Source organism: Finegoldia magna ATCC 29328 (assembly GCF_000010185.1).
GTDB lineage: Bacteria > Bacillota > Clostridia > Tissierellales > Peptoniphilaceae > Finegoldia > Finegoldia magna_H.
This window is the reverse complement of record NC_010376.1, coordinates 288357-403699: the sequence shown is the minus strand read 5'-3', so window position 1 is coordinate 403699 and position 115343 is coordinate 288357. Positions and strand designations below refer to the sequence as shown.

Below are 115343 nucleotides of genomic sequence, written 5' to 3'. Positions count from 1 at the left end.
CTTGTGCCCAACTTGCCATCAAGAAAGCACGTCCTGCTAATGCAGGGTTCATGAAGTTTGAACCAATTCCTCCAAATAATTGTTTTACAATTATGATTGAAAATACCGATCCTATAACAATCATTGGAATTGGCAAAGTAACTGGAACGTTGTAAGCCAAAAGCATACCTGTTACAACAGCTGATAAATCGCTAATTGTAGAAGGTTGTTTCATTATTTTTTGATAACAATATTCTGATAATACACAAGCTATAACTGCTGATAATACCAAAACTAAACTTCTCATTCCGAATTCGTAAACACTCACTATCAAAGCAGGAATTAAAGCGATGATAACATCAAGCATAATTCTTTGAATAGATACTGCACTTCTTTGATGAGGAGCAGCTTCTACGATTAAATGAGATAAGTCGTATTCTTTTTGTATAATTTCTTTATTTTCCATAGACTATCCCCTTTTCCTTTGTTGTGCTTTTAATTGAGTCTTTGCGTGTACAATTGCTTCAACTAATGGTCTGTTTGATGGACAAATATAGCTGCAAGTACCACATTCGATACAATCATTCAAATGCATTTTTTCTGCTCCTTCAAAATCACCATTCAATGATTTTAATTGTAAGAACAATGGTAATAAGCCGATAGGACATACATCCACGCACTTAGCACATTTAATACAAGGTTCTGGAGAAGCAAGAGTTGCATCTTTTTCGTTCATGCAAATAATTCCACCTGTTGTTTTAACAGTTGGAGCTTCCAAATTGTATTGGCAAGCACCCATCATAGGTCCACCAACTACAATCTTATACGGTGTTTCTTTGAATCCGTCGCAATAATCTACTAAATCTTTGAATTTAGTACCTACTGGAACGTATATATTTTTAGGTTCTTTGATAGCTGAACCTGTCATTGTCACAATTCTATGAGTCAAAGGAATACTATGAACTACAGCATCGTAAATCGCCATAGCACTTGAAATATTCAAACCTTGAACTCCTCTTTCGTTTGATCTTTGAGCTTTCGAAATCTTCTTACCAGTAATTGCATTGATAAGTCTTCTTTCGTCCCCTTGTGGGTATTTTGTTTTAACAGAGCAAATCGAAATATTTTTCTCATCCTTAGCGGCATTTTTCAAAATTCCGATAGCTTTTTGTTTGTTATCCTCAACCCCTATGTATCCTTTGTCGCAATCCATCAATTTCATGATAATTTTCAATCCACCGATAGCTTTTTGAGGATATAATTCCATGTTAAGTTGGTCACTAGTTAAATAAGGTTCACATTCTGCCCCGTTTAAGATAACTTGCTCGATTTTTACATCGGGTTTTTTATTCATCTTAAGATGTGTAGGGAATCCTGCTCCACCCAAACCTACTATACCAGCTTCTTTTATTCTCTCTAGGATAACTTCTTTTGATAATTGTGTAAAATCATCATTTGTTTCAGTGTATCCTAACTCGTTTAAACCGTCTGATTCGATTACTACGACTTCACCTTTTTGACCATTTGACAATACCATTTGCTCAATTTTCATAACCTTTCCACTAACTGAACTGTGAACAGGCGCTGAAATAGTCGCTTTAGATTCACCAATTTTTTGGCCCACTTTAACCTCGTCGCCTACTTTTACTATAGGTGTACAAGGCGCACCAATGTGTTGATGCAATGGGATGTAAACCATTTTAGGTTCAAAATTTGTATCTAAAGGACAATTTTGAGTGTAGGATTTATGATCATCCATGTGAAATCCGCCCTTAAAAGTCAGATTTTCTAAACTCATTTTTTCACCCCTTTAATAAAATAAAAAATGGTGCAGAGAAAGAGACTTGAACTCTTACGGGATTACTCCCACTGCCCCCTCAAGACAGCGTGTCTACCATTCCACCACCCCTGCGTGATAAAGACCTTTATGAAAAGGCCTTTTAATATTTGTTAATAATATTTTTGATTAATTTAATGTAGTTTTTCGCCCAAACTTTGAAACTTTTGTGCATATTTTCTTCTAGCTTAGTATCTTCGTAGAAAATTTTGTAAATATTGTATTGGTTTTCAACCTTTACAACGTAGTATTTCGTCTCAGAAGATGGAATATCGTCTAAAGTTTGACCATCTTTCGAAAAAGATTCGTTCGATAACCATTCTTTTACATTTCCAATTCCACCGTTGTAAGCAGCAATCGCCAAATCGTGGTTTTTGAAATGATGTAACAAGTACGATAAATATGCAGTACCCATTTCGATGTTTTTGTCAGGTTTTTTCAAATCATCTACTGTAAAGTGAGTATTTCTCATATTGTTAATACTTTCAGCAGTGTCTGGCATCAATTGCATAAGCCCTAAAGCTCCAGCCTTTGATTTTACACTTGGATCAAAGTTAGATTCAACTTTAATGACACTCATAACCAAAAGTGGATCAACGTTGTATTCTTTTGAGTATGTATTAACTAAATCTACATATTTAACTGGTCTTGTCATAGTAGAATAAGCACTCACGCCAAATCCAACTAAAAACACAATCACAATAATTGAAATAATCGTGATTAAAAATCTTTTAATAAATTTCATAATTTTTCCCTATCTATTAGTTCGTCAACTTTGAGTATTAAATCTGATTCAGTCGTGTTGTTTACAATAACTTCGTCAAATTCGCTAATTTTTTTCTCATAATCTAGCTGAGAATTAATTCTTGTAACCGCAGTATCGTAATCAAAGTTGTTTCTATCGATTATTCTTTGAATTCTAATGTCCCTATCAGCTACAACTACCCAATCTTCATCGACGTTGATATATTTGTCAACCAAATTTTTGCTTTCCAAATACATAGAAATTTCTAGAAAAATCAAATCAGACTTTTCCTTCTTAATTCTTTTTACTACTCTTAATATTATATCAGTATGTGTCAATTCTTCAAGCTTTTTTAATAATGTTTTTGAATTAAATACAAGTTTGGAAAGTTTTTTTCTATCTATGTCAGAATTTTCGTCTAAAATTTCTTTTCCAAACTCATCAATAAGCTTGTAATAAAGATCTGTACCTTGCTCATAGATTTGGTGAGTAATCTCATCCAAATCTATTACAACAAAGCCTTTTTCTCTAATTCTTCTGCACACCGTACTTTTCCCGCTTGCGATATTTCCACAAACTACGATGATTTTTTTATTTTGCATCATACCAATTATCTGCACTGTTTACATCAATCTTCATATCGACTTTCAAATCAACAGCATGTGTCATGACATCTTTCATTATTTCAAGAACTTTTTCTCGTTCGTCTTTTGGACAATCAACAATAAGCTCATCGTGAACCTGCAAAATCAATTTTGCTTTAAGTTTTTCTTCGTTCAATCTATTGTAGAATTTGACCATAGCAACTTTGATGATATCCGCTGCTGATCCTTGGATTGGCGTATTAAGTGCCACACGTTCCCCAAAACTTCTAACATTGTAGTTTTTGGATTTCAATTCTGGAATGTATCTTCTTCTATTCATAATAGTTTCAACGTAGCCTTTTTCCTTGCCAATTGCAACTATATCTTCCATGTATTGTTTGATACCTTTGTAAGTGTCCAAATAATTTTCGATGTATTCTTTGGCTTCTTTTCTAGTTATATGCAAATCTTTACTTAAAGAATAATCTCCAATTCCGTAAACAATACCGAAGTTTACAGCCTTTGCGTTGGATCTTTGAAGTGATGTTACTTTATCAAAATCAACCTTGAACACTTCGCTGGCAGTTTTTCTGTGAATATCCGCACCGTGCTTGAATGCATCAAGCATAACCTCATCATTTGCCAAATCAGCCAACACTCTAAGCTCTATTTGGGAATAATCCGCATCCAGCAGCATATTTCCTTCGCTTGGAACAAATGCTTTTCTAATGAGTCTTCCTTCTTCAGTTCTGATAGGAATGTTTTGCAAGTTAGGATTAGTTGAGCTAATTCTTCCAGTTTGTGCGATAGTTTGTTGGAAAGTCGTGTGGATTTTGCCGTCTTTTTTGATTAAATCCACCATTCCATCGATATATGTTGTTTTAAGTTTCGTAATTGTTCGGTATCTTAAGATGTAGTCGATAATTTCGTGTCTTCCACTTAAAGCTTCCAAAACTTCTTGGTCTGTCGATGGGCCCGTTTTGTTCTTCTTTATCACAGGAAGCTCTAAATCTTCAAACAACACTTCTGCCAATTGCTTTGATGAGTTGATGTTGATTTTCTTTCCGATAAGTTCTTCAACACTTTTTTCGATTGATTTTATCTCATCTTCGAAAAGTTCTCCCATCTCGACCAAAGTTTCTTTCTTGACACAAACTCCCGTAAATTCCATGTCACACAAAACTTTTATCAAAGGAATTTCAACATCTCTGTACAGATGCATCATATCTTCTTCTTCTATTTCTGAAATCTTTTCGTACAATTTGTTCGTGAACATCATGTATTTCACAACGTAATTGTCGATTTCTTTCTCGTCAGATTCCAAAATAGTCTTCTTGGATTTGCCTTTTCCTGTAATATCTTCAAGCGGCTTGAAATCATATCCGATAACTTTCGGGTCAGATCTTTCCATGCTATAACTTGTCTTGGATGGATCGAGCAAATATTCAATGATTACAACATCATCGTAATTGTACGAAATGTCGATACCATATCGCATTAAGTGATAAATACATGGTTTGATATCAAATGAAAGCTTGTTGATATCTTTCGATTCGAATTCTTCCTTGAATGATTCTACAAGTTCTACGTTTCTTGTAATATACACCTTGTCAGTGTAAATAGCAAAAATCACAGGCTCATTGTCCACATAATAATCATCATTGAACAATGCAAAAGTAAACTTTTTGTTCTCTTTAATATAAGCTTTAATTTCATCTACTTTTTCATCTAAGTTTTCATATTCAAACTTTTCATTAGATTCTTCGTTTGGAAGTTTTTTGATAAAACTGTTGAATTCAAGTTTAGTAAGGACTTCAATCAAATGATCATTGTCAGCTTCTTTTATAGTACAATCCTCGATTCCAAATCCCATTAAATCTTCGGGAACATCTGTATTAATCGTTCCAAGTTCTCTACTCAAATATGCAATGTCTTCTCCATCAATGACTTTTTGCTTAGTTTTCTTGCCGGAAATTTCATCGACATGCTCGTACAATCCTTCAATACTTCCGTATTTTTGAATGTATTTAAGTGCAGTCTTTTCTCCAACTCCATCAATTCCTGGAATATTGTCCGATTTATCTCCCATCAAACCTTTCAAATCAATCATTTGTTTAGGAGTAATTCCGTATTCTTCTTTCAAAACATCTACATCGTAGATTTTTGTTTCAGTGATTCCTCTTTTTGTAAGGACAACTTTTGTGTTGTCGTCAATAAGTTGCAAATAATCCTTGTCACCAGTCAACAAATACACATCGTAATCTTTTGATGAAGCTTGTTTTGCCAATGTTCCTGCGATGTCGTCTGCTTCATATCCTTTCAAATCAATGTATGAAACTCCCATCGCTTTCAACAATTCTTTTAACATATCGAATTGGCCGATTAATTCTTCCGGAGTTTCTTGACGATTGCCCTTGTATTCAGAATATTTTTCGTGCCTGAAAGTTGGTTCTTTTCTATCAAAACACACAACTACAAGATCTGGATTGATTTTTCCCATAACAGAATAATACATATTCATAAATCCAAACACACCATTAGTGTGAATCCCATCTTTTGTTGTCAAATCTCTGATAGCATAAAAACCTCTGAATAAAAGAGATGAGCCGTCAATAATTAAAGCTTTTTTTGACATTTTATAATCCCTTGTTTTCTTTTTCGAAAGCCATTATCTTGTCAACTCTTCTTTGGTGACGACCAGCTTCGAATTCATTTTCCAAGAAAGTTTTGATGATAAGTTTAGCAACCTCATCTCCAATTACACGCGCTCCAATGCAAAGCACATTTGCATTATTGTGATTTCTGCTCATTTTCGCACTGTACACATCAGACACACAAGCCGCTCTTATTCCTTCGAATTTGTTCGCAGCCAAGCTCATGCCAATACCTGTTCCACAAATCAAAATTCCCAAATCAGAATTTCCTTTTTGGATTTCTTCGCAAACTTTCTTTGCATAATCTGGATAATCTACTGAATCAGCTGAATTTGTTCCCAAATCCACAACTTCATTTCCCAAACTTTTTATATATTCAACCATTGAATCTTTTAATTCAAATCCACCGTGATCGGCTGCTATTGCTATTTTCATAAAAACCTCCAAATATATTATTACCTACATTTTATAATATGTTCATATATTTATCAATTATTTGAAGAATTACACATTTTATGGTAAAATATAGTTGTAAAAATATGGGGATGTCTTGGTTTCGACAGGGATATTGAAGTTTGAATAGCGAGTCGTTTTCGTCTACAAACGTAAAAAAAGGACAACTAAATATAAACGCTGAAGATAATAACTTCGCATTAGCTGCCTAATAACGGCGGCCGATTCAAAAACTAGAAAATCGTCCTGCGTTTTCTTTTTGAATCTCAACTAATGAGCAGGAACATCTCGTATATTTTCCTCTGGTATATGAGATTATTTAAGAGGATATATCGATCATAGTTTTGTCAGTTAAATTTTGATCGACGAATAAAAATTAATTGACTGCACTCGGAGAAGTTCTTAGGGATATATTTTTGGACAGGAGTTCGATTCTCCTCATCTCCACCATCAAAAAAGGTAGCCATCACGGCTACCTTTTTTTGTGTTCATTATTTCAATTCATTAATAATTACCGTTGAATTATCTCCCGCAAACACGTTGTGTTTCAAATTAGTTTGCGTGTCGATGTATTCAATACATTTGTCATCGTAAGTAAAATCAAATTTGCCTTCTTTTTTGAAAATTTCTTTTCCTTCTGCATTGTAAATTATGATTTCTCTTTTGATTCCACCGCTGTACTCACTTTTTACATTTTTCTTAAATCTTTGAAATCCTGCTGACTTAAACACCAATGCACTGCACGATGCCAAGAAAATAAGCACAACTATCAAAATTATCCATATTTTCTTTTTTACATTTTTCGTTTTGTTTTCTTCTGACATTTTACTCTCCTTATATATTTGTCCAATTTTTTGTGAAACGCTTTCCAAAATATAAAACTACGTTTTAAAATATCGTTGTTATTCATCATGATAAAACACTTTAACACGATACTATTTATCTGTTAAAAATTTCGTTTTTTATTTGACTAAACGATTCAAATATTGTTATAATATTATTATAGCAGAAACATATTGTTTTTGTACAACTTACAAAAGGAGTGATTTATTATGGCAAACGGAGTACTTCATATTCCAGGTTTCATTTATTTCGGAGAAGGAACTTTTTCAAAATTAAGTGAATTGAAAGGTAAGAAAGCAATTATTGTTACAGGTGGAAATTCTATGAAGAAAAACGGTTTCGTAGATAGAGCTTGTGAAGAATTGAAGAACGCAAATATGGAAGTATGTGTTTTTGATGGCGTTGAAGAAAATCCATCAGTTAAAACTGTTGAAGAAGGCGCTAAGAAAATGCAAGAATTCCAACCAGATTGGATAATCGCATTAGGTGGCGGTTCTGCAATGGACGCTGCAAAATGTATGTGGGCTTTTTATGAACATCCTGAATTAAAATTCGAAGACATCATTGAACCAGGATCTCTTCCAGAACTTCGTAAAAAAGCAAAATTCGTTGGTATACCATCAACTTCAGGTACTGCAAGTGAAATCACTGCATTCTCAGTTATCACTGATACTGAAAAACACATCAAATATCCATTAGTATCCGATCACATTGTTCCAGACATCGCTATTGTAGATCCTGTTCTACCATCTAAGATGCCAAAATCAGTTACAGCAAATACTGGTATGGACGTTGTAGCCCACGCTACAGAAGCATTAGTATCTAATATCGCTAACGATTATACTGACGCACTTGCAATTCACGCATTGAAATTGGTATTTGAATATTTACCAAAAGCTTGCGAAAATCCAGACGACATGGAAGCTCGTGAAAAAATGCATAATGCATCAACAATGGCAGGTATCGCATTTACATCAGCTTCACTTGGTTTAGTTCACTCATTAGCACACAAAATTGGTGGCGAATTTGGAATTACTCACGGACTTGCTAACGCAATTCTACTTCCATACATCACACAATTTAACAGAAAAGCTACTAATAAAGTTGATTGGATTGAAAAAGAATTAAACGTAAAAGATTATCCAATAGCTGTTAGAGAATTAGCTAAGAAAGTTGGCATTCCACCAACATTGAAAGAAGTTGAAGAAAAATTCGGATTTAACAAAGAAAAATTTGACGCTGTATTGGATGAAATGAGCAAGAATGCTTACGAAGATCCATGTACTTTGACAAATCCTCGTGAATCAAATCCAGAAATAGTAAAAATGATATATACTCACGCTTACAACGGCGAAGATATAACAGAATAATAAACAGCAAAAAATCCTGCATTACGCAGGATTTTTTATTGCTTATATTTGATTTTCCAAATATTCTACAAATTTTTCAATTTCCTCTTTTACATTTTCGTCTAACTTTTCAATCCATCTTTTAGGAATTGTAGAATATCCATGAATCGAGCCGCTGATACTTCCTGCAATTGCAGCTATCGTGTCAGAATCTCCCCCGTGATTTACAGCATTTATAATACAATCTTCAACGAAATTTTCTTTTGCCCAATGAATCGCATTATTAAAAGTGTTCACGATATATCCAGATGGTTTTAACAATTGCGTATCTTTTAGCTCGTGGTTTTTCCCGTTGATATTATCTCTGATAATTTGTGTGTATTCTCGTATAATTTCAGCACACATATCGTTGTTATGTGTAAGTTTTCCTTGTTTTATGTTCAGTTCTTCTGAGTTTTCGTTATCCAGTAATGCACAAGGAAGTGCTCTCATCAAGCTTCCGTTTCCAAGTGCTGTATCATCTTCTTCGATAAATATTTCGTATTGAATGTAATGTTCAATAGCACGTCTACATTGATTGCCAATATCTCTTGGATGAGTGTTGTACCATTCTACAAAAAGTTTCATTGTATTTTTTTCAAAATTATCGTTGTCATTTTTCATCAAACAATTCATAACACAAATACTCATATCGGTGTCATCGGTACATTCTCCGGCCTTCAAATCAAGCCATCCTCCACCGACAATATCTGTAATCTTGTCGTATTTTTGAGAGATTTCCACATCTGTCATAAATTCCGTCGTAGCACCCATGCTATCGCCTATCGCAAATGCATACAGCGCTCCTTTGATTCTATCTTTGTAATCAGAGTTCATTTTTTCATCTCCTTTTTTATATTATATCTCAAACCGTTCGCCATTTGAATTTATCAACCATAAAAACATTTACATAGTATAAAAATATGATAAAATAATTTTAGAGGTGAAAAAATGAAATTTACAGAATACAAATACACTAGACCAAATTTTGAAGAAGACAAAAAAAAGGTCGAAGATTTAATTAAAAGATTTAACGATTCCACAACTTCTGATGAACAAATCAAAATCATGGAAGAAATGGACAAATACAAGAAAACATTAAGCACTAATTCTAACCTTGCATACATTCGTCACACTATCGATACAAACGACGAATTCTACAAAGAAGAACAAGATTTCTTGGATGAATACATGCCACATTATTCAGTGCTTGACACTAAAATGTACGAAGCTATTAATAATTCCAAATTCAAAGACGAATTGGTTAAACATTTTGGTCAACATTTGTTTGATTTAATAAGCTGCCAATTGATTTTCAACGAAAAAGCAGTTCCATTCAAACAAAAAGAAAACCAATTAACTACTAAATACAACAAATTAATAGCATCTGCTCAAATCGAATTTGACAATAAAACATTGACATTGTCACAAATGGCTCCTTACACACAATCAAAAGATCGTGATGAAAGAAAAGCAGCTACAAGAAAAATCTCAGAATTTTTCGCAGAACACGAAAAAGAAATCGACGATATTTACGATGAAATGGTCCATGTAAGAACAGATATGGCTAAAGCTTTGGGATTTGATTCATACATTGAATACCAATACAAATCATTGATGAGAACTGATTATGACAAGAATGACGTTGCAAAATACAGAGAATTTGTCAAAAAATACGTAACACCAGTTTATCTTGAATTGAGAAAGAAACAATCCAAGAGAATCGGCATCGAAGATATGAAAGCTTACGATAACAACGTAATGTTCACTGATGGTAACGCAAAACCTCACGGAGGAAAAGACTTCTTGGTAGATAACGCTAAGAAAATGTACTCAGAATTGTCATCAGAAACTAAAAAATTCTTCGATTTTATGTATGAAAGAGAATTGTTCGATTTGGAAAGCAAAAAAGGTAAAGAAGGCGGAGGATATTGTACTACAATTGAAGATTATGAATCTCCATTCATCTTCGCAAACTTCAACGGAACTACTCACGATGTCGAAGTAATGACTCACGAAGCTGGCCACGCATTCCAAGCATACACTTCAATGGACGGAAGAATTTTCGAATACATCTGGCCAACATTTGAAGCATGTGAAATCCACTCAATGAGTATGGAATTTTTGACATGGCCATGGATGGAATTGTTCTTCGAAGAAGAAACTAACAAATTCAAATTCTCTCATTTAGACGGAGCTATTAGTTTCATTCCTTACGGAGTAACTATCGACCATTTCCAACACTTCGTATACGAAAATCCAGATGCAACAGCGGAAGAAAGAAAAGCAAAATACCACGAAATAGAATTAATGTATCGTCCAAACTTGGATTATGATGATGAATTCTTGGAAAAAGGAACTTGGTGGTACAGACAAGGTCACATCTTCAACAACCCATTCTATTACATTGATTACACATTGGCGCAAGTTTGCGCATTCCAATTCTTATTGAAATCAAGAAAGAACCGCGAAGAAGCATTCAAAGATTACCTTGAAATCTGTAAAGTTGGTGGAAGCCAATCATTCTTTGGAATAATGAAATCTGGTAATATCAAAAACCCAATGAACGATGGAGTTCTTGAAGAAATCCTTCCACAATTATTGGAAATATTAGACGAAATAGAAAAAGAATTATAATTTTGAGAGTGGACATAGTCCACTCTTTTTTTGTATATAAGAGTTGTTTTTTTTAGAAAACGTTTTATAATATAATTAAATAAATAATTAGGAGGCTTTTATGAAACGTAACAAATTGCTTGTGATTTTATTATGTACAGTGATGATGTTTTCATTCACAATGTGCAAAAATCAATCAATGAATACTTACAATTCGTATTCTGAAAGATACGGCATTGGTTCTGATGATGATTTGAAAAAGGCTATGCAGTCCATGAAAGAAAACGAAGATTATCCAATTTACAAGGATGGTAAGGAAGAATCCAAAATCCACAGACAATATCTATTGGATTTATATGAGAAAAATGATTTGTCGGCAATAAAAGCCTACATTGATAACAACAAATTACTATTAGGAAAGAATTAGAAAAAGGCGCTCAATTTTTGAGTGCCTTTTAAAATATATCTGATATTACCGATCTTATGCTATCAAATTGTTTGATTTCGAGATCGTATTTTTGTGTTAGTTTCGTGTTTTGTGAGATATAAACTTTTTTGTATCCCAATCTTTCGATTTCTTTTAATCTGGTTTCTATTTGTGGGACTCTTTTGATTTCTCCTGTCAATCCAACTTCTCCGATGAACACTACATCTGATGGAATTGGTTTGTTCATAAGTGATGATGCAATCGCCATTATTATGGACAAATTCACAGACTGTTCTTGAATTTTGATTCCACCTGTGGTTTTGATGATGACATTTTTGTCGTACATATTCATTCCAGCGCGTTCTTCCAAGATAGAAATCAAAGTGTTTAATTGGTCTTTGCGAAGACTGTCACCTATTCTTTGCGGATACGGTGTGAATGATTTGGACACCAATGCTTCCACTTCCACAACCAAAATTCGTGAACCTTCTTTTATTACAGAAAGTGCTGCACCATTTACATCTTTTTTTCTTTTCGTGACGAAATAATCAGACGCATCGGTGATTTCTTTTATTCCATCTTCTTGCATATTAAACAGTCCAATCTCACCAGTTCGACCGAATCTATTTTTCGTAGTTGTCAACAATCTCAAAGGATCGTCACTTTCACCTTCCAAATAAAGCACAGTATCCACCAAATGTTCAAGCGTTCTAAGCCCTGCCATTTCGTCTGATTTTGTCATGTGACCAACCATAATCGCTAGAGTTGGCTTTTCGGGATTTTTGCAGATTTCTACGATTTTATTCGCACATTCATCAGTTTGCACAGGAGATCCTGGGCGTGATGTGTATTCACGAAGTTGGAATGTTTGAATACTATCCAAGAAAATCACATCTGGTTTTATTTTATCGATTGAATCCAACGCATTGTCCATACTAGTTGTTGAAATCAACCAAATATTTTCCGGGATTTTCTCCATAGTTCTCATCGCTCTTTGTTTGATTTGAGATGTGGATTCTTCTCCAGAAATGTAGAGAACTTTTATGTTTTTAGAAGCCAAATCATTTGCAAGTTCCAACAGCAAAGTCGATTTCCCTGCTCCTGGTCTTGCAGTTAGAATTGACACGGAATCACGCACAAGTCCTCCGCCAAAAACTCTGTTTAATTCAGTAATCGACGATTGAATTCTTTCCGACGAATCTATCTTTACATCGACTAATTTAACTGCTTTTGAAGACTTAGTCGAACTTGTTGTTGTAGTATTTGATTTTTCATCTACGATTTCTTGTTCTTGCATAGAACCCCAGCTGTTACAACTGGGGCATTTTCCTATCCACATGGCCTGTTCATAGCCACAATTTTTGCACACGTATTTTGTTTTCTTTTTCATATTATTGTTTCACAGTCTTTTTGCGTCTTACATATCTTCTGAAGCTAACCTTGTCGTTAACCACAGTTATAGTCGTTTTTCTGTTATTGTCGATATCTCCGTTCAAAATCTTGTCTGCAAGTTCGTTTTCAATATCTGTCCTGATGAGTCTTTCAAGAGGTCTTGCTCCAAATTTCTTGTCGTATCCCTTGTCCACAAGATAATCCAAGATTTTTTCGTCGTAAGAAATTATCAAATCATTCTTCGCCATTCTATCGACCAATTCATCCATCATAAGTCCTGCAATTTCTTTTACATTTTCCTTGTTCAAATTGCTAAACACGATCACATCGTCTAATCTATTCATAAATTCTGGCTTGAACATTGACTTCATTGCATTGTTTATAGTTTCTTTGTTTCTGTTGTATTCATCAACCTCAACATCTTCTGCAGTATTAAAACCAATTACATTTTTGCTTTCAAGTTCACTTGCGCCAATGTTTGAGGTCATTATGATTACAGTATCTTTGAAATTAACCACGCGTCCTTTGGAATCTGTAAGTCTACCGTCATCCAAAACTTGTAAAAGTGTGTTGAAAACATCTGGATGGGCTTTTTCGATTTCGTCAAACAATATTACAGAATATGGTTTCGTACGCACCATATCAGTTAATTGTCCGCCATCATCGTGGCCAACATATCCTGGAGGAGATCCTATCAATTTGGAAACGGAATGTTTTTCCATATATTCTGTCATGTCGATTCTAATCATCGCATTTTCATCATTGAACAATTCTTTGGCAAGTTTCTTCGCCAAGTATGTTTTACCGACACCAGTTGGTCCAACAAATACAAATGAACCGATTGGTTTGTTCGGATTTTTGAGTCCGACACGCGCTCTTTTAATTGCATTAGAAATAGAATCGATAGCCTTGTCTTGACCGATGACAACTTTTTTCAAATTGTCAGCCAAGAACAAATATTTTTGTGATTCTGATTCTGTTAGCTTGGACACCGGAACCTTCGCCCAGCGTGACACAATATTCGCTATTTCATCGAATCCAATTTCCAATTTGTTTTCGTCTTGGTCTTCTTCTTCCATTTCTGCTTCTACTTCCTTGATGGCATCTCTTTTTTCTGCTGCAAGCAAAAAGTCGGAATTTTGAATAGCTTCTTGCTTTTCTTCTTCTAATTCTTCTAGAATTTTCGCATAATTTTTGCCACCAGTGAAGTTTTTTACTCTAACCATCGATTGAGCTTCATCTATCAAATCTATCGCCTTATCTGGCAAATATCTATCATTCAAATATCTGTGCGATAATTCAACACTCGCTTTGATTGCTTCATCACTGATTAGAACGTGGTGATGTGATTCGTATTTGTCCTTCAATCCTTCAATAACTTGAATAGAATCCGAAACAGAAGGCTCATCTACCATAATAGTTTGAAGTCTTCTTTCAAAAGCTTGGTCCTTTTCGATAGTTTTTCTGTATTCATTGATAGTTGTAGCTCCGATTATTTGCAAATCGCCTCTCGCCAATGATGGTTTCAAAATATTTGATGCATCCAGCGCACCCTCTGCACCACCTGCGCCCATCAACGAATGAAGTTCATCTATAAATAAAATTTTGTTTTCGGAATTTGACAAAGTATCGATAACTTTTTTAATTCTTTCTTCAAAATCTCCTCTGTATTTTGTCCCTGCCAACAACGCCGCCAAATCCAATGACAAAATCTCCTTGTCCTTGAAAATATCATTCACATCTCCCTTGACAATCTTGACAGCTAAGCCTTCCACGATAGCAGTCTTTCCGACACCAGGATTTCCAATCAACACAGGATTATTTTTCTTACGTCTAAGAAGTACTTGAATAATTCTTTCGATTTCTTCCTCACGACCGATACATGGATCAATCTTTCCTTCTTTCGCCATTTCATTCAAATTCTTAGTGTACTTTTCAATCTCATTTGGCTTGGAAGAATTAGCTGAATTGTCGTTGACATCTCCTCGTTCTCTCTTCATCTTCATGAAGAAATATTTACGAAGTTCCGCTGTCAATTTCATAATATCCACGCCTGTTCTCTTCATCAAATGATTAGCGTAGTTCGAACTATCCAAGCATAAAGCTGCCATAATATGTTCCGGAGTAATCGTCCTTTCGCCATAAGTGTTGGACAATTGTACAGCTTGAGTGATTATCTCCTCAAGTTTCGGGCTAATTCTTTGGTTAGTCTCATCGCTATCTCCATAACCCAACTCATCTATAATTAAATTTCTAATTTTTTCGTAATTTCCACCGTGTTTTTTCAAATATTGAGACGCCTTGAAGTCAAACTTGAACATCGCAAGTAAAACATGCTCCACTCCAAGATCAGCATGCTTCAAACTAATCGCCTCATACACAGCTTCTGTTCTCAAATTATAAATATCTGATTTTCTCAATTTTTCACCTGTCTTTCCAAAGTATCCTTGATAATTTCGCTTCTCAAAACGCCAATGTTTTGATTCAAATTATTGTTTTCGCGAAATTTTTCAAGCTTCAACTTATTCGTCTTATCGTACAAGTCAAGAATTTCATCTACATCAAAACCATCAACCATACCAAAATCCATAGCTATCAGTAAATCTCCAATCTTGTTCATCCCTTCAATTTCATCTAAAACCCTTGAATATTTGAGCATCGATACGCTCCTCAAAAGGTCATCCTTAAACTCAGGATTATTTTCGAATAAAATGCGTCTGTTTTCCATTTCCTTTCTGGAAATCGAATCAATCAACAGCGTCATATCATTAATAATATATTCAGGATCTGTCAAATGACCATTAGTAGTCAACCTATAAATCGAACTTTTCGTATTGGAATTAAAAGCTCTCTCAAACATATATCCTCTGTATCTTGCAACATCTTGAATATCGTCAATCTTTTTGAAATACTCCAAAGCCTTCAAATTCATACACACGCTCACATTCATCATACAACCTGAATCGTAGAAATCATCTGACAAATATCCAAAATCAATATCGAAAGCAAAATTCAATTTATCATTCAATTTTTCTTCGATATTCAAACATTTTTCGTAAATATCTCTCAAATTTTTCCCAAAATCGTAAGCAGTAATACAAATGTGGTCATTGTCTGCCAACGTAAACACGCATTTTTCATCGCTATTTATAATAACTTCAGGAGACACATCCTCATAATAAGCACTGGAAATGTATCCTTGTTTTCTCAGATAATCTCTGTTCGTGCTTTTAGTATCCTTAAAAGAATAAACGCTAGACTCCTTCAAATATCCCAAATTATTCAATTCTTTTTTAATATCTGATTTCATATCATCACAAGAATCCGTATCTATAACCAACATAAAATTATAGTCCGACAAATTCCTTCTCAACGACACATCAGATTTCATTACAACACTTGAATTATTCATAACATTTTTCCCTATACTCTTGTAATTTCAATTCCAAATCGTCAATCTTCATTTGAATATCGTGACACTTTTCAAACTCCTCTTTATCCATTGCTATGAAAAGCTCATCTGATAAACTATCCAACTTCTCCAAAATTTCCTTTGCCTTTTCAAAATTCTTAGGGAATTTGCCCCTGTAATATTTCGAATAACTCTTTGAATTTCTCTTATCCATGATGAAATCTCTGAAATGATCGTAACAATATTTGCAACCAATCGACGAATAATTCTTCAATTCATCAAACGGCATATTGCACACTGGACACACACTTTTATCCTCGTCTTTTTTATTTGAAGATTGTTGTACCTTTTCAAATGGCAAATGTTCCACCACATCAGAAATTTGTTTTGCGATTTCTTCAAAAAGCTCATTATTATCATTCAATTGTTTATCAGAATCAAACTTGAAATCTGAATTCGAAATAATCTCATTCTTCAAATTATTCATATATTCTTCATAGCAATCATGACACAAATTCACATCACGAGCACCAAAAGGTCCCACGATCTTTACTTGAATAAAAGCCGGTTTGCCACAATTATCGCAATTCATATAATCACCTCTATCTCATAAAAGCCAACAACATATTCTTCAACAAATCAGCCCTCAGAATATTCCTATCATTAAAATCCACCTTCGACAAAGTATTATCCTCCAAAGCATGAACCATAACCAAAGCTTCCCTTTCAGTTATCAAATCCTCATCCAAAAGCATATTAATAATATTGTTCGACTTATCCTTCGTAATTCTATCTCCAATAACATTTTCGACAATCTCCTTAATCGGATTACTGTCTTTAATTGTTAATTTTATTATTTTAACATATCCACTTCCACCGCGTCTACTTTCAATATAATAACCCTTGTAAGGAGTAAATCTAGTAGTCAGAACGTAATTAATTTGCGATGGAGCGCAATTAAATTGATTGGCAAGATCATTTCTGCCTATTTCAATGAAATCATCGTCAGTATTACTCAACAATTCCTTCAAAAAAGCTTCAATGCTGTTACTAAGCCCTGCCATACTATCACCTCTTTTGACTTTCTCTGACTAATTGAATAAAAAAAATTTATCTTTCTTAAATTATACCATCTTTGACCTTTCACTTCAACAACAAAATCCTACAACATTTCTAATATTTTCAAAAGAAAAAGGAAAGCTTAAAAAAGCTTCCCCAATTAAATTATATTCCTACAAAAACTTCTACGATTTTTTCTATTTTTTCGAGAATATTTTGTTTTTTCTTTTCTCTTGCACCGTGCCTACGAGATGTTGGTGGCAAAATTTTATCCAATCCAGTACCAGCGTAATCCACGAAACCTTTCGCTATTGATTTGTTGATAAAATGATATGCTCCTTCTTTCAATTTTTCATCTTCGATAAGAGATTCAACCTTCTTTTCTTTTTCTTTTCTTGCGAATGAATAGAAAGTTTCCAATATATCATCATTATCTTTCAATTCTGATAATCTTGTCTTGTTAATAAAATCCATCACCAAATCTTCCTTAGCTCTCGTTCCCAAACTGGATCTTATAACTCTACGAACTTCTGCTTTTAAGTTTTCAACATCCTCATGTTCTTTGGATTTTTCCAAAATCAAAGCCAAAATATAATCCAAGTTTATCTCATCAGTCTTCAACAAATCAATTTGAAATTCTACATCCGAGAAATCAACCTGTTGTTCTTCAGAATCTCCTGAACATCTTGAATTCACGATATTTTCTCTAATATCAACATACACACTCTTCATGTCTTGCATTAATCTGTCGGAAATAATTTTGTCGAAACTTTCAAACTCATCGAAATTTTTCAGAATATTTTCCGATTTCAACAATTCACCAAAAAGTTGTACGAATTCCTTCTTATCAGCCTCCAAGAAAATCTCAGTTGTGTCTGGGAATTTTGCAACAATTTCATTACAAATATCCTTGTATCCTCTGGTTACTTTGCCAGTTTCCTCATCTGTAAAACCTTCCATATATTCTTCGTAGCTTTTTTCAAGAATAATATTCACGCTATTTTCATCGCCAAATGTTTTAATAGCATCTTCAGTAGCCTTTTCCAAATCTCTGAAACACACAATATTTCCAAAAGTTTTAATTCTATAGTTTTTTATTATTTTTAATTTTATTACTGTTGTGACGTACTTTATAAATTATGTGTCACAAACTATTCTTTGCTATTTAATGCTTTATTGATGGTTTCTTGAATAAGAGGACCACAGCATTTACCCAAAGGATTCTTAATTTCGCACTTTCCATTTTTCATTGCCCCTGTAAGTCTAATAATATCTTTAATATTCTTTGCACCATCATCTAAAACAGCATTTATAATTTGTTGCTCTGTAACTTGGTTGCAATAGCATATATATTTGGGATTTGCATTCTTTTTAAACCATATAGGAACTTTTACTTCTTCCTTATAAAAAACTCTTTCATTGTTTAAGTTATAATACACGACATCACAATCTTCATTCATACATAAATAGTAAGTTTCTTCATCTACAACCTTTCCCCTAAGGTTTTCTGATACCATATGCTTTACAGTTATATTCTTAACCTTTTCTCCTATTTCGTAACATTTGGGGCAATTTTCTTTTTCTTTCACTGTACCAGTGGTTTTTTGTATTGAATCTCAGCAAGATTGATTTATCTTATTTTCTTGACTCACTTTATTTCCTCCTTCCTAAATAAATATTATTTCTATAGTTAATCAAGATATCTAATACCTCTTTCAATGTATCTACAATATATTCTCCCTGTCGGTATCTCCTTTTCTCTACTATAACTCGAACTTGGTCCTTAGATTCAACCACATCTATTATTCTTTTAGGATATTGAACCCATTTCCCTATCTCCTGATATTCTTGATTCATAATAATAAATGTTGGTGTAATAACTTTTTCATTAGGCATAAACTTACTGTAACTATCTGTATCTATTACTTTAAGTTTTATATTTTCATTATTTTTTTCTAACCAATGAACTACAGGAATATTAATTATAGAATCAATACACCAGTTTTCTCCAATCGCAAGTATATTAAATTTGCTTGTTATACTACTAACCTTTTCTAAATATCTCTCTAAATTTAAATAATTTCTTATCGCATTATTAGCATAATTCTTATATCTATCCTGAGCAGTATCGTAAAATTGTTGAAAAGTAACTCCAGAGTTAAATATTTGCTTGTATTTCAAATTGTCACTTCCTCCTAAAAAAGTAAGTTACTCCATATAATTTACTTACTATTTATCTAATTAAATTTTACCCTTTGCTCTACTAAGATATTCAACTAGAACATAATTATACTGATGCGTAACTAACTATCACCTTAAATATGATTGTATTAGATAATTATCAACTATTCAAGAGATAATGTCCTTACCTCTCATGCACTGCTCACAGCAATTAGACCCTAATTACTCTAAGCAATGTACGAAATATATTTAGTTAAAGTTCCTGAAACCGTTGATTTATTAGCACAAACTGCACCCATCACTATTATGACACGTTCCTCACATGTCAGATCATATACCTTTTTAATGCTTGTTTTGCCGTCCATTACAAGCTTTGCCAATAATTTGGACACTGTTTGTGGAGTGAAGAATTCTCCCCCTGATTTTCCTGCATTACTTGCATAATTGGATATCAAGTATTCGTATGCATCTCCTATGACGTCTCCATTTGTTTTTGCAAAGTTAAGTGTGCCAGGGTCAGCATTATTTTGGAAATTATTTCATTTTGCCTTTGGGGGGCTGGCCTAATTTTTTTTGAATAAAGGTATATGTCTTCGAATAAGTTTTCGTAGGCTGGGTCTGATTGTTCCAGGTCACGAAAGCCTTGTTGCAAATTTTCTAGTGAAATCTTTTATTTTTATTTCCTTGACTAGGGCGCCAAAGTTTTTGGTAGAGCTCTTGTGTCTTGATCATTGTATACCTCCGTCTTTATTTTTTTCTTATGTATAAGACTTCCCTTAATTCAACCACATAACTTTACTAAATATGCTATTACAAACCATTTTAATACATTATGCAAAAAGGTTTATTAAAAGAATCCTTTGTCTTTTCCTAAATTAAAGACTATAATTATACTAACATGATTTATTTGATTATAACACAACTGAAATCCAGTTCTAAATATTTTTTAAGAGGTTTTTATGAAAAAATTTTTTTACGAGCTAAAATTAATCTACAACAAATACAAGCTTTTGGATGAGATGAAGTCGGATTTTAATATTTTTTTCCAACTTTTAAATCCCTATGATGAGGTTAACCTCCACTCCAAACTTATTTATTCGATTTTAAACGATTGCAAGTTTAAAAAAGAATTTATGCTGAGCTTTTTAAAGATCACAGGCATAATATCATCTGATAATATAAATCCCAGTGATCTTAAAATTATAGATGTTGAGAGAGAAAAATCTTTTTCAAATGGACGATTGGACTTATTTATTTCTTGCAAGATCAAGGATAAAAATTATGTAATCATTATTGAAAACAAAATTTTTGCTCGTGACCAATATGAGCAAATGGACAGGTATATAGAATTCGCTAACAATCGCCAGGCCGATATCAAAAAAGTTTTTTACTTGACTCTTCTTGGCAATGCTCCATCTGAAGATAGTGCAAGCAACTTAGACCAGATAAATTTGATTTCCTATGACGATGAAATTTTAACCTGGATTGAAAATTGTATTAAAATTTCTGCCCGAGAGCCAGCCCTTAAGGAAGTGCTTATTCAGTATGCAGACTTGTTAGAAAAAATAACTGGAAAGGATGTAGATTATACTATGGATGTTATGAACTTTTTATTGGAATCTCCTGAAAATTTTAATATGGCAAACAGCATACAGCCTGCTATCATCGATGCCAAGACAGACCTACAAATGAGGTTTTGGACCAAACTTGAAGAATCACTAGATGAAATGTTTAAAAATTTCCCCGACCTAAATTATAGAAAAACCGACCGAGACGAAGATTTGGGTTCTCTTAATCCTTGGTACTCAAAAACAATTATAAAAAATTACTACAACAACATGAGAAATTCCTCATGTTATGGAGTTATGTATTACTTATACAATAAGGATGACCTGGGCGATTTGTGCTTTAAGATTGAGTATAATAAATACGATTCCTTGTTTTATGGTCTCACTTTTCAAGCACCAGGAGTAAATAAGGATAAATTAAAATCAGCTATTGAACTTAAAAAGAAACTTGAGTCCTATGATTATAAATCATCAACTGGGTGGTTTACTTGGAAATATCTTAAGGTCAACGAAAAATATTTTAACTTTATGAACATGGACCCTGACATTGTCTATATCCTAATGAATAACGATGAACTTAACGATCTAATTAAAAAAATTACAAAAGAAGTTGAAACTTTTATTCATATAATTTTAGATTAATCTTGTCTTATTTTTAATTTGTATAAACAAGCTGATAATAAAATAAATTTTTATTCTGAAAGGAGCTATTATGAGCAAATTAAACAAATCCTATTTTCAAACTCTCAAGGGCAAGAATGTTGTCTTCAAAGAGGTAAAGTTTGGCGAGGATATTTCCGTCCAAATCGTTAAAAATTTCCCTGACTTCAAGGTGCAAGTTTTAAAGAGCAGGTCTTTTATAAAGGATACGATTAAGGTGAAATTCGTTGAACATTTCCCTGATGTAAAAATCCAAGTTGTCGATAATTTTGGCGACTTCTCAATCTACATTTAATAATTTTCCAAGCAAAAAGCGGTGGTTCAGCCACCGCTTTTTTATTTGCTTTTTATTTTTTTCCTTATCCACGGAAGGATTCTATTTACTTTTTCTACAGTATTCGATGTATTCTTTGCCGAATTTTTCGCGCAACCATTTTTCTTCTGTCGCTGTCATTAGTTTGTAGCATTCAAAGGAGACGCCCAAATTTTTCTGTGAAGTTCCGCTCTTTGTGCTGATTCGTTATTCTCATTTGATACTACTGACATTTTCATCTCTCCCATTAATCTATTTTATGAAATTCTTATTTTAAATTTTTACGTAATATTTCAACTTAATTATATCACATACTAATTTGACTATTTTATATTTTATCGCTAATTTTTCTCAAGAAAAAACCAATACATTTTCAAAATGTATTGGCTTAAATTTTATTTATTTTTTCTTTTTTTCACCAGTGTACAATTTATTGCATAAGAATGGCGAAACGAATGATGAAATTATTACGCCGAATGTTACAATGGCTGCTGCTCTTGGTGCATAAACTGTTAATGAAGGATCATTTGCTGCCATTATCATTGGAATACTTGCTGACAATCCTGCAATTGTTGACAATCCACCAGCGGATACTCCGTCTCTCTTCAAAACTTTTCTTTCTACAAATAGCATTGGTAAGAATATCAAGATGTAATAAATTACTGCCATTATTACTCCCGAGAATCCTGCTTTGACAGCTTCGAATAGATTGATGCTGTTACCAACTGACCAACCAAGTGCGAATATCATAAATGGCATTCCTGTTGATATGAATTTGCCCAAATCTTTGTCAAGATTTCCTATTGCAACTCCCAATACTAATGGAATTATCAACGAAACTATTGACATGTAATCTACATTTGTTGGTTGGGAAATTCCGAAAATAAGCATCGCTATGGCAGGAGTTGCAAATAGCGATATGAATCCGAATGCTGACATGTCAACTTCATCTCCACAATCTTCCATTATTGCCAAGAAAAGCGAAGGATTTAATGATGTGATTGTACAAATAAATCCTATCAAACTTATTCCCAAGATTCCTTTCATTCCGAAAAATTTGAAAAACAATATTGTAAATAATGCGGCTACTGCTGTTCTTACGATTATTAACAGCCCGTAAATTTTAACTACGCTTTTAATTGTGCTTAATTTTACTGTACAACCTGATATAAATATCGTAGCTCCCAATATAAATCCCAAACTCGATGGGCCGAAGAACGATTCTGTTACTCCACCGATTTTGAAAAGATTTGGAAAAAATGTATTAATCAATGCCGATATCATCATCGGCACTAATAATGTTCCACCAGGAATTTTTTTAATTATTTTCATTTTAAAATCCCCCGTTTATTTTTCGTTTAAATATTTCAATGCAACAGCTCCCATAGCTTTTGCTGCGATAATCATTGAATCTTCATTGATTGTGAATTTTGGATGGTGATGTGGATATGCTTTGCCATCTGGTTTCGCACCAATGTAGAAGAAACTTGCTGGAATTTTTTGTGAATAATATGAAAAGTCTTCTGATTGTGCTTGTGGGCCGCAATCTTCAACTCCAACAACTTCAGGAATTTTGGCTTCTTTTACAGCATCAACTACAAGTTGTGTCATTTCATCGTCATTCATCAAAACTGGATAATCATTCTTGTAATCCAATTCGATTTCACAACTATATGCCTTTGCCAATCCTTCACAAATATTTCTAACTTCTTTTTCTATAAGCACTCTTGCATCATCGGACATGCATCTAACATCTCCTTCAAGAGTTACAGAGTCTTTGATGATATTAAATTGACCTTTACCATCAAATGAACCAATAGTTACAACGCCTGGTGTCATTGGGTTTAATCTTCTAGAAACAATTGTTTGAAGACTCATAACCAAATTACTTGCAATAACAATAGCATCATTTGCTTCGTGAGGAGCAGCGCCGTGTCCACCAGTACCTTTTACAGTGGCAACGAATTTTGCACGAGCTTGTTGTGTAGGACCCTTGTGGTAATAAACTTTTCCAAAATCCAATTGACTCATAACGTGACAGCCAAATATATTATCAACTCCATCCAAAACGCCATCTTTAATCATAAAACTTGATCCTCCTGGTGGCATTTCTTCTGCTGGTTGGTGAATGATTACAATTTTACCAGAAAAATCGTCTTTCATTTCAACTAAACAATCTGCCAATGTCATCATGTATGCAGTGTGTGCATCGTGACCACAAGCATGCATTACGCCCTTGTTTTTAGAAGCGTAGTCAAGACCAGTATCTTCTGTAATTGGAAGCGCATCAAAGTCTGCTCTCAAAGCTACAGTCTTTCCTGGTTTACCAGAATCAATCGTAACCTTTACTCCATATCCTCCAATATTTTTTTCAACCTTAACATTTTTATTGTTTTCGTAGTGCTTGTAAATATACTCGCTAGTTTCCTTTTCTTCATAAGATAGCTCTGGATGTTCGTGAAGCCATCTTCTGTCATTAAACATATCGTCCTTCTTTGAATCAATCAAAGAAAATAATTTTTCATAATTCATTAATAATTCCCCTTTCATAGTAGTATATATACCCTTTTTGGAAGAAAAGTTATCCATTTTTAGAATATAAATTTTAAAAACAAAATAAGTAAAAAAACCAAGCATCTCTACTTGGTCTCTGTTTGTTCACAAAATATTTTATTATATCACACTACCATCGATTTTAATTTCTTATTAAAAACATAAGCACAAATTGTGCAAATCACAAGAAGTAGTGGTGCGATTCTGACAAATCCCCATTCGAAACTTTGCAATATAAATTTCATTACTGCTGTGTTGGAATCTGTCGTGTCCCATTGCAAATAGCTGCTTTTCATAAAAAGCAAGGCTAAGAATACTACCACAATTAATGCATCAATTACGATAAATATATTTCTGTAAACCTTGATTTTCTTTTGTTTGTTTTCGAAAAATTGCATATTAATTTCTTCGAGTTTCTCCGATATTTTATCTAATTCTGATTGTTCTGTTTCTTCTACATTTTCACCTAATAGTACGCTTACAGATGTTTGTAATATTTCCGATAACTTTATCAAAGAATCCGAATCAGGAACGGACAATCCTCTCTCCCATTTTGAAACTGTCTGTCTGACAACGTGCATTTCATTTGCTAATTGTTCTTGTGACAATCCATTTTGTTTTCTTAGTGATTTAATATTTTCATTCAACATTTTCATCCCTTCTTTCTATGCCACAATGATACAATAATTCCTTCCGTTGCCACAAGAAACTAAAATTAACATCGCAAAACCCTACAATTTTCACAATTATAATACCTATCATTTACATTGTACTACAATTTTGATTTAAATTTTTACAACAAAAGGATAAGCACCAAACTTATCCTTTGCCGTTAAATTTTTTTGTAACAATTTATTACCAAAAAACTCTTATCTCATTAACTTTTATTTTCTTGAGAAAGAATTGTGTTTGTAGAATTGTTTTTTTAATATTTCTGCTGTCAATGCGTAAATCAAAGATATTGCTAACATTGATAATAATGCTTGAACTGGCAATGCTATCAATCCAAGGTATGTGTTTATTGGACTGTAAATTATCGCAATCAAGAAAACCGCAACCAAAATTATTGCGACCATAAGTTTTTTGCTAGGCTTGCTTTTAATTACCGGCCTTTTTGTTCTGACTATTAGCATTACTACCATGGCTGAGATTACTGATTCCAACATCCATCCTGTTTGGAAGAATTGTTCATTGGCTTTGAACAATAATAACAATACAACAAATGTTATATAGTCAAACACTGACGATGTTATTCCAAATATTATCATGAATCTTTTTATAAATTTCATATCCCATGTTACAGGGCTTTGCAACCAATCTTCATCTACAGAGTCTGATGCGATTTGTAGCGATGGAAAATCTGTAAATAGATTTGTTAGTAGAATTTGTTTTGGTAATAATGGTAAGAATTTCAAGAACAAGCTCGCTCCAGCCATTGAAAACATATTTCCAAAATTTGCGCTTGTGGCTACAAATATGTATTTCAAGGTGTTGATGAATGTTCTTCTACCTTCTTTTATTCCCGATACCAAAACTTTCAAGCTGTTTTCCAATAAAACAATTGATGCCGCATCTTTTGCTGTGTCTGCTGCTGTATCGACAGATATTCCGACGTCTGCTTGTTTTATCGCGGGTGCATCATTTATCCCGTCTCCCATATATCCTACGATTTCTCCAGCTTGTTTATATGCTAAAATTATTTTTTCTTTTTGGTTCGGACTGATTTCTGCAAAAATATCTATGTCCATGATTTTTTTGTTCAATTGACTCAATGAATACGAGTTCAAATCTTCGCCGAGTAGAATTTTATCGGGATTTAATCCCACTTTGCTTCCAATATTTTTGGCTATCAAATGATTATCTCCCGTTATCATTTTTAATGAAACTCCCAATGAGTTCATTTGCTCAATCACATCTTTTATATCGTCTTTTAATGGATCGATGAATAATAGAAGTCCTCTAAATATCATATCTTCAGCTTTCTGCTTGCTTGCATCTGTTGTCTGATCGATGTGATTATACGCTAATCCCAAAATTCTGTATCCTTGGCTCGAATACTTCTCGAACAAATCCATTATTTCAGATTTGATTTCTTCGATATTTCCCGAATTTCCACTATCATCTTGATATGTTGAACAAACATTGATTACACTGGTCAATGCTCCTTTTGTAATCATGATGTTTTCATCTGACAAATCATTATTTGTGTTTACAATTACGCTCAATAATTTGTTTTCAAAAGAATATGGAATTTCGAAAAGTTTCTCGTATTTTGTAAAATCATTCTTATTTTCATCTAAAATCGCTTGATCAATCGGATTCGTGTATCCTTCTTGAAAATATGAATTGATGGCTGCTAGTTTGACTAATGTTTCAGATTTCTTTCCAGTATTATCCATCGCAGATTCAAGTTTGACTTGGCCTTTTGTTATGGTTCCTGTTTTATCTGAGCACATTACTGTCATCGAGCCGAAGTTTTCTATGGAGTTTAATTTTTTTACAATAACTCCTTGCGCTGACATTCTTTTTGCACCTTGTGATAAGTTTACGCTGATAATAGCTGGTAGCATTTGTGGTGTCAATCCTACAGACAATGCCAATGCAAACATAAATGATTCCAAGAAAGGCTTGTTGAGAATAATGTTGAACAAAAATATCAAGCCGATTAAAATTGTTGTAACTTGAAGAATCAAATTACCAAAATCTTTGATACCTCTTTCAAAATCTGTGTCGGTTTCTGTTTCATCCAAAGACTCCGTAATTTTTCCAAATTCTGAATCTTTTGCCAAATTCACAATTACAGCTTTTCCCGATCCACTAATTACATGTGTTCCCATCCACAACGAATTTTTCCTTTGTGAAAGTGCTGTTTTTTCTTCTAATTTCTCCTCATTTTTTTCAACAGGGAAAGTCTCTCCTGTTAAGCTGGATTCATCCATGGAGAGCGAATTTTCTTCAATAAGCAAACAATCTGCAGGAATCATGTCTCCTGTCTTGACAGATATGATATCTCCAATCGTTAGCTTAGAATTATCCAATTCTTGAAATTTTCCATCTCTTAGCACTGCTGATGTGACACTTACTGTTGACAAAAGTTTTTTTACTGCATCATTCGCTTTACTTTCGTGATTGTAGCTCAATATTGCAGATATCATGATAATTATTAGAATGATAATCCCATCAGAGTAATCTTTCAAAAATATCGACAAAATCGCCGCAAAAATCAATATCATTGTTATTGGATTTTTGAATTGATTGATAAAAACCATTAATTTCGAGGATGATTTTTTCTCTTCGAATAAATTTTGCCCCAATTTTTCTATTCTTTCATTTGCCTGTTCAGTTGACAGACCATTTTTCGAAGTTTCTATAGTTTTAAGTACTTCATCTACATCGTATGACCAAAATTTTTCCATATCTCCCTCCTCACATCACAAGTATATTCTCAATCGTGTTTAATTTCAATATATTATATTGATTATTTTCAAATAAAAATACCAGAGAAATAAATCTCTGGTATTAAAAATATTTCATTTTGTATTCTTAAAATTTTTAAATTATAAACGCGCCTTTTTTGTCGATATCAAGCTGCATAACTTCATAAGAATTGGATAATTTGTTCAGTTTATTTCTAATTTCTGATTCTGATGTAGTGTCATCTGATTTTAAAATTATCATAATCGTTGAGCCTGCTCCACTCAAATAATGTCCGATTGCATCAGAGTTTTCGATAATTTCGTCGATTTTCTCTATTTCAGGAATTAGTTGTAATCTGTAAGGCTCGTGAATTTTATCTTCAAGTGCGATTTTCAGATTATCCTCATTTCCAGAAATTAATGACAATACTAGCATCGAAACTCTCGAAATATTGAACACCGCATCGTTTTTTGTATAATTTTCCGGCAGTACTTCTCTTGCTTTTTGTGTTGAAAGCTCAAAATCTGAAATTATCGCTAGGAATTTAAATTTGTCTGATATTTCAAATTTTTCCACAAAAACTTCATCGTCTTTTAATATTGACGCAACTGCATCTGCGAAAATCGCTGGTGCGACGTTGTCGGGATGGCCTTCGATTTGAGTTGCTATTTTCAATATTTCTTTTTCGTCAGGATTTTTTCCCATGACTGAAAATGCCGCCATTATTCCCATTACGATACAAGCTGCAGACGATCCGAGTCCTCGTGACATTGGAATATTAGTATCGAGGTCAAATTCCACAGGAACTATTTTTTCTCCGTAAAAATCAAATGTATACTTGTATGATTTATATATCAAATTAGATTCTACATTTTTTTCAAATGTATTTTCATCATCTGTCAACTTAAATTCACATGTGTTTGCCAAATCCAGCGCAACCCCAAGTGCATCAAACCCAGGGCCAATGTTTGCAGACGTTGCGGGAACGGAAATTCTCTTGCCTCGCTTTGCAAATTTTAATACTTCATCTTCTATTTTATCTTTTGTAATTTTTGTTTTATGAATTATCTTCTTGGAATGTAATTTTTTGATTTCAGTAGGAATTTTCGCTCCAGTTTTCTCGTATAGAAGATCAATATTTTCAAATTCATCTGACGAGATATTTTCTCCCAATGCACTCAAAACCGTGGAAGAGAATTTGTACGGGCTTGCAGTCGACAATATAACTGTTTTATCGAGGCCAAGTTTGTCTGTAATATTTTTTGCAACCGCAGTGTGAGTGTCTATCAAATACCCTTCGTCTTCGAAAACTTCCTTGATAGTATTTCTCGTTTCATTTTCAGTTGCATATCCACATTTAAACTCATGGAAATCTCCTTCAAATGTGAAAATTTTCGACTCATTCAATTCTGTCATCTTTTGTTTTACGATTTCATCTGATGATTTGTGGTAAATCAATCTTTCAAGATTTGATGAAACCAAAATATCCATCGAAGGAGAGATTGTCTTGACCAAATCTCTGTTTGCATCGTAAGTTCCAGTCGTGAAAAAATCTGTCAACACGTTGTTGTCATTGGATGCGATGACGAGTTTTTCAATTGGAAGCCCCATTTCTTTTGCGTAGTATCCAGCCAAGATATCTCCAAAATTTCCTGTAGGTACACAGAATGATATTTTGTCTCCGGCAGAAATTTTTTTGTTATTTACCAAATCTTGGTATGCGTAGAAGTAGTAGACGATTTGCGGCAACAATCTTCCAATATTAATGGAGTTTGCTGATGACAAACAAATATTTTGATTTTTCAATTCTTCTTTTATATCTTTGTCGTTAAAAATCTTCTTGGCCGCCGTTTGTGCATCATCAAAATTCCCATCAATCGATATTACTTTTGAGTTGAGCGATGATGTCGTATCCATTTGTGCTTTTTGGATACAGCTTACTCCTTCTGTCGGATACAAAACCAAGATGTCGATATTTTCTGTGTTGTAAAATCCTTCGAGAGCAGCTTTTCCTGTATCTCCAGATGTCGCCGTCAATATCAACGTCTTTTCATTTATTCCCAAAGATTTTTTCGCATAAATCATAAGATTTGGAAGCAAACAAAGTGCGAAATCTTTGAATGCAGATGTTCTTCCATGGTAAAGCTCCAAATAATAATCTTTATGATAAGCTACTTTGCAGATGTCTTGCTCGAAGCTTGCGTATGATTTTTCGATTATTTCTAGTAATTCGTCGCTAACAAAATCTGTCAGATAAAGAGATAGGATTGCGTGACAAAGTTGTGTATACGAAAGATCCAAGTGATCTAGTATATCAAATTTTGGAAAAGATTCTGGCACGTAAAGCCCGCCATCTTCTGATATTCCTTTGAGAATTGCTTCACGTGATGAAACTTTTAAATTAGAATTTCTTGTCGATAAATATCTCATTTTTCTTCCTCAATTTCCGATATGAATACTTGGTCAAATTTTTCGATTGCTGATGTCAATTCATCCAAGCTAACTTTTTTCGTAACTATCATATGATTTTCACCTGATGTTTTTTCCCTATCTATTATATTTTTCAAACCATCTGTAACTTCAGTTGTTCTGATGTAGAATTTGTGTTTAATATTATTTTCAACTTCAAATGAATTTGTCGCATCGTAGAAAGTTTTTATTTCTCTTTTTGCAAGAATTCTCAATAGATCTCTCATAATCGCATCGGCTGTTTCAAGTTTGCCCGCTCCTGGTCCTTTAAATTCGTATGAATTGAAGTTTTCTCCCCACACTTTGATTGCATTTGTTCCTTCGAATGTTTTCGCAAAGAAATCATCAGCTACAAATGTAGGAATCACCGAAATATTTATATTATTAGCTTCTAATGCGCATTTTGCGAGAAGTCTGATGGAATATCCCAAGTTTTTTGCAAATTCAAAATCAGTTTTTGTCACATTTGAAATTCCAAATGTAAAAATATCTTCTTCATTTATCTTAGAATTATAAATAAGCGAGGAGACGATTCTGATTTTTCTCATAGCATCCAATCCACCGACATCCGCAGTTGGATCAGCCTCAGCGTATCCCAAATCTTGTGCTTTTTTCAAAACTTCATCGTAAGATAATCCTTCAGTTTCCATTTTGGACAAAATATAATTGGAAGTTCCATTCAAAATCCCATATATTTTATTCATGTCGCTGAAAAATATTTCTTCCATGATAGGATGAATTACAGGAATTGCACCAGCAACTGAAGCTTCGTATGAAAAATACACATCGTTTTTCACAGCAAGCTCATTTAACTCTTCAAAATATTTGGAAACAACAGCCTTGTTTGCCGTCACTATATTTTTACCAGCATTCATCAACGCCACAATTCTTTCGTGAGTTTCTTCAAGGCTCGATGTAACATCAATGACTGTGTCCACATCAGAATTTAAAACCTCATCAAAATCATCAGTAAATACGAGGTCTTTTTGGTGTGGAAATCTTTGTTTATCTGTATTTTTTATCAAAATTTTGTCTATTTGTATGTCGAAGTTATTTTTTATTAGGGATTTTCTTTTTTTGTATAGAATTTCTTCTACACCGCATCCTACAGTTCCAAACCCCATTATTGCGATTTTCACATTAACCCTCCAAAACTTTTAGTGCGATTTGTACGGCATTTGTTGCAGCACCTTTTCTGATATTATCAGCACAACACCATAAATTAAGCCCGTTATCCACAGTAAAATCGCGTCTGATTCTTCCAACAAAAACCTCGTTTTTACCAGCTGATGTGATAGCCATTGGATAGATTTCATTTTCGATATCATCTTGAAGATCCATTCCTGGATAATCTGCGATAATTTTCTTCACATCTTCAATTTCGAATGGTTTTTCAGTTTCAACGTTAATTGAAACGCTGTGCGAAGTTTTTACAGGAACTCGAACGGTCGTAGCAGTCACGCGGATATCATCGTGAAGAATTTTCTTAGTTTCATCAATCATTTTCATTTCTTCCTTCGTATATCCGTTGTCCATGAAAACATCGATTTGTGGAATACAATTGTTTCTGATTGGATATTTGTATGCAAGTTGTGTTCCTTCCTCCAAATCAGAAATCCCCTTCACACCAGATCCTGATACTGATTGATAAGTCGAATAAATCACTCTTTTGATCTTGTACTTATCGTGAATTGGTTTTAATGGAAGAACTGATTGAATTGTAGAACAGTTAGGATTTGCAATTATTCCCTTATTCGTTTTAATATCTTCCGGATTTATTTCTGGAACTACCAATGGAACATCTGGATTCATTCTGAAATGTGAGCTGTTGTCAATAACTGTGACACCTGCTTTTGCTGCGATTGGTGCGTATTTTTCACTTACAGATCCTCCTGCTGAAAATAGCGCAATTTTAATATCCTTACCTTCAAACGAATTTTCGTTTAATTCTTCGACAGTGTATTTTTTGCCACAGTATTCAACTTCAGATCCAGCTGATTTTTTCGAACTGAATAAGTATAATTTATCGATTGGAAAATTTTTCTCACTCAAAACTTTTAACATCATACTTCCAACAAGTCCAGTTGCACCTACAACCGCTACATTAACCTTCATTTAGTCCTCCTTGTAAAATTCTTTATATATAGAACGAATTGCCTTTTCAAAATCTTTTGTTTCAACGCCAATAATAATATTGATTTCGCTGGAACCTTGGCTGATCATCTTGATATTTACGCCTTCTTTTGCAAGAGCTGTAAAAGTACTCGACGATACTCCTTTTTCATTAATCATACCTCGACCAACCACTGCGATTAGCGAGATATCTCTTTCCCAAGAAATCTTATCTACATCCAAATAAATTTTCAATTCCTCAAGAACCTTATTTAATTTCGGTGTGATGGATGAATCAGAAACCAAAACAGAAACAGAATCAATACTCGATGGCATGTGTTCAATCAAAATATCGTTGGATTCAAAAACCGTCGTCAATTTTCTGAAAAAATCCTTCTCCGTATTCATATTCACTTTTTCAAGATTTATAACAGTGAAATCTTTCTTTCCAGAAATTCCAGTCACAATATTTTTGTTTTTCACATCGCACTTCGACAAAATCAACGTTCCTGCTTCATCTGGAGCATTTGTATTTTTGATATTTATAGGAATGTTCTTGTCTCTAAGTGGAAATATCGCCTCTTCGTGCAAAACTTTTGCACCCATATATGAAAGCTCACGAAGTTCATGATACGTAATTGTCCCCATCGGTTTAGGATTTTTAACAATTCTTGGATCTGCAACCAAAAATCCTGACACGTCAGTGAAATTTTCATACATCTCACAGTCCAAGCTCGCCGCAATGACTGATCCTGTAACATCAGAACCCCCGCGAGAAAAAGTGTGTACATTATTATATTCGTCAACGCCGTAAAATCCCGGCACCACAGCTCTGTCGTGTTTCGTCAAAATATTTTTGATATTTTCATGTGATTTTACAATATCCAACTCGCCATCATCGAATACAATCAAATCCTTCGCATCCACGAAATCATAATCCAAATACGCCGCAAGCACTTTTGCACTCATAAACTCACCACGACTCACAACAAAATCATAACTTGCGCCATTTGTAATTTCTTTTTTTACATCAGAAAGAATTTTATCAATGTCAATATTCAAAACAAGATCATCGACAATATTTTTGTAAATATTCTCAATGATCTCGAAAACCTCATTAAAATTCAAATCATGCGCACTCAATTCGTGACACATCGCCAATAAATCTGTCACCTTGTGCTTATTATTCACGCCTTTTCCAGGCGCAGAAACAACGATGAACTTGCGTGCATCATCATTCATGATAATATCCTTAACTTTTTTCAATTGATTAGCATCAGCCAGTGAACTGCCACCAAATTTTACAACTTTCATGATTTCCCCTTCTTGTTAGATCTATTAAATAATAATTGTATATCTACGTGAGAATTTTTTCTCGTAAATTTATCAGAACAAAGTAAATAACCCAAAAATTATATAAGTAATTTTTAAAATTATATAATTAAATCGTAATATTGTCAAATTTATAAACTAGAGTAAAAAAACAAGACCCTAGTTTTGCTAGAGTCTTGTGATGTTGTTCTTGATTACTCTCACTCTTCTTTTTCAAATTTCCAATGTATCCCAAACCAATCAAAATACTATATTCTATTTTTTTTAAAACATTGTCTCATTTTTCTTTAATATTGACACAAGTTCAGAATCATTGTCTTTCAATAGTAATTTTTCGCGTTTATATAAAGATATTTATTTTTTGCTTATATTAAATGCATTAGGCTGAACGTAAATATTTAATCATGTAAATGTCGACCGAAAATTGATCCAGAGTTATTATCGAAAAGTGGTCAACTAATAGTATACTAATTGACCACTTTTTTAATTTATTCTTGAACGCATTTAAAATTAAATGGATTCAGATGTATTTTCCTATAGGCTTACATGCTCTTCCATGTTGTTTTTTATTCTTTTAAAACTATCCAAATGAATTTCGTGAGTAAAATTTTCTATTAAAATTTCATAGCTATCATCAAAAAATTTTTTTATGCTTTTTTTAGCACTTATATCTGCCATTGTGTATATGATAAAAATTCCTTGTAAAATCTCTTTGGTAACCAATGGATCACCTGCTGAATAGGAAATTATCTGGCTGAAACCAAGATATAGTTCATCCTCCACAGAATAACTTTGATAAATTATTTTTACATCTTCGTCCTCTTTCATGATTATAAAATGATTGCCTGCAGATAATAGTTTACCTAGCAATGATGACATTTTATTTATACACATTATTGCAGTATTTGGATCATTTGTGCCAGGGCTTAGGGCCATATTCGCGATTTCGGTTAAGTTCACAATTCCACGGTGATAATCTTCTTCTCTATTATTGTAAGCATTTATTAGAAACAATGGACTTAATTTTTCTATTAATTCTTTTTTATCATTATCATCTAACTCGCATTGGAATATATTTAATTCCCCTACGCTTTCTCCTTTGGTTGTGTATTCACCAATTCTCTTGTTTATAACAAGTTCTGCTTTTATGCCATTAAGATCTTTAAAAATCTCATCTGCTTTTATTTCAAATAAATAACCTGAACTCTCAGCTACAATTGATAACTTTGTAGATTCGTCGCTTTCTTCATAATGCTTAGCTTTTTCTCTTAGTTCTACCTCTTTATCAATAAGTTTCTCGCAATCATTAAAAATATTTTCTATAATATTTGATACTTTTAGATTATCAAGAACCTGTCTTGAGAAAGCGATAAAACTTAGCATCGCAATTATGGAATAAGCAATTCCAAGACTTCCAGCTACAACATGTTGGTCTGGAGCAATATCTTGCAATAATAGGATACTGATTACTGAATAGAAAAAACCACTGACAAATATACCATATAAACCAAGAACTCCGGTCCTATCTATAAAACTCTGAAGCAACCTAGGTGATATGCTACTGCTATATTTATTAAGTACAGTGACAATAATTGTAAAACAAAAAGTACTTATAGTTAAAAATATTCCAGATATATTAGAAAGAAAATCTACCGAAACTTCAACCGATAACAATAGTTGTTTGGGAATATAAGATTTAAATGAAATATATTGATGATCAAAAATCCAGGTAACTAAAAGAAGCGACACTGTTAAAATTAAAAATCTTGACATCCTTAAAAAATTCTTATGATTAAAAAACCACAATTTAATTTTGGATAACATACTCAATCCTCCTGTTTAAATATTGTAATTATGAAACTATATTATCATATACTTGGTATTTATCCAATATAAAATAGTATATTAATCTTTTTGTAATTGAAAATCCTTGGTGATTTTCTTGCTTATTTCCCCAATCTATCTTCAATCAATCTATAAAAGAAGCTACTTAAGTACGCAGCAATGAGGTTTATTCGAAACAATCCTAGTTCGCCATTTAGAACGCTACAACAATTTGCGGAAATAAATGGATGGATTAGACGCCGATGAGGAGCCTCGCAGCCGAGTCGTACAATTAGTACGTCGAGGTTGTGAGGCGACAAATCAAGTTTAATACGCTATTTAGATCGCAAATTTATTCCCATTCTTCTTTTCCAAATGTACGATATATCCCAAACCGTTAAAGATATAGGATTTTATTTTTTCTAATGCCACTAAATCCACCTAATTATAGGACGTTTTCAAATTTTTAGTCCCGTCCCAGTCCCAGTACCGGAATTAAATGTAATTTCAGAAATATAAATCTTGAGCAGCATCATAATATGACGTATTTATTGAAAAACTATATTTACATAGTCCTTTTGATGAATTTAACCTATCCTTTGTAACTTAACGATAAAAGACATGGTGTTTAACAAATTTAATTTTTTCAAATGAATATAAGAATAGAGCTTGTATGATTCATTTTTTACAAGCTCTATTTACAAAAGTTTAAATTATATTAGAATGACTCTATAAGTTCTAATTTATTAAAAGGAGTCATGACTACATCTATGGTATCTCCATCTTTATCAAAAAATTCAACTTCACAATTCTTTTCATCATAAAGTAAAACAATTGTTCCTTCTGTTCCCTTACTTATTTCTTTGTAATCCTCTTTCAATCTTACAACATCTAATTCTTTCATTATAAATTTTTAACTCTCTTAGTGTCTCGGTCATAAACCCTTAAACAAATTATTTAAAATAGCCCTCTAAACCTCTAGATTTCACTCGTTCAATCGCCTTCATATCCTCTTCCGTTAGTTTTGTTTCATTTTCATTATTTATATCTAAAGTCCAGGAATCAAATATTTCCATAATTCTATCAGAAACTCTGATATCTCTTTCCCTTATTTGATCTAGCTTCCAGTCATTTGAATGAATTTGTGAAAATTCTTGAACCATAACTATTTTGGATTTTTTGTACAGAGCTTTTTTCTTTTCAAAATATCCATTACTAGCAACTATATTTAGCCTTTTTTCAAAAGGTATTTTATTTCCAAGATGTTCAATAATCTCATTTACCTCTTCTTCTGATGAATTTGGAAAATAAGAGTCCTGCCATTTTCTAGGCAAAATGTGCTCGATTTCCCATTTTTCTGGTAAAAGTTCATCTTGTGAGTCTTCATCATAAGCTAATAATTTTAATAACATCCTAACTACGTTTCTATGAGGATTCTTTAATTCTTCTGTAATAATATTTTGGTCAACTGCTTTAAATTCAAATTTAGGTTCATCACTATTAATAATTTCTGAATTTAAATTCAAAATATTTTGCTTAACTGCATTAACTGTTGGAGTGACAATATATCTACTACATAAATTGACAAATAATTTTCTTAGGAATAAAAGAAATTTATCTTCAAAGCTATCTGAATCTTTATAGCGTAGGTAATAAGTAATTACAGGATATTTCCAAAATTCATTAGGATAAGACGTAAGAATATCTAATACTTTTAAAATTTCAAAATTGCAAGACCAATTTTCACCCTCTATTTCTTCTTTATTATTAACTACTGACCAAAAATTTAATATCGCACTTAAATCATCCATTAATTCTGAATCATATAGCCTTAAGAAATTATTACTTGAATAATATTTTCTGAGGCCTGGGGTTGTTGTCTTCCTATCGTTACCTTTTGCACGCAGATAAAACATGTAATAATAAAATAATTTTTGAATACTTTCGTCAGCATATTCCGCACCAGCACTAACTTCTTGCCACTTTTGAATGAAAATATCTCTAGCTTCAGGCTCTTTAATGTTATTATAGATTTTTGCCTTAAAAATGTCTGCATCCGATAAAGGTAATCCTCTATCATTAAGTGTTGAAAAGATTGTAAGAGCAGTATCTTGACTATCGGCTTTGATAGGAAGAACAATTGCTTTATTTAGAATATTATTTATCATATGATAGAAAGTTAAAGGCTCATCTTTAGCATACTCATCTATAAGATTTTGACATAATAAATAATTTTTCGAGTAATTATCCCTAGCATTTTTATCTGCAACTCCAGTTCTTAGTAAATTATGTAATATCCCGTTATACTCTGATTCAAAAACTCTAGACTCTAATAAAGTCTTACTTTTGTCTGCTTCGCCACTTAATTCATCAGTTTCCCATAAAGCTGGCTCAATCTGGCTGATGAAATTTTTTCTCTCCTTAGTATCATCCATTTTTTCAATTTTTGTATATATAGCTCTTAGTAACAAACATAGAGTCGTAATTCTTTGTTGACCGTCAATTATTTCTTGTTCCTTTTCATCATTCGTATAAGACACAATTGTTCCAAGAAAATATGGAGAATCAATTCTCTCTTGAGTATATTCAACTAGATCATCAAATAAGGTTTGAACCTCTTCTTCTCCCCATGCATAAGGTCTCTGATACTCAGGTATTACAAACCTGTGTTTTTTTCCAGCATCTAAAAATTCTTTTACACTTTTCTTATTAATTTCTATTGATGTTGACATATAACCTCCATAAATTACATTTCGTGTTATAAAACAAAATGTTTTTTCACTTGCCAAAATTATACTTTCTTAACCTAAATATATTTAAAAAAACTTTTTCATTTGTTTATATTATATCATATCATCAACTGTTTTAAATTATTAAAAATTTAGCTAGGAAAAATAATTTAAATAACATAGATAAGAATGTGCTATAATAACTAAATAGATAAACTTACAGAAATTAGAAGTAGTTATGTTAAAAACTAGTGGATTACTATTTAGACTCAATTCTGATGGATCAGCCGAGATTGGGTACGAAGATTATGATGTAGAATTTTTTGATTGAGAGACTATGAGGTCATGTATTATTTAGGCGAAAATAATTTTGAATTATTGCTAGATTCTCTTGGTAAATCAAAAAAAAGATAAAATAAAAAATCATTTAATTAAAGAGTTTGATAAAAATTTTGACTCAAACAAATTCGAAGATTTTGTAATGAGAAAAATATAAAATTTAAAAGAAATATTCATATTGGATAAAAACAAAGACCGCAGCTTGAAACTACGGTCTAATTTTTTGTCCAAATGTAAACCACTTGGAACTATTATTCAATTTATTAATTTTTATAAATGTTCCCATTTTAATCCCGCAGCACTGTCTAATTTGTGGAAATAAATGGATGGATTAGACGCCGATGAGGAGCCTCGCAGCCGAGTCGTACAATTAGTACGTCGAGGTTGTGAGGCAACGAATCAAGTTTAATACGCCATTTTTACCAAAAATTTATTCCCATTCAATTGTTGCTGGTGGTTTGCTTGTGATATCATAGACTATTCTATTGATGTGGTCTACTTCGTTAATTATTCTTACTGAAGTTTTATCTAATACTTCGTATGGGATTCTTGCCCAATCTGCTGTCATGAAGTCTGTTGTTGTTACGGCTCTTAGTGCTAATGTGTAGTCGTAAGTTCTGAAATCTCCCATTACTCCGACTGTTCTGTTATTAGTGATTACTGCGAAGTATTGGTTGATGTCTTTGTCGATTCCTGCTTTTGCAACTTCGTCTCTGAATATGAAGTCTGCTTCACGCAACACTTCTAATTTTTCTTCTGTTATTTCCCCCATTACTCTTATTCCAAGTCCTGGTCCTGGGAATGGTTGACGATATACCAAATATTCTGGCATTTCTAATTCTAATCCCAATCTTCTGACTTCGTCTTTGAATAAATCGCGAAGTGGTTCGATTAAATCTTTGAAATCAACTACATCAGGAAGTCCACCAACGTTGTGGTGAGATTTGATAACTGATGCATCGCCTTGTCCAGATTCTATTACGTCTGGATAGATTGTTCCTTGTGCTAAGAAATCCACAGATCCGATTTTTTTCGCTTCATCTTCAAATACTCTGATGAATTCTTCTCCGATGATTTTTCTCTTTTGTTCTGGATCTGATACGCCTTTTAATTTATTTAAGAATCTGTCTTTTGCATTTACTCTTACGAAGTTTAATTCGTCATTTTTGAATGCAGCTTCAACTTCGTCGCCTTCATTTTTTCTCATCAAACCATGGTCAACGAATACGCATGTCAAGTTTTTGCCGATTGCTCTGGATAAAAGTGCTGCACACACAGAACTGTCTACCCCACCAGATAATGCCAACAAAACTTTTTTGTCGCCGACAGTTTTTCTGATTTTTTGGATTTGTTCTTCCAAGAAATTTTCCATTGTCCAATCTCCGTCTGCTTTACAGATTTCATAAAGGAAGTTTTTGATTAATGTTTTACCTTCAACTGTGTGGTTAACTTCTGGGTGATATTGTACAGCGAATATCTTCTTGTCTTCGTTTGCAATTGCTGCTACAGGACAAGAATCCGTTGTTTGGATAATATCAAATCCTTCTGGTTTTTCTGATACGAAATCAGTGTGGCTCATCCACACGATACTTTCGTCACTCATTCCTTTTAATATAGAGCTTTGATTTGAGATTTTGGCGTTTGTTTTACCAAATTCACGATTTTTTGCTTTTTCAACAACTCCACCAAAATCTTTGGAGATAAGTTGCATTCCGTAGCACATTCCCAAAATAGGAATATTTAATTCAAAAATTTCTTTTTCGATTTGTGGAGAATTTTCTTCATAAACGCTGTTTGGTCCGCCTGTGAAGATTATCCCGATTGGTTGTTTTTCTTTGATAACATCCAATGCTTTTTTGTAAGGAACAACTTCGCAGTACACGTTCAAATCTCTGACACGACGAGCGATTAGTTGATTATATTGTCCTCCAAAATCTACTACAATAACTAATTGATGTTTCATTTCTACTCCTAATTATTAGTTAAATATTTTTCTATATAGTCTTCGTAATTCATTGATACGTCACGATAAGTTCCGTCATCAAATATTTCAATAATTCTATTTGCCACAGAAGATACAAATTGGTGATCTAGTGATGTGAACAAAATGTTTGATTTGAATGCGATTAGCCCATTGTTTACGGCCTCGATACTTTCCAAATCCAAATGGTTTGTAGGTTGGTCGAACACCAAAACATTCGCAGGTGTTACCATCATTTTTGAAAACATCATTCTAACTTTTTCACCACCGCTTAGAACGTTGGATTTCTTCAATGCTTCGTCTCCTGAAAATAGCATCTTGCCCAAGAATCCTCTGATGTGAATTTCTGATTTTTCTTCGCTGAATTGTCTCAACCAATCAATCAAATTCAAATCGCAATCTTCGAAATATTTTGTATTATCCTTTGGAAAATACGTATTAGTAATAGTTTGTCCCCACTTGTATTCTCCAGAATAATTATCATCGTTTCCGTTGATTATTTCGAAAAATTTCGTGATGGCGATTTCGTTTCCGATAAATCCAATCTTATCTCCTTTGTTGACCCTGAAAGTCAAATTGTCGATTAGTTTGCTGCCATTTTGTTCTACAGTCAAGTTGTCTACATTTAGAATTTCGTTGCCAACTTCTCTCGAAAGTTCAAATCCAACAAATGGATAACGTCTACTAGATGGTTTAATGTCATCCAACGTGATTTTATCGAGAAGTTTTTTTCTACTTGTAGCTTGCTTGGATTTTGATTTGTTGGCGGAGAATCTTTGGATAAATTCTTGTAATTCTTTAATTTTGTCTTCTTTTTTCTTGTTTTGTTCTTTTTGCATTCTAAGTGCAAGTTGACTTGATTCGTACCAGAAATCGTAGTTACCAACAAACATATTAATCTTTCCGTAGTCCACATCCACCATGTGAGTGCACACTTCATTCAAGAAATATCTATCGTGAGATACTATGATTACAATTCCTGGAAAATCCATTAGAAAGCCTTCAAGCCACAATATTGCCTTCAAATCCAAACCATTTGTAGGTTCGTCTAGTAGCAATATTCCTGGATTACCGAACAAAGCTTGCGCTAACAAAACTTTTACCTTGTCAGATTCTTTCAAATCTTTCATAAGCATATAATGTTGTTCTGTTGTAATTCCCAAACCTTGTAACAAAGATGAACTTTCCGCTTCTGCTTCATATCCTCCAAGTTCTTGGAATTCCGCTTCCAATTCCGCTGCTCTCATTCCGTCTTCATCGCTGAAATCAGGCTTCATGTATATCTCATCTTTTTCTTTTTGGATATCGTAAAGTTTCTTATTTCCCATCAAAACTGTTTCCATTACGCTGTTTTCTTCAAAAGCGTAGTGATCTTGGTTTAGTTTTGATAATCTTGTGTTCTTATCTATCGTGACATTGCCTTTTGTAGGCTCTTTTTCTCCGGATAAAATTTTGAGGAACGTTGATTTACCAGCACCATTCGCACCAATAACTCCGTAACAGTTACCTGGATTAAAAATTAGGTTAACATCCTCAAATAATTTTTTATCGGGGAATATGACACTTAAATTGTTAACTGTTAACATCTAAATCCCTCCAATACTCACATATTATACCATAAAAGTATATTCAAGTCTTGATATTACGATATTTGGATACATTTTTTAATTCAAAAACAACCATTTAATTTCGAAAAATAAATGGTTGTTGATTTAATAAATTTATATGTCGGATAATCCTTTTGGTAATTTTCCAATCGAAGCATCTTTTCCAAAATCGCATACTGCTTTAATGTAGCTTTCGATGTTTTCTATTGGAGTGTGGTCACATACGGTACATCCTGAATTTAATATGAAACCTTTTGGACTGTCTGAAGCTTTTTGCAAAATATTTTTTACTTCGTTTCTAACAGTTTGTGGGTCTGAATTCAAAAGTATATCCATAGGCGCAATATTTCCTTCGATTATCATAGAATTTCCAAGAATGTTTTTGAATTCTCCCATATCTTCTATGTTATCAAGTGAAAATCTTGAGAAATTAGTATCTTTGAAATTTTCCCAAACTTTGTCAGTTTTACCGCAAATATGAACCATTGGTTTGATTCCAGTAATTTCATAAATTGCATCTGTCAATTTTGTCAAATGAGGCTGTGCAAATTCTTCAAATTGTTTCTTACTAATTACTGTCATCGATGCAACAGGATCAGCAATTTTGAAGAAACATCCACCTATTTCGTCGGTAAAAGTTCTCACAAAATCAATGGTATAATTTGTACACAAATCTAATAATTCGTGCAAATTTTCCTTATTTTTTCTCGTATCGCGAAGAAGTTTTTCAACAGGTCTGACTCCAGAAGCTGTAGTAAATGGACCTGTAACTGCGCCGAATATTGTGATTCCATCCATTGATGATTTCGTCTTTTTTGCTTTTTCAATAAAATTGCACACAGTTTCACTGTTACTTACATCTATATTTCCCAAATTAGCCATTGATTCATATTCATCAATAGCATAATGAGATGTCAAAAAATCACCATTTTCTGTCATTCTAGTTTCGCTACCTAGAATGCTTCCAATTCCTTTTTGATCCATACCAATATACATGTAATCTATTCCATATAAAGATTTTTTGAGATGAACCATATCAGTATACAACGAAAAATCATTTATCAAATCTATTTTTGTGTATCCCATATTTGTTGCCAAAGGTGTTTCTACATCGAAAAGATCAAATGGAACAACATCCACGACATTACCATCTAAATATGACTTCAATCTTTCTGTGTAAGTCATCTTGATTAATCCTTCATCTACAAACGAAAAATACTTTTTTTTCATAAAATCCTCACTAAATTATTTTAAATTAATCTTTACAGAAGTTTCTGTTTTTTTGCAAACTCCACATTGTTTTGCTTTTGGATCTATTTTTTGTAATATTTCAAGAGATTTATCCACATCTTTTGCATCAACTACAACTACCATGCCTATTCCCATGTTGAAAGTAGAGAACATTTCTTTTGTTTCTACATTTCCCCATTTTTGAATAGCTTTGAACACAGAATCAATTTCTGATTCTTTAATATCAAATTCTATTCCGATATTTTCAGGTAACATTCTTGGTACGTTTTCGTATAATCCACCACCAGTGATGTGAGCAATCCCTTTGATTTCAACTTCTTTTAATAATGCTGAGATTTCTTTTTCGTAAATTCTCGTAGGAACCAAAAGTCTTTCTCCAACTGTAGTATCTTCGAATTTGTCGGATAATTTTACATTTGCCATATCCAATGCCGCTCTTACAAGTGAAAATCCATTGCTGTGAACTCCACTTGAAGATAGTGATATTGCAACGTCTCCTTCTTTAATTCCACTTCCATCGATTATTTTATCGCGATCTACAATACCAACTGCAAATCCCGCCAAATCATAATCATTTTCCTTGTACAATCCTGGCATTTCAGCAGTTTCTCCGCCGATTAATGCACATTCAGATTGGCTACAACCTTCTGCTACACCACGAACCAAATCCGCCATTTTTGCTGGTTTCAAGCTTCCAGTCGCAATGTAATCTAAGAAAAACAATGGCTTTGCTCCTTGGCACAAAACATCATTAACACACATTGCAACCAAATCAATACCAACTGTATCGTGTTTATCTAGTTCCATTGCTAGTTTGATTTTTGTTCCAACGCCATCAGTTCCACTAACCAATACAGGCTCTTTCATATCGGTAAGTTCTGGTTTAAATAGACCAGCAAATCCACCAATTCCTGTTAGAACTTCTTTGCCATGAGTTTTCTTTACGATTTCTTTTATAATTTGAACTTCTTCGTAGCCTTTTTCTTTATCTACACCAGAATCTTTGTAAGTTAATCCCATTATATTTCTTCTAACTCCTTGTCAGAATCAATTACGGCTTGTTTCATTTCTTCTTTGTAATCTTTTAATTTTTGAGCTAATTTTTCGTCAGATAGAGCAATCATTTGAGCTGCTAGGATAGCTGCGTTTTCTCCACCGTCGATTGCAACAGTTGCAACTGGAACTCCTTTTGGCATTTGAACGATTGAATATAATGCGTCCATTCCAGCAAGTGCAGATCCTTTTACAGGAATTCCTATAACTGGTTTTGTTGTAATTCCAGCTGTTACTCCACCCAAATGTGCTGCTTTTCCAGCGATTGTGATGTAAACTTTACAGTCGTCTTTTTCAACAGTTTCTTTTAAAACATCCAATGCTCTGTGTGCTGAAATTACTGATACTTCATAAGAAAGGCCAAATTTTTTCAACATTTTAGTAACTTTTTTTGCAACTTCAATATCTGAGCTGCTTCCCATTATTAATCTAATATCCATTTTTTGCTCCTATTTTTTTGTATAGTTTGGAGATTCTCTAGTAATAGTAATATCATGTGGATGATTTTCTACAAGTGATGCTGGAGAAATCTTCACGAATTTTGATTTTTCTTTTAATTCAATTAAGTCTTTGCTTCCTACATAACCCATACCTGAACGAAGTCCACCAACTAATTGGTACACAACTTCTGCTACAGATCCTTTGTAAGCAACTCTACCTTCTACTCCTTCTGGAACGTATTTCTTAGTGTTGTTTTGGAAATATCTGTCGCCACTTCCTGCTCTCATAGCACCAAGTGAACCCATTCCTCTGTATTCTTTGTATTGTCTACCTTCTAATACAACTAATTCTCCAGGGCTTTCTTCAGTACCAGCAAACAAGCTACCTGCCATGATAACAGATGCACCAGCTGCTAATGCTTTTGTAATATCTCCAGAATATTTAATACCACCATCGGCAATGATTGGAATATCGTATTTGTCAGCTTCTTTTGCACATTCAATTATAGCTGTCATTTGAGGAACACCGATACCTGTTACAACTCTTGTTGTACAAATAGATCCAGGTCCAATACCGACTTTAACGCAATCTGCACCTGCTTTTATTAAATCTCTTGTAGCATCTGCTGTTGCAACATTACCTGCGATAATTTGAAGATCTGGGAAAGCTTTCTTTAATTTAGTTACAGCATTCAAAACTCCTCTTGAATGACCATGAGCAGTATCGATTGTTACGACGTCAACTTTTGCATCCACTAAAGCTTGGCATCTTTCAATCATATCAGTTGTGATACCTACTGCTGCACCAACTAATAATCTTCCTTGTGAATCTCTTGCTGAATTTGGATATTGTATTGACTTTTCAACATCTTTTGTAGTGATAAGTCCTTTTAATTTGAAGTTTTCATCTACAATTGGAAGTTTTTCAATCTTGGCGTTCATCATTTTTTCCAAGGCTTCATCCATTGATATGTTTTCGTGACCTGTTATTAAATTATCCTTAGTCATAACATCTCCGATTGGAAGTTGTTCATCTTTTACGAATCTAACGTCTCTGTTAGTTAAGATTCCGACCAAAGTCATATCTTCTTTAACTATAGGTACACCGCTAATTCTGTAGTGACTCATCAATTTTAATGCATCAACGATTTTGTCATCTGCAGATAAGTAAAAAGGATCAGTAATTATTCCATTTTCTGAACGTTTAACTCTATCTACTTCTCTTGCTTGTTCTTCAATAGTCATGTTCTTGTGAATAATTCCGATCCCGCCTTGTCTCGCCATTGCGATAGCCATTTTTGACTCAGTTACAGTGTCCATTCCTGCTGACATCATAGGAATGTTCAATTCAATTTTTTTTGTTAATCTTGTTTTCAAGATAGTTTCGTTAGGTAAAACTTCTGATGGACCTGGTACTAGAAGTACGTCATCAAATGTTAATCCTTCGCCGATAAATTGCATAATACCCTCCTCATAAAATAAATAAAAACTTTGTTAAAAATTTTTAATGTTAGGAATAAATTTACCATACAAACGATAACAAGTCAAGCAAATTTATCCCAATTATTTTCTTTAAATGTATTATATCAGATATGCAAATTTTTGAGCAAGAAAAAAACGCATCAAAAAATTTTGACGCGTAAATTCCTATAATAATTCTACATCTATTTGTTCGGCAACTTCATTTATTTTACTTACATCCAACTTTTCTACTTCATAAACTCTCGCATTTAATACTCCAAGACTTATCGCCTTCAAAACTGTTTCCATGACACTTTCTCCATCATCCAAGAATTTTGCAATCCCTGCGACAGTGGCATCTCCGCTTCCAACAGTTCTTTGAATTTTGTATTGTGGAACTGTAATTTTGTACAAATTATCTTTGTATTTTAAAATAGCTCCGTATTTTCCGTTGGTAACCAAAACAATTTCAATATCATCTAACAATTTATTACTGAAAATTCCCTTCAAATAATCTGAATCTTTGTTGATGAAATCTTCTGATGAAATATCTTCTGATAAGCCAATGATTTCTTTGAATTCGTGGAAGTTAGGTTTGATAGCGTATGGTTTGTAATTATTTTCCAAAACTTTTTTCGTGACTTGTCCACTTGTATCCAAAATAATCTTGCTGTTATCTTGTAGTATTTCCATCGTTTCTTCTACGAAATTATCAGATAAACCATTCATCAAACTTCCACTGATTACAGATATGTCGTAGTTTTTTCCGATTTCTTGTATTAGTGACATGAATGTTCTTTCAAATCTCGAATCAATTTTATTGGTCTTTTCGAATATTTCAAATTGCTTGTCGCCATGAATTACTCTGATGCAGTTTCTAGTGTCGACATTTGTGAAGATAAAATCGTGCTTAATGTTCACATCATCTAATTTGTCGATTACATAATCTCCGTTACTTCCACCGATAAATCCTGTAACCATGAAATCTGCTCTCAACAAATCCAAAACTTTGGACACATTTATACCTTTGCCGCCTGGCGTCTTGTACACATCATCAACTACATTTACTCCATTAGTATCCAGCTCATCCATCTCGTAAATCACATCTATAGCAGGATTAGAAGTTATACTAAGTATCATTTTATTCTCCTCTTTATTAATTAAAATTAAGCTTTTATTTAATATACCCAAAAATTTAGCTTTTTAAATTATTTAGATAATTTTGATGTAAGGATAACCTCAGCAGCCTTCAATCCGTCGATTGCACTTGAAACAATTCCTCCAGAATATCCGCTTCCCTCACCAATTACATACAAATTATCAATATTTTCACTTCTCAATAAATCGTCTCGGTCCATTCTCACAGCACAAGAAGTTCTCGTTTCAACTCCTGTGAGTACCGCTTCATCCATCGAAAAACCGTGAAGTTTCTTGTCCATCATTTTTATCGCAGTTTTGATGTAATCTGTAACGTGTTTTGGATAAATATCGTTCAAATTACTCAAAACATATCCAGGTTTGACAGTCGGCACGACTTCACCGATTTTTTCTGATTTTTTATCGTTCATAAAATCTTTTACCAATTGAACTGGCGCATTGTAATTTGATCCTCCCAATTCAAAAGCCTTGCGTTCGATTTCTTGTTGAAATTTTATTCCGTCCAACAAATTGTGCCCGTAAGTATTCTCATCTATACCACACACAATCGCACTATTTGCATTTCTGCCGTCTCTTTTATGAAAACTCATACCATTGACACACAACTCATTTTCTTCGCTAGAAGCATTGATTACATATCCACCTGGGCACATGCAAAAAGTGTACACTCCTCTTTTGTTTTCTTCAGAATAAGAAAGTTGATAAGTCGCGCTTGGAAGATTTCTATCACATTTATATTGTGCAAAATCAATCATTTTTTGTGGATGCTCAATCCTAAATCCAACTGCAAATGGCTTGTTCGTCATTTTAATTTTATCTGCTAACATCACAGCAGTATCTCTTGAACTATTTCCAAGAGCCAAAACGTAACAATCTGATTGGAATTTTTTATCATGTGATTTTATTCCAACGCATTTTTCGTTTTCGATTTCCACATCGTCAATCAATGTATCAAATTCGAATTCGCAACCCATTTTTATAAGGTCTTTTCTCATATTCACGATTACTTTTTGTAATTCATCAGTTCCGATGTGTGGCTTGGAGTCGTACATGATTTCACTTGGAGCGCCGTAGTCGACAAATGTCTTCAAAACTTCCCTGACTCTTTTGTCTTTGGAGCGTGCCGTTAATTTCCCGTCAGAAAAAGTTCCAGCTCCACCTTCACCAAATTGCACGTTACTGTTCGTGTTTAGCTCTCCAGTTTCCAAGAAATGTTCGATATCATCAACTCTTTTTGATACCTCACTTCCTCGTTCAATAACCTTGACCTCTGCTCTATTTTTCGCTAATAAATACGCACAAAACAACCCTGCAGGTCCACTTCCCACAACTGTGACGCTTTTCGAATTATCTACATCTTCTAATCTAAAATCTTCTTCAAAATATTTCTCACAATTCTTGATTGATTTGATCTTTTTATCAGACAAGTCGACATCAACGATAACTTGATAATTGAACAGAATCCCCTTTCTCGCATCGATGGATTTTCTGTAAATCTCGTAGTCGAAGTTTTTCATTCCAATCATATTGGAGATTTTTTTCTTCAATTCGTTCTCATCGTCATTTTCCAATTTTATATTTCTAATAATAATCATAATTTTCTCTCTTTCGTTTGCTACTTGTATTATATCATTATTTAAATAGAATTATTTATTAGCAAATCATAATGATTTTTAAAAATTAACTTAAAAAACTGCCTACCTTAGTAGACAGCTCTCATTTTATTTTTCTTCAAATATTTCCTCTAATATATCTATCGCATCGTTCACAGCTTGTGGACATTTTTTTTGCATTGTGTTTTCTTGTTCGATTTTTTCGAGATTTTCTGCTATATTATCTCCCAATATTTCTTCGCAAATTATCGTTGATTGTTTTTCCTTGAATTTGGTATCGAATTCGAACATTTTTTTGATAAGTTCGACTTTCTTCTCGCCTTCATTTGGCTTAGAATGGCCGTATTTGATCCCCAAAACCATGTAGGCACCAGTTACTGCTCCACAAGTCATTCCCTTGTACATACCACCTGTAAATGGCGATGCGACTTTTGTAAGAAGTTTTTTGTCAACTCCCAAATCATCTGCAAAATATCTCAATACAACTTGTGCGCAATCTATCCCTTCAGTAAATTGTTGCCAAATTTCTTCATTCGTTAATTTATTCATCCAATGCACCTCCACAACTTGAACCACTTCCTGCAGTACATCCGTAGCAATAATCTTTACACACGATTTCTCTGGACAAATCATCAACATCAATCAAATCTTTGATGTTTTTATAATCTTTCATTGGCACTTTTTCTGCTAAATGAAAGTCGCAATCGTGAAGATTTCCCAAACTATCCACAGAAATTTGGAATCTGCACATGATATTTTCAACAGTTTCTTCGTTGTAATTATCTTCCAACAATTTCATATAATCTTCGTATTCGCCTTTTTCGATTAAGAAATCTCTGAAATATCCAATAGGCATATTTGTAATTGTAAACAAATTACTGAACACAACATCTTTCTTTTTTAATTCGCGTTCGTAATCTGATTGAAGATTGGATTGTTCTGGTGGCAAGAATCCTCCAAGTGGATTGTAAACCAAATCCAACTCTTTTTCAGTGCCGTATCCCATTTCGTTAAGCTTCTTCAAGTTAGCTATGACTTTGTCGAACACTCCATCTCCTCTTTGGCTGTCGACATTATCTTGAGTGTAGCATGGAAGAGATACGACAATTTTGATTTTTTCTTTGTCAAATAAATCCATTAATTCTTTGTTTTTTTCGATATCTGTTGCATTCGTACGAATAATAAGTTCGTCTACTCTTTTCAAACATTCCTTCATAAACCTCACGATTTCTGGATGTGTTGTCGGTTCTCCGCCTGTAATATCCACAGTTTTCATCTTGTGATTATCCAAAAATTTAAGGCAGTCTTGCATAGTTTCCTTGGACATTTCTAAATTTTCACTGTTTTTCATAATGTGACAGTGTTTACAACGCAAATTACATTTTTCAGTAATATTTAATTGTAGAGTTGTAATGTCACCTGTTTTCTTAAATTTTTCTGATATTCTATCTTCGAATCTCATTTTCTCCCCCTAAATTTCCCCTTTAATGCATTTTTGAAAAAGCTTGGATCGCATTTTTCATCTATGCCAACCATTTTACTTACAAAATGGTGCACTTCATTATTTGCCACAAACTTGGATGAACAAGTTGCGCAATAAGTATACATTTTTTCGTTTTTGATGGAGTTTTGCATTTGTGTTGCGATGTCTTTTTCGCTTTTTCCTGCAATTCCACCAGCACCACAGCAGTTTGTACTTATGTATTTATTGTTAAATCCTTTGATATGTCGTTTGATTTCTTCAAACATTATATGATTATACCTGTCAGAACATGGGAAGAACACATTCACTTCCTCATCAATGTCTTGTATCATATCTCTTTCTTCAAGCCATTTGAAAATCGTGATAACTTCTACTGACAAATTTTTGTAGAATTTGTGGAAACAGTTTGGACACACGCACACAATTCTTTCCACTTCTTTGTCTTGGAGTTCTTTCTCAAGTCTTTCCATATAATTATTTTCAAATCCCGTAAAATCACTTGGAAGATTGCAACAATCAATTGAATAATCAAATCCTTCTTTGTTGAACAATTCCATTAAATATTTTGTTGTGTCTGGATAAAATGCTGGAAAATTACAGCCCAAATACAACAAGTCTTTTGTTTTTCTTTTAGATTTGTTTTTGAAGAAATAATTTTCTTTTTGTTTTTTCACAGATTCAAATTTTGGATTTTGTTTTCTTAAAATAAGAGAAATCTTTTTTCCATCCAAATCAACTGGACACACTGCTTTACATTTTTGACACAAGAAACAAGAAAACGCCAAGTCTTGTCTGTCTGCAAAATCTTTCAAATTAATCTTGTATTTTGTCAAAAAAGGGCAGTTCTTCGTACATTTACCGCAATCAATACACTTATCTTTTACTTCTTGTAAGTAATCATTTGTACTTTTGTTTGATATCATCTACGCTTTCCCCCTTGCGATACATATATTGGCATTTTTGCATCATCCACATAGTCCTAAAAGGACCATTTTTTTGAAATCTACGCGATGAAGAATATATCTTCATTTTTGATAGGAAGATTGTGTATCCTTTTTCCTTTACCCTAATCGAAAAATCGTAATCTTCCATTAAATCTATGTTTTTGAATCCACCCATCTCGTCGTAAAACTCTCTCGTAAAAAACATCCCCTGATCTCCGAATGCTATGTTTCTTTGTCTGACACGATTACTGGAATTAAATGCCACAATTTGCATTATGAACTGTTTTGGAACAAAGGAAATACTGAAACAACCCATTTTATAATTTTCTAAAATTGATTTGATTTCTTCTTTTGGATTTTCTCTAAAAAAAGTATCCGCATGAAGAATCAAAATTATTTCCCCATTTGAATTTAAAATTCCATTTATAATTTGATTGCCACGACCTTTGATGCTTTTGATTGGATTATATCCGCGTTTTTTTATTTTTTCAAACGTATCGTCATCGCCACTCACGCTGAAAATCACCTCGAACTCATCATCAAAAACATCCAGACGATCGATGAACTTGTCTATGTTATCAGATTCGTTATACACCGGCACTATTACTGAAATCATTCGCTTTTATAAACTCCCATATATTATCCAAAAATTCATCCGACAAATACGCTTTTATCTTCTCAAAAGTAAATCCATTATCCCTGTTTTCATCAACATATTGAGTGTATGCCATTGAGCACCAAGTTATTCCTCTGAGACACGTAAACAGCAAATATTTTACGAATTTTTCCCTGTCTACTTTTGTTTTTGATAATTTATCGTATTCATCTAAGAAATCATCCATTGTGTCGTTGTCAAAAATTACATCTGTCTTCCAAAAAGTCGTCGTCGGTGCCAAAAAGTGCGCCAAATCTTGTTCACGCTCTCCTATAATCGGCTTTTCCCAATCTATAACGTAAGATTTATCTCCTATGATAAAATTTTTATTGTTGAGTTCAGTGTTGATAAGACATGGATTTTGAAGTGAAGAAGTAAGTCCCAGATTTTTGATGTATTTGAGCATATCTGAAATTTTTTCTTCGGTATTATTGTTTTTCTTGTGCCATTTTTGATAATGAGAAAACATCTGCGTAAATTCGTCGAACATCATCTCAAAAGGACTGTCCGCTTTTATAAAATCTTGTCCAATAACATCCAGTGAGTGAATTTGTGAAAGTAAATATGCTGCGATTTTTAAATCAGTATGATAATCCAAATCCCTTCCTATCAAATATTCTTCAATAAGATAAGAAATCCCTGATAATTCATCTTTTTTCAAATCGTAAGCCTTGGCTGTTACATTTGATTTTTCTAAAAATTTGAGAGCCTTGTATTCGTATTCAATTTGATTATCCAAATGCATTTGTGAGCCACGCGCGATTCTTATCAAATAATCATCATCTATTAGATAATTTGAATTGTACTCGCCTTTACCAAGTAATTTCACGTTGTTTGATTTGGATATGTATTTTACAAAATCAATGTCAGTGTCAATATCGTGGGTTTCTTTCAGTTTATAATAAGACAAATCATGTTCAATCAAACTATTTTCCAAATCATTTTCTACATTTGGATTGGAGTATTTTTTGTTTTCAAACAAAACATCGTGTGATTTTTTCATCCCAATCAAACTGTAGCCGCCATCTTCTGTCGGGCTGAATACTACGTCATAATCCTCTAATTTATCAAAAGCTTCATCAAAAATTTCACCATCAAAATCAATGATATCTGAGCCAATTAAAACCACCTTGGAATATCCTCGTGACAAAACTTCTTTTATGGAATTTTTCATCCTTTGACCAATATCATCTCCAGTTTGTCTGATACAATCATAAGGAGAATTTTTCGTGTAATCTTCAAATAATTCGTCTGGCGTTAGAGATAAGAAAACTTTGTATTTTTTGATAATATTTACGTTTTTATTAATCAAATTGCCGCTGAATTTTATTCTTTCATTTTCTGATAAAATAGTCGACAATCTAGTTTTAGAATTTTTATTTGGAATTTTGGTCATCAAAATTACTGCGTTCATTTTATCTCCTGTAAAAAAAGCGGCCCAAAATATGAGCCGCTTAAATTTTAAAAATTATTTTACTAATTCGTAGTCGTGTTCTTTAGTTCCATCTAAAGAGTTGAATACGTCTTTGTTTCCTCTTTCAACTAATTTTTGAGCTAATTGACCAGATTTATTTCCAGAATAGCAATAAGTGTAAACTGGTTTATCTGTAGGAATTTCTGATAATCTTGCATCAGCTTCATCTAAAGGCATGCTGATAGCATTTTTGATGTGACCTTTGTCATAATCTTTCTTATCTCTTACATCAACTATAACGTTGTTTGTATCTTCAGAAGCTTTTACTAAATCAGCTGGTAAAATGTTAGCAAATTTAACTAATTTGTATTCAAATTTCTTAACGCCTTCTGCGTTTGTAACATCTTTGAATCCATTGTTAACTAAAACTTCAGCAGCTTTTTGGCTCTTCTTACCGCTGTTGCAAATTGTAATTACAGCTTTGTCTTTGTAAGCATCTAATTTTGAAACTTCTTGTTCGAAAGTGTCGATTGGCATGTTAATAGCCCATTTAACGTGACCTTGGTCATATTCATCTTTGCTTCTAACATCAACAACCAATACAGTTTCTTTTTTCTTCTTGTCTTGTTCGATGGCTTCAAGATCTGCGCCCTTCATTTCTTTGATTGCAGCTTTTTCTTCTGATTTGTTTTCAGTTTTTTGTTCTGTTTTAGCATTATTGTCAGCTGGTTTTTCTGTATTATTTGAACATCCAGTAACAGTTAAAGCTGATACTAATGCTAAAGTTAATAAAAGTTTTTTCACTATAAATTCCTCCTAAAAATCTTTTCGATAATATTGTATCATACACATACTTCGAAACCCAAGGGTTATTTATTGAAATTTTCTATAAATGGATTGTTAAAGATTTTTGAGAAATATTTTTCTATATATTTTATTATCTGTTTTTATCCTTTATTCCACAACTTATAGCATCAACTGGACAGGCGTTTTTGCATCTAGCACATCTGATGCATTCTTTGTGATTGCAATTTTTAGTAGGATCGATGTTCATTTGACACACTTTCTTACATCTTCCACAACTTATACATTTATCTTTGTCCAATCTATATTTGAAAATAGAAATCGGATTGAAAAACGAATAAATCGCACCCAAAGGACAAATATATTTACAGAAAGGTCTATAAATTATTATTGAAAGTAAAATTGTAATTATTAGAATACTTCCTTTCCAATAATACAAAAACCCAATCGCACCTCTCATGCTTTTATTGAGCAGTACCAGAGGAATTCCACCTTCAAGCATTCCTATTGGACAAATAAGTTTACAAAAATACGGCGATCCTTGTCCCAAAATATCAACCAAGAACATCGGCAAAATTATTACGAAAATTAGCAAAATAAAATATTTTAATTTTCTCAAATGTTTATCGTATTTGAAAGTTTTTATTTTTTTGAAAAAAGGAATTTTGTACAGTAAATCCTGAATCAATCCAAATGGACACAACCATCCACACACAAATCTTCCCATCAATGCGCCAATAAAAAACAAAAATCCGACTATGTAATAGCTAAACTTGAAATTTGAATTTCCAATTACAGCCTGTAACGAACCTATTGGACAACTTCCTTTTGCTCCAGGGCACGAATAACAATTCATGCCCGGAACACAGATTTTTTTCAAATTTCCGCCGTAAATTTTCCCGGTTTTAAATCCCTCAACATAAGAATTTGTAATCAAAAACCACAGTGATTGGAAAGCGTGTCTGAAATTATCCATTACTTTGTACTTATTTTTCTTATCTCCAAACTTTAGTAAATTTTTTATTTTATCCAATTCCAATACACTCCATGCAAATTCTTATAGCCTTATCCAACACGACTTTGACTTCACCGTTGTTGTATCCGTAATAAATCATACCAACTGATAAACACAAAATCATGACCGAAAATACTCGACTATGAATAAATTTTTTGTACATTTGAATCACCAATTTTATTTGCTTTTCAAATTAGCCAATTCTTTTTCGATAACTTGTTTCCATTCTTCTTTTGATTTTGCGCCAGAATAAGTTTCTCCGACGATGTTTCCTTTTTTATCTACGAAGAAAGTTTCGGGCATCGCTTGAATTCCGTTTAATCTGCCGTTAAAATTCGATTTGTCTGGCATCAAGAACGGATATGAAGCTTTTGTTTTTTCTTGGATTAATTTTGATTTTTGCAATGCATCATTATTAGTGCCATTATCATCTACAGTATCTGTAACAACACCTACAATGTTTACTCCTTTGGATTTCATTTCTTTGGAAACTTCCGATAAATCTGGAATTTCGTTCACACAAGCACTACACCAAGTTGCAAACACATTTACCATTGTAAGATCGTATTTTTCAAAATCTTTGCTTGTAAATTGTTTGCCATTGATATCTTTTGTAGATAAATTACCTAATCCCTTCACAGATTTTTTGTCAAATGCTTCTGTGTTTTCCAAATCAGTTTTTTCAGATAATACAAATCCATTTTCAGGACGTGGTTTTTTATCTATAATATCGATTTGAGTTTGGGCGAATTCTTTTGCAAAACCTTCGTCCATTTTACCTTTTGAACTTATGTAGTAAGTGAACTTACCATCTTTGGATTCGCCAATTTTCTTGTGATTGTCACATTTTGTAATCTTGGAAATGTCAGCTTCAGACATTTTTTTATCAAACATTCCAATAGTGCCGACTCTTTCCAATTCTTTTTGCCATTTTTCGTATCCATCACCCATTTTATCCACTACTGCATTTTTTTGTTCTTCAGTTAATTTGCTGAAAGTAAGCATAGCGTATTTCAATTCTTTGTCGATTGGACTTTGTTCATCCAACATCGCAATCTTCTTATTCGTCATATCTTTTTTAACTTGTTCTGGAAGTTTGAACTTCAATCCCAAAAACTCATACACGAATTCATCTTTTGGTTGTAATGAATAATCAGCAGGTTTGAATTTTTCGTTTTCTTGTTTTTTATCGTTTTTCATACCAGCCTCTTTTGGACTAACCACCTTTGAATCTTTGCCTGTATTTCCACTAGATTTTTGACATCCAACTGCTCCAACGCTAAAACACAAAGCTAGTAGCAAAGTTGTTCCTTTTAATACATTTTTTCTCATAATTTCCTCCATAAAATATCTAAGGTAATTTTTAGATAACACGGTCTCGTGTGATCTGATATTATATTACGATAGTTTTGTGAAATGCTTGTGAAACAAAAAATAATGCGTCTTTTAAAACGCATTATCATTTATTTAAAATTCCTATATAATTTTGTGTTAAACTTCAGTGCTGATTATTCCGATAGCAACGCTGCCATATCCTGAATGGCAAACTAATACCGGAGATAATACTTCGATATCAAAAGGTATATTATTTTCGGTTTTTAGTTCGTCGTAAATTTCACTGGATTCTTTTTCAGAATCTGCATGTACTACAAAAAACTCATGGGATTTGTCTGATTTGTTTTTTTCTGAATTTAAGAGCCTCATCATATTTTTAATTGCTCTTTTCTTGCCGATAACTTTATCTACTATGTCTAGTTTACCATTTTCCAATTTCAATATAGGTTTTAGACTTAAAGCACTTCCAATTAATCTCTTGGATTTACTAATTCTTCCACCTTTTTCAAGATATTTTAAAGTGTCCACTAACAAGAAAACTTTTGAAGTCAATTTTATTTTGTTTATATAATCTTCTATTTCATCCAGGGATTTATCTTGATGAACCATTTCAATTGCCTTGTTAATCAAAATTGCCTGACCGAGAGAAGCCGATAAGCTATCGATAACTCTTATGTCGACATCATATTCTTCTTGAATAATTTTCTTGGCAATCTCTGCTGATTGGTACGAGCCACTCAACTCGGATGTTATTGTGAAACATATTATGTCACATCCTTGTTTCGCAGCTTTTTCAAATTCAATTTTGTAGTCGTCAGGACTTGGTTGAGAAGTTTTTGCAAAAAAATGTGAATCGTTCTTCATCATTTCCAACAACTCTTCTGATTGTATATCAATTTTATCTTTAAGTGATGTATCTTCGTTTATTATTATGTTAAATGGAACAATTCCTATGTTATTTTGTTCCGTATAGGCTTTTTTCAAATCGCAAGCTGAATCTGATATAATTTTTATCATTTGCCCCTCCTAATTAATTTTTTTAATGATAACATTTATTGTTCAAGCGGTCAATTATATGTAATATAAATATATAAACTTGATTGAATTTAATAATTTATAAATTATCAAATAAAACCATTGCTCGAAAGCTAATTTTTTATCAATTAATTTTCAAACAAAAAAATCTATTATCAAGCGACTAACTTAATAATAGATTCGTGAATTTTTGATTAACTTTTCTTTACAAATTTATGTCCACAATGAGGACAAGTTACTTTGATTTTGCCTTTATTTCTTGGAATTTTCATTTCCTTTTTGCAGTTTGGACATTTAATGTATTTCTTATCCTTGGAATTTGCTGCTCTAATTTTATATTTTTCGAAAAAATCCGTCATAGGTTTTACAGCTTTTGCAAATTTTTGATTTTCAATCATTCGTTGATATTTATTAACAGAAAAAACTCTGAAAATTCCGAAATACACAATCAAAATCATCGTAATGATCTCTATAACTCTATTTTTAAATTTTAAATTAATAAAAGAAAGTATCAGAGCGAATACTATCATTGTTTTTGAGAAAAAATCCACTCCGTAAACTTTTTGCAAATAATTTTTAATTTTATCTTTCATCAATATCCCTCGTCACATATTCTAAAGTTTTTGCAATATCGTCATGAATCACGATATTTGCCATATTATCGTAGCTTGTACGATCTAGATTAATTAGTATCAAATTATCTCCTCGAAAATAATTGATAAGACCACTTGCAGGATACACAACAAGCGAACTTCCAGCTACAATCATCGTGTCTGCCTTGTTAATCCAATTTATTGCTTTTGCAAATTCACTTTGTGGTGGAACTTCTCCATACAATGTGACATCCGGACGCACAACGCCGCCACATTTTTCACATTTGCAAGGTCTGTTTTGTTTGTAATAGTCCAAATCGTATTTTGCACCGCAATTTACACAGTAATAATCTCTCAAATTCCCGTGAATTTCTGCGATATTTTTCGTACCAGCCATCGTATCCAGGCTGTCGATGTTTTGTGTGATAACGCCGAGTAATTTGTTTGCTTTTTCTAATTTCCTCAAAGAAAGATGTGCATTATTCGGCTTTACTCCATCGATAATCAAATTTTCCAAAACATAATCTTGAAACAAATCTGGATGTGTCACAAAAAATTCATGGCTCAACATATATTCCGGCGAAAAATCGCTGTCGTTTTTCTTGTTGTAAAGTCCAGTTGCAGATCTAAAATCTGGAATTCCAGATGCAGTGGACACTCCTGCCCCACCGAAAAACACGATTTTGTCACTTTGTTCTACAATTTGTTTTAATCTTTCAACATCATTCATTATTTATCGCTTCCCTTGCTTTTCTTTCTTGAAATCTCATTGAAACCGCCAATATCATCACCGATAAAAATATCATGAAACAGCCCAGCAATCTTCTTGGGTCTGTAGTTTCGTTAAATAAAATAATTCCTAATATTACTGATGTAATTGGTTCCAATGTCGAAAAAATCGTGTACGTACTGACACCTGCATTCACAATCGAAAGTTGGATGAAAAGCGTACCAAATACGGACACCAATATCGAAATCACAAATGCAATAATCCACGCATATCTTGATAAAGACAATGTAAAATCTCCAGTAATAAGTCCAAATATAAAAAGCATCGTCGAGTTAATCGTACAATTATAAAATGTGACCTTGACGCTGTCCATGTTTTTAAGTCCAGATACATCCATGTAAATCAAATAAAAAGAATAAGTACAACCAGATGCCACTGCCAAGAACATTCCCAATGGAAAATTATTGCTTCCGCCTACATTATTTGCGAGCAAAATTACTCCAATAATCGATGCAATAAGTGAGACGAATTTGTATTTCGTCATTTTTTCATTCAAAAACATAACTGAATACACTGTTACAATTGTCGGAAAAATAAAATGGATTGAAGTTGCAAGCCCAACGGAAATGTATTGGTACGATGCGTAGAGCATTGTCATAGTGATACAACCACCAATGCTACACATTAAAATTAGTTTTTTTAGTTCTTGTTTTGTAACTTTGAGGCTGATATTTCTGCTTTTCAATGAAATCGCCAAAAAAGGAATTACGAAAAATCCTCTCAAAAAAGAAGTCATAATTACGTTACTTCCATTGCTCAAAGTTTCTCTGACCATAATCGGAGTAAACCCGAAAATCAACGCCGAGATTATGGCAAACATCATTCCCCTAGCTTTTCTCACTATTTATAACACTCCTTTTTTACGCATTTATTATCTTCATAATAAAGCACAATTTCAGAATATTTTCCATCGTAAATAGCGAAAATTTCATCCATAGAATCGCTATGACCATCCATGTTTTTTAGTTCTTCGTAATCTATAAATTCCAACGTACCTTCGATATTTTCTTTTACCAATTCTCCAGAAAAATCATCGGTCTCGTACAAAAACCCTACAATTCTGTCGTTGTTGTCCATGTCATACCAACTAATCATTCCAATATATCTAATATTTTCAACATCCAGATTAGTTTCTTCCTTCGCTTCTCTGATAACAGAATCTGTTATTGATTCCATTTTTTCGACATGGCCTCCTGGAAAAGTCAATCCTTCCCAGCCGTATTTTTTAACTTTATCTAAAACCAAAACATCATTTCCACGATTTATTTTGATCATATTGCACAAAATATTTTCCATAAATACCTTCTAAATTTTAAATTTTCGAATAATGTAGTCTGCAAATTCTGATGGATTATTGATATCGAAATTATCGTATCCCGAAAATTTCCTGTCGCTGATAACTGCGTATTTGTTCACATCGCTACACACTAAATCATCCGTAAGAGTACATTCGTATTTTATGAAATCGGAATCTTTCATCCCTTCAATAATTATCAAATCAACATCGTCCAATAATTGTATCAATTCATAAATATTTTTACTCCTACCATCTAATTTAAAGTATTTATCGTTAAAAATCAAGGTCTGACAAGCTCCGTACTCCTTGTAGAAAAAAGTGTCCGTATCTTTGAAATCTAGCTCAAAATCGTGACCGTCGTGTTTAATTACAGAACAAGTTTTGTTTCTGTTTTTCAACTCTCCAACAAGCTTTTTAATAAAAGTAGTCTTGCCACTATTTTTCTTTCCACAAATACAAATCAAAGGTGTTGCATTTTGTTTCAAATCTTCTGGATAATTAATATTTACAAATTCGTCTTCAAAAATCGTGTATTTTAAATTTACAAATTTCGCATCGATTTTCTTAACCAAATTCATTACGCGATAATCTCCAATTTGTAGCATTCCTTCTATAACAGGAATAATTTTTTTCGAAAAAATCCCACAAGTTGGATAACATCTCTCGTCTGTTTCAAAAATTACTGCTTCATCTGAAAAACTTGCGATAGATGCTGCAAAATCCACCAAATCTGGTTTCACATTAATCATATCGCAAGAAGTTACAAATACATATTCATTTGTAGAATTTTTTAAAATCTCCAAAATTCCACTCAAAGGTCCCGCGTCAACATAAGTATCCTTCACAGTTTTTATTGGATAATAATCAGCCGTATTAGATGAAACAATTACCTCATAGTCTTTGAATCTATCAATCAATTCTTCGATAAAAGTGTGCCCATAAAAGTTCAAATCGAATTTGTCTTGACCCATTCTCTCACTTTTTCCACCGGCCAATATTCCTACAGAAACTCTCATATTTCACCCAAATAAATATAATCTACGCTTGAATTCACATCCAAGCTTTCGTTTTGTTTTTGAAGCAAAAGCGCATTGCAATTAGTCAAATCTTGTAGCATAGAATTCTTGTGTTTATCAAAAATCGTAATCTCGGAATCTTTTACAAAACATCTGACGTATCGTTGAAGCTTCGATGGTTTCATCGATCCTTCTACAACTTTTCCTTCTTCAAATTGTTTTACATTTAATCCATAATATTTATTGTACAAATCCCAAAATAAAACTTCGAAATTACAAAAAGCCGCAAACGGACTTCCCGAACAAGACAACACAATTGTGTCACCTACTTTTGATGCCATCACAGGTGTTCCTGGTTTCATGGCAATTCTGTGAAACAAAACTTCTCCAATTTGTTTCATACATGATTCCATTAAATCTTTGTCCCCAACACTTACTCCACCAGTTGTTATCACAACATCTGATTTTTGTGTCAGATTTTTTACTTCACGTATGATTGATTGTTCATCATCCATGCAGTTTTTTTGTTCGACAACTTCTACTCCTGAATTTTTTAAAATAGATTTTAATGTAAAAGTTGTTGAGCTGTAGATTTTTCCTGGTTTATAATCATCCCCAGGATACAACAATTCAGATCCTGTCGATAATAGCGCTACCTTTAATTTTCTGTAAACCTTAACTTTTGCATATCCATTTGATGCCAAAATCGACAAGTGAACCGAAGAAATCCTCGTGTTTTTAGGAATTAACAAATCCCCTTCAGACACATCTTCGCCTTCTTTGATGTAATAATCAAAAGGCTCGTAAGGTTTTTTGATTTCAATAAAACCATCCACTACTTCGCAGTCTTCTTGTTTTACAATTGCATCGTAGCCTTTTGGTACAAATGCACCTGTCATAATTCTCACGCAAGTATTTTCTTCGTAATCAAAATCATTGCAATCTCCAGCAAAATTCGTCCCGATAATTTTCTTTTTCGATAATTTGTCAGAATCTTTGCTACTTACAGCGTATCCATCCATTGCACTTTTGGGATAAGGAGGATTGTTGAACTTCGCCAGCACATCCTCCGCCAAAACTCTGTTATAAGCATCATCAATATCAATTTCTTCAATTTCAGATGCTTTTTTTATATTTTCTTTAAGTATTTCCTTCGCTTTTTCTACTTGTAATAACATTTATTTAACCTTATTCGCTTTTTAATTTTGTGTTGATATTTCTCATTGTTGGAATCAAAATTCCACCCAAAACATTACCCAAAGTAATAACTATAAGTGCAATAATTGTTTGTGAATTCCACATTCTTGCCATTTGAATATAAAACATATCTGCAATACAGTGTTCAAATCCGCATAGAATAAATACCATAATACTCATTATAATTCCCAAATATTTTCCAATTTCGTGAGGATTGTTTAAGTATTGATCCACTGCGTGAACAACCATAATGTTGCAGAAAATTCCCAAAACAAACAAGCTAATTAAGCTATCATCTGCTTTTACTTGAACTAATTTTGTGGATTTTTCGATAATTCCAGGAGCAACTCTTGTAAGACGAACCAATTCCGCTACAATAATACTACCAACTAAGTTTCCAACCCACACCATCAAACACCATGGCAAATAAGTTTTCACATCATTATTGAACAAATATCCAACTTTTCCTGTAAACAAGTTGTACTTCAAAGTACACACTGCAAAAAGACCCAAGCTGAACATAAATGCTCCGACAATTTTATTGTTTAGGCTCAAAAATACGACTCCACCCATAGCAATAAAAGCTCCTGCCATAATGGCATACAAAAAATCCGCTAATTTTTTCATTACAAATCCTTCTTTCTAAAATCTCTATAAATATTTAAACGACTTTGTTTGCAAAAGCCGATTACAGACAAATTGTATTTTTCAGCTAATTCCAATGAAACATCCGTTGGTGCGCTTCTGGAAACTATAACAGAAATTCCTGAATTGATACATTTTTGAACAATTGATGAAGGAATTCTTCCCGAGGTAAATGCGATTAAATCAGATAATTTTTCGCCATTTAACACAGCCGTACCCACAGCCTTGTCAAAAGCGTTGTATCTTCCAATATCGTCACATTGGCAAATTATCTCTTCGTCTTTTGCCAAAACAACAGAATGCACATTGCCAGTTTCTTTGAATAATTTCGACCCCGACAAATTAAAATTAGAAATCTTCAAAAGTGTTTCTTCCTCCCAATCAATCGGAATTACTTTTTCATCTCTATTTGTAAAATTATAAGGAACATTTTTGTAATCTCCACTTTCAGTAGTCACATGACTTGGAGTGTTATCGATATCTTTCAACTTGACATTACAAATATTTCCATCAATATGTATATCTATGTTTTGTATATCTTCTGGCCTTACAATATTTTCTGTTATAAGATATCCTGTAACAAGTTCTTGTAAATCCTTTTCAATACACAAAAGTTTTACGATAGGTTTGGAATTAATATTAATATCCAACAAAAATTCTCTTAAAATAACATCTTCTACTTCTTCTATAACTCCATCGTTATATTTCTTAACCATTACACGTTTTTCAAAATTCATAAAATCTCCTTTATTTAATTATATCAAACAACTTTAGCCGATTCAAATACTTAACACCATTATCTATTTTTTTGTGAGCAAAATTTCTCACTAAAAAATCGGCGATAAAAATCACCGATTCAATCAATCATTATTATGTCGTTGTTCCGCTTCTTTTTTGCTGTAAACACATCCGCAATAATCTTGCCTATACAAATCAAATTCCTTCGATAATTCGATTGATCTCTTGTACCCATTTTTCTTTTTGAAATCGGAATGTAAGAATTTGGTTTTGTGAGTTTGTTCCAATTTTTCTCCAATTTCATTAATCCATTGACTGTTTTTGTGAGGACTAACTGATAAAGTCGTCGTTATAAAATCAAAACCCATCTCATCTGCAATGTCGAATGTTCTGTCGATTCTCAAATCGTAACACTCGTAGCAGCGCCTTGATTTCTCGCCAAGATCCTTGTATGGCTCTACTCTTTTATAAAATTCATCTGGATCGTACTTGTCAACAATTATATCTATCGGATATTTTGCTTTTGTATTTTCGATTACTTTTTTTTGCTCCACAACTCTCTTGTCGAACTCAGATTGCGGAGAAATATTTGGATTGTAAAACAAAATTGTTATCTTAAAATACTGAGACAAATATTCCAAAACATAACTTGAGCAAGGTCCACAACAACTGTGAAGAAGAAGTGTTTCTCCACCATTAAGATTTTCAATTGTTTTATCCAATATTTTTTGGTAATTCTCCATAAAAATCAACTATCCTTCTTTGATCGGAAATCACAAAATCCGCTCCCGATTCTACGAGTTCTTCTCTTTCTCTAAAACCCCACTCAACACCAACGCTTGTTACTTTCGCATTTTTGCACGTCTCAATGTCTGTGTCAGTATCTCCAAAATATACTATCTCTTCTTTTTTAATATTCAAATCTTCTACTATTTTATCGAGCAAATACGGATTTGGCTTTCTTTTAGTTTCATCTTCCAATGCAGATACATAATCAAAATAGCCTTGTGGAAATAAATTATTCAAAATTTTTTCTGCTGCAGGAAGAGTTTTGTTCGTGCACACGCAAACAAGTGCACCCATTTCTTTTAACTTATCCAAGCTTTCTCTTATATGTGGATACAATTGTGTTTTCTTGTCGTCATATCCATTGTAATATTCAATGTAGCTATCGTAAATTTCATTAAATTGTGAATGAATTTTTGCTTCATCCAAACTATCTCGTTGTATCAAATAATTCAAAGATTTTTCCACCAAAATTTTCGGTCCATCTCCAAGAAAATAATTGAATTTGTCCTTTTCTACAGGTTTGAGTCCAAATTTTTGTGTAGTGTGATTGAAACAATTATTAATCATTTCTATCGAATCTATCAACGTTCCATCCAAATCAAATACAAAAACTCTCTTCATTAAATCACCTTCGATTCATACATTGCAATGGAGCAAGCTATTGGCAAATTTAAAGAATCTACATCTTTTGATTGATTGATGAAAATCTTGTTTTCATTGTAGTATTCTTTTGGAAGCCCTGCCCCTTCATTTCCAAACGCCAAACTGAACGGCTCATCAAATTTCACATCACCAAGTTCATTTGAGTTTTCATCTAATAAAAACGAATAAATTTTATTGTCTGGGAAATTTTTCTTGTAATCTTCTAAATTATCAAACTTTTGAATATTTAATTTGAAAAAAGCCCCCATGCTCGCACGCACTACTTTTGGATTGTAAACATCACAAGTATTTGAAATCAGCGCCAAATTCTTGTAACCAAAAGCAAGCATACTTCTCATAATAGTGCCGAGATTTCCCATATTGTCTATTCCATCCAAAATTATGTGGTTTTTTTCTTGGAAATTGGATTTTTCTTTTCTGAAAACTCCAATCACGTATTCCTTATCCTTTAATGAAATTTTGTTGATTTGTTTACTTGAAATAGTGTACGGAATTTTCTTTTCTTTTAATATATTTATCAATTTTTCGGTGTCATTGAAATCCTCAGAAATTAAGACCTCCTCAACAATATCAGCCTTATTTTCAATAAGTTCATAAGTTGGAAAAGGTCCCATTGTATAAGAATATTCAAGATCTTTTTTGTATTTCGTGTATTTTTTCATTTATACTCCATTACTAAAAACCCACATTGCTTTGATTTGTGGTCTTAATCTATCGTATTTCCAAGTTTTTTGTGAATTGATAAAACTGTTTGGATCATTTAATATAATATTTCCATTTGAATCCATTCCCGAAATCACCATGACATGACCCGTTCGTGTAAAATCTCCAGGTCTTACAGAAATAAGAATCGGATTTCCTTTTTTTACATTTTCTTTTATAACATTATAATTTTCATCCATTTGCACAGCTTTTAATCCGTATTTTCGTGCAATGTAAGGGTAAAATCCCCAGCTTGTTCCCTCTGATGACGAAAATCCGTTACGATCACTTTCTTCTGCTATTTTTGCAGGAGTAATTGAAGGGTCGTTTTTCAAATAAGACATCGCCATCGCACAGCTTGTAGGACCGCATCCTGTAAATCCAATAATTCCGTAGCCGTATTTTTCATATCCCCATCTCTTGTCCCATTGCAAATACAATGGCACATTCGAGTTGTTTGCTTTTTCAGTATAAGAATACTCGTTTTTGACTGTTGGATCTATAGTTTTTGCTACGAAATTTACCGCAGTATAGTTATTTCCTGCAAGTTTCAATAACGATGGATGAATGTCATCAGCGTTTTTCATAACTAGCTTTGCATTCGGATTGTACTTCGCGTAAATTTCCAAATTATGCAACAATTCATTCCTCTTAAAAGTATTCGAAAAAATATTTTCGTTTTTTCTAATTTCTTCAAAAACTTCTTCGTCGGTTTTTTCTTTTTCCACAGGTTTTTCTTCAGAGTCCGATTGTTGTTGAGATGCCTTTTTCTCGTGAGCAATCTCAGCTTGTTTTTGTTCTTCTGCATACTCTTGCCTGTCTTTTTTTACTTTTATGATTGAAAATAGAATTATCAGAAGAAAAACGCAAACAAGAAGTCTTCTTTTAACCGCTCGTTTTCTTTTTTCTTCAAGAAATCTATCGTGATTATTGTGTATCAAAATTCCACCTCATTTATCTAATTATATCATAGGATTTGAAATTATTACAAAATTATGACAACTTTATAAAATTGTAACAATTATTTGGGTATATATACATTGAGGTGATGATATGAGCAAATTTTACGATTCAATTTCAGATAATTACGAGGATATTTTCCAACCAAATGATAAGCAAATAAATTTTTTAAAAGAACTTGCACACGGAAAAATCTTGGATGTAGCGTGTGCGACTGGAAAAGTTGCAAAAAGACTTCAAGATGATGGATTTGATGTGATTGGAATTGATTTGGAAGAAAAATTCGTCGACAGAGCTATTAGAGAGAACAAAATAGATGCTAAATTGATGAATATGCTAGATATCGACCAATTGCAAGACAATTTTGGTTTGATTTATTGCATCGGAAATTCCTTGGTCCACTTGGATTCTACAGAAAAAATCGACGAGTTTTTGAAAAAATGCTACGACAAGTTAGACCCAAACGGAAATCTTGTACTCCAAATCATAAACTTTTATCCATTTTTACAAGTTGATGACGATTATTTGGGATCTCTTCCAACTATCAAAAATGAAAAAGTCGAATTTGTACGAAAATATTTCAGAAATGGTGATTTCATACGATTTAATACAGTAATGACAGCAAATGACAAATCAATTGAAAACGAAGTTAATTTATTTCCAATAATATCAGACGAATTAGTAAAACTTGTAGAACAAAATGGTTTTAAGAATGTAAAAATCTACGGCGGATTTAACAAATCAGAATTTGACAAAGAAAATTCCAGACCATTAGTATTAAGTGCCGAAAAATAATAATATTTTCTAGAAATGAAAAACCTCCCAAATGGGAGGTTCTTTAAAATTTTATGCTCTTTTTAATTGATCCGAATATTCCACGAGCGATATCTCGTCCGATTTGTCTTGTAAAACTACCAAGCATCGAGTTGATGCTTTTAGTTGCGAAGTCTTCTATCGCAGATTTCTCTTGTTTTTTAGCTTTTTGTGGTTTTTCCGGCTCTTCTTTGATTTGATTTTGTAATTTGTTTTGCAATATTTCATAGGCAGATTCCCTGTCAATTGATTGAGAATACTTTTGATTCAAATCAGAGTTTTTCACGATATAATCAACATCAGATTGAGAAAGTGGTGTAAATGACGAATGCGGCGGAAGAACGAGTCCTTTTTTCGTAATACTTGGTGCTCCTTTTTCGTCCAAGAATGAAATCAACGCTTCACCAGTTCTCAAATTTACAATTTCATCTTTTACATTCATATCGGCATTTGCCCTGAAAGTTTCAGAAACTTTTTGCACAGCCTTCAATTCTTTTGGAGAAAATGCCCTCAATTGATGCACAATTCTATTTCCTAATTGCGAAGAAATCGAATCTGGAATGTCGAGTGGATTTTGCGAGATGAAGAATATTCCCACACCTTTTGAACGAATAAGTCTTACAACTTGTTCGATTTTATCCATTATCATCTTGTTTGCATTGTCAAATAACAAATGTGCTTCATCAAAGAAAAATACTAATTTTGGAATTTCTGGATTGCCCACTTCTGGTAGCGATTCGAAAAGTTCTGACAACAGCCACAACAAAAACATAGAATATAAATTTTTGTCGTTGATAAGTTTCGCCGCAGAAATTATGTTCACAAATCCACGTCCATCAGAATCTGTTTTCATCAAATCTTTTATATCCAAACTTGGTTCCCCCAAGAATTTATCAGCTCCCATATCTTCAATGTACAATAATTTTCTCATAATTGCACTGATACTTTGGGTAGTTATATTTCCGTATTTTTTCGAATAAACATCCCTGTTGTCTGACAAATGATTAAGCATTGAACGCAAATCTTTAATGTCTAAAAGCAAAAGTCCTTCTTCATCAGAAACCCTGAATGCAATATTCAAAATCCCCGCTTGAGTATCGTTCAAATCCAAAATCTGCGACAACAAAATTGGACCCATTTCAGAAACTGAAACTCTCAATGGAAGACCAGCTTCTCCGTAAACATCCCACAAATTCACAGGATAGTTTTTGAAATTAAAATCTGTAATATTCATTTCATCTAGTCTGGATTTCAAGTTGTCGTTCATTTCACCTACAGATGCCAAGTTTGACAAGTCTCCCTTTACATCCGACAAAATAGTTGGCACTCCCAAATCGGAGAAATATTCGCACAACACTTTTAATGTAACAGTTTTTCCGCTTCCTGTAGCTCCGACGATGAGCCCATGTTGGTTCACTTTATTTGAAAGAAGTTCGATATCCTCGTTTCCTCTTGCAATCAATAATTTTTCCACTATTTCCTCCGTATTTCTATTTCTCTTGTATAATTTGTTTCAAATCAATAAAATTAAACGTTGCTTTTTTATAAAAAACTTTTGTTTTCTTATACTTGTTGTAGTTGTTGTACACTGTAACTGCACACACTGAAAGTGCGAACACCAACAATGTGTATTTCCCAAATATCAAATATAAAATCATTCCCATAATCACATAAGATATCGGGCTGTAATCAAACGGCAAATCATAAAAAACACTGTAGAGTATTCTGTCAATACATATTACTACCAATAACAACCACACGTAAATCGCCAAATTGAGTGTATTTGATTCTAATAAATTAAGAATGATTGCTGGAACAAAATACACTCCTGCTCCAATTATAGGTACAAATGAAAGTATCGTTATAAAAAACGATTTGACAAAAACATGGTCAACCTTCGCACATTTCAAAAATAGTACAGACGTCAATAAAACTAATATTATTTTCGAAACCTCGTAACTTTTCTCATACAAAACTATTTTTTTTAAATTCTCTTTCATATTAATAACCCGGCTTTTCTAATAATTTAAACATTTGCTTCTTGTATTCTTCAACTCCTGGTTGATTAAAAGGATTCACTCCCAAAACAAGCGCTGAAATCGCAACACTCATCTCAAAGAAATAAATCATATATCCTAGATTTTCTTCATTAATCGTATCGATTTTGACGACAATACTTTCAACATTTGACGACAAATGCGCATTAAGTGTCCCTTGCATAGCCATCTTGTTCACATAATCCACGGATTTTCCGCTCAAATAATTCAAATTATCCAAATTATCATCATCAGATTTTATAAACAAATCTTTTTGTGGATTTTCAACAGAAATTACTGTCTCGAACACATTTTTTTGTCCGTCTTGAATCATTTGACCAACAGAATGAAGATCTGTCGTGAAATTACAAATCATCGGGAATAAACCCTTGTTGTTTTTACCTTCAGATTCTGCAAATAATTGCTTGAACCATTCGGAAAAATATTTCAATCTCATCTCGTAATTGACAAGTATCTCGATGTCTTTTCCATTGCGATACATATTGTTTCTAAATGAAGCGTATTGCAAAGCAAAGTTTGATTCATAATCAAGTTTAGTAAACTCTTCCATCGCATTCTCTGCGCCCATCATTAATTTATCAATATCCAAGCCTTTTACACAAAGTGGCAACAATCCAACAGAAGTCAACACAGAAAATCTTCCACCGATATCATCTGGCACAACAAAAGTTTCGTAACCATTGATATCAGACAATTCCTTCAATGCACCCTTATGTTTATCCGTTGTAGCAAAAATTCTGTCCTTTAATTCTTCTTTCGTGTATTTTTCTTCCATCAATTCTTTGATAAATCTAAAAGCGATTGCAGGCTCTGTAGTAGTCCCCGATTTGCTTATAACATTTACACAAAAATCCTTGCCTTTCAAATAATCCAAAAGCTCAGACAAATAAGTAGAAGACAATTGGAAACCAGCGTAAATAATTTCGATATCAGATTTTTCGAAATAGCTGCTCATCGCATAATCAATCGCCTTAGCTCCTAGATAACTTCCGCCGATTCCTATAACTACTAGACAATCAGACGTTTCTCTTATTTTCTTCGCACATTTTTTAATTCTCTCAAATTCTTCGCGGTCGTAATTTTTTGGCAAATCAATCCATCCTGTGAATTCCTTGCCTTCACAGGTTTTATTTAAAAGCTTTTCCAAAGCATTTACGGATTCTGTTTTTAAAGTGTCTACAGAATTATGACTTGTCGTATTTGAAAAATCTAGCTTAAACATATTTCCTCCTATAGAACCTTCAAGCTCACTAAAACAATATCATCATCTTGCTCCAAAAATCTAAAAGAATTCACTTCGCTTAGCACGTATTCGATTCTTTTATCTGGAACCTTCATTAAATCTCTTTTCAGTCTTTCTTCGCCGTAAAATTCGTTCCCAAATCCTCTAGTTTCAGTTATTCCATCAGTGTACATGATTAATTCATCGCCACTGGATAGCAATATATCTCTTTGAGTAAAGCCAATTCCTTCAAACATTGGAGAAATAGGATGACCCGTAACCTTTAACTCTTCTAATTTCTCATTTGAAATCAAAAATGGAATCCCATTGTGACCAGCATTTGCATACGAGAATATTTTTAGTTTTCTATCGTATAATCCGTAAAAAATCGTAAAATACTTATCTACAGATAAATTAAGTTCGGTAAATGTTGTGTTTAAATCCTTCAACACTCTTTTTGGCCTAGAATCTGTAATTCTACTTACCAAATACCTCATTGTCTGTCTAATAAACATCGTAAGAATTGATGCCGCAATACCATGGCCCACAACATCAGCAATATAAATTCCTACAAATCTTTCATCAATGTCGATGCAATCAATGATATCTCCAGACAAATCCCTAGATGAAATATATCTGTAATCCAAATCCAACCCAACATGCTCGCCCTTACTAGGCAAAGTTTTGTTTTGAATGTGTTTTGCAAAGATTATTTCATCCTTAATGTCCTTGTTCGCATTAATCAAATCAATCTGAGTTTTAACCTCTTTTGAAATATCTCTGAAAACCTCGACGGTACTTACAACCTCTCCATCTTTATTTCTAACTGGAGAAGAAGTTATGGAATAGTCCACACCATTTATTTTTCTTTTTTCTTTGATAGTGCTGTTCAAACGGTATTTTCTATCTGCCAAACATTTTGGAAAATCTTCACTGTAATCCAAGTAGCAGTTCACGCCTATAGGATTGATAGGCATTGAATTTATCATGCTTTTATTAGCAAATATTATAACCCCATCTTTATCTATTACTCTGACTAAATCCTTCATCGAATTTAGAACTTGATAATCAGATCCTTTGAAATCACTAACACCTTCTCTTGATTTCTTCTCCAAGGAAATCTCCTCCTATTTAGGTCTTGGACCAAAATATTGATACAAATAACACTTCATATTTCCGTTGTACATCTTTCTATTTTTAGATGATTTTTTGCCGTAAAATTTCTCAAAATCTTCGCAATCTGTGATTATATATTGGGAAGCCGTCTTGAATTTTGCCATTTTTATTCCCAAATCCTTATAAATCTTCTCAGCTTCTTGTCTCTCGCCAAGCCTTTTTCCGTAAGGTGGGTTAGATATTAAAACGAAATAATTATCATTTAACACAACATTTCTGAAATCTCTCGTTACAAATCTAATATCTTCTCTTACTCCCGCATTTTCCGCATTTGCAATCGCCTTTTCGATTGCCGATCCATCCACATCACTTGCAAAAATATCAATCTTTTTGTCGTAATCAATGCTCTCCAAAGCTTTGGTACGCTCTTGTTTGTAGGCATCGTTGAATTTATCATTAAAATTAATAAAATCGAATTTTCTGTCAATCCCTGGTGCAATATTTCTGAATTTTCTCGCAGCTTCTATCGCAAAAGTTCCACTACCACAGAACAAATCCACAAGAGGTCTGTCACTGTTTGCAAATGACAAATCAATAATTCCTGCCGCTAAGTTTTCTCTTATAGGTGCAAGGACCGATTCTTCCCTGTAGCCTCTTTTGTGAAGTCCATCTCCCGAAGTATCCAAAGTTATCGAACAAATATCTTTTACTAGACTAACTTCAATTCTGAATCTTCCCTTTGATTTAGAGAACCAATCCACCTTGTATTTCTTCTGAAGAGATTTGATAATCGCCTTTTCTGTAATCGATTGACAATCTTTAATAGAAAATAATTTTGATTTGTAACTTCTACCCTCTACAATAAAATTGGAATCCGCTTCTAAAATTTCTAACCAATTAATTTTTTCCACACCTTTAAAAAGTTGCTCAAATGATACAGCCTTAAAATTACCCAATTCAATTAGAACCCTATCTGCACATCTCAAATTTATATTTAGTTTGGCGATATCTTTTTCATCGCCTTCAAGTATTATTCTTCCGTCGTTTACATTCAAATTTTCATAGCCCATATCCAAAAGTTGTCTTTTAACTAAACTCTCCAAACCGAATGCACAAGTCACTATTATTTTCAAAATTATTCTCCTCCATATTACTTACTATTTTATCATATTTTCAATGTTTTTTTCTGTTTATTATGATATTTAACTGCAAATTTACAATAAAAAAACTGCAACGAAAATCGTTGCAGTAAATTTGTAATTTAATCTACAGTAATATTTCCACTAACTGTTGCAGCACTAATTTCTACATCATCATTCGTGAATGATTGGTCGTGAGATTTACTGATTTTTTTGGAGCTATCCTTGTAGTAACTGTCGATTTTGATTTCTCCACTGACAGTTCTAAGTTCAATTGAACCTTTCTTTTCTTTTATGTTGATATTAATATCGCTCGATACGCCCCTTACATTCAAGTCTTTATTTTCATCCACATCGATTTTTATATCTCCACTTACTGTGTTCACTGTAATTTTAGGATTTTCAGAAACTATCTTCACATCACCACTTACAGTATTAACGTAGATTTCTTTTTTGCATTTGAAAACTTGAACATCTCCACTTGCTGTGTTGACATTTACATTGTTTGATTGTGTAGTAATATCAACATCGCCGCTTGAAGTGTTGCAAGTAACATCGTTACTAATAACATCTACATGTACATCTCCACTTGCTGTTGCGATATTCAAACCCAAATCACTGTCTTGTGGAATTTTAATAGAAATTGATTTGATGAAACTTTTTTGGAAGAATTTTTCCATTTTAACTTTGCCAAGTTTCAACACGTGATTCATGTAATCAACATCTAACTTTTGTGATTCATCAGTTGTAGTGTAAGTTACTATGATTTTATCCAATTCATGAGTTGACACATCGATGTCTGCATTTGATTTAACTTCTATTCTGTGGAAATCATTGTCGAATTCCAATGTTTGTTGAGACAAATCGTAGTCTTTGTCTTTTGATTGATCGAAAATTTTAGAATTGAAGAAATCACCAATGCTATCCAAGTTAAACATACCAAAGAAGTTATTTTCTCTGATAATTCCAGCTTCTTTACATTCGTTGAAAATTTCTCTTGGATTACCTAATTCAGTTGAAATCTCTTCTTCAGTCTTTCCGTTTTCAACTCCGATTCTAAAATGTTCTTCGTAGTCATTTTTGATTTCCTTGTAAGTAGTTTCGTCTACATTTCTGAAATAGTAATCTAAAAGTTCCATAAATTGTTCTTTATTCATTTAAAAACCCTCCTCTAACAAGACCTTGACACTTTCAACCAATTTCTTGTAGTCTTCAAGTTGTGAGTGCAAATATTTTTTTCCTTCATCTGTTATTTTATAGTATTTCCTAGATGGACCTGATTCTGATTGCTCAGTGTAATCTTCCAAGTATTTATCATTCTTCAATCTTCTAAGCATCGGATAAATTGTTCCCTCGCTCATTGGTATCTTATCTTTTATCTGATCTATAATTTCGTATCCGTAGCTGTCATGTTTAGATATAACTGATAAGACACATAATTCTAAAATCCCTTTTTTTAATTGTGTGTTCATATCTTACCTCCTGATTATATTATAATACACGGTAGTATATATTGCAAGGTATTGTGTAAAGTTTTTTACTACAAAAATTTTAATTGCTCAAAAGTCGTGTCGCTCAGGTTTGCCGCCGTAATTCCGAAAAGCCTCACAGACTTTTCTATCTTCGTATTAACCACAAGATACTTTACAATCCTAAAAATATCGCTAGAATCACTAATGTATTCTTCTAAAGTCATCGATTTTGTAATCACGGAAAAATCATTGAGTTTTATTTTAATTCTAATAGTTTTTGCTTTAATATTTTTCTTATGAAGATCATCACTTAATTCTTCGCTGAACTCACTAGCTTTATTTAATAATTCATTGTAATTTTTCAAATCACGTTCAAAAGTATACTCCACTCCGATAGATTTTCTAATTCTCGACAAATCCAACTGTCTTTCATCAATGCCTCGAATTCTATCGTAGATTACTTCACCAAACTTACCGAACAATTCTCTCAAATTATTTCTGGATAAATCGTACAAATCACTTACTTTTTTAATGCCAATTTTATTTAATTTTTCTTCAGATTTTCTCCCGATTCCTTGAATCTTACCAACCTTTAAATCCAACAAAATATTTGGAATATCATCTTGTGTGATGATTTTGATTCCATGAGGCTTGTTCCAATCTGACGCAAGCTTTGCAAGGCTCATGTTGTAGCTAATTCCAATTGAAATAGATAGTCCTGTTTTTATCCTAACATTTTCTTGGATTAAGTTTGCCAATTCTAATCTATCCATTCTAATATGAGAAATATCCATGCAACCTTCATCTATACTCATTTTTTGAATCTTATTAGAAAAGCTCGACAATACCTTGAAAACTTTCTCGCTATTTCTTCTGTATTTCTCGAAATCAGGAGCAACTATAACAAGGTTTGGAACAATTTTTTTCGCTTGAAATATTGGCATCGCAGAATGTAGACCGTATTTTCTTGCTTCGTAATTTGCAGTAGTAATAATCCCTCTCTGACTTCTTCCACCAACAACCATAGGGACGTGTTTCAATTTTGGATTATCGAGAATTTCACAAGACGCAAAGAAAGCATCCAAATCAAAATGCAAAAAATTTAAATCCATAACACACCCCTTTCTACTAAAAAAGCTCTCATTATTGAGAGCTTAATCGTTAATTTCTAAGTTGTTTGATGATATCCATGCATCGTACGATTTTAGTGAATCTGCACTTTTAATTATCGCATGACACCATACTCTTTGACCTGAATCAGGCTTTGCTTCATAAATGTAAACTTCACTTCCAATAGGAATTGAAGAAATCATTTGTGATTTATTGCTTGGTTCTTCGTAAATTTTGGCATTATCTGTAGTTACCAAATAAGTTTTACCTACAAGACGTATACACAAGTCAATAAGTCTTCTGTTATCATCTGTTTCATAACTGTAATCTTTGTTAGATTGATTCTTTGAGTTTTCTTTTTCTTTCTTTAATTCTTCCGCTGATTCACTGGCTAGTTTTTCAGCTTTTTCTCTAGCTTCTTTTTCTTTTTTCTCAGACAATGCACGTTGTTTTTCTTCTTCTTGTTTCTTTTCATTGTATTGATTCTTTGCTTTTTTTACTTCTTTTATTTTATCAATTACAAGCGTTTCATGTGGCATAACTCGTGCATATGAGTTTAACATGTTCAAGCTTGCATCAAAATTGTCATCTTCAGCAAATGAATCACTAGCAATTATCACCGCTTGAGTGCTTTCTTGCAATCTTTGTTGTGCTTTTTGATAGTTGACATTGTCTTTGTTACTTACTTTCAAAAAACTTTTTGCTGCGTCGATATACTTCATTTCCTTCAAATAATTTACACCATAATCGTAATTATTCTTGGAGGATAGTAGCTCCACAGCTTCACGTTTCTTATCAATATAAGATCCATCGTTTGTTCTATCGTATAATTCGCTGTAATAGTCAACTGCTTTTTGGTAATTACCATCTACTATACATTGGTGAGCCAATTTATCTAATTTTTCTGCCTTTGATGAATTTAAAATATTTAATCCCACAAAAGCACCAACAAATATTAACACAGTTAACAAAACTACAGCAATAATATTTTTTCGCTTCATTCATTACACCTCTCTAATATTCTAATGAATAACAAAGAATAAGTCAATAAACGAAAACGTTATATTTTACCTATTTTTACAGATTTTGCACAAAAAAGTGGAGTGTAAATTTACACCCCACTAATTCTAAAATCTATTATTCTTTTAGAGGTTCTTCTGCTGTAAGTTCGATTTGATTCCATCTGAAGTCATCTTTGTTAAGATCTTGAACGTATCTGAAATCAAACTTCTTAACTCTCTTGTTGATTGGAGATAAAGCTTCTCTGTAAAGTGTTGGAATCAATGGTACATTGTCTTCCATTACTTTAGCGAAGTCTTTGTAAGCTTGTGCTCTATCTTCATCAGATGTTTTACCATCAGAAATCTTATCCAATGCTTTTTGCATTTCTGGATTAGTGTATCTGTAGTAGTTGAATGATGCATTCTTACTGAATAATCCTGATGGATCAGGGTTAGTACCGGTTGACCATGCACCTTGGAATACGTCGATTTCTGGATCGTCGTTTTTAAGTTTGTCATAGAATGCGTTGAATTCGATTAGTCTTCCGCCTGTTAATTCAACTTTCAATCCTACTTGTTCCCAACATTGCATGTAGTATTTTGCTAATGGTTCAGCGATATCTCCACCTGCCATTGAAGCAAATTTGATTACCAATGGTTTACCATTTTTGTCTTCTCTGAATCCATCGTTGTTAACGTCTTTATATCCAGCTTCGTCTAATAATTTTTTAGCTTTTTCTGGATCGTAGTTGTATCCTTTAAGGTCTGTATTGAAGTAGTCCTTGAAGATTGGAATTATAACTGATGTTGCTTGTGATCTGTATCCTAAATAGAATTTTTCACCAACAGCATTGTTGTCAACTGCGTAACCCATAGCTTTACGTAAGTTAACATCTGCCATCTTAGCGTTAGGATCTACAACAACTTCGCCTTTAGCTTTGTCCCATTTACCTAATTTAAATCCTAAGTAAGTGTAAGCCATATCTTGGAATCTTGCTACTTTGTATCCTTTTAATTCTGATATTTCTTTGAATGTATCTGAAGGTGCTCCACCTGCGATATAGTCGTATTTGCCAGCTTTTAATGAAGCTAAGATTTGTGAACTTGGAACTCTTTCCATTACAACTTTATCGATTTTTGGTTTTCCACCCCAGAAGTGTTCGTTAGCTGAAAATTCAACTGATTGTCCAGGAACTACATTTGAAATGTAGAAAGGTCCTGCTGATTTAGGGTTCTTTCTAACTGGGTCAGAAGAGATTATATCTTTTACTGGTATATCTTTTAATTGATCATAGCTATTTGGTTCAGCCCAGATTCCAGCGCCCCATTTGATTGATGGTACCCATTCTTTAAATTGGATTTGAACTGTTTTGTTGTCGATTTCTTTAACACCAGAAATGTCTTTTGTTTTTCCAGCGTGATAATCTTCCATACCAACGATATTAATCATATCATCATCATAACGTACACCAGGATAGTCCTTGTGACCGATGATTAGGTAGTTGATTATAATGTCTTTTGCAGTAACTGGTTTTCCATCATTCCATTTGAATGAGTCTGAAAGTTTAATAGTAGCAGTTTTTGCTTTTTCATCCCATTCAAATTTTTCAGCTCCAGAATCTCTCAATTCCAAGCTTTCTCCAGCGTTTGCTGCTGTATACATTGTAGGTCCAATGATGTTCCAGTCGTAGTTGTCATCGTATAATGTGTTGTTGAATATACCTTTAAATGGTGAGTCTGTAGGAATACCTACTCTAAATGTACCACCTTTAATTGGTTCGCCTTCGTTTTCAACAACAACACCGCCGCCCATTTTTTCTCCGACTATGTTGCCCTTGTTTTCTTCATTAACTTTCTTTCCAGTACTAGATTCTTGTTTAGAACCTGAGTCTGAAGATTTTCCGCTATCTTTCTTTGAATTTCCACATCCAGTAAGTACGAATGCTAATACTAAAAAGATAGCTAATAATGATTTGAATTTCTTTTTCATTATTTTCACCCTTATCCTTTCCTTTGTTTTGCATCGGAAGCTCTTCTTAATGCTTGACCGATGTAATTTATACACAACATCATTACCAATATCAATAATGATGCGGGTAACCATACATATAATTTGTCTTGAATAACTTCTGGTTTTCTGGCTAATGATACCAACGTTCCAAGTGATGGATCTGATGGTGGAAGCCCAAAACCTAGAAAGCTTAGTCCAGTTTCAATACCGATGTTACCGGCGAAACTTAATGTCATATCTACTATTAATATTGAAGAAATATTTGGTAATATTCCTGTAAACATCGTCTTCAAATCGCTAGTTCCCATTGTCTTCGATGCATTTACATAGTCTTTCTTGCTTTCAGCTAGAGCTTTTGATCTTACAAGTCTCGCCATTCCTGTCCAGTAGAACACTGTAAATATCATTACAAATGTAAACATCGAATATTTTGGAACAATAGTTACGAATACTATGATAATCATCATCGTTGGAAGAATTTGGATGAAATCTATAATTCTCATTATAATATTGTCCAACCATCCGCCGTAATAGCCTATCAACAATCCTACAACTATGCCTATAGCAGATGTAAGTACTGTTACAGCAATTCCTATTACAATAGAGTTTCTAGCTCCGATTATCAATTGTCCGAACAAATCTCTACCACCTTGATCTGTACCTAAAATATGTCCAGCCTCTCCAGGTGGTACATATGAATTCATAATATCTACCATCATTACTTGTTTTTTATCAAGCAACATTGCTCCAACAAATATTCCTATCCACAAAACCGCTAATACTACTAAAGATATTATGGCTAATTTGTCTTTTTTGAATTCATTGACTATTACTTTAAATCCAGTTGGATTATCATGTGCAAGGTCTTTATATTCTTCAAGCTTTTCTTCTGTTACTTTTACTTCTTTCATAAAAACCTCCTATTCTATCCTTATTCTTGGATCCACTATACTCATGATAATATCACTTAATAATGAACCACAAAGTGTCAAGAATCCATATATCATAACAAGCGCTGTCATAACTGAGTAGTCTCTTTGGTTGATACAGTCAACGAATAGTGAACCCATTCCTTGGTAACCGAAAATTGTTTCAATCATGATAGAACCTGCTAATAATCCTGTGATTTGGAATCCGAAGAATGCAGCTATTGGTAAAAGTGAGTTTCTAAAAATGTGTTTGCTGTAAACTTTTTTGATAGGAACCCCTTTTGCTCTCGCAGTTCTTACGTAGTCTTGGCTTTTTGCATCTACAACTTCATTTCTTAAATATTGGATAGTTCCAATAGTTGTAAGTAATGCATAAGATATTGCTGGAAGTAGCATATGATATATTCTACTTAATACTGCTGCCATGCCGCCTTTTGCTGAGGCTTCAAGGCTTATGATTCCACTTGTTGGGAACCATCCAAGCTTATATCCGAAAATCAATAACATTATCAAATAGAATACGAAGCCCGGGGTTGCTAGTGCCAAGAAGTTATACAAGTTAACTCCCTGATCGAACAGCGATCCGTCATACCTACCTGCATTTATTCCCAATGGAATTGCAATTGCATACATTATTAATAATGAGAACAATGATAAGAAGAATGTGTTCTTAGCTCTTTGACCTATAACGTCTTTTACAGGTAGTTTTTGAGTATATGAATCACCAAAATCTCCTTTTACTGCATTTCCAACCCATCTTTTATATTTTACATACCATGGATCGTAAAATCCTGATTTTATCTTAAGTTCTTCTTCAACCTTTGAGTTACCAGTGCTTGGTGTGATTTTTCCTGTGAAAGGGTCACCTGGCATCTTTTGAGCTACAAAGAATATAAATAAACTTAATACTATCAATTGAGGAATCATTATTAAAAATCGTCTTATTATTGTTTTAGTCATATTATATTTCCCCCTTTCTAGCCGCTACATAATGAGAATCTTTGTACTTCTTTAAATCGTACACTGATCCGTTTTCATCGTAGTAGACATTCTTTTGTTCATCAAATTTCTTTTCAATAGCTTGTCTAGTATCTCTAAGTTCTTTTCTTATACTTGGATCAATTTGTGGAATAGCTGCGATAAGTCGTTTCGTGTAAATGTGTTGTGGATCAGAGTACAACTCATCACGATTTCCAGTTTCTACAAATTTCCCATTGTGCATGATGTAGATATAATCACACATGTGTCTTACAACTCCCAAATCGTGTGAAATGAAAATGTAACTTAGATTAAACTCTTGTTGAATTAATTTCATGTAGTTTAATACTTGTGCTTGAACTGATAAGTCAAGTGCACTTACAGGCTCATCTGCAACGATTAATCTTGGGTTACATGCAACAGCTCTTGCAACACCAATTCTTTGTCTTTGACCACCTGAGAATTCAAATGGATATTTGTAAATTGCACTTTCATTAAGTCCAACTATATCTAACAATTTAAACACCTTTTCTTTTTCTTCTTTTGGTGTTAATCTTTCAAAATTTCTGATAGGTTCAGCTATTATATCCAAAATTCTTTTTTTAGGATCAAGTGAACTCATTGAGTCTTGGAAAATCATTTGAACGTCTTGGTTGTAGTTGATCTTTTTTCTGTAAGATCTACTTGTAACATCTTTTCCTTCGTACAAAATCTGTCCATCTGTAATCTTTTCAAGTCCAACAATAGCCTTTCCTATAGTTGACTTTCCTGAACCAGATTCTCCAATCAATCCATAAGTTTTTCCTTCTTCAATATCCATATCCACGCCGTCAACAGCTTTGATATAGTCTTGAACCGTATTAAAAAATCCACCACGAATTGGATAATGAACTTTCAAATTTTTAACTTCTAAAAATCCCATATTTTCCTCCTATTCGTCTTTAAAATGGAAATTCTTCCAGCAAGTACAACGAACCAAATGTCCATTGCCAACATCGTGTAGTACTGGATTTTCTTCGTGTTCATGATCATCTATCCAAGGAATACGAGGTGCAAATCTGCATCCTTTTCTTGGTAAATCTTTTAATGAAGGAACCATACCTTCTATAACATGTAACTGATCAGATTCAGTATCTGCTTGTGGAATGGAATTTAATAAACTTCTAGTATATGGATGAAGTGGGTTATTGAACAACTCATCCACTGGTGCAATCTCAACGATTTGACCAGCATACATTACGCAAACTCTGTCAGCGGTCTGTGCTACAACTCCTAAATCGTGGGTTATCAAGATAATTCCTGAATTCATTTGATTTTGTAATTCTTTTAGTAAATCTAGAATTTGTGCTTGAATCGTAACATCAAGTGCAGTAGTTGGCTCATCGGCTATCAAAACACGAGGTTTACAGCTTAAAGCAATTGCTATTATTACTCTTTGTCTCATACCTCCTGATAATTGATGAGGAAATTGTCTTGCTATAATTTCAGCATTTTCAATCCCTACTTTTTTTAGAAGGTCAATAGCCTTTTCTTGACGTTGTTTCTTATCCAAATCTGTATGATAAAACAAAGCTTCTTCAATTTGTTCGCCAATTCTCATTAATGGGTTAAGCGATGCCAGTGGATCTTGGAATATCATACCAATTTCTCCACCTCTCAAATCATTGAATTGAGCTTCTGTATAATTTAAAATATTTTCGCCGTTATATATAACTTCACCGCTAATTTGAGTGTAATTCATATTATGTAGACCCATAATAGTAGTAGCAAGTGTAGATTTACCGCATCCGGATTCACCAACCATCGCCAATACTTCGTTTTCGTATAATTCAAACGAAACATCGTCGACAGCATCGTAAAAATCGTCTTTTATTCTAAAAGCTGTATGCATATTATTAACTTCCAATATTTTTTTATTAGCAGACATCTTATTCTCCTTTCAGTTTATTTTGCGTATGATTTATGTATGATTAATAAATAATACTTTACCTAATTATAGTGAGATAAAATGGATTTGTCAATTATTATTTATTTTATGATTTAAAATTTCAGTATAAAATTTGCGTTTATTATGTTTTTATGGATTATATTACAGTTTTTCCTCAGAAATACAAATTTTATGATTTTGTTTTCCTGTCTATTTTCTGCGATTAATTGTTTTTCTTGAAATTTTTTCAAAATTATTTTTATTCATCTTCGATTTTTTTAATTTTTAAGAGCTTTTTTCAAATTTTGTATAAAAATCACTTGACTTATATTCTTTATTGTGGTAAAGTAATAATAATCATGAGCCTATTTACAAATTTATTAAATTTGAAAATTTGTAACAAAAAGCTTGCTTTCGATATATCGAAATGGTAAAATATATTTACAGATTGAAAACTTTTTCATTTTCAATTAAATCTCCATTTCTTAATTTATTACAACATAAAAAAACAAGGTATGAATTTAATTCAACACCTTGTTTTTTTATTTTAGTCTATTTTTACTATATTAATGTTTTTAAGACAGTCGTCTATTTGAAATTTTTTCGGCAAATCTTTTGTCTTCAACGAAGCTTGTGCACATGCGTTTGCCATTTTAAAAGACTTTTCATAATCTGAAGTTCTGATAAATGTAGCGATGAATCCTGCGATTATTGAGTCGATAACAAAATCTCTTTTTTGGTTTGCTATTTCGTCTATTTCAAATGCGTATGTGGAATCTTTTTGAAACAAATACACTTTATTCTCTACGAATGGAACTACGACAAATTTTGAATTCAAATTAGATATTTCATTTTTCCATTTAAGCAAATCAGATTCTGAATTTATTTTGGTTTTAAATAAATGTTCCAAGCATTTTACGCTGATATTTTCAAGAAGTGATCCTTCATCTGCAAATTTCTCCAGATAATACTCGTCTATATCAAGTACGAATTGTGCTTTGTTGGCCTTGCAGATAGCAATCATTCTTTCGATTACAGTTTCTGTAATATTTCTTGGAAAAGCCGTCGACAAGAATACAGTATCTCCTTCTTTGACTCTGGATAAATAATATAATAGTTCCTGTAGTTCTTGATGAGAAATGCTTGGTCCTTTGGATTCAATTACGGTTTTCGTTGTTCCTGTGATTTTTATATTGATTCTGGTATTGTCATCTATTCTTACGAATTCAGATTTGATATCTTCTCTTCTTAGCCAGTCTTCGACAAATTCTCCTGTAAATCCTCCTGCAAATCCAGTTGCAACTGTTGGAAGACCAAGTTGTTTCAGAATCCTTGAAACATTGATTCCTTTTCCTGCTGGTAGCATCAAATCAAAATCAGATATATTGTTCTTGTCAAATTTAAAATCCGTAACCTCACTTACAAATTCAAGTGCGGGATTCATTGTAACTGTATATATCATTTAATCACCTACATTAATCCTGGAGCAAGTCCAAAAAATATTTTTTGAAGAAGAGTCATAACGACCATGAAAACCACAAGTCTCGTTATTATAATTCCAGCTGCATTGAGGCCGTAAATTTTCCAGATATTTTTGTAATCAAATCTATCTATAAGAATAATCGTCGCAAATAGTATCAATACTACTAATGAAATCAAATATATAAAAGCGTGTGCTCCCAAGAATGTGAACGTGAATACTGACGAACTAAATCCGACAAGCCCTCCTGCTGTTAGTACCCCGAATAAGCTGAATATTAAAGATTCTACGACAGTAAGCAGCAAAGAAATATTCTTTTTCAAATTTTTGTCGATAGGTTGGTAAAGTTTAGTGTCAGCTAGTTTAAGCCCCAAACTATATGATAAAACTTTTTGTAACAAATCTAAAATCAATACTGAAACCATAACCACAATAGCTTTTAATTTTTGAGTAAGTGTCCAGTGATTTGTAGAATTCATGTAAAAGAATAAAAGCGGCAACGCTGACAATACAACAACAGCTAATCTCATCGAAAACTTGTAAGGTTGTACTCCACCCATCATTTTCTTCAAAATTTTCGTGAAAAACAGATTGATTTTGTCAAACACTTGTTTTGTTTTCACATCAAAATTATCCATAAATTTGTCCATATCATCTTCGTCTTCTTCGTCTTCAAACTTATGAATAGTAAACTCATTATCCGATGTGAATCTTATCGACTCGTCCCTTTTGTTTTTTTCTTCGACATCATCGTAACCTTTCGTGATAAAAATCGTGTTTTCATAATTTTCTTCGGGTCCTTTTTCTTCTTCGTGATTGATTTTCTTCTCAACCTCCTCATCAGGATTGAACTTTCCATACTGAGATTTGTTTTTGTTAATCACTTGGAAGATATCTTCAATTCTTTTCGGTTTGCGTTCGGTTTTATTTTTATTGATGATTTCTTCGCACTTTTGTTGCTCATTAGATTTCTCGCTGGTTTTTATATTGAAAATATTCATTACATCATCTGAATATGAATAATCCTTCTCTGTAGACGTATTTTCTTTTTGTTGTGAAACTTCTGATTCACTTTTTTGTTGATTCAAATTTTCACGATATTCCTTCAAATTAAATCCACAATTGTGACAGAAATTCACCGTATCTAACACTTTTTCATTGCAATTAGGACAACGCATTTACTCACCTCCGTAACCGTATTATATCACAATACATTATACTGAATTATAACTTTGCCAAATCTTAATATTTGGGCAATAAAAAACTGGGTTAATTATTCCCAGAATTTTAAAAGAGTAAGTACACATCATGCACGAATATCTAGACTACGAAAATTGTTGATTTCTGAATCTCAAAATCCTAAAATCGTAAGCACGCTTCGCTTACGCGGTACGATTTTTTGACGGATTTTTTCGATTTGAAATCAAAGCAATTTTTTCCGTATGATATTCTTAGCATGAATGTGTAATACTCTTTTTCCTATTTTCTTTTAAAAACCATATATCTATAATCCAAGTCTTCGTATGATTTAATGTCTGATTCTTCTGATACATAGAAATCTTGGTCTTCGAATAAGTTTCTTATTTTCGCATCGTATTCAAATTCACAATCAACATAAGTAATTACGAATTCATCAACTAAATGAATCAATGATTCAATGGTGTTTGCGCCACCTATCAAATACTCTGTCATTTTGTGATCTGGATTTATTTCTTTTAATGTGCGTAGCAATTCTTCTTCATTTTTCACGCATAACATTCCATCCAAATCTTTGCTTGTAATTATAATGTTGGTTCTGTTTGGTAGAGGTTTTGAATCAGGTAGAGATTCCAATGTTTTTCTTCCCATGATTACGATGTTTCCCGTAGTCAATTCTTTAAATCTTTGCATGTCTTCAGGAATCGAAAAAAGCATATCTCCATCTTTTCCTATCGCAAAATTTTTGTCTACTGCTAATATAACTTTCATTAACAAAAATCTCCCTTCCTTATATTACTTACAATTTCGTTCAATTTTTCCATTGCATGATCATCTGTCCAATCAAAATCATCCTCGCAGATTCTTACTACAAGTATACCCATTTCCTCGCAGCAAATATCAAGCATGCTGCTGTAAATGGCATTTTGCAAATCAGATGATGAATTGTGAAGGGTAATGTCGCATTTATTTATCCATTTATCAAGGCAAAAACCATAGTTTTTTTCTGGCGGATAATTTTCAAGCGCAGTTTTTCTTTCTATCGTGAATTTTCTGTTCGCATCGTACATAAAACAAAGCTTATTTTCATCATTATAAGCCATTATATTGATATCATTGACATATCTTATCAAATCATCTCTGGTTATTTTGTCGTCTAATACATTCAGAACCTTCTTCAGATTTTCGTTATCTATGTTTGGTTTCAAACTAGAAAAATTCTTGCTAAATTCTATATCTCCACTAAAATACACTCGCAGTATTTTTTTAATAGCATCGATTTGTTCTTTTTCATAATCAGATGCCAAAAAAGTACTGTTTTCCATAAAATCTCCTTTATATTACATCCATTTTTTCTTTTTAAAGAAATAAATCATGACGCTGGTAATCACAATCGCAGTAACCCAGAACAAAATATATCCGTATTTTCCTTGAAGCTCCGGCATATATTTAAAGTTCATCCCATAAACGCCAGTTAAGAAAGTCAACGGCAAAAATATCGTCGACCACACAGTCAACACCATCATTACTTCGTTTGTCCTGTTGGAAATATTCGTGTCAAATGCGTCTATCATGGAATTTATCATATCGCGATACACTTCGATGAATTCAAGCATTTGAATAATATGATCATACAAATCTCTCATGTAAATCGATGTGTTGTGACTCACTAGATTGACTCTGAATTTTGACATTTCATTGATAACTGTACGCAACGGCCACAAAGTTTTTCTCAAAAATATCAGGTTTTTCTTCATGGTGTAAAGTTCTCTTAGAACATCATCGTCGTGATTTGTCATCATAGTGTCTTCCAAATCGTCGATATATTCTCCTAAAATATCAAAAATTTGGTAATAATTGTCGATTACCGCATCCATTAATAAAAGAAGAAGACCGTCTGTAGTTTTAGGTCTAAAGACAGGTATTTTTTCTAATTTATCCACAATTCTGTCAAATGATGTGGATTTGTTTTGTTCAACAGTCACCAACAAATTTTCTTTTAATACGAATGACACTTGATTAAATGACAATTCTTTTACGCTATTGAACATATCATAATCCACAGTATCCGTTACAACGAACAAATAATCGTCATAAGCTTCTAGTTTTGTTCTCTGCTCTACATCCAACATATCTTCTATTATAAGAGGATGGATTTTGAATTTTTCTTTCATTTTAATAAAATTATCCGAATCAGATAATCCTGTGATATATATCCAATTTATCCTATCATCTCTCAATTCGATATCATCGATGTCTGTGGTTTGATGTTTGTCAAAATGATGTTCATTAAAACTGCAAAAAGTAATTTTGGTGTTTTCGAGATCATTCTCAAGCCTAAGAGTTTCTAATATTTCATTGATTCTATCCTCAAATAATAAATTAGCCAATACTATCTCCTATTTTTCGTCCAATAACTTATTTGCGTAATTTCTATATGTTGATTTTGAATTATCTCCAACAAGTCTATCTATGATTTTGCCATCTTTTATAAACAAAGTCGTAGGTAGCGGCAAAGCTTCGAAATGAGTGATTATCTCATCTTTGTTTATTTCCTTGACTTTTTTTGCTGTATATTCGTAAAATTCAATCTCTCCTTGGAAGGATTTTTCAATGTCTTCCAAATCATTTTTCGCCGGAATACAAGGGCAAATCCCGTCCGCTTCGAAAAATAAAATCTTGTTTCCTTTGTTAAATATCTTAGAGTTAATATCACTCTTTTTAAATTTTTTCATTTGGTACTATCCTCCAAATCTCTTCTGCATATTCTTTTATCGTTCTATCAGATGAAAATTCTCCGAAATTAGCGATGTTCATCAAACTCATCTTCGCCCATTTTTTCTTGTCGGCGTAAGTTTGTAAAATCTTTTCGTGAATTTGTTCATAATCGTTGAAATCTTTTAACACGAAATATTCGTCCAATTTAAATGAAGAATCTCTATTGACAAGTGAATTGTAAATATCTAAGAACATAAACGATCCACTATCATTAATCAAATCGCTTAATAAAGTATCCACAACTCGTTTGATGTTTTCATCCTTATAATAATATTCAACTGGATTGTAATTGTCCCTGATTGAATTTAACACATCAACAGTCGCTCCAAATGGGAAGTTGTTGTCTTCACCTGCGTGATTGAAAATCTCGATGTTTGCACCATCATAAGTTCCCACAGTCAATGCTCCGTTGAGCATAAACTTCATGTTACCAGTTCCCGATGCTTCTTTTCCCGCAGTTGAAATCTGCTCACTCACATCTGCTGCAGGATACACCAATTCTCCGATGGATACGTTGAAGTTTTCCAAGAAAACAACCTTGATGTATTTGTTGACAACATCATCGTTGTTCACGAGATTTTTAACTTCATTTATAAATTTTATAATAGCTTTTGCTCTGAAATATCCTGGAGCAGCTTTTGCTCCGAAAATATATGTTTGTTTTGGAATATCTGTTATTTCATTGTTTTTAATCTTGTAGTATAAGTTCAAAATGTGAAATGCATTCAACAATTGTCTCTTGTATTCGTGAAGTCTTTTCACTTGTATATCGAAAATCGAGTTCTCGTCCACATCGATTTGTTCATGCTCTTTGATATATTTTTTGAGTCTGATTTTATTGTGAAGTTTGATTTCCATTAATCTATCCAAAACATTGTCTTCGTCTCGGAATTTTTCAAGCTCTTTTAATTTCGTTAAATCAGTCTTCCAATCTTCTCCCAAAAGTTCTGTAATGTATTGTGTTAATTCTGGGTTTGCATAAAACAACCAACGTCTTGGAGTAATTCCATTTGTTTTGTTGACAAATTTATCCGGATACAAATCGTGCCATGGTTTTAATGTATCATTTTTCAAAATTTCTGTGTGAATTTTCGCAACACCGTTAATTTTTACGGCAGTTAATATCGCTAAATGTGCCATGTTAACAGTATTGTCCTTCACTATTCTGAGATTGTCGATTCTATCCACAGAATAATACAATCCCACCAAATCACTGACAAATCTCCTGTCGATTTCAGTGATAATATCCATAATTCTAGGACTCACTTCTTCTACAACATCGACATTCCATTTTTCCATTGCTTCTTGTAAAATCGTGTGATTAGTGTAATTGAACACATTACTAGTAACATTCCAAGCTTGTTTCCAAGAAAGTTTTTTGTCATCCATCAACACTCTCATCATTTCAGGTATAGCCATAACAGGATGTGTGTCATTTAATTGAATTGTATTGTATTTTGCAAAATCTTCAAAATTTACATCATTCGGAAAATTTTTCTCGTATTTTTCGATTATATCTTGAATAGATGCGCTACTGAAAAAATACTGTTGTTTTAATCTTAAAACTTTACCAGGTCTTTGGATATCATTCGGATACAAAACTCTCGTAATATCTTCTGCTCTATTTTTTTCTTTTACTGAATCGTCGTATTGAAAATTATTGAATTTTTGAAAATCAAATCCGTCATCACATTCCGCCTGCCACAACCTCAAAGTGTTTACAACATGGTTTTTGTAACCTACAACTGGCATATCATAAGGAACTGCTTTTACGACTTGGTTTTTGTATCTAATGATTTTGGATTCAGATTCAACACGTCTTGACCAAGGATCCTTGTCCAATGTCCAATTGTCTCCGACTTCCATTTGAAATCCGTTGTGAAAATATTGTTTGAAAAGTCCTTGGCGATATCTAACGCCGTAACCTGTCAACGGATAATCCAAGCTCGCTGCACTTTCCATGAAACACGCTGCAAGTCTTCCTAATCCACCGTTACCCAAAGCTGCATCTTCTTCTTGAATTTCCAAATCATTGATGTCGATGTCCAATTCTTTTAAAATTTGTGAATATTTTTCATCCAATCCCATATTCAACAAATTGTTTCCCAAAGATCTTCCTATCAAAAATTCTGCGCTAAAATAGTAGGCATTTCTAATATGTTTGTGTTTGTCAGAAGTTTTCTTCCAATCATCCGCCAATTCGTTCATTATTATTTTCGAAAAAGCTATGTATTTTTCTTTTTTAGTTGAAGTGTGTAAATCTTTCCCAAACATATTAAATAAAATTTTTTCAAATCGCAACAAAAATTCTTCCTTTTCCATAAAATCCTCCTATTCTCAGCTCAACTATATTTTACCACATTTGTAAAATAGTCCTATTAAATTTGTATTGTTTTTTATAAAAATCAACAAAAATGATACATTTTTCTATTTTATTGATATAATGTTTTAGTTATAGTAATATATTAATGAGTCACAAGAAAGGACAAAAATTATGCAAAAAAATATATATGTATTATATGGCGGTCCTAGTACTGAACACGAAGTAAGTATTACAAGTGCTAGAACATTAATAAATAATTTATCAAAAGAAAAATACAACGTAAATGCGATTTTCGTTCGCCGCAATAAAAAATTCATTATGAAAGAAAACATAACTGAAGAAATAAAATCCGACGAAGAATTGATTCTTGACACTGATCTTTCAGTAATAGAATCTGTCAGCGAGTGCATCAGAAAAATCAATCCAGAAAACACTGTAATATTTCCTGCAATTCACGGAAGTTACGGCGAAGATGGAACAATCCAAGGCTTCATAAAAGTTTTGGATTTGCCATTTGTAGGTTGTAATGTGTTGGGTTCTGCGTTATGCATGGACAAGGGATACACTAACGATATTTTCGAATTGAACAAAATTCCTCAAGCAAAATACGTAGTACTTTGCAAAAACGACGATTACAATTTGAAAGAAATTTTCGAAAAAACATCCAAGGCTGTTTATGTGAAACCATGTAATGCTGGTTCATCAGTTGGCGTTATGAGAGCAGAAACAGAAGAAGAATTGGAAAAAGCAATTCAAAACGCATTCCAATACGACAGAAGAATTTTGGTTGAAGAAGAAATCATAGGCCCTGAACTTCAAATCGCGGTTATGGGCAATGACAATCCTGTTGCATCACGTCCGGGTGTATACCAAATACACGATGTAGAGTTTTTCGATTACGATGCAAAATATAACGATTCAAAAACAGAAATGCTTACACCATTTCCAATGGATGAAAAGTTAGAATTAAAAGCAAGACATTTGGCAGAAAAAGTGTACAAATTAATGAGTTTGTCAGGATTTTCAAGAGTTGATATGTTCGTAAAAGACAACGAGCTTTGGGTGAACGAAATCAACACAGTTCCAGGACTAACTCCACATTCAATGTTTCCAGTTTTGTGGAAATGCACTAACGATATGAGTGTTTCAGAAGTATTCGACAACTTGATTGGTTTGGCTGTTGAAGAATATAAAAAAAATAAAGCATATAAGTTAGAGAGGTAAATATGTTAACAAGAAATTTAAAAACAATAACAGAACTTACTAACACAATTATAAATGAAAAATACCATGATGTAATGGTAAAAGGTATCTCAACAGATACAAGAACAATTCAAAAAGATAATATGTTCATCGCTCTTAGAGGAGATAATTTCGATGGACAAAATTACATAGAGATGGCTTTCGAAAAGGGCGCATCTTGCTGTGTAGTTAACAGAGATTACAGAAATATCAACGATTATCCTGTAATCGAAGTAGACAATACAAAAGAATTTATGATGGATTTGGCTAGAGGCTACATCAGCAGTTTGGATTGCAAAGTAATCGCCATCACTGGTTCCAACGGAAAAACAACTACAAAAGATATAATGAGTTCTTTATTAAAAGAAAAATACAAAGTCGTTAAAACACAAAAAAATTACAACAATGAAATCGGATTATCCAAGACGATATTTGACATAGATGATGATACTGAAGTTGCTGTCCTTGAAATGGGAACTGAAAACTTCGGAGAAATCAGACAATTGACAAATATCGCTCATCCTGACATCGCAATGATTACAAACATTGGCGACAGTCACCTATTGAATTTGAAAACAAAAGAAAACATTGCAAGAGCGAAATTCGAAATCCTTGAAGGATTAAAAGAAGATGGAATATTTATTTTAAATAATGACGATCCAATTCTTAGAGAAGTAAAACAAGAATACAAATTACCAGAAAAAACCATAACTCTTGGAATAAAACCAGACAGCGATTATAGAATGGAAATGATCAAAGCTGATGAAACAGGATCGACATTTTCAATCAACGATCATGTTTTCAACATAGAATTGTTGGGACATCATCAAATGTACAACGCTACAATGTCAATAATCGTAGCAGAACTTATGGGATTGGATTATTCTGATATTGCAAAAGGCCTTAAAAATATCGAATTAACTGGAATGAGAAACGAACTTATCCTACTAGATAAATTCCACATTTTAAACGACAGTTACAAATCAAATCCACAATCATTGACAAGCTGCCTAGAAACAGCTTACGGATTGCACGGCTATTCTAGAAAAATCGCCGTATTAGGTGATATGCTAGAACTTGGAGATAACGAAATAACTCTTCACAAAAATATCGGAAAATCAATCAATCCAGAAAAAATCGACTACGTATTGGCAACTGGACCATTAGCAGAAAACATAATCAAAGGAGCACGCACAAACTTTGCAGAAGACAAAGTATTCTACTTTGAAACAAAAGAAGAATTGCTAGAAAAATTACAAGAATTAATCGTGGACAATACATTAGTTTTAGTAAAAGCATCTCATGCAATGCAATTCGATAAATTAGTCGAACAAATAAAAGAAATTTAACATCAAAATATTAAATAATATAAAAAAACAAGCCCTTATGTAAAAATTTGCATAAGGGCTTGTTTTTTTCTAGGAAAGTTTGAGGCTTTCTTTTTTATATATTTTTCTTTGCTTGTTTATCGTTATAAATTCTCTTCATCAACATTCCAAGCGCAAACACTCCAAATAAAATTATAAGTCCTTTTACCCATGTAGATGGATTTGTGGATTTGCTTGCTGCATAAGAATAAATCAAAGTAGCTGGAAGTTGTCCTATTCCTGTCGCGATGAAAAATTCCCAAAATCCCATCGGTGTTAATCCCGCTGCATAACTTATCGGATCAAATGGAACGAATGGCAATAATCTTGCAACCAAAATAGCGTTCTTGCCGTATTTGTCGAAGAATCCCTCCACTTCTTTCAATGCTCCTTTTGTAGCAAATTTTTCTGCAATATCTCTTCCCAAAAATCTTGCAATTCCAAAACAAAGAGCTGCTCCTGCCATTGCAGATGTCCAAGACAATATACTTCCTCTGACCCATCCCCAAATTGCTGCATTAGAAAATGTAATGAAGAAAGCTGGAATTGGCGCTGCAATTGATTGAAGAATCATCATCAAGAATGAAATTACAACCGCAGTCTTTCCGAACGATCTAATGTAAGCTTTTACACTTTCAAGGTCTTTAAAAGCTTTGGACATGTTAGTCACGCCTTCTCTGAGTGGTTTGATAAATACAAATGCAAGAACCACAATGAGAATAACGACAATTTTTTTGATATGTTTATTTTCTAATTTCAAAATTACCCCTCCTTATATTCATTATATCAAATAAAAAAATAAACACTTATTGAAATATTCTATAAGTGTTTATCATTTATTATAATTTACGAATTAAATTTTTCTTTGTCGAAATATTCTTCACCAGAGCTATTAGCGACGATGACTGTACACACAGCATCTCCTGTGATATTTATCGCTGTTCTAATCATATCCAAAATTCTGTCTATTCCCATTATCATTGCAATCGCAGAAATCGGAAGTCCAATTGAATTAAATACCATGGATAAAGTTATCAACCCAACTGAAGGAATTCCCGCAGTACCTACCGATGCAAGTGTCGCTGCAGCAATTACTGTCAAGAAATTTTGTGGAGTCAATTGCATTCCGTAAGCGTTCGCTGCAAATACAACTGCAACTCCCTGCATGATTGCAGTTCCGTCCATGTTGATTGTCGCTCCAAGTGGAATTGTGAATGAAGAAATTTTCCTACTAACTCCAAGCTCTTCCAATTTGTTTATGTTCATTGGCACTGTTGCATTTGAAGATGATGTGGAGAATGCGAATCCCAAAACCGGGAAGAATTTCTTCAAGAATTTGAATGGATTTACTTTCGCAAAAATCGTCAATAAAACCATGTACACTAATAAAAGTTGAAGTCCCAATCCTAAAACTACTGTGAGCATGTACTTTAACATAGAGAATATAGCTGATAATCCTAAAGTTGCGAATGTCTTTGTGATAAGTGCAAATACACCAATTGGTGCAAACTTCATTACAATCATAGTCATATCCATCATGATGTCGTTGAACTCTTCGCAAATATTTGCAACGTTGTGTGCTTTTTCTCCCAAATTTGCCAAAATAATTCCAACTAAGAGTGCAAAGAAAATTATTTGCAACATATTTCCTTCAGACATCGCTCGAATTGGATTTGTAGGAATTAAATTCAATACAGTATCTTTTAGTGAAACAGCTTGTGCAGGATTGGCCTCTGCTGCTTGACTTACTTTGGTAAGATCAATTCCAACTCCAGGCTTGATAAATGATGCCAATAATAGCGCCAACGTTATCGCCAAGGCAGTTGTGAACAAATAAAACACAAGTGTTTTAACTCCTATTTTCCCTAGTTTTTTAGTATCCCCCATGCTCATAGCGCCAGTTACAAGTGAGAAGAACACCAATGGAACCACGAGCATTTGCATTAATCTAATAAATCCTTGTCCCAATACATCAAATACGCCATTTACCAAAATTGTATCTTTTATATATGATGAAGGAACAAATAGATTAAAAACTATTCCGACAAACAACCCTAAAAATAATCCTATGAAAATTTGAGTTGTAAGTCCCATTTTTTTCTTTTGTTTCATAAATATCTTTCCTTTTTCTTAAAATTCATTTTGCATTACAAATTGTTTTTTTCGATATATTTTTGCAAAGAAGTTTGCCAATCAGTGAATTTGTAAATTTGTGAAGTGTTCAACAAGAAGTTTTCCAAAGCTGTAAAATCTGGTCTGTGACCTTCTATTCTCAAATTTTCATCTTCGATTACTTCTGCATCAATTCCTTTTATTTTCAAGATTTCTTCTGCAAATTCTTTCCTACTAGCAACTCCTTCACATGATGCATGATAAATACCGTAATCGTAAGTAGCCATCAATTTTACGATAAACTCAGCTAATTGATATGCACTTGTTGGAGAAGAATATTGTGCTTTAGGAACGTAAACTTTTCCTGTTTGAATTGCTTCTTTTATAATGTCTTCTACTCTGTGATTTACTGGTGAAAATAACCAGCTAGTTCTCAAAATAAAATGTTTCACGCTGAATTCTCTTACAAAATTTTCTCCCATCAATTTGCTTTTACCATACATTGTCGTAGGATGTGGAGTGTCGTATTCTCTGTATGCACTTCTGGATTGTCCACTGAAAACATCGTCTGCAGACATGTGAATTATTTTTGCATCCACAGTGTTCGCTGCAACTGCCATGTTTCTCGCACCCAAAGCATTTACTCTGAAAGCCTCGTCTGGATTTTCTTGACACAATACAGGATCTGTTAATGCAGAACAATTGATGATTATATTCGGTCTGTTTCTTCTTGCAAATATAGAAGTTTCATCGGAATTTACAATATCTACGATGTATTTGTCTGTTGCCAATACCTCATCTTCAAATGGATCCAAATATTTCTGCAATACTTTTCCGATTTTTCCATCTGCTCCACTTATCCAAATTCTATTTCTACTCATAATCTCTCCTTAAAAATTTATTTCCAATTCAACTGGACAATGGTCTGATCCCATTATGCTTTGGTGAATTTTCGCATCAACAAGATTGTCCTTCAAATCATCGCTAACCAAGAAATAATCTATTCTCCAACCAGCGTTTCTTTCTCTCGCCTTTGCAAAATACGACCAATACGAATATTCGTCAGTTTTATCTGGATAAAAATATCTGAATGTATCGATGTATCCATCATTTAATAAAAGTGACATTTTGTTTCTTTCTTCATCGGTGAATCCTGCTGAGCGTCTGTTTGATTGTGGATTTTTCAAATCAATTTCATTGTGAGCGACATTCAAATCTCCACACACAATTACAGGTTTTCTATCTCTTAAAATATTCAAATAATTGTGGAATTCATCTTCCCACACCATTCTATAATCCAAGCGTTCTAGTTTTTGTTTAGAGTTTGGAGTGTAGACATTCACCAAGAAAAAATCTTCGTATTCACAAGTAATCACACGTCCTTCAGTGTCGTGTTCATCAATTCCAATCCCATAACTTACTCCAATAGGCTCAACTTTTGTGTAAACCAAAGTTCCAGAATAACCGGCTTTGTTAGCTGAATAAGAATATCTGTGATAACCTTCAATGTTCATTTCGTCAGTCATTTGATTTTCTTTCATTTTGATTTCTTGTAAACAAAAAATATCCGCATTCAAACTATTGAAAGCATCCATAAATCCTTTTTTCATAACGGCTCTGTATCCGTTAACATTCCATGATATTAATTTCATATACTCACCTCTTATTTGTTATTTATTATATCATATACAGTTTTGTGACTTATATTTGTAAATTTTTCTAACAATTATTTATACCCAAATAAACGAAAATTTAATAAATTGTGATTTTGTTAAGTTTTCTCAATTTGATATAATATATTAAAAAGAAAAAAGGAGATTTTTATGCAAGATTATAAAAATTTTAAATTAATAGATACAAGAGAATTGTCAGATATCAATTCTACTGCATTTCTTTTCGAACACGAAAAGACAAAAGCAAAAGTTTTGAAGCTTTCTAACGATGACGAAAACAAAGTATTTTCAATTGCTTTTAAGACTATTCCTCAAGATAGTACAGGTGTCGCTCACATAATGGAGCACTCTGTATTAAATGGATCAAAAAAATACACAACACGTGAACCATTTATGGATTTGGTAAAATCTTCACTACAAACATTTTTGAATGCGATAACTTATCCAGATAAAACTTGCTATCCTGTTGCAAGTCGTAACGCCAAGGATTTCAAAAATCTCGTGGACGTTTATTTGGATGCAGTATTTAATCCAATTGTTTACGAAAAGAAAAATATTTTCTACCAAGAAGGATGGCACTACGAAATCAAAAATGTCGATGATGATATCAAATACAATGGTGTAGTGTACAACGAAATGAAGGGCTCTTACAGTTCAATTTATACGATTATTTTCGATGAATTGTTCAAATATTTGTACCCAGACACAACTTATGCACATTCATCGGGCGGAAATCCTTATAATATTCCAGATTTAACATACGAAAAATTCTTGGAATTCCACGACAAATACTACCACCCATCAAATTCGTTCATTTATTTTTATGGAAATGGAAATATCGAAGAAGAATTGGATCATTTGTCAGAATATTTGGATGAATATGATTACAAAAAAATCGACTCAGAAATTCCTTACCAAAAACCATTTGAAAAGGCTAAAAAAGTACAAGTCGAATACAATATATCAAAAGACGAAAATCCTGACGGAAAAGATGTATTGGTATATGCTGCAAATGTCGGACACATCACAAATGTAAAAGATGCATTTGTTTCAACTATTTTAAGTGATGTATTGTTCTCCAACGAATCTGCGATAATCAAAGAAAAATTATTGCAAGAAAACATCTGTGAATCTGTAGAAAACGTATCATCTTACGGCCAAGAAATCACAATGGGTGTTATCGCTGAGAACTCAGATGTAAAAAACACTGAAAAATTTGAAGCATTAGTTAAACGAGAATTAGAAAACATCGTGAAAAACGGAATCGACAAGGACGAACTCACTTCTACTCTTAACAAATTAGAATACGATTTGAAAGAAGCAGGAAGTTTCCACACAAAAGGAGTTATCTATTTCTTAAAATCAGCTCTAAGTTTCATGTACTCAGATAGCTACTACGACCAATTGCAATTCTCAGAAACTCTTGCAGAATGCAGAAAATTAATCGATACAGATTACTACGAAAAATTCATCGAAGAAAAATTATTAAACAACAATTTCAAATTGATACTTTCTTTGAAGGCAACACCAGGTCTTAATTTGAAAAAAGACAACGAAGTTAAGGAAAAATTAAAACAATACAAGGAAAGTTTGTCCGATGAAGAATTGAATGAATTAGTAGATTTGAACAAAAACTTGGAACAATTTCAATCAGAAGAAGACACAAAAGAACAAAAAGACACTATTCCAACATTGGAACTTTCCGATATTGACGCAAAACTTGAAGATGTGGAAAGAATCGAAAAGAAAATCGACAACTACACATTCTTAAATCCAAATCTATTCACATCAAACATTCACTACGCATCATTTATGTTTGATTTGTCGAAGTTCTCGCAAAAAGATTACTTCTATTTGTCACTTCTATCCGATTATATCGGACTAAGCGATACTACAAATTACGATTACAAGAAATTATACACTCAAACATATCTTGCATCAGGTGGAATATTCACTGCTATTCATTTGAGTAATACGAAAAATAGCCAAGATTTGAAAACTAATTTTGTGTTTAGTTTCAAAACAATAGAAAAAACAGAAGACGAATGTATTAAAATCTTGGAAGAATACTTGTTTAATGTAAAATTTGAAGATAAAAACAGATTCAAAAACATACTTCAAAACTTGAAACAAGAATATAAAACAAGAATTCTTGAAGCAGGAAACCAATTCGCATTGACAAGATCGATGGCATCATTCTCAGAAAAAAGCGTATTGGAAGATGAATGTTCTGGAATTAGTTACTACGAAAAATTGTGCGACGTGTTGAATGATTTCGATGAAAAAGCAGACATCACTTTGAAGAAATTAAAAGATTACTACGAAAAAATCGTAAATTCAAACGATATGATCGTTAGCATTATCAACGAAAAAGATTCTGCAAGCAAATTCTTCGCCAAATTACAAAAATCATTGATTGCAAAAATGAACACAGAAGAAATCGACATCAAATCTTCTCCAACAAAATTCTTCAAATTAAAAGAAGCTTACAAGACTTCTTCAAATGTGAATTACGTTGTAAAATCAGCTGATTTGAAAAAATATGGATTTGAATACAATTCCAAAATAACTGTGTTGACAAATATATTGAACACTTCATTCTTGTACAACGAAGTCAGAGCAAAAGGCGGCGCTTACGGAGTTGGAATGAGCGTTAGCTTGAATGGAATATTGTATGTATATTCCTACAGAGACCCTAACATCAAAAACACAATCGACATCTACGATCAAATTGATAAATTTGTCGAAAACATGAGCTTCGATGAAAAAGAAATGAAACAATTCATCATTGGAACTGTGAACCAATTCAACCCACCAATGACGACATTCACAAAAGGAAGTCGTTCGATAAACATGTATTTGTCAGGAAGAACTATTGAAGATTACGAAAATTATCTTGAAAACATGCTACACACATCAGTAGATGATTTGAAACAATTTGCTCAGATAATCAAAAAAGCAATGAAAGAAAATCACTTAGTTGTTGTTGGTAACGACACAAAAATCGATGAAGATGCAAGTCTTTTCGACAAAATAATAAACGTGGAATAAATTTGAGTACTAAAAAAATAGCAAACACTCATGCACTTTTAGCATGAGTGTTTGTTTTTTTATATCTCATTTTGCACAAAACAAAAAGGGCCGTTCGCACAGCCCTATTTATTTTCTAATTTTAATGCTAATTTTTTCTTGATGGATTCCATCAAAACGTAATCGTCCTTGTATCCTCCAGAGATTTCTCGAGTTGGTTCATTGTATGCCAAATCACTAATTTCTCCAGTAAAATCTTTTACTAAATCTAAGACATAATCTCGTCCCAATTTGGATTCACAATATCTCAAAAACGAATAATCGTAATTTCCGTACATCAATTGCTTCAAGCGCAAACTAATTTCTGGCACTCCAGCTTTTCCTGGATAAACGAAGAACATATCCCCACACGCCCACACATCTGGTCTGTAACGAAAATCGTCGCTATCAGGAAAAAGACAATAATTCCATCTCAAAAATCCCTTCATATCGAATAAGTAAGTCATATATCCTACCAATCTCGATTCCATCAAAGGACTTCTTACAAACTGATTCAAATTGTATGGTGTCCAGCAAACATACCATGTCATGTTTTGGAAATTAGCTTCTGTAGCCATTTTCAAATCGCCATTTTGAACCATAATATATTGATCCAAAATAATAGAAAAGTTTTCTGTATCGCCAGTAAAATCTTCGTAAAATTCTCCATCCATTATAGCGTACTTGATTTTGACATCTTCGCGGATTTCTCTTAACAAATCTTCACATTCACACACATCTGTAGTGTTTTTTGGTTGATCTGCCATTACTCGTGTAATACTCCACAAATTTTTTTCAATCAAATGATTAAAAATCTGTTCAATGTAATCCGCATACATTTCTTTATTTCTAATAAATGTAAACTTGCCCGAATCCTTATCGTACACACGAACTTTTATCGGTTCGCAGAAATCTTTTAAAATTACAGAAAAATCCTTTCTGTCCCAATTCCCAATCAAGCCGAAAATATCTATCTCGTCGCACATTCCAACTTTTTGACAAATCTCAATGTATCTATCAAAGTTTGTAAAATCCAATTTTAATTTGCCATTTTCTATGAAGCAACCTAAAATATTGTATTCGTACAAGCTAGATTGATTATCATAAATCATTCTGCATGTTTGACCTGCCCATGAATAATCACTGACAATCACATCGCAAACTTTTTGGCCGGCTTTTGCAAGTGGCTTCATGAAGTTTTCTATAATTTTGAAATGCTCATCAGAATAATATTCAACATCGTAAACTCTCGCAAGAGATGACAAATGTTGCCACAAATCAAGGTAAAAAATATTTTCTTGTGGCATTTCTACATTTGAAACTTCAAGTTTAAAACTTTTTTCATAAACAAGCTCTTCATCATTAAATGAGCTAGCTTTTAAAATTCTAATATTAACTTCATGACTTCCTGAGCTTTCTGATTTTAAATCAAGCCACAAATTGTTGAAGCCTTTTGGAAGATATCCAGATCTTTTATTTAAAATTGCATCTTTTTTGTAACACAAATCATCATCTAGCACATCTTTTTCAAAACTAAGTTTACAATCGCAATCCGAATTAACCTCGATTCGATACATCTCAACTACGCCTTCCCAAGGAAGAGTCATTACTTTATCCAAATTTATCCATGTTTTTTGTTGAAGCTCTAGTTCAACTTGAACAGCAGTCTCTTCGTTTTTCAAGGCAAATTTTTCATTTATCTCATCGCAATTATTCTTAGAGATTCCTATTTGTCTGACTGTTGAAGGTATAAATCTAATCATTAACCTTTCACCCCTTGTGAAACCATTGATTTAATCAAATATTTTTGAATCATAAAGAACAATATAAATGGTGGAAGTGTAGCTACAACGCTTGCTGCCATTTGAGTTTCCCAAGTAGTTTTGTACAAATCTTGGAAATCTGTAAGTGCCAATGATATTGTTCTAAGTTCTGGAGAAGTTATAAATGATTTCGCATAAATCAAATCTCCCCATGCAGCTATAAATGCAAACAATCCTGCAGTTATGATTCCTGGAAAACATAAAGGAAGTAATACATCTTTTATTCCTCGCATTCTGTTTGCGCCATCCATCCAAGATGCTTCTTCATAATCTATAGGAATTTGTGAAAAATACGAGTGCAACAACCATACAGTCATTGGCAAACAAGAAGTTGTCGTTGCTATAATCAAAGACAATTTTGTGTCTAATAAATTGAAATTCCTAAAAATAATATACATAGCATTTACTACGATTACGGAACTAAACATTTGTGTCACAAGAATTATATTCATGAATGCATTTTTGCCTTTAAAATCAAATCTCGTAACGGAATAAGCTGCCAATGATCCTATTAGAATGCAAATCAACATCGTAATTACAGAAATTTGTAAACTGTTGAAAAATTCTTTGAGAATTGATTTGTCACCGGACAAAACATTTGTGTAATTTTCGAAATGAAAACTATCGAAAAATTTTGGCGGCCAAGTTATTAGTTCGTTGTATGTTTTCAATGATGAGTTTACCAAAATCACTATCGGAAATAGCAGCAAAATTACAATAATAGTTAGTATAATTGTGCTTTTTACATTCTTTTTATTTCTCATTTAACATACTCCTTGAATAAATAAAAGTCATTAGCGACAAGATAACTACTACAATCATTGTCAACGCAGAACTTGCACCTATGTTGAATCTACTGAAAGCTTCTTGGTAAATTTTGATTATCAAAGTTTCTGTAGATCTCATTGGTCCACCTTGTGTCAATACATAAATTACATTGAATGAATTAAACGTCCAAATAGTTACTAAAATTAAAATTGTAACAAATGTTTGTCTAATTCCCGGTAATGTAATATCGAAGAATTGTCTTGTTTTGTTCGCTCCGTCTATTTCACTTGCTTCATACAAAGATGTCGGAATTTGTTCCAACGCTGCCAAAAACATCATTGATACAAACGATATTCCTAGCCATGCATCTACAAATGCCGCACAGTATAACGCAATATTAGGATCTGATAAAAACAAAATTGGACTTTTAATAATTCCTAATTTCATAAAGAAGTAGTTAATATAACCGTATCTTCCGTCTAATATCCATTTCCACAATGTTGACACTGCAACTTGAGGAATAGCCCAAGGAATTAGAACTAAAAATCTAAATTGTTTTTTAGCAAAAATATTACTAGATAATAAATACGCAAGTAAAAAACCTAGAAATATTTTCAAAAATACTGTTATAACTGTGTACTTCACAGTTACTGATAAACTTTTATAGAATTGCGGATCATTAAAAATAGATTTGTAATTCGCCAATCCTATAAAATCCGAACTACCTGTAAGTAAATTAACTTTATTGAAAGAGTTAATAAACGTTAACACCATAGGATAGCCATATAGAATTATTACTACCAAAAAGCATGGTAGTAATAATAAATATGGTAACATTTTTGATTTTTTCATTTTACTTTGCTAATTCTTTTTGACAATTATCCAAAGCTTCTTGTGGAGATAATTGACCAGTCATAGCTTTTTGTACTGCAATTGTGAAGCTCTTGTTGAAATCATCCCAGTTTGGTACTTGTGGTTCTGGTGTACCAAATTCCATGATGTCTCTCATAGGTTTGTTGAAATCATCAGCGTATTTTGGATCTTCAGCTTCTTTGTGAAGAATTGGGAACCAACCATAAGCTGCAGTTATGATTTTTTGATTTTCTAATTTGCCCATGAATTTAATAAATTCAAAAGCTTCTTTTTTGTGTTCAGAAATTGAACTCATTGTGTAAGAGTCAGTTACAATTGTAACTCCCTTTTGTTTTCCTTCTGGTAACATTGCAACTTTGTAAGGAGTTTTATCCTTGCCTTTGTCCATTGTTTCTTTTTCCCAACCACCAGAAATGTACATTGCTAAGTCGTTGTTAACAAACATTTTTGATTGGTCATTTCTTGTTGTAGATACTGGATCTGGAACGTATGCTGCTAATTTTTTGAAGAATTCTAATGTTTCTACGTTTTCTTTTGAATTGATAACAAAGTTACCATTTTCGTCAACGATTTTACCACCGTTTTGGTAAATGAAGTTAAGAATTTCATCAGTACCACTAGTTAAATCTGTAGGAATTGCAAATCCTTTCATATTTCCCTTAGTGTTTTCTTTTGCTACGTTTAATAATTCTTCCCAGTTCTTTGGAGCTTCTTTGATCAAATCTGATCTGTAGAATAATCCTCTTGAAGATAATGCCATTGGAATACCAAATTGTTTTCCACTAACTTTACCTGTGTTCAATACATTTTCAATGTAGTCTGCTTTTTGTTCGTCAGTCATCATTGAAGACATATCTTCCAAGATACCATTTTCAGAGAATTGTCTCAAAGATCTTGAACCTAAAAGCATAATATCAGGAGCTTTTTTTGCTTGGTATAATTGAACTACTTTTGAGTTTAATTCTTCCCAACCAGCACTGATAACTTCAACTTTGATGTTTGGATTTTCTTTTTCAAATCTTCCAATAGCATCTGTGAATTGTTCTTTTAGATATCCTTGATCATATCCTGGAACTAACATGTGAATAGTTACTACATCTTCCTTTTTGTTTTCGTCTTTTTTTGCATCTTTTGAATTATCAGCTGCTTTATTTCCACAAGCTGACAAGAAAAGTACGAATACTAAAAGAATTGCCAAAAATTTTTTCTTCATAATATAAAACCTCCAATTTATATTTTATATTCCAATTTGATTTTACCACAACCATGTATAAAACTCTATGATAAAATTTAATTATATGATATTTCTATAAATGAATTAGTATTTTAAAATTTTTTAATGCTATAATATACTTAAAGGAGTTGGACATGGAAAATAATAAAATTGAATTAAAAAATGTTTACAAATCTTACGACGGCGAAAATTACAGCGTAAAAGATTTTAATCTTACAATGAATGACGGAGAATTCATAGTTTTCGTTGGGCCTTCTGGTTGTGGCAAGACAACAACTTTGAGAATGATTGCAGGACTTGAAGATATTACCAAAGGAGACCTTATAATTGACGGAAAGCGTATGAACGATGTTTCTCCACAAGACAGAGATTTGGCGATGGTTTTTCAAAATTATGCATTGTATCCTCACATGACAATTTATGAAAATATTGCATATCCTTTGAAACTTAGAAAAATCGATAAACAAGAAATCGATAAATCTGTAAAAGACGCAGCAGAAATTCTTGGCATCACTCATTTATTAGAGAAAAAACCAAGCATGCTTTCTGGTGGTGAAAAGCAAAGAGTTGCATTAGGTAGATGTATCGTTCGTCAACCACATGCGTTCTTGATGGACGAACCTTTAAGTAACTTGGATTTCAAATTGAGATTGAAGATGAGAACTGAAATCTCGAATTTACAATCAAAATTACATAAAACATTTATTTATGTAACACACGACCAAGCAGAAGCATTGACAATGGGAGACAAAATTGTCGTAATGAAAAAAGGAGAAATCCTTCAAGTAGGAAATGGCGACGAAATCTACAACAATCCAAACTGTAAATTCGTTGCTGATTTCATTGGATCTGCACCAACTAATTTCGTAAAAGTTAATGGTGATTTGACTGTTGGCGATAACACTTACAAATTCGCTCACCCAAAACCATTTTACATGTCATTTAGACCAGAAAAGGCATCACCATATGAAAAAGATGGATTTAAATTTGATTTGACATTAACTGCAATAGAAAACTTGGGTTCTGAACAATATTTGTATGGTTCTCTTCTTGAAAATAGCATCGTAATAAAAGATTTCGAAAACAAAGATTATAAAGTTGGAGAATCTTACACATTCTACGTAGACAAAAATGATTTGTTGTTCTTTGATTTTGAAACAGAAAAAAGAGTCGAAAACGAAATGACAATGTAGCATAAAAATTTGAGGGCTGTGTAGCCCTCTTTTTTTGATGATCATATTCAATGTTTTTTTAACAAAATATTCAACGCTCATGCTAAGAATATCATACGAAAAAAATTGACTTGATTTCAAATCGAAAAAATCCGGCTAAAATCGTACCGCGTAAGCGAAGCGTGCTTACGATTTTAGGATTTTAAGATTTAGAAATCAACAATTTTTGTAGTCTAGATGTTCGTGCATGAGCGTTAATACTTTATACCACAGTTTTTTAATTAAACGAATTTATCACATCAAACATAGGAATAGTGATGGATATTACGATAAATCCAACGATTATTGCCATGAAGATTATAAGCATTGGCTCTAATATGCTTATGAACGATTTAATTGCATATTCCACTTCCCCGTCGTAAAATTCAGATAATTTCTCGAAAATATCTCCCAATTCCCCAGTATTTTCTGCAACTTTTAACATTGAATTGAACACTTGTGGCGTTATTTTTCTTTTATTGAAGGCTTCTTCAAGTGTAAATTCTCCAGATTCTATTTCTTTGAAAATATCGGAAAGTTCTTGTTTGTAGTATTTGTTTTTCATGGATTTTTGAATTATGATCAGTCCATCAAGAATTGTCATGGAGTTTTTGTGAGTTATGCTTAAACTTCTCGCAATTTCAGATGAGATTACTATTTGTCTTTGTTTTCCAAAAATCGGATTTGTAGTTTTGAATTTGTCCAGGTAATATCCAAATTTTGTTTTTCGATAAGCTATGATAAGTCCCGCAATTATTAGAACTAAAATAATTAAAATCAATAATCCTTTTTCATTTATAGTATTTGATACTGAAATTAGAATTCTTGTAGACAATGGAAGCACCATGTCAGAGCTTTCAAACAAATCCACGAATGTTGGAATGACGTTTTTGAGCATAAATATCAACATTACAATTCCCGTAACAGTCAAAATAATAGGATAAATCATTGCATTTTGAATTTTTTTGTTAATATCGTAGGTTCTCTCGTAGTATTTGCTCAAATCGTAGACCACTTTGTCGAGTCTACCACTTTCTTCTCCGAGTTTCATCATCGATGTAAAAAACATGTCGAAGTTTTTGTCGCCACAGAAACTTTCCGACACGCTCAACCCGTTATTCAAATTCTCAGAAACTTTGTCCAAGCTGGGTTTTAATTGTTTGAATTCTTTTTGTTCCTTGAGTAGATTGATTATTTCTATGATTGGAATCTTCGCATTCAAAAGAATTGAAAATTGTCTCAGAAACAAAAACAGCTTTTTCTTGGAAGCCTTGAAGTTTATTTCTTTTTTTAATACACTGTCTTCTTTTAGCAAACTGTCAATCTTCATTGTACAACCTCATCGCTTCGTCAAATGAAGTGTTTCCAAGTGCTACTTGTATCAAAGCTTTTTTGAATAAACTGTCGATGTTATTTTCTTCTCCGTAGTTTTTCAATGATTTCAAATTCATATCTTTTTTTATTAAACTTCTCAAATCATCATCGATTTTTAATATTTGCATGACAGCCATTCTCCCATCGTAACCCAAACTGCATTCATCGCAATTTCCTGGCTCGTAAATTTCAGTTGGATTTAACCCGTTTGATCTAAAAATTTCCATTTGTTCAGAGGTTGGTGTGACTTTTTTCTTGCAATGAGGGCACAATTTTCTGACCAATCTTTGTGCGATGACAACTTTGAGTGATGCTCTTATCATGTAATCTTCAATTCCCATATCCATCAGTCTAATTATCGATTGATAGCAGTCGTCGGTGTGAATTGTGGAGTAAACTTTGTGGCCTGTGATTGACGCTCTGATTGCAAGCTTGGAAGTTTCCAAATCTCTGATTTCTCCGACCATTATTACGGAAGGGTCTTGTCTAAGTACAAACTTCAACGTATTGTCAAATCTCAATCCAATTTTTTCGTTGATTTGAATTTGATTGATCCCAAAAATATTGTACTCAACTGGATTTTCAACTGTGATAATATTTTTATCGATTGTGTTTTCTTGTTCTAACATTGTGTAAAGTGTTGTGGTCTTACCGCTACCTGTCGGCCCACAAATAAGCACCATACCATTTTCAAATTTCGTAAATCCTTCTATTATTTTTTGTTCATTTTCAGAAATTCCAAGATTTTGCATACCGATTTTAAAAGATTCTGGATTCAAAATTCTAATAACGCATTTTTGGCCGTGAATTGTGTTGATAATGCTAATTCTAAGATCTATCTTCGAATTTTCGTAAGTATATGTAATTCTTCCGTCTTGTGGAAGCCTCTTTTCTGCAATATCAAGCTCACTCATTATTTTAATTCTAGTAATTATCTTTGAATGCATGCTCTTGTCAACAGTTTTGTATTCCACCAAACTTCCGTTGATTCGAAATCTAATCCTGACATTTTCTTCAAATGGTTCAATGTGAATATCGCTAGATTTTTTTCTGATTGCATCATCAATTATAGAATTTACAAATAAAATATTATCGTTAATTTCCATTGTTGTCTCCTTGTATATACAATAAAAAACAAATAAAATTTGGAAACAAATTTAAACTTTCCTTTATTTGTTTCCAAAAATCATTTTATATAAAGATCAATAAAAATGCTAAAAAGCAAAAAAACATTTTTTCATATAAATATTTTCCTTTAAATTATAGTATAATTATATCAAAATGGTAAGGAGAATCATATGAAAAACAAGAAAAATTTGACATTTGAAAATATATTTAACATAATACTGATTTGCTGTATGATTTTTATAATAGTATTATGGGGGAAGCATTTTCCTTTAATGAAATATAGAGGATATAAAAAATTATATAAATACATGGATATTCAAAAAATACCTAAAAAAGATATTAAAGATATTAAATCTTACAAGGATATAAAATTTGACGGATATTTTTATTATGTTTACTTAAAAGATTATCCTAATTATACTCTATGTTATGAGTATACCAGAGATGGGAAGTTTTTTCTTGCAGTAGAAAAAGAGATAAATGGAATTAATAATATGTTAGACGAAAATGAATTGAAAAATTTCAAATACAAGCCTCTTCCTGACAATTGGGAGGATAATAAAAAATAGAAAAAGTGGCAGATTATGCCACTTTTTTTGATATGGTTTACACTAATAATCTGCCACCTTGTGTGTACAAATTATAATAATATCCTTTTTGTTCCATTAATTGTCGGTGCGTTCCTCGTTCGATTATTCCATCTTCTGTCAACACCAAAATCAAATCTGCGTTTTGAACAGTTGTAAGTCTGTGGGCAATTGTAAGTGAACTTCTTCCTTTCGCCAAGTTTTCCAACGATTCTTGAACGATAAACTCGCTCTTGTTATCAAGTGCTGATGTAGCTTCGTCTAATATCAAAATAGGTGGATTTTTCAAGAAAACTCTCGCAATTGAAATTCTTTGTTTTTGACCACCAGATAGCATTACTCCACGTTCACCGACATAAGTGTCAAATCCGTTTTCCAAGTTCATTATAAAATCGTACGCTCCGGCTGCTTTTGATGCATCGATTATTTCTTGTTCTGTCGCATCTGGTTTTCCGTACAAAATATTTTCTCTGACAGTTCCGCTGAACAAATACACATCTTGTTGAACCATTCCGATGTTTGAACGAAGTGATTGAAGTTTGATTTTGCGAACGTCAATTCCTTCCACCAAAATCTCTCCGTCTTCCACATCGTAAAATCTAGGAATCAAATTGCACAACGTCGTTTTTCCTCCACCTGAAGGTCCAACCAATGCAACTTTCTGTCCTGGATTTATTGTGAATGAAATATTGTTCAACACATTTTCATTGTTGTTATTGTACTTGAAGCTTACATTTTTTATTTCGATTTTACCTTTAACATTTTCCAAATCAACAGCGTCTTCATCGTCGAAAATCTCGATATCTTGATCCATTATTTCTGTAAATCTTTCGATACCAGTCATTCCACGTTGAAATTGTTCTGTAAATTCTACAATTCTTCTGACTGTTGTAAGCAGCGTTTGAACGTATAGGATAAATGCCACGATGTCACCGCTACTCATTTTCCCTTCTACAAGGAAAAGTCCTCCGAATAAAACCACTATAATGTACATTATTCCATCGAATGCTTTTGTTATCGTGTTAAATCCAGCCATTGATGAGTAAGTTTCTGATTTTATATCCAAGAATTTCTTATTTCCTTTTTGGAATTTTTCGATTTCTACATCTTCATTTGCGAATGATTTTACAACTTTAACTCCTAGCAAACTGTCCTCGATATCTGCATTCAACACTCCGATATGACGTTTTTGCTCTTTGAACCCTTTTCTCATTCTTCTGTTGTATTTTGATGCAAATACAATCATAAGTGGAATCGATAAAAATAAAATCACTGTCAACAATGTGTTCAATCTAACTAAAATAGCAAATGAAACTATTATTTTGATAAGTCCAATGAAATATTCTTCTGGACAGTGATGTGAAAATTCCGTAATATCGAACAAATCCGATGTGATACGCGCCATAATTTGTCCGACTTTTGTTTCGTTAAAATACGAATCGGAAAGTTTTTGCAAATGTTGGAACACATCGTATCTCATGTCTGTTTCAATCTTCGCACCCATTATGTGACCGGTTTTTGTCATGTAGAATCCTGCGAACAAATCAATTATCTTCATAATCAAAAGAAGACCAGCCATTCTGAAAATCATTTCTCGTGTCAAAGTGTATGTTCCAAGTCCTGCATTTGTCAGTCTTCTCAAAATCATTGGCAACACCATATCTGTAAGTGTTGTAAGCGCCGCGCAGAACAAATCAAACATCAGAATAAATTTGTATTTTTTAAAATAAGGCATTACCCTTTTTATCAGATTAAGATTTCTTTTCATACTTCTTTCCTTTCTTTAAAATTAATCAATACAACAATTATAGCACATTATTTTTTTTAAAAACAAACCGCCACGATGAAATTAGATTTCAAAATGGCGGTCAATTTATTTTGCGGATAATTTCTTCATTAATATTGTAATCGCGAAAAATCCTACCAATATTAAAATGTAAATAAGAATATTGAGAGCGAACAAATTTTGCTTTACAGGCCCCGAAAAAATCGAAAAATACGAAAACAAAACAATTCCAATCGCTGATATCGCAATCAAAATATATCGGAATGTATTGTCGTGAAATCTCTTTTCTTTTCTGGAAATTATAATAGGAGTTGCAATTACAGCAGCAAACATCGTCAAATAAAGTATAACTGCTGACACTGAAATTTGTTTAAATTCCAATCCCAAGAAATTTCTGATTAGATTTGTAACAAGCCCTACCGAAGTTATCAACAAAAAGTAATACACAAGCTCCACTAATTTATTCACTATATTTACATTCGAAAAATCTTCGATATAGTTGTTGACCTTTCGAAGTTCTGATTTGTACAATTCTTCTGTAGGAATTGCGTTATTTTTTTGCAACTGCATCAAATCAATATCTAACAGTTTTTCACACTCACTAAACGTCTTAAAATACAGGTTTCTCGTCTTTAAATTTATCAAAATTCTTTGTTTTATATCTGAAAAATCTTCATCTAATTTCATCCGTTTTCACCTCTCATATATAATACCATAAAAAAATTATAAATTATTCAATTGATATTCAAAAATTATTCACGAAAAATTATCCCAAATTGTTGGTAAGTTTTTGTGGATAATTGTGGATAATGTGGATAACTTTGTGGATATCTTGAAATAAGCCAATTATTTTCCACAAAATATCGTAAATTTTTGTGGAAAATAATTGTATAACTTATGTGAAATGTATGTTCGATAAATTTATTTAACACTAAGTTAATAAATATAATCGAACTTTCAAAATACTTACATTAAAATTCAATCTATTTACAATCTATTACTTTTCCTAAAGTATATCGTAGTAGCTAGTTATGCTATAATTATCTTAATATATAAATGAAGGAGAGTTATATGAAATATTTTGATTACGATTCATTCAAAGACTTTACATTTATTTCAAAGTTAAAAGCTTTAAAAAATTCAGACAATATTTTCTGTGTTACAACCACTGCTAATATAGAAGACAACAAATACGATTCAAATTTACGCAAAATAGGAAACAATAAAAACTTCACGAGTTCCAACAAAGACTCTTCATTTTTTGAATTGAAAGATGGAGATTTATTGATAAATAGAAATTTAGATAATGAAAAAGACTCTGATATATCATCATTCTACAGACTTCCTGTCAACGGTGGAGAAGCTGTAAAGGAATTCGATATCGATTTAAAAAACGCTGAAATTCTTTTTGAATTAGAAGATTCGTTCATTGTAAAATACGAATTCGATAGACACAATGAAATGAATAAAATCACTGAAGAAGAAAAAAACGAAGATGTCGAAGTGTTGACAGAACTTCCCTACTTTGAAAACGCTGTTGGTTTTACTGACAAGAAAAGAACTAGACTTGCAAGATATTTCCCAAGCATCGACAAGATGGATATATTAACAGATGAATTTTCAAACATCTCATCTGTAGACATTTCCGATAACAAATCAAAACTTGTTTTCTCGAGAAATTCATACGAAAATGTAATGAAAATCGAAGATGAATTAGTGGAATACGATTTGAAATCTGGCGATGAATCTGTAATTTTGCAAGGTTTTATGATAATGTCTGTAAAATATTTCAGCGGCGATATCGTAATTCTCGCAACAGATGGAAAAGAGCACGGGCTCAACCAAGACTGTGAAATCTACAAAGTTGTGGATAATAAAGCGATTAAACTCAACGAAGATCATTATTGTTTGTATAATTCCATTGGTTGTGATTTGAAATATTCTTCTGGTAGTCAAATCGAAAAAACAGACGACTACATTTATTTTGTGATCTTGGAAGGATATGGAAGCGCGATTTTGAGAATGGATAAGAATTACAACTTCGATAAAATTTTCTCCACGAACAATTCTATCAATATGATTTCTGTGAAAAACGATGAGGTTTACTACGTTTTGATAACTGAAAATCACGGACAAGAAGTCTACAAATTAAACGGAGAACAATTAACTCATTTGAATAGTGACGACTATCATATCAGCAAAAAGGACAAGTTTACTTTTGAAAATGACGGACATTCATTCACAGGCTGGGTAATTTATCCAAAAGATTACGATGAAAATAAAAAATATCCGGGCGTTTTGTCCGTTCATGGTGGTCCAAAAACTGTTTTCGGTGAAGTTTTGTTTCACGAAATGGAATTGTTGTCTGCCAAGGGATATTTCGTTTTCTACACAAATCCTCGCGGAAGTGACGGATACGGAAATGAATTTATGGATATAAGAGGAAAATATGGAGAAGTGGATTATTCAGATTTGATGAAATTCACTGATATCGTCATGGGCAAATATCCTATCGATAAATTGGGCTACACTGGTGGATCTTACGGTGGTTTCATGGCAAATTGGATGATGACCCACACTGATAGGTTCGATTGTTTTGTAAGTCAACGTTCAATTTCAAATTGGATTTCTTTCAGTTTGATTTCAGATATTGGATATTATTTTGGAACAGATCAAAACCACACATTAACAGTCTTGGATGATTACGATAAATTGTGGGACAAATCTCCACTAAAATACGCAAAGAATGCACACACTCCAACTCTTTTCATTCACTCCACAAAAGATTACAGATGTCCTTTATCTGAAGGAATGCAAATGTTCCAAGCTTTAAAACTTAACAATACACAAAGTCGATTTGTGATGTTTTATGGAGAAAATCACGAACTTTCACGTTCAGGAAAACCAAAAAACAGAATTAGAAGATTAAAAGAAATCTGCGATTGGTTTGATATATATTTGAGGTAGATGATGAAAAAAAATAAAAAAGAAAAAAAGAATTTGTTCTTCAAAAAATTATTACAATCTATAAAAGATGACCAAATCCCATTATTAAGTGCACAAACAACTTACCATTTTATAATGAGCTTGGTGCCATTTCTAATTGTTTTATTGAATATCGTGCTGATGGTTGCTGCTAGCAAAATAGATTTGATTTTCAAATCTATGGAAGTTCTTCCCGATGAAACGAGAAATATCTTGATGACATTGGTCAACACAATTATAAACAATAGATCATCATCTGTGCTTTCAATCTCGTTGTTGGTGGCGTTGTGGTCAAGCTCCAAAGCTTTGAAATCACTCATCACAGCCATGAACAAAGCATTTGATGTAAGAAGCGAAAACGGATTTTTGAAAACACAATTAAAAAGCATTTTGTTCACAGTGGTACTGCTCTTATTGTTGATGGTAACATTGGTATTTATCGCATTTGGTGGATTGATTTTGAATTTGATTGAGCAATACATGAAAATACGAATACCATATTTCGCACAAATTTTCAGATATCTGATTCCAATTGTATCCATGATTTTTGGATTCACGTTGCTATACAAATTCGCACCGGATTTCGATTCAACAAGAAGCATCAAATGGAAATCCGCGATGCTGGGAGGTACAATTGCAACCATCGGATGGCTGTTGATTACACTGTTGTACTCGTTCTACGTCTCCAACATCTCCAACATGTCATTGACATACGGACCATTGGTCGGCGTATTCGCACTTTTTGTGTGGATTAACCTATCTTCGCAAATAATTTTGATTTCAGCAGAAATCACCGCCAACTACGACCAAGTGAAAAAAGGCGTTATCTATTCAACTTAGGATGAATGAAACAAAGTAGATTACCAGTTTTGCTAAGAATATCATACGGAGAAAATTTATCTGATTTCAAATCGAAAAAATCCGTCCAAAATCGCATTTGCGTAAGCGCTAGCGTGCTTGCGATTTTAGGATTTTGAGATTTAGAAATCACAAATTTACGTAGTCTAGATATTCGTGCAAGCTGGTTTTCTAC

The 115343-nt window shown here is 32.9% G+C and carries 104 protein-coding genes, 1 tRNA gene and 1 other RNA gene (1 of these 106 only partly in view); 14 read left to right on the top strand and 92 right to left on the bottom strand.

Annotation, left to right across the window (positions count from 1 at the left end):
* The 7 genes from FMG_RS01855 to rpiB form a co-directional block, all read right to left on the bottom strand.
* Positions 1–445, bottom strand: the beginning of a protein-coding gene (locus FMG_RS01855) for an RnfABCDGE type electron transport complex subunit D (protein ID WP_012290348.1). It extends 527 nt beyond the left edge of the window; only the first 445 of its 972 coding nucleotides appear in the window; the start codon lies at positions 443–445; its stop codon lies off the left edge, out of view.
* 3 nt (positions 446–448) lie between these two features.
* Positions 449–1777 carry an electron transport complex subunit RsxC gene (gene rsxC / locus FMG_RS01850; RefSeq protein WP_002841223.1) on the bottom strand — a complete coding sequence of 443 codons (1329 nt, stop codon included), beginning with the start codon at positions 1775–1777 and terminating at the stop codon, positions 449–451.
* Between the two features lie 28 nt (positions 1778–1805).
* A tRNA-Leu gene (locus FMG_RS01845) sits at positions 1806–1891 on the bottom strand.
* Positions 1892–1919: 28 nt separating this feature from the next.
* Positions 1920–2561, bottom strand: a complete 642-nt coding sequence (locus tag FMG_RS01840) for a lytic transglycosylase domain-containing protein (RefSeq protein ID WP_012290347.1) — start codon at positions 2559–2561, stop codon at positions 1920–1922.
* On the bottom strand, positions 2558–3166 hold the full coding sequence (gene coaE / locus FMG_RS01835; protein ID WP_227930526.1) for a dephospho-CoA kinase: 609 nt from the start codon (positions 3164–3166) through the stop codon (positions 2558–2560). The genes FMG_RS01840 and coaE overlap by 4 nt, the downstream gene beginning before the upstream one ends.
* Complete coding sequence (gene polA / locus FMG_RS01830) at positions 3153–5780, bottom strand: DNA polymerase I (RefSeq protein WP_012290345.1); 2628 nt, start codon at positions 5778–5780, stop codon at positions 3153–3155. Before polA ends, coaE begins: the two co-directional genes overlap by 14 nt.
* 1 nt (position 5781) lies before the next feature.
* Positions 5782–6234, bottom strand: coding sequence for a ribose 5-phosphate isomerase B (gene rpiB / locus FMG_RS01825; RefSeq protein ID WP_002841275.1), 453 nt, complete (start codon positions 6232–6234; stop codon positions 5782–5784).
* 106 nt (positions 6235–6340) lie between these two features.
* Here rpiB and ssrA point away from each other — a divergent pair.
* Positions 6341–6702: a transfer-messenger RNA gene (ssrA, locus tag FMG_RS09530) on the top strand.
* 41 nt (positions 6703–6743) lie between these two features.
* On the opposite strand, the gene FMG_RS01820 is transcribed toward ssrA, so the two are convergent.
* Entirely contained in the window at positions 6744–7076 is a 333-nt protein-coding gene (locus FMG_RS01820; RefSeq protein WP_002838816.1) for a hypothetical protein, read from the bottom strand.
* Positions 7077–7304: 228 nt separating this feature from the next.
* Here FMG_RS01820 and FMG_RS01815 point away from each other — a divergent pair, with 228 nt between their 5' ends.
* Positions 7305–8465, top strand: coding sequence for an iron-containing alcohol dehydrogenase (locus FMG_RS01815; RefSeq protein WP_002840542.1), 1161 nt, complete (start codon positions 7305–7307; stop codon positions 8463–8465).
* Between the two features lie 42 nt (positions 8466–8507).
* On the opposite strand, the gene FMG_RS01810 is transcribed toward FMG_RS01815, so the two are convergent.
* Entirely contained in the window at positions 8508–9320 is an 813-nt protein-coding gene (locus tag FMG_RS01810) for an ADP-ribosylglycohydrolase family protein (protein ID WP_012290344.1), read from the bottom strand.
* A 114-nt stretch (positions 9321–9434) separates the two neighbouring features.
* Here FMG_RS01810 and FMG_RS01805 point away from each other — a divergent pair, with 114 nt between their 5' ends.
* Positions 9435–11120 carry a M3 family oligoendopeptidase gene (locus FMG_RS01805; RefSeq protein ID WP_012290343.1) on the top strand — a complete coding sequence of 562 codons (1686 nt, stop codon included), beginning with the start codon at positions 9435–9437 and terminating at the stop codon, positions 11118–11120.
* A 100-nt stretch (positions 11121–11220) separates the two neighbouring features.
* Positions 11221–11526 (top strand): hypothetical protein, encoded by a 306-nt coding sequence (locus FMG_RS01800; RefSeq protein ID WP_012290342.1) that lies wholly within the window; start codon positions 11221–11223, stop codon positions 11524–11526.
* 28 nt (positions 11527–11554) lie between these two features.
* On the opposite strand, the gene radA is transcribed toward FMG_RS01800, so the two are convergent.
* From radA to FMG_RS01755, 9 genes are all read right to left on the bottom strand, one after another.
* A complete protein-coding gene (gene radA / locus FMG_RS01795) occupies positions 11555–12916 on the bottom strand; it encodes a DNA repair protein RadA (RefSeq protein WP_012290341.1) in 1362 nt (453 codons plus the stop codon).
* Position 12917: 1 nt separating this feature from the next.
* Complete coding sequence (locus FMG_RS01790; RefSeq protein WP_012290340.1) at positions 12918–15338, bottom strand: ATP-dependent Clp protease ATP-binding subunit; 2421 nt, start codon at positions 15336–15338, stop codon at positions 12918–12920.
* Positions 15335–16330: a guanido phosphotransferase gene (locus tag FMG_RS01785; RefSeq protein ID WP_012290339.1), complete on the bottom strand. Its 996-nt coding sequence runs from the start codon at positions 16328–16330 to the stop codon at positions 15335–15337. Before FMG_RS01785 ends, FMG_RS01790 begins: the two co-directional genes overlap by 4 nt.
* Positions 16323–16922, bottom strand: coding sequence for a hypothetical protein (locus tag FMG_RS01780; protein ID WP_012290338.1), 600 nt, complete (start codon positions 16920–16922; stop codon positions 16323–16325). Before FMG_RS01780 ends, FMG_RS01785 begins: the two co-directional genes overlap by 8 nt.
* A 10-nt stretch (positions 16923–16932) precedes the next feature.
* Positions 16933–17394 carry a CtsR family transcriptional regulator gene (locus FMG_RS01775; protein WP_002840604.1) on the bottom strand — a complete coding sequence of 154 codons (462 nt, stop codon included), beginning with the start codon at positions 17392–17394 and terminating at the stop codon, positions 16933–16935.
* Positions 17395–17554: 160 nt separating this feature from the next.
* Positions 17555–18451 (bottom strand): type I restriction endonuclease subunit R, EcoR124 family, encoded by an 897-nt coding sequence (locus FMG_RS01770; protein ID WP_012290337.1) that lies wholly within the window; start codon positions 18449–18451, stop codon positions 17555–17557.
* An 89-nt stretch (positions 18452–18540) separates the two neighbouring features.
* Complete coding sequence (locus FMG_RS01765) at positions 18541–18999, bottom strand: Csac_0668 family 2Fe-2S cluster-binding (seleno)protein (protein ID WP_035109274.1); 459 nt, start codon at positions 18997–18999, stop codon at positions 18541–18543.
* A 43-nt stretch (positions 19000–19042) separates the two neighbouring features.
* Entirely contained in the window at positions 19043–19570 is a 528-nt protein-coding gene (locus FMG_RS01760; RefSeq protein ID WP_002841437.1) for a thioredoxin family protein, read from the bottom strand.
* A gap of 227 nt (positions 19571–19797) precedes the next feature.
* The gene (locus FMG_RS01755) at positions 19798–20046 is read right to left on the bottom strand and encodes an N-6 DNA methylase (RefSeq protein WP_227930532.1); all 249 of its coding nucleotides are present in this window, start codon (positions 20044–20046) and stop codon (positions 19798–19800) included.
* Positions 20047–20529: 483 nt separating this feature from the next.
* Between FMG_RS01755 and FMG_RS01750 the strand changes: the two genes are divergently transcribed.
* Both FMG_RS01750 and FMG_RS01745 read left to right on the top strand, forming a co-directional pair.
* Positions 20530–21780, top strand: a complete 1251-nt coding sequence (locus FMG_RS01750; protein ID WP_012290334.1) for a PD-(D/E)XK nuclease family protein — start codon at positions 20530–20532, stop codon at positions 21778–21780.
* A gap of 70 nt (positions 21781–21850) precedes the next feature.
* Positions 21851–22093, top strand: coding sequence for a hypothetical protein (locus FMG_RS01745; RefSeq protein WP_012290333.1), 243 nt, complete (start codon positions 21851–21853; stop codon positions 22091–22093).
* Positions 22094–22510: 417 nt separating this feature from the next.
* On the opposite strand, the gene FMG_RS01740 is transcribed toward FMG_RS01745, so the two are convergent.
* The 41 genes from FMG_RS01740 to FMG_RS01540 form a co-directional block, all read right to left on the bottom strand.
* Positions 22511–23443 (bottom strand): 2-keto-3-deoxygluconate permease, encoded by a 933-nt coding sequence (locus FMG_RS01740; protein WP_012290332.1) that lies wholly within the window; start codon positions 23441–23443, stop codon positions 22511–22513.
* A 15-nt stretch (positions 23444–23458) separates the two neighbouring features.
* Complete coding sequence (locus tag FMG_RS01735; protein ID WP_041250580.1) at positions 23459–24643, bottom strand: amidohydrolase; 1185 nt, start codon at positions 24641–24643, stop codon at positions 23459–23461.
* A gap of 146 nt (positions 24644–24789) precedes the next feature.
* Positions 24790–25314, bottom strand: a complete 525-nt coding sequence (locus FMG_RS01730) for a helix-turn-helix domain-containing protein (protein WP_041250579.1) — start codon at positions 25312–25314, stop codon at positions 24790–24792.
* A 234-nt stretch (positions 25315–25548) separates the two neighbouring features.
* Positions 25549–28080 carry a magnesium-translocating P-type ATPase gene (gene mgtA / locus FMG_RS01725; protein ID WP_012290329.1) on the bottom strand — a complete coding sequence of 844 codons (2532 nt, stop codon included), beginning with the start codon at positions 28078–28080 and terminating at the stop codon, positions 25549–25551.
* A gap of 136 nt (positions 28081–28216) precedes the next feature.
* Positions 28217–30511 carry a homoserine kinase gene (gene thrB, locus FMG_RS01720; RefSeq protein WP_012290328.1) on the bottom strand — a complete coding sequence of 765 codons (2295 nt, stop codon included), beginning with the start codon at positions 30509–30511 and terminating at the stop codon, positions 28217–28219.
* Positions 30508–31689, bottom strand: coding sequence for a homoserine dehydrogenase (locus FMG_RS01715; RefSeq protein WP_012290327.1), 1182 nt, complete (start codon positions 31687–31689; stop codon positions 30508–30510). Before FMG_RS01715 ends, thrB begins: the two co-directional genes overlap by 4 nt.
* Before the next feature lies 1 nt (position 31690).
* Positions 31691–32665 carry an aspartate-semialdehyde dehydrogenase gene (locus FMG_RS01710; RefSeq protein ID WP_012290326.1) on the bottom strand — a complete coding sequence of 325 codons (975 nt, stop codon included), beginning with the start codon at positions 32663–32665 and terminating at the stop codon, positions 31691–31693.
* A complete protein-coding gene (locus tag FMG_RS01705) occupies positions 32666–33976 on the bottom strand; it encodes an aspartate kinase (RefSeq protein WP_012290325.1) in 1311 nt (436 codons plus the stop codon). It lies immediately after the preceding gene.
* 552 nt (positions 33977–34528) lie between these two features.
* Positions 34529–35818 (bottom strand): DUF2254 domain-containing protein, encoded by a 1290-nt coding sequence (locus tag FMG_RS01700; protein WP_012290324.1) that lies wholly within the window; start codon positions 35816–35818, stop codon positions 34529–34531.
* A gap of 718 nt (positions 35819–36536) precedes the next feature.
* Positions 36537–36722, bottom strand: a complete 186-nt coding sequence (locus FMG_RS01695; protein WP_041250578.1) for a DUF4926 domain-containing protein — start codon at positions 36720–36722, stop codon at positions 36537–36539.
* Positions 36723–36771: 49 nt separating this feature from the next.
* Positions 36772–38550: a DUF262 domain-containing protein gene (locus FMG_RS01690; RefSeq protein ID WP_041250577.1), complete on the bottom strand. Its 1779-nt coding sequence runs from the start codon at positions 38548–38550 to the stop codon at positions 36772–36774.
* Between the two features lie 766 nt (positions 38551–39316).
* Positions 39317–40849 carry a glutamine-hydrolyzing GMP synthase gene (guaA, locus tag FMG_RS01685; protein WP_012290322.1) on the bottom strand — a complete coding sequence of 511 codons (1533 nt, stop codon included), beginning with the start codon at positions 40847–40849 and terminating at the stop codon, positions 39317–39319.
* 8 nt (positions 40850–40857) lie between these two features.
* Entirely contained in the window at positions 40858–42453 is a 1596-nt protein-coding gene (locus FMG_RS01680; protein ID WP_012290321.1) for an ABC-F family ATP-binding cassette domain-containing protein, read from the bottom strand.
* Between the two features lie 135 nt (positions 42454–42588).
* Positions 42589–43704, bottom strand: coding sequence for a uroporphyrinogen decarboxylase family protein (locus FMG_RS01675; protein WP_012290320.1), 1116 nt, complete (start codon positions 43702–43704; stop codon positions 42589–42591).
* Positions 43705–43719: 15 nt separating this feature from the next.
* Positions 43720–44745, bottom strand: coding sequence for a phosphoribosylformylglycinamidine cyclo-ligase (purM, locus tag FMG_RS01670; RefSeq protein WP_012290319.1), 1026 nt, complete (start codon positions 44743–44745; stop codon positions 43720–43722).
* A complete protein-coding gene (gene purE, locus FMG_RS01665; RefSeq protein ID WP_002839814.1) occupies positions 44745–45218 on the bottom strand; it encodes a 5-(carboxyamino)imidazole ribonucleotide mutase in 474 nt (157 codons plus the stop codon). The genes purM and purE overlap by 1 nt, the downstream gene beginning before the upstream one ends.
* 9 nt (positions 45219–45227) lie before the next feature.
* Positions 45228–46679, bottom strand: a complete 1452-nt coding sequence (gene guaB, locus FMG_RS01660; RefSeq protein ID WP_002839706.1) for an IMP dehydrogenase — start codon at positions 46677–46679, stop codon at positions 45228–45230.
* A 186-nt stretch (positions 46680–46865) separates the two neighbouring features.
* Positions 46866–47819, bottom strand: coding sequence for a 1-phosphofructokinase family hexose kinase (locus FMG_RS01655; protein WP_012290318.1), 954 nt, complete (start codon positions 47817–47819; stop codon positions 46866–46868).
* Positions 47820–47887: 68 nt separating this feature from the next.
* Positions 47888–49432 carry an NAD(P)/FAD-dependent oxidoreductase gene (locus FMG_RS01650; protein ID WP_012290317.1) on the bottom strand — a complete coding sequence of 515 codons (1545 nt, stop codon included), beginning with the start codon at positions 49430–49432 and terminating at the stop codon, positions 47888–47890.
* 126 nt (positions 49433–49558) lie between these two features.
* The gene (locus FMG_RS01645; RefSeq protein ID WP_041250576.1) at positions 49559–49999 is read right to left on the bottom strand and encodes a C-GCAxxG-C-C family protein; all 441 of its coding nucleotides are present in this window, start codon (positions 49997–49999) and stop codon (positions 49559–49561) included.
* Complete coding sequence (arsS, locus tag FMG_RS01640; protein WP_012290315.1) at positions 49992–50912, bottom strand: arsenosugar biosynthesis radical SAM (seleno)protein ArsS; 921 nt, start codon at positions 50910–50912, stop codon at positions 49992–49994. Before arsS ends, FMG_RS01645 begins: the two co-directional genes overlap by 8 nt.
* Entirely contained in the window at positions 50909–51856 is a 948-nt protein-coding gene (locus tag FMG_RS01635; protein WP_012290314.1) for a (Fe-S)-binding protein, read from the bottom strand. Before FMG_RS01635 ends, arsS begins: the two co-directional genes overlap by 4 nt.
* Positions 51831–52493, bottom strand: coding sequence for a TIGR04283 family arsenosugar biosynthesis glycosyltransferase (locus tag FMG_RS01630; RefSeq protein ID WP_012290313.1), 663 nt, complete (start codon positions 52491–52493; stop codon positions 51831–51833). The genes FMG_RS01635 and FMG_RS01630 overlap by 26 nt, the downstream gene beginning before the upstream one ends.
* Positions 52465–53946 carry a TIGR04282 family arsenosugar biosynthesis glycosyltransferase gene (locus FMG_RS01625; protein WP_012290312.1) on the bottom strand — a complete coding sequence of 494 codons (1482 nt, stop codon included), beginning with the start codon at positions 53944–53946 and terminating at the stop codon, positions 52465–52467. The genes FMG_RS01630 and FMG_RS01625 overlap by 29 nt, the downstream gene beginning before the upstream one ends.
* Before the next feature lie 54 nt (positions 53947–54000).
* Positions 54001–54750 carry a rhodanese-like domain-containing protein gene (locus tag FMG_RS01620; protein WP_012290311.1) on the bottom strand — a complete coding sequence of 250 codons (750 nt, stop codon included), beginning with the start codon at positions 54748–54750 and terminating at the stop codon, positions 54001–54003.
* 133 nt (positions 54751–54883) lie between these two features.
* Positions 54884–55783: a 4Fe-4S binding protein gene (locus FMG_RS01615; RefSeq protein WP_041250642.1), complete on the bottom strand. Its 900-nt coding sequence runs from the start codon at positions 55781–55783 to the stop codon at positions 54884–54886.
* Positions 55776–55928 carry a CD1871A family CXXC motif-containing protein gene (locus tag FMG_RS09775; RefSeq protein ID WP_002841292.1) on the bottom strand — a complete coding sequence of 51 codons (153 nt, stop codon included), beginning with the start codon at positions 55926–55928 and terminating at the stop codon, positions 55776–55778. The genes FMG_RS01615 and FMG_RS09775 overlap by 8 nt, the downstream gene beginning before the upstream one ends.
* Positions 55929–55942: 14 nt before the next feature.
* Positions 55943–57097 carry a TlpA disulfide reductase family protein gene (locus FMG_RS01605; RefSeq protein ID WP_012290309.1) on the bottom strand — a complete coding sequence of 385 codons (1155 nt, stop codon included), beginning with the start codon at positions 57095–57097 and terminating at the stop codon, positions 55943–55945.
* Positions 57098–57256: 159 nt separating this feature from the next.
* On the bottom strand, positions 57257–58117 hold the full coding sequence (locus tag FMG_RS01600) for a DegV family protein (RefSeq protein WP_012290308.1): 861 nt from the start codon (positions 58115–58117) through the stop codon (positions 57257–57259).
* Between the two features lie 212 nt (positions 58118–58329).
* Positions 58330–58728, bottom strand: a complete 399-nt coding sequence (locus tag FMG_RS01595) for a hypothetical protein (protein ID WP_041250575.1) — start codon at positions 58726–58728, stop codon at positions 58330–58332.
* Complete coding sequence (locus FMG_RS01590; RefSeq protein ID WP_004166915.1) at positions 58718–59458, bottom strand: NAD-dependent protein deacylase; 741 nt, start codon at positions 59456–59458, stop codon at positions 58718–58720. Before FMG_RS01590 ends, FMG_RS01595 begins: the two co-directional genes overlap by 11 nt.
* Positions 59451–60359: a DMT family transporter gene (locus FMG_RS01585; protein WP_004166935.1), complete on the bottom strand. Its 909-nt coding sequence runs from the start codon at positions 60357–60359 to the stop codon at positions 59451–59453. Before FMG_RS01585 ends, FMG_RS01590 begins: the two co-directional genes overlap by 8 nt.
* Complete coding sequence (locus tag FMG_RS01580; RefSeq protein ID WP_002839758.1) at positions 60359–60814, bottom strand: 8-oxo-dGTP diphosphatase; 456 nt, start codon at positions 60812–60814, stop codon at positions 60359–60361. The genes FMG_RS01585 and FMG_RS01580 overlap by 1 nt, the downstream gene beginning before the upstream one ends.
* A gap of 9 nt (positions 60815–60823) precedes the next feature.
* On the bottom strand, positions 60824–61831 hold the full coding sequence (gene mobB / locus FMG_RS01575) for a molybdopterin-guanine dinucleotide biosynthesis protein B (protein ID WP_012290305.1): 1008 nt from the start codon (positions 61829–61831) through the stop codon (positions 60824–60826).
* Positions 61828–63009, bottom strand: a complete 1182-nt coding sequence (locus FMG_RS01570) for a molybdopterin molybdotransferase MoeA (RefSeq protein WP_012290304.1) — start codon at positions 63007–63009, stop codon at positions 61828–61830. The genes mobB and FMG_RS01570 overlap by 4 nt, the downstream gene beginning before the upstream one ends.
* A 10-nt stretch (positions 63010–63019) precedes the next feature.
* Complete coding sequence (locus FMG_RS01565) at positions 63020–63655, bottom strand: formate/nitrite transporter family protein (RefSeq protein ID WP_004166936.1); 636 nt, start codon at positions 63653–63655, stop codon at positions 63020–63022.
* Positions 63655–64410, bottom strand: coding sequence for a formate dehydrogenase accessory sulfurtransferase FdhD (fdhD, locus tag FMG_RS01560; RefSeq protein WP_012290303.1), 756 nt, complete (start codon positions 64408–64410; stop codon positions 63655–63657). Before fdhD ends, FMG_RS01565 begins: the two co-directional genes overlap by 1 nt.
* Positions 64411–64533: 123 nt before the next feature.
* On the bottom strand, positions 64534–65154 hold the full coding sequence (locus tag FMG_RS01555) for an epoxyqueuosine reductase QueH (RefSeq protein WP_041250574.1): 621 nt from the start codon (positions 65152–65154) through the stop codon (positions 64534–64536).
* Complete coding sequence (locus FMG_RS01550; protein WP_012290301.1) at positions 65126–65821, bottom strand: HAD family hydrolase; 696 nt, start codon at positions 65819–65821, stop codon at positions 65126–65128. Before FMG_RS01550 ends, FMG_RS01555 begins: the two co-directional genes overlap by 29 nt.
* Positions 65821–66525: a TrmH family RNA methyltransferase gene (locus tag FMG_RS01545; RefSeq protein ID WP_012290300.1), complete on the bottom strand. Its 705-nt coding sequence runs from the start codon at positions 66523–66525 to the stop codon at positions 65821–65823. The genes FMG_RS01550 and FMG_RS01545 overlap by 1 nt, the downstream gene beginning before the upstream one ends.
* The gene (locus FMG_RS01540; protein ID WP_012290299.1) at positions 66526–67506 is read right to left on the bottom strand and encodes a C39 family peptidase; all 981 of its coding nucleotides are present in this window, start codon (positions 67504–67506) and stop codon (positions 66526–66528) included.
* Positions 67507–67618: 112 nt separating this feature from the next.
* Here FMG_RS01540 and FMG_RS01535 point away from each other — a divergent pair, with 112 nt between their 5' ends.
* Complete coding sequence (locus FMG_RS01535) at positions 67619–68320, top strand: class I SAM-dependent methyltransferase (protein WP_012290298.1); 702 nt, start codon at positions 67619–67621, stop codon at positions 68318–68320.
* 43 nt (positions 68321–68363) lie between these two features.
* On the opposite strand, the gene FMG_RS01530 is transcribed toward FMG_RS01535, so the two are convergent.
* The 21 genes from FMG_RS01530 to FMG_RS01430 all read right to left on the bottom strand — a co-directional run bounded on the left by FMG_RS01530 (position 68364) and on the right by FMG_RS01430 (position 91077).
* A complete protein-coding gene (locus FMG_RS01530; protein WP_012290297.1) occupies positions 68364–69812 on the bottom strand; it encodes a helicase HerA-like domain-containing protein in 1449 nt (482 codons plus the stop codon).
* Between the two features lie 16 nt (positions 69813–69828).
* Positions 69829–70338, bottom strand: coding sequence for a hypothetical protein (locus FMG_RS01525; protein WP_012290296.1), 510 nt, complete (start codon positions 70336–70338; stop codon positions 69829–69831).
* A gap of 1 nt (position 70339) precedes the next feature.
* Positions 70340–71617, bottom strand: a complete 1278-nt coding sequence (locus tag FMG_RS01520; RefSeq protein WP_012290295.1) for a glucose-6-phosphate isomerase — start codon at positions 71615–71617, stop codon at positions 70340–70342.
* Positions 71618–71625: 8 nt separating this feature from the next.
* Positions 71626–72732: a PP2C family protein-serine/threonine phosphatase gene (locus tag FMG_RS01515; protein WP_002839783.1), complete on the bottom strand. Its 1107-nt coding sequence runs from the start codon at positions 72730–72732 to the stop codon at positions 71626–71628.
* A gap of 12 nt (positions 72733–72744) precedes the next feature.
* Complete coding sequence (locus FMG_RS01510) at positions 72745–73866, bottom strand: THUMP domain-containing class I SAM-dependent RNA methyltransferase (RefSeq protein WP_012290294.1); 1122 nt, start codon at positions 73864–73866, stop codon at positions 72745–72747.
* A gap of 128 nt (positions 73867–73994) precedes the next feature.
* The gene (locus tag FMG_RS01505) at positions 73995–75029 is read right to left on the bottom strand and encodes a DUF4097 family beta strand repeat-containing protein (RefSeq protein ID WP_012290293.1); all 1035 of its coding nucleotides are present in this window, start codon (positions 75027–75029) and stop codon (positions 73995–73997) included.
* Positions 75030–75344 (bottom strand): PadR family transcriptional regulator, encoded by a 315-nt coding sequence (locus FMG_RS01500; protein ID WP_012290292.1) that lies wholly within the window; start codon positions 75342–75344, stop codon positions 75030–75032.
* A 68-nt stretch (positions 75345–75412) separates the two neighbouring features.
* Complete coding sequence (locus FMG_RS01495; protein WP_012290291.1) at positions 75413–76456, bottom strand: DNA polymerase IV; 1044 nt, start codon at positions 76454–76456, stop codon at positions 75413–75415.
* Between the two features lie 42 nt (positions 76457–76498).
* On the bottom strand, positions 76499–77455 hold the full coding sequence (locus tag FMG_RS01490; RefSeq protein WP_012290290.1) for a hypothetical protein: 957 nt from the start codon (positions 77453–77455) through the stop codon (positions 76499–76501).
* A gap of 136 nt (positions 77456–77591) precedes the next feature.
* On the bottom strand, positions 77592–79445 hold the full coding sequence (locus FMG_RS01485; protein ID WP_012290289.1) for an oligopeptide ABC transporter substrate-binding protein: 1854 nt from the start codon (positions 79443–79445) through the stop codon (positions 77592–77594).
* An 11-nt stretch (positions 79446–79456) separates the two neighbouring features.
* On the bottom strand, positions 79457–80377 hold the full coding sequence (locus FMG_RS01480; protein ID WP_012290288.1) for an ABC transporter permease: 921 nt from the start codon (positions 80375–80377) through the stop codon (positions 79457–79459).
* A 9-nt stretch (positions 80378–80386) separates the two neighbouring features.
* Entirely contained in the window at positions 80387–81355 is a 969-nt protein-coding gene (locus tag FMG_RS01475; protein WP_002839835.1) for an ABC transporter permease, read from the bottom strand.
* A gap of 1 nt (position 81356) precedes the next feature.
* The gene (locus FMG_RS01470; protein WP_012290287.1) at positions 81357–82295 is read right to left on the bottom strand and encodes an ATP-binding cassette domain-containing protein; all 939 of its coding nucleotides are present in this window, start codon (positions 82293–82295) and stop codon (positions 81357–81359) included.
* A 9-nt stretch (positions 82296–82304) separates the two neighbouring features.
* On the bottom strand, positions 82305–83300 hold the full coding sequence (locus tag FMG_RS01465) for an ABC transporter ATP-binding protein (protein WP_012290286.1): 996 nt from the start codon (positions 83298–83300) through the stop codon (positions 82305–82307).
* A gap of 547 nt (positions 83301–83847) precedes the next feature.
* Positions 83848–84762 (bottom strand): 1-phosphofructokinase family hexose kinase, encoded by a 915-nt coding sequence (locus FMG_RS01460; protein ID WP_012290285.1) that lies wholly within the window; start codon positions 84760–84762, stop codon positions 83848–83850.
* An 8-nt stretch (positions 84763–84770) separates the two neighbouring features.
* Entirely contained in the window at positions 84771–85958 is a 1188-nt protein-coding gene (locus tag FMG_RS01455) for a zinc-ribbon domain-containing protein (protein ID WP_012290284.1), read from the bottom strand.
* Positions 85959–86259: 301 nt separating this feature from the next.
* Positions 86260–86748: a dihydrofolate reductase gene (locus tag FMG_RS01450; RefSeq protein ID WP_035111287.1), complete on the bottom strand. Its 489-nt coding sequence runs from the start codon at positions 86746–86748 to the stop codon at positions 86260–86262.
* Complete coding sequence (locus tag FMG_RS01445; RefSeq protein WP_012290282.1) at positions 86748–87302, bottom strand: hypothetical protein; 555 nt, start codon at positions 87300–87302, stop codon at positions 86748–86750. The genes FMG_RS01450 and FMG_RS01445 overlap by 1 nt, the downstream gene beginning before the upstream one ends.
* Before the next feature lie 15 nt (positions 87303–87317).
* Positions 87318–88367: a magnesium/cobalt transporter CorA gene (corA, locus tag FMG_RS01440; protein ID WP_002839777.1), complete on the bottom strand. Its 1050-nt coding sequence runs from the start codon at positions 88365–88367 to the stop codon at positions 87318–87320.
* A 9-nt stretch (positions 88368–88376) separates the two neighbouring features.
* A complete protein-coding gene (locus FMG_RS01435; protein ID WP_012290281.1) occupies positions 88377–88712 on the bottom strand; it encodes a thioredoxin family protein in 336 nt (111 codons plus the stop codon).
* Complete coding sequence (locus tag FMG_RS01430) at positions 88699–91077, bottom strand: glycogen/starch/alpha-glucan phosphorylase (protein WP_012290280.1); 2379 nt, start codon at positions 91075–91077, stop codon at positions 88699–88701. The genes FMG_RS01435 and FMG_RS01430 overlap by 14 nt, the downstream gene beginning before the upstream one ends.
* 172 nt (positions 91078–91249) lie before the next feature.
* Here FMG_RS01430 and FMG_RS01425 point away from each other — a divergent pair, with 172 nt between their 5' ends.
* Both FMG_RS01425 and FMG_RS01420 read left to right on the top strand, forming a co-directional pair.
* On the top strand, positions 91250–92302 hold the full coding sequence (locus FMG_RS01425; protein WP_012290279.1) for a D-alanine--D-alanine ligase family protein: 1053 nt from the start codon (positions 91250–91252) through the stop codon (positions 92300–92302).
* A 2-nt stretch (positions 92303–92304) separates the two neighbouring features.
* The gene (locus FMG_RS01420; protein WP_012290278.1) at positions 92305–93669 is read left to right on the top strand and encodes a UDP-N-acetylmuramoyl-tripeptide--D-alanyl-D-alanine ligase; all 1365 of its coding nucleotides are present in this window, start codon (positions 92305–92307) and stop codon (positions 93667–93669) included.
* Between the two features lie 94 nt (positions 93670–93763).
* Here the strand turns inward: FMG_RS01420 and FMG_RS01415 are convergent, their stop codons facing one another.
* From FMG_RS01415 to FMG_RS01400, 4 genes are all read right to left on the bottom strand, one after another.
* Positions 93764–94447, bottom strand: coding sequence for a TVP38/TMEM64 family protein (locus FMG_RS01415; RefSeq protein WP_002839735.1), 684 nt, complete (start codon positions 94445–94447; stop codon positions 93764–93766).
* A gap of 86 nt (positions 94448–94533) precedes the next feature.
* Positions 94534–95799, bottom strand: coding sequence for a dicarboxylate/amino acid:cation symporter (locus FMG_RS01410; RefSeq protein WP_002841459.1), 1266 nt, complete (start codon positions 95797–95799; stop codon positions 94534–94536).
* Between the two features lie 35 nt (positions 95800–95834).
* Positions 95835–96680 carry an SDR family oxidoreductase gene (locus FMG_RS01405; RefSeq protein WP_012290277.1) on the bottom strand — a complete coding sequence of 282 codons (846 nt, stop codon included), beginning with the start codon at positions 96678–96680 and terminating at the stop codon, positions 95835–95837.
* 9 nt (positions 96681–96689) lie between these two features.
* Positions 96690–97451, bottom strand: a complete 762-nt coding sequence (locus tag FMG_RS01400; RefSeq protein ID WP_002841429.1) for an exodeoxyribonuclease III — start codon at positions 97449–97451, stop codon at positions 96690–96692.
* A gap of 171 nt (positions 97452–97622) precedes the next feature.
* On the opposite strand from FMG_RS01400, the gene FMG_RS01395 reads away from it, so the two are divergent.
* Complete coding sequence (locus tag FMG_RS01395; RefSeq protein ID WP_012290276.1) at positions 97623–100523, top strand: insulinase family protein; 2901 nt, start codon at positions 97623–97625, stop codon at positions 100521–100523.
* Between the two features lie 104 nt (positions 100524–100627).
* Here the strand turns inward: FMG_RS01395 and FMG_RS09830 are convergent, their stop codons facing one another.
* Genes FMG_RS09830 through FMG_RS01375 form a run of 4 tightly spaced genes read right to left on the bottom strand, consistent with a single transcriptional unit; the run spans position 100628 to position 105218 of the window.
* Entirely contained in the window at positions 100628–102304 is a 1677-nt protein-coding gene (locus FMG_RS09830; RefSeq protein WP_012290275.1) for a DUF4091 domain-containing protein, read from the bottom strand.
* A complete protein-coding gene (locus FMG_RS01385; protein WP_012290274.1) occupies positions 102304–103128 on the bottom strand; it encodes a carbohydrate ABC transporter permease in 825 nt (274 codons plus the stop codon). Before FMG_RS01385 ends, FMG_RS09830 begins: the two co-directional genes overlap by 1 nt.
* Positions 103118–103984: a carbohydrate ABC transporter permease gene (locus FMG_RS01380; RefSeq protein ID WP_012290273.1), complete on the bottom strand. Its 867-nt coding sequence runs from the start codon at positions 103982–103984 to the stop codon at positions 103118–103120. The genes FMG_RS01385 and FMG_RS01380 overlap by 11 nt, the downstream gene beginning before the upstream one ends.
* 1 nt (position 103985) lies before the next feature.
* Positions 103986–105218, bottom strand: a complete 1233-nt coding sequence (locus FMG_RS01375; RefSeq protein ID WP_012290272.1) for an ABC transporter substrate-binding protein — start codon at positions 105216–105218, stop codon at positions 103986–103988.
* A gap of 155 nt (positions 105219–105373) precedes the next feature.
* On the opposite strand from FMG_RS01375, the gene FMG_RS01370 reads away from it, so the two are divergent.
* Positions 105374–106432, top strand: a complete 1059-nt coding sequence (locus tag FMG_RS01370; protein WP_012290271.1) for an ABC transporter ATP-binding protein — start codon at positions 105374–105376, stop codon at positions 106430–106432.
* A gap of 256 nt (positions 106433–106688) precedes the next feature.
* On the opposite strand, the gene FMG_RS01365 is transcribed toward FMG_RS01370, so the two are convergent.
* A complete protein-coding gene (locus tag FMG_RS01365) occupies positions 106689–107780 on the bottom strand; it encodes a type II secretion system F family protein (RefSeq protein ID WP_012290270.1) in 1092 nt (363 codons plus the stop codon).
* Positions 107770–108930, bottom strand: coding sequence for a GspE/PulE family protein (locus FMG_RS01360; RefSeq protein WP_012290269.1), 1161 nt, complete (start codon positions 108928–108930; stop codon positions 107770–107772). Before FMG_RS01360 ends, FMG_RS01365 begins: the two co-directional genes overlap by 11 nt.
* A 192-nt stretch (positions 108931–109122) precedes the next feature.
* Here FMG_RS01360 and FMG_RS01355 point away from each other — a divergent pair, with 192 nt between their 5' ends.
* Positions 109123–109521, top strand: coding sequence for a DUF3139 domain-containing protein (locus FMG_RS01355; RefSeq protein ID WP_012290268.1), 399 nt, complete (start codon positions 109123–109125; stop codon positions 109519–109521).
* A 37-nt stretch (positions 109522–109558) separates the two neighbouring features.
* Here the strand turns inward: FMG_RS01355 and FMG_RS01350 are convergent, their stop codons facing one another.
* Positions 109559–111307 carry an ABC transporter ATP-binding protein gene (locus FMG_RS01350; protein WP_012290267.1) on the bottom strand — a complete coding sequence of 583 codons (1749 nt, stop codon included), beginning with the start codon at positions 111305–111307 and terminating at the stop codon, positions 109559–109561.
* 105 nt (positions 111308–111412) lie between these two features.
* On the bottom strand, positions 111413–112012 hold the full coding sequence (locus tag FMG_RS01345) for a hypothetical protein (RefSeq protein WP_012290266.1): 600 nt from the start codon (positions 112010–112012) through the stop codon (positions 111413–111415).
* Positions 112013–112396: 384 nt separating this feature from the next.
* On the opposite strand from FMG_RS01345, the gene FMG_RS01340 reads away from it, so the two are divergent.
* Positions 112397–114292, top strand: a complete 1896-nt coding sequence (locus FMG_RS01340) for an alpha/beta hydrolase family protein (protein WP_012290265.1) — start codon at positions 112397–112399, stop codon at positions 114290–114292.
* Between the two features lie 3 nt (positions 114293–114295).
* Positions 114296–115150, top strand: a complete 855-nt coding sequence (locus FMG_RS01335; protein WP_002839759.1) for a YihY/virulence factor BrkB family protein — start codon at positions 114296–114298, stop codon at positions 115148–115150.
* The last annotated feature ends 193 nt before the right edge of the window (positions 115151–115343 follow it).

Excerpts from the sequence above, each read along its gene's own strand:
- rsxC (WP_002841223.1), bottom strand. The coding sequence starts at position 1,777 with ATGAGTTTAGAAAATCTGACTTTTAAGGGCGGATTTCACATGGATGAT.
- FMG_RS01840 (WP_012290347.1), bottom strand. The coding sequence starts at position 2,561 with ATGAAATTTATTAAAAGATTTTTAATCACGATTATTTCAATTATTGTG.
- coaE (WP_227930526.1), bottom strand. The coding sequence starts at position 3,166 with ATGATGCAAAATAAAAAAATCATCGTAGTTTGTGGAAATATCGCAAGC.
- polA (WP_012290345.1), bottom strand. The coding sequence starts at position 5,780 with ATGTCAAAAAAAGCTTTAATTATTGACGGCTCATCTCTTTTATTCAGA.
- rpiB (WP_002841275.1), bottom strand. The coding sequence starts at position 6,234 with ATGAAAATAGCAATAGCAGCCGATCACGGTGGATTTGAATTAAAAGAT.
- FMG_RS01820 (WP_002838816.1), bottom strand. The coding sequence starts at position 7,076 with ATGTCAGAAGAAAACAAAACGAAAAATGTAAAAAAGAAAATATGGATA.
- FMG_RS01815 (WP_002840542.1), top strand. The coding sequence starts at position 7,305 with ATGGCAAACGGAGTACTTCATATTCCAGGTTTCATTTATTTCGGAGAA.
- FMG_RS01810 (WP_012290344.1), bottom strand. The coding sequence starts at position 9,320 with ATGAACTCTGATTACAAAGATAGAATCAAAGGAGCGCTGTATGCATTT.
- FMG_RS01805 (WP_012290343.1), top strand. The coding sequence starts at position 9,435 with ATGAAATTTACAGAATACAAATACACTAGACCAAATTTTGAAGAAGAC.
- FMG_RS01800 (WP_012290342.1), top strand. The coding sequence starts at position 11,221 with ATGAAACGTAACAAATTGCTTGTGATTTTATTATGTACAGTGATGATG.
- radA (WP_012290341.1), bottom strand. The coding sequence starts at position 12,916 with ATGAAAAAGAAAACAAAATACGTGTGCAAAAATTGTGGCTATGAACAG.
- FMG_RS01785 (WP_012290339.1), bottom strand. The coding sequence starts at position 16,330 with ATGAATAATTCAAGTGTTGTAATGAAATCTGATGTGTCGTTGAGAAGG.
- FMG_RS01780 (WP_012290338.1), bottom strand. The coding sequence starts at position 16,922 with ATGAATTGCGATAATTGTGGCAAACCGGCTTTTATTCAAGTAAAGATC.
- FMG_RS01775 (WP_002840604.1), bottom strand. The coding sequence starts at position 17,394 with ATGGCAGGGCTTAGTAACAGCATTGAAGCTTTTTTGAAGGAATTGTTG.
- FMG_RS01750 (WP_012290334.1), top strand. The coding sequence starts at position 20,530 with ATGAAAAAATTTTTTTACGAGCTAAAATTAATCTACAACAAATACAAG.
- FMG_RS01745 (WP_012290333.1), top strand. The coding sequence starts at position 21,851 with ATGAGCAAATTAAACAAATCCTATTTTCAAACTCTCAAGGGCAAGAAT.
- FMG_RS01740 (WP_012290332.1), bottom strand. The coding sequence starts at position 23,443 with ATGAAAATAATTAAAAAAATTCCTGGTGGAACATTATTAGTGCCGATG.
- FMG_RS01735 (WP_041250580.1), bottom strand. The coding sequence starts at position 24,643 with ATGAATTATGAAAAATTATTTTCTTTGATTGATTCAAAGAAGGACGAT.
- FMG_RS01730 (WP_041250579.1), bottom strand. The coding sequence starts at position 25,314 with ATGTTGAATGAAAATATTAAATCACTAAGAAAACAAAATGGATTGTCA.
- mgtA (WP_012290329.1), bottom strand. The coding sequence starts at position 28,080 with ATGGAAAAATTTTGGTCATACGATGTAGATGAAGTACTTAAAACTATA.
- thrB (WP_012290328.1), bottom strand. The coding sequence starts at position 30,511 with ATGAGATATTTATCGACAAGAAATTCTAATTTAAAAGTTTCATCACGT.
- FMG_RS01710 (WP_012290326.1), bottom strand. The coding sequence starts at position 32,665 with ATGAAGGTTAATGTAGCGGTTGTAGGTGCAACTGGACTTGTTGGAAGT.
- FMG_RS01705 (WP_012290325.1), bottom strand. The coding sequence starts at position 33,976 with ATGAAAGTTGTAAAATTTGGTGGCAGTTCACTGGCTGATGCTAATCAA.
- FMG_RS01700 (WP_012290324.1), bottom strand. The coding sequence starts at position 35,818 with ATGTTATCCAAAATTAAATTGTGGTTTTTTAATCATAAGAATTTTTTA.
- FMG_RS01695 (WP_041250578.1), bottom strand. The coding sequence starts at position 36,722 with ATGAAAGAATTAGATGTTGTAAGATTGAAAGAGGATTACAAAGAAATA.
- FMG_RS01690 (WP_041250577.1), bottom strand. The coding sequence starts at position 38,550 with ATGTCAACATCAATAGAAATTAATAAGAAAAGTGTAAAAGAATTTTTA.
- guaA (WP_012290322.1), bottom strand. The coding sequence starts at position 40,849 with ATGAAACATCAATTAGTTATTGTAGTAGATTTTGGAGGACAATATAAT.
- FMG_RS01680 (WP_012290321.1), bottom strand. The coding sequence starts at position 42,453 with ATGTTAACAGTTAACAATTTAAGTGTCATATTCCCCGATAAAAAATTA.
- FMG_RS01675 (WP_012290320.1), bottom strand. The coding sequence starts at position 43,704 with ATGAAAAAAAAGTATTTTTCGTTTGTAGATGAAGGATTAATCAAGATG.
- purM (WP_012290319.1), bottom strand. The coding sequence starts at position 44,745 with ATGGGATTAACTTACAAAGATTCTGGTGTAGATAAAGAAAAAGGCTAC.
- purE (WP_002839814.1), bottom strand. The coding sequence starts at position 45,218 with ATGGATATTAGATTAATAATGGGAAGCAGCTCAGATATTGAAGTTGCA.
- guaB (WP_002839706.1), bottom strand. The coding sequence starts at position 46,679 with ATGCAATTTATCGGCGAAGGATTAACATTTGATGACGTACTTCTAGTA.
- FMG_RS01655 (WP_012290318.1), bottom strand. The coding sequence starts at position 47,819 with ATGATACTTAGTATAACTTCTAATCCTGCTATAGATGTGATTTACGAG.
- FMG_RS01650 (WP_012290317.1), bottom strand. The coding sequence starts at position 49,432 with ATGATTATTATTAGAAATATAAAATTGGAAAATGACGATGAGAACGAA.
- FMG_RS01645 (WP_041250576.1), bottom strand. The coding sequence starts at position 49,999 with ATGAATAAATTAACGAATGAAGAAATTTGGCAACAATTTACTGAAGGG.
- arsS (WP_012290315.1), bottom strand. The coding sequence starts at position 50,912 with ATGAGATTCGAAGATAGAATATCAGAAAAATTTAAGAAAACAGGTGAC.
- FMG_RS01635 (WP_012290314.1), bottom strand. The coding sequence starts at position 51,856 with ATGATATCAAACAAAAGTACAAATGATTACTTACAAGAAGTAAAAGAT.
- FMG_RS01630 (WP_012290313.1), bottom strand. The coding sequence starts at position 52,493 with ATGATTTCAGTAATAGTGCCGGTGTATAACGAATCTGATAACATAGAC.
- FMG_RS01625 (WP_012290312.1), bottom strand. The coding sequence starts at position 53,946 with ATGAACGCAGTAATTTTGATGACCAAAATTCCAAATAAAAATTCTAAA.
- FMG_RS09775 (WP_002841292.1), bottom strand. The coding sequence starts at position 55,928 with ATGTACAAAAAATTTATTCATAGTCGAGTATTTTCGGTCATGATTTTG.
- FMG_RS01605 (WP_012290309.1), bottom strand. The coding sequence starts at position 57,097 with ATGAGAAAAAATGTATTAAAAGGAACAACTTTGCTACTAGCTTTGTGT.
- FMG_RS01600 (WP_012290308.1), bottom strand. The coding sequence starts at position 58,117 with ATGATAAAAATTATATCAGATTCAGCTTGCGATTTGAAAAAAGCCTAT.
- FMG_RS01595 (WP_041250575.1), bottom strand. The coding sequence starts at position 58,728 with ATGAAAGATAAAATTAAAAATTATTTGCAAAAAGTTTACGGAGTGGAT.
- FMG_RS01590 (WP_004166915.1), bottom strand. The coding sequence starts at position 59,458 with ATGAATGATGTTGAAAGATTAAAACAAATTGTAGAACAAAGTGACAAA.
- FMG_RS01580 (WP_002839758.1), bottom strand. The coding sequence starts at position 60,814 with ATGGAAAATATTTTGTGCAATATGATCAAAATAAATCGTGGAAATGAT.
- mobB (WP_012290305.1), bottom strand. The coding sequence starts at position 61,831 with ATGAGAGTTTCTGTAGGAATATTGGCCGGTGGAAAAAGTGAGAGAATG.
- FMG_RS01570 (WP_012290304.1), bottom strand. The coding sequence starts at position 63,009 with ATGTTATTACAAGTAGAAAAAGCGAAGGAAATACTTAAAGAAAATATA.
- FMG_RS01565 (WP_004166936.1), bottom strand. The coding sequence starts at position 63,655 with ATGAAAAAATTAGCGGATTTTTTGTATGCCATTATGGCAGGAGCTTTT.
- fdhD (WP_012290303.1), bottom strand. The coding sequence starts at position 64,410 with ATGAATTTTGAAAAACGTGTAATGGTTAAGAAATATAACGATGGAGTT.
- FMG_RS01555 (WP_041250574.1), bottom strand. The coding sequence starts at position 65,154 with ATGGAGAATTACCAAAAAATATTGGATAAAACAATTGAAAATCTTAAT.
- FMG_RS01550 (WP_012290301.1), bottom strand. The coding sequence starts at position 65,821 with ATGAAGAGAGTTTTTGTATTTGATTTGGATGGAACGTTGATAGATTCG.
- FMG_RS01545 (WP_012290300.1), bottom strand. The coding sequence starts at position 66,525 with ATGAAAAAATACACGAAATACAAAAAAGATCTTGAATATTCTTATACA.
- FMG_RS01535 (WP_012290298.1), top strand. The coding sequence starts at position 67,619 with ATGAGCAAATTTTACGATTCAATTTCAGATAATTACGAGGATATTTTC.
- FMG_RS01525 (WP_012290296.1), bottom strand. The coding sequence starts at position 70,338 with ATGAAAGAGAATTTAAAAAAAATAGTTTTGTATGAGAAAAGTTACGAG.
- FMG_RS01520 (WP_012290295.1), bottom strand. The coding sequence starts at position 71,617 with ATGTTTAAGCTAGATTTTTCAAATACGACAAGTCATAATTCTGTAGAC.
- FMG_RS01505 (WP_012290293.1), bottom strand. The coding sequence starts at position 75,029 with ATGAATAAAGAACAATTTATGGAACTTTTAGATTACTATTTCAGAAAT.
- FMG_RS01500 (WP_012290292.1), bottom strand. The coding sequence starts at position 75,344 with ATGAACACACAATTAAAAAAAGGGATTTTAGAATTATGTGTCTTATCA.
- FMG_RS01495 (WP_012290291.1), bottom strand. The coding sequence starts at position 76,456 with ATGGATTTAAATTTTTTGCATTTTGATTTGGATGCTTTCTTTGCGTCT.
- FMG_RS01490 (WP_012290290.1), bottom strand. The coding sequence starts at position 77,455 with ATGAAGCGAAAAAATATTATTGCTGTAGTTTTGTTAACTGTGTTAATA.
- FMG_RS01485 (WP_012290289.1), bottom strand. The coding sequence starts at position 79,445 with ATGAAAAAGAAATTCAAATCATTATTAGCTATCTTTTTAGTATTAGCA.
- FMG_RS01480 (WP_012290288.1), bottom strand. The coding sequence starts at position 80,377 with ATGAAAGAAGTAAAAGTAACAGAAGAAAAGCTTGAAGAATATAAAGAC.
- FMG_RS01475 (WP_002839835.1), bottom strand. The coding sequence starts at position 81,355 with ATGACTAAAACAATAATAAGACGATTTTTAATAATGATTCCTCAATTG.
- FMG_RS01470 (WP_012290287.1), bottom strand. The coding sequence starts at position 82,295 with ATGGGATTTTTAGAAGTTAAAAATTTGAAAGTTCATTATCCAATTCGT.
- FMG_RS01465 (WP_012290286.1), bottom strand. The coding sequence starts at position 83,300 with ATGTCTGCTAATAAAAAAATATTGGAAGTTAATAATATGCATACAGCT.
- FMG_RS01460 (WP_012290285.1), bottom strand. The coding sequence starts at position 84,762 with ATGATATATACAGTTACAATGAATCCCGCACTTGAATTTGTAAGTGAG.
- FMG_RS01455 (WP_012290284.1), bottom strand. The coding sequence starts at position 85,958 with ATGCGTTGTCCTAATTGCAATGAAAAAGTGTTAGATACGGTGAATTTC.
- FMG_RS01450 (WP_035111287.1), bottom strand. The coding sequence starts at position 86,748 with ATGAAAGTTATATTAGCAGTAGACAAAAATTTTGCGATAGGAAAAGAT.
- FMG_RS01445 (WP_012290282.1), bottom strand. The coding sequence starts at position 87,302 with ATGGAAAACAGTACTTTTTTGGCATCTGATTATGAAAAAGAACAAATC.
- FMG_RS01435 (WP_012290281.1), bottom strand. The coding sequence starts at position 88,712 with ATGAAAAAATTTAAAAAGAGTGATATTAACTCTAAGATATTTAACAAA.
- FMG_RS01430 (WP_012290280.1), bottom strand. The coding sequence starts at position 91,077 with ATGGAAAAGGAAGAATTTTTGTTGCGATTTGAAAAAATTTTATTTAAT.
- FMG_RS01425 (WP_012290279.1), top strand. The coding sequence starts at position 91,250 with ATGCAAAAAAATATATATGTATTATATGGCGGTCCTAGTACTGAACAC.
- FMG_RS01420 (WP_012290278.1), top strand. The coding sequence starts at position 92,305 with ATGTTAACAAGAAATTTAAAAACAATAACAGAACTTACTAACACAATT.
- FMG_RS01410 (WP_002841459.1), bottom strand. The coding sequence starts at position 95,799 with ATGAAACAAAAGAAAAAAATGGGACTTACAACTCAAATTTTCATAGGA.
- FMG_RS01405 (WP_012290277.1), bottom strand. The coding sequence starts at position 96,680 with ATGAGTAGAAATAGAATTTGGATAAGTGGAGCAGATGGAAAAATCGGA.
- FMG_RS01400 (WP_002841429.1), bottom strand. The coding sequence starts at position 97,451 with ATGAAATTAATATCATGGAATGTTAACGGATACAGAGCCGTTATGAAA.
- FMG_RS01395 (WP_012290276.1), top strand. The coding sequence starts at position 97,623 with ATGCAAGATTATAAAAATTTTAAATTAATAGATACAAGAGAATTGTCA.
- FMG_RS09830 (WP_012290275.1), bottom strand. The coding sequence starts at position 102,304 with ATGATTAGATTTATACCTTCAACAGTCAGACAAATAGGAATCTCTAAG.
- FMG_RS01385 (WP_012290274.1), bottom strand. The coding sequence starts at position 103,128 with ATGAGAAATAAAAAGAATGTAAAAAGCACAATTATACTAACTATTATT.
- FMG_RS01380 (WP_012290273.1), bottom strand. The coding sequence starts at position 103,984 with ATGAAAAAATCAAAAATGTTACCATATTTATTATTACTACCATGCTTT.
- FMG_RS01375 (WP_012290272.1), bottom strand. The coding sequence starts at position 105,218 with ATGAAGAAAAAATTTTTGGCAATTCTTTTAGTATTCGTACTTTTCTTG.
- FMG_RS01370 (WP_012290271.1), top strand. The coding sequence starts at position 105,374 with ATGGAAAATAATAAAATTGAATTAAAAAATGTTTACAAATCTTACGAC.
- FMG_RS01365 (WP_012290270.1), bottom strand. The coding sequence starts at position 107,780 with ATGAAGATTGACAGTTTGCTAAAAGAAGACAGTGTATTAAAAAAAGAA.
- FMG_RS01360 (WP_012290269.1), bottom strand. The coding sequence starts at position 108,930 with ATGGAAATTAACGATAATATTTTATTTGTAAATTCTATAATTGATGAT.
- FMG_RS01355 (WP_012290268.1), top strand. The coding sequence starts at position 109,123 with ATGAAAAACAAGAAAAATTTGACATTTGAAAATATATTTAACATAATA.
- FMG_RS01350 (WP_012290267.1), bottom strand. The coding sequence starts at position 111,307 with ATGAAAAGAAATCTTAATCTGATAAAAAGGGTAATGCCTTATTTTAAA.
- FMG_RS01345 (WP_012290266.1), bottom strand. The coding sequence starts at position 112,012 with ATGAAATTAGATGAAGATTTTTCAGATATAAAACAAAGAATTTTGATA.
- FMG_RS01340 (WP_012290265.1), top strand. The coding sequence starts at position 112,397 with ATGAAATATTTTGATTACGATTCATTCAAAGACTTTACATTTATTTCA.
- FMG_RS01335 (WP_002839759.1), top strand. The coding sequence starts at position 114,296 with ATGAAAAAAAATAAAAAAGAAAAAAAGAATTTGTTCTTCAAAAAATTA.